Genomic DNA, 106,436 nt, shown 5'->3' with positions numbered 1-106,436 from the left:
GAAAGCGGGCCCGTCCGGTTCGGAGGGAGGTCGAGCGGAAAAGGCCCTGCCCAGCAGGGACCTCGCCGCTCGGCCGACCCTACCCGCACCCTCCTCGACGAATGGGCCTACGCGAGGCCCTACAGGTCCGAGACCGAACGACGCGACGCCTACCCACAGTGGCTCCACACCTACAATCACCACCGCGGACACACCGCACTCAAGGGTCAACCACCCGCCAGCCGCGTCCCCAACCTCACGGGTCAGTACAGCTAGTCTTCAGAGTCTGGTACCCCGTGTAGATGTGCAGGCCTGCTCTATGGCACGGATGGGTATCTGAACAGAATTCCCGACTCAGAACATTAGTGCCGCGTCGGGCGACGTCCGCCCTTTAGTGACGTTTCGTCCGGTTGCGCGCTGGGCGGACGGCCAGAATGATCACGTGGCTGAACGGGGTGCGGGTCCGGCAGATCGATGACGGCGGGGGCAGCGGCTGCTGCGGATCATCCGTAGGGGCACCGGGTCGGTGGTGACCTGGTGGCGGGCCCAGATGGTGCTGTTGTCTGCGCAGGGCATTCCCGTGGCGAAGATCGCCAAGGCCACGTTCACCAGCGCTGACCGGGTCCGGGATGTGCTCCACAACTTCACCGACGACGGTTTCGACTCGCTCTGCCCGAAGTACCGGGGCGGCCGTCCGAGGACCATCACGTTGCCTGAACGCCGTGAGATCAAGAAGGTCGCCACGTCCAAGCCGGCCGAGCACGGCCTGCCCTTCTCGACCTGGAGCCTGGCCAGGCTTGCCGACTTCCTGGTCGCCGAGGAGGTGGTCGACGACCAGGGGTGCGGCCCTCCGGCCGCCAAGACTCAGCTCAACGTCAAACGTCAAGCTGAGCCAGCCCTCGATCGGGCGGCTCTCGTAGCGAGACCAATCCCACGGCCGAAGCAAACGCCACTCGGAGCCGTCCACGCTCACGCCCGTGCCCTTGGCCGGTACGGCATCTGCGGCGTCGGAGGGCTGGTCCGCGGCCGGTGCGAAGTCGCGCGTTCCCGCCCGAACAGACCTGCTGTCAACCGGTCGTCCCGGTCGATCGCACCAGAACCCGCAGCTGTCTGACTCATGACCCCCAGGGCATCCTGGACGCGGCGGGCCCCTGGGACACCCGATCGGAGCACCGGTGAACCGGTGAACTTCGAGGTGTCACCGCCAGTCGTACGGACCGTCCGCGGTGGCAGGCTCCACCATCGAGTCAACCGGGAGGGACGGAGAACCGATGGCGCAGGACCTGCAGGAAGCCGCGCCGGCCGAGCCGGTGGCCAACAAGCGCATCAACGCCGGTGTAAGACTCATGGGCTGGCTGACGACCACCGACCACAAGGTCATCGGCAATCTCTACATGGTCACCGCGTTCGGGTTCTTCCTGCTGGCCGGCGTGTTGGCCATGCTCATGCGAGCGGAGCTGGCCCGGCCAGGACTGCAGATCGTCAGCACGGAACAGTACAATCAGCTGTTCACCATCCACGGCACCATCATGATGCTGCTGTTCGCCACGCCGATGTTCGGCGGCTTCGCGAACGCCATCATGCCGCTTCAGATCGGCGCGCCCGACGTCGCCTTCCCCCGCCTCAACGCACTCACCTACTGGCTCTTCCTCTTCGGCGGAATCATCGTGGTGTCCGGATTCGTGGTGCCCGGCGGCGCGGCGCACTTCGGCTGGTTCGCCTACGCGCCGCTGAACAGTGCCGTCTTCTCACCCGGCGCAGGCGGAGACCTCTGGACCATGGGCCTCGTGCTGTCGGGGATCAGTACGACCCTGGCATCAGTCAATTTCATCGCTACGATCGTCTGTCTGCGTGCGCCGGGTATGACCATGTTCCGGATGCCGATCTTCACCTGGAACGTACTGTTCACCTCGATCCTCGCGCTGCTCGCGTTTCCGGTACTCGCCGCCGCACTGCTCGCTCTCGAAGCCGACCGGAAGTTTGGGGCCCATGTTTACGACGCCGCGAACGGCGGTGCGCTGCTGTGGCAGCACCTGTTCTGGTTCTTCGGTCATCCCGAGGTCTACATTGTCGCGCTGCCCTTCTTCGGAGTGGTGAGCGAGATCATTCCCGCGTTCAGCCGGAAGCCGATGTTCGGGTATTTCGGAATGGTGATGGCCACGATCAGCATCACCATGCTCTCGGCGGTTGTCTGGGCTCACCACATGTTTGCGACAGGAGCCGTTCTCCTGCCCTTCTTCTCCGCCATGTCGTTCATCATTGCCGTGCCCACCGGTGTCAAGTTCTTCAACTGGATCGGCACCATGTGGCACGGCAGTATCTCGTTCGAGACACCCATGCTCTGGGCGATCGGCTTCCTCGTGACTTTTCTCCTCGGCGGTCTCAGCGGAGTGCTGATCGCCTCACCCCCGCTCGACTTCCATCTCACCGATTCGTACTTCATCGTCGCCCACCTCCATTACGTACTCTTCGGAACAGTGGTCTTCGCGATGTTCGGCGGCTTCTACTTCTGGTGGCCCAAGTTGACCGGACGCATGCTGGATGAACGCATCGGACGTGTACATTTTTGGACGTTGTTCATCGGCTTTCAGTTGACCTTTCTGGTCCAGCACTGGCTGGGGGAGTCCGGAATGCCACGGCGTTACGCCGACTATCTCGCGGCGGACGGCTTCACCTCGCTCAATACGATCGCGTCCGTCGGCTCCTTTCTGCTGGGCTTGTCGACACTGCCGTTCCTGTACAACGTGTGGCACACCAACCGTTACGCGCCCAGGGTCGATGTGGACGACCCGTGGGGGTTCGGCCGTTCCTTGGAGTGGGCGACCTCCTGTCCGCCCCCGAGGCACAATTTCCGGGCTTTGCCGCGCGTACGTACCGACTCGCCGGCCTTCGACCTGCATCACCCCCTCACGACGGAGAAGCAGAAGCCGGGCCTCGGCCGAGGCGGGTCGTGCTCCGCATCGGGCACTGAAGAGGAGTCGGACGAATGAAGACCGAGGCCATTCTTTTCGCCGGAGTCGCGGGGTTCTTCCTCGTGACCGATGTTCTCTACGCCGTGTGGTCCCGTGATCCGACAGGTACGGCGGCTCTCACCGTCTCGTTCCTCATGGCGTCGCTGGTCACGTTCTTCTTCGCCACCAACTACCGGAGGAAGGGCCTGCGCCCCGAGGACCGCGGGGACGGGCACATCCATGAGCGGTCCGGCCCGGTGGACTTCTTTCCTCCGCACAGCATCTGGCCGCCCCTCACAGCCGCGGGGATGGCCCTGCTCGTCCTCGGTGTGGTGTTCGGTCTGTGGCTGTTCCTGATCGGGCTGGGCTTGGTCCTGGCGGGGGTGTTCGGAATGGCCTTCCAGTACGTGCGTGTCCGGGACTGAGGGCGGTTCTCAGTCCTCGCGTTCGCGGACCGGCTCCGGCGGTGTCGTCCGCTCCGCGATCCGGGACCGTTGCTCCTCCGTGACGGGCAGTTCCACGAGGTCCCTGTAGTACCAGCCGCTCAGTACGGTCCGAAGCCTTCGCCGACTCGAGATCGGACCCTCCGCGGGGAGCTCCAGGGGAGTCGGGACATCACGCATCAGGATGCGGTAGCGGGCTGTCGGGCTCAGGCCACGGCGGCTCTCCGAGAGATCGCCGCTCACCGACTGTGTCACCTGGCCGGTCTCCTCGCCTTCGGTCAGTCGGCGGCGGTCCCGCATCTGAAGGGCCAGGCAGAGGCGTTTGGTCAGTGCGAAGGCCAGGAGTGGGGCGACGATCAGCGCGGTTCTGAGGATCCAGATCATGGCCTCGACCGAAACCCTGAACGAGTAGGCGATCACGTCGTTACCACCGGCGACCAGGAGAACGGCGTAGAAGACGATGGCCGCCACGCCGAGCCCCGTGCGGGTCGGCCGGTTGCGTGGCCGGTCGCACAGATGGAGTTCCCTGCGGTCGCCCGTCACCCATTTCTCGAAGAAGGGATAGAGAAACAGCAAGGTGAAGACCACGCCTGGCAGCACGATGGTCGGAATGAACACATTCCACATGATGGTGTGGCCCGCGATGTCCGTCTCCCATGGTGGCATCAGCCGGAGCGCGCCCTCCAGGAACCCGACATACCAGTCCGGCTGTGCGTCACCGGAGACCTGGCTGGCACGGTAGGGGCCGTAGTTCCAGACGGGGTTGATCTGAACGAGCGCGCCCAGCAAGGCCAGTACGCCGAACACCATGAGGAAGAACCCTGTCGTCTTCGCGGTGAAGTGAGGAAACGCCGGTGAGCCGACGGCGTTTTCGTTGGTCCGCCCCTGACCCGCCCAGTGGGTGTGTTTGAGATGAACCACCAGGATGAGATGAGCGGTGATCAGCGCGACAATCAGGCCGGGTACGAGCAGGACGTGCACGGGATACAGACGGGGGATCACGGCATCGCCCGGGAACTGTCCTCCGAAGACGAACAGCTCCAGGTACGTTCCCACGAAAGGGATCGACCCCACAATGGTGGCCGCCGTCCGCAGGCCCGTACCGGACAGCAGGTCGTCAGGCAGCGAGTAACCCGCGAATCCTTCGAGGAGCGCGAGTACGAACAGTGTCACGCCCACGATCCAGTTGGCCTCCCGCGGCTTGCGGAAGGCACCGGTGAAGAAGATCCGCAACATATGGGCAGCGATCGCGGCGACGAACACCAGGGCCGCCCAGTGGTGGATCTGACGCATCAGCAGGCCTCCGCGCACGGCGAAGCTGATGTCGAGGGTGGTGGTGTAGGCCTGCGTCATCCTCTCGCCCTGGAAAGGCACATAGGAACCGGTGTAGACACTCTCCGTCATGCTCGGGTCGAAGAACAACGTGAGATACACGCCGGTAAGGAGCAGGACCACAAAGGAGTAAAGGGCGATCTCGCCGAGGAGAAAGGACCAGTGGTCGGGAAAGGCCTTGCGCAGCAACAACCTGGCCAGCTCGCTGACGGGCAGGCGCCCGTCCACCGCGCCGTATCCACTGACCGCCGCCGGCCCGGCCTGGGCCTTCAGCTGCGCCTTACGTCTCCGTAGAGGCATGCACCACTCTCCCGTCGATATTCCTTCCGTCTCCGCCCCTCATTGTTGCGGTTCGCCCTTTACGGGTAACTCATTACTCGAAGGACTACGCAGAATCGCGGTATCGGCACCTGATCGGCCGACCTGGCCCTTACCTGCCGGGGGAGGCCGCGCCGGTGGTGGCGTCGCTGGTTCTCCCACCGCTGACCAGGAGTGCTGTCACGCCTGCGGAGACGGCGGTCCGCGACAGTCTCCTCCGGCTCGATTGGCTGCCGTTGTCGAACGTCACACCGGGGCCGGTGGAGGGATGCGCTGTTGTCGGTGGCGTTCTGCGGGGGGCCTTCGCCGGACGCGCCCGCGACTACGTCGATGTCGATGCCCCGGAAGGACGTGCTGTTGCCGACGTGGTCGTAGAGACGCTGGGGCTCGTCCAAGGACGGCTTGCGGAACCGCGACCGGCTGGGTCTCGGCTGGTGTTCGTCATGTCCGGTGCGAGGGCGATGACACGACGGACCACATTGGTGCCAGCGTTTGGAGCCTGGCGCGGTCGGCGGTCAGCGAGCACCCCGACCGCTTCGCCCTCGCGGGCACCGACGGTTCCTTGGCGTCCTGGGAGGCTCTGGCCGGCGCCCCGACGAGGGCGAGCTGCTGGTCCGCGAGGGGCTAGGCATACCACGTCTGGTGCGGGCGGCTGGCTGTGTTCTCTACGTCTGGCCGACCATGGCGGCGGGTCTGACGATGCGGTCGAAGTCCTCGGCGCCTATGTAGCCGGACGCCAGCGCGGCCTCGCGCAGGGTGGTGTCCTCGTCGTCGGCCTTGTGGGCGATCGCGGAGGCCTTGTCATAGCCGATCACCGGTGAGAGCGCGGTGACCAGCATCAGGGACCGGTCGACATAGTCGTCGATCCGGTCCCGGTTCAGCTGGGCGCCCTCGATGCAGTACTCGCGCATCTTGGTGCAGGCGTCGGCGAGGATGGTCGCCGCATGCAGGAAGTTGTTGATGATGACCGGGCGCATGGCGTTGAGCTCGAAGTTGCCCTGCGTGCCGGCGAAGGCGATGGCTGCGTCCTCGGACAGCACCTGGATGCAGACCATGACCATCGCCTCGCACTGGGTCGGGTTGACCTTGCCCGGCATGATCGACGAGCCGGGCTCGTTCGCCGGGAGGACGAGTTCGTCGAGGCCGCAGCGGGGCCCGGAGGCCAGCCAGCGGATGTCGTTGGCGATCTTCATCAGCGGTACAGCCAGGGCCCTCAGCCCGGCGGACGCGCCGGTCATGGCGTCCAGGCCGCCCTGGGCGGCGAATTTGTTCTGCGCGGTGGTGAACGGGTAGCCGGTCGCGGTGGCGATCTCGGCTGCCACCTGCTCGCCGAATCCGGGTGGGGCGTTGAGACCCGTGCCCACTGCGGTGCCGCCCATCGCGAGCTCATACAGGTCCTCGGCGGACCTGGTGACCCGGTCGACGGCTTGATTCATCTGGTGGGCGTAGCCGGACCATTCCTGCCCGACAGTGAGGGGGACGGCGTCCTCCAGGTGGGTGCGGCCGATCTTCACCACGTCCTGCCATTGCCGCGCCTTGGCCTCGATGGCGTGCTGCAGCGCCCGCACGCTTGGCAGCAGGTGCTCGTGGATCTCCTTGACCGAGGCGATGTGCATGGCGGTGGGGAACGTGTCGTTGGACGACTGCCCCATGTTGACGTGGTCGTTGGGATGGATCGGGGACTTGCTGCCCAGCTCGCCGTCGACCAGCTGGATGGCACGGTTGCCGATCACCTCGTTGGTGTTCATGTTGGACTGCGTGCCGGACCCCGTCTGCCACACGTACAGCGGGAAGTGTTCGTCCAGCTTGCCTGCGATGACCTCGTCGGCCACTCGCTGGATCAGGTCGGCCGTCCAGGCCGGCAGTCGTCCGGCGCGCCCGTTGACGAGGGCGGCGGCCTTCTTGACGTGGCCGTAGGCGTGGTAGACCGCCTTGGGCATCCGGTCGTCCCCGATGGAGAAGTGGATGAGGGACCGTTGGGTCTGTGCCCCCCAGTAGCGGTCGGCGGGCACGTCGATGGCGCCCATGGAGTCGGTCTCCCGCCGGGTGCCGGTCGCGTGCAAGCCGATGGAGATGTCTCGGATCCTCGGGGCCTCGTCCTGACCGCCGGCGATGTGTCGCGTGTTCATGCCGCGGCTCCATCGGTGTAGCCCGGCTGCCACATGGCCTCCCGGACGGCCTCGCCGATGTCGACCGGCTTGGAGGTGGCCACGCCGTCGTCGAGCGCCGCTTTGACCACCGCGGTCGCGGTGATCGCGGAGGACTCCCGAAGGTCTTCCACGGGCGGCAGCAGGGAGGCGCCGGGCCCCGATGGGTCGACCTGGTCCGCGACCGCCTGCGCGGCCGCGAGCAGCATGCCCGGGGTCACCTGGGACGCCCCGGAGACGATCGTGCCCAGGCCCAGTCCCGGGTAGAGCAGCGCGTTGTTGGCCTGCCCGATCTCGTAGGTCACGCCGTCGTACCTCACGGGTGGGACGGGGATGCCGGTTGCGACGAGCGCCTTTCCCCTGGACCAGGTGATGACGTCGGCGGGCATGGCCTCGATCCGGGAGGTGGGGTTGGAGATCGGGAGGATGATCGGCCGCTCGGTGCCCTCCGACATGGCCTCGACGACCTCGCGAGTGAACGCACCATGCGCGGTGGAAGTACCCAGCAGGATCGTCGGCTTGGCCCGGCGCACCGCTTCCAGCAGCGGGATCGCCCCGCCGTCGTCCCTCGCCCAGTCCGCGACCTCGGCCGGATCGCGGGTGTAGGGGTGCTGGAAGTCGCGCAGGTCGGTCATATTCCAGGTGAGCAGTCCCTGTTTGTCGACGAGCCATACCTGGGCGGTGGCCCGCTCCGGATCCGCGCCGTCGCGGATCATCGCGCCGCGCAACTGGTCGGCGATGCCCACCCCGGCGGTCCCGGCACCGAAGACGATCAGCTTCTGGTCCCGCATCCGCATGCCGCTGACTTTGACGGCGGACAGCGCGGCGGCCAGCGTGATGGCTCCGGTGCCCTGCATGTCGTCATTGAAGATCCGGTAGCGGCCGCCGTACTGCTCCAGGATCCGCCGTGCGTTGCTGGGACCGAAGTCCTCGAAGTGCAGGAGCGCGTCGGGGAACGTGGACGATGCCGTCTGCAGGTACTTCTCGATGAACTCGTCGTACTCCGCGCCGCGGACGCGGGGGTGCCGGTTGCCAAGGTACAGCGGGTCCTCCAGCAGTGACTCGCGGTTCGTGCCCACGTCCAGCGACACGGGAACCACGCGATGCGGGTCGATGCCCGCGGCTGCCGTGTACACCGCGAGCTTGCCGACCGAGATCTGGATCCCTCCCACGCCCCAGTCGCCGATGCCCAGAATCTCCTCCGCGTCTGTGCACACGATCAGGTCGACGTCCTCGGGGCCGAGTTGAAGCGTGGCGAACGCCTTTTCCATGTCGTCGGGCCGGTCGATGGACAGGAACACGCCGCGCGGGCGCCGATACTCGTGGGAGTACTGCTCAATCGCCTCGCCCACGGTGGGGTCGTAGACGATCGGCAGCATCTCGGCGAGGTGCTCGGTGAGAACCTTGAAGTACAGGGTTTCGTTGCGGTCGTGCAGCTGCTCCAGGTAGACGTTCTTGGCCAGGTCGCTCCCCTGAGCCTGTGTCTGCTGGTAGGCCCGCTTGCACTGCTCCTCGAGTGTCAGCACCGCTGAGGGCAGGCGTCCCGCCAGACCGAGGGCCTCCCGTTCCTCCTGTGTGAAGGCCACCCCACGGTTGCGCAGCGGATCCACGAGGGCGCTGGGGGTTGCCGGGGTCCGCGCGTGGCTCTCGGTCATGAGAATCTCCCTGTGTGCGAATGCCGTATGGGCTCCGGCCGGGGTGACGTCGAGGGCTCGCTCGATGACACGGCACAGGCAAGTCGAGAGGTGCCGGGGACGCCGTCGTGCGCTGCCCACCACGCGGTCAGCAGCCACGAACATCGCCGCAACCGTCAGCGAGGGTGCGACCTCGATCGAAACCTGTGAAGGTCGAAGCGGCTTCAGGGCCCGACCGCATACGAAGGCTTGAGGTCTGCGTTGCCATGTGCGCGGTCGCTCACAAGAACCCCGCCCGGCAGGCCCGCCACGCAGCATCGCGACAGACGACCCATCGGTGACACTGTTTGATTTCATGCTAACTACTGGCCGACGGGCTGCGCGACTTCGGCCAGTATGCTGCCCCGTCCAGGGTGAGGGTCTCCGCGCGGCGCTCGTGGTTGGGTACGACGCCCTCGCACCGTTGCCCGCACGGTGCGCCGGCAGCAACCCGCGGCGCACGCGTGGTCGCCGCTCGCCGCTCGCCGTTGGCCGAAGGCGTGACCGAGAACTGCAACGGGGCCGGCCCGCACCGGCCCGGTGTGCGCCGGGTACGGGAGGCAAGGAATTCCCGGACGCCTCCTTCACCCGGATGCTTGCCGCGCAGGGCTACCAGCGGCCGATGGCGGTGGACACCAGCTGGCTGGGGGTCGGTCACATCGACGAGTTCCTGTCCTTCGTGCCGGCCAGGAACGACCGGGGCTGGTGGCCGTTGTCGCCGACCCCGACCTGGGACGGAAACTGCTGGAAGATCTCGTGGAGTGCGGTCGGGGCGGGGAGTTGTCGGTCCGCGGGATCGCTCCGGAGGACACCGAGGATCCCGGTCCCACGGTCGCCGACGCGTTGCGCAAGCCCTCACTGACCCGGGGCACGGAGATCGCCCGTAAGGGCATCGACTCCGCTCTGCACACCCTTCGCGAGCAAGCGGGGCTGACGGAACGCCATGTCGTCCGTGTTCCCGCTCTCTTCAACCGGCTCGACGTGCCCGCCGGGTATCCACGCCGCGACGTGGTTGCCAACTACCTGCCCGGCGCGGCCAACGGCGTGAGCACCGGCACCGGCGTCTACCTGGCGCCACGCCGGCACGTCCCGGAGGCGGACGGCCGGGACGTCTTCGAGCGGGCGGCCGAGAAGGCCCTGAGCGGCACGGGCACCCGGATCTCCTGGGTGGAGCACTGGGCCTACTCGCACCACCGCGGCACCGTCGGCGGGGAGGTGCACTGCGCGACCAACGCGCTGCGAAGCCTGTCCGGAACCCGGCCGTGGTGGACCGAGCGGGACTGATCCCGGTCCCGGGGGTGCCATCCGGGCGAACCGCCGTGTCTCATAGGGGCGATGCTCATGAGCGATCGACACCTGCCCATCCTGCGCGGCCACCGACGCCTGGGAACGTTGGTTGTCGCCACCGGCCAACCGCACCCCCAGTAAATGGCTGGGCGTTGAAGCGGAGCCGGTCAGGCCGGCTCATGTTGCCGTCAGTGTCAGAGAGATACAGGCGAGCTGGGAACCTGTCGGGTCCGACTCCCCCTTCCTTGTCGATGGTCATGAACACCTTCCCCGAAGGGACCGAGCGGAACAAGGCGCTCGGTATCTGGGGCGGCCTCGGCGGGTTCGGCGCCACCGCCGGCCTCCTTCTGGGCGGCATCATCACCGACATCTTCGTATGGCAGTGGGTGTTCTGGATCAACGTCCCGGTCGGGACCCTCGTGCTGGTACTCGCCCCGCCATGCTGCGTGAAAGCCGGTACCGAGCACGCTCCCGTTCCTTCGATGTCCCTGGTGCGCTGACCATCGCCCCCCGCATTGACGCTCCTCAGCAAGCGATCCGGCCTGTCCCGCAATGTGTCGGCAGACGCAAGCGAGAACGTATCTACCAGGGCACCGTCGACCTCACCTTGATCTACGGGCACACCCTGCCGCGTTCCTGGCTGATTCCTGTTCGGCCTCGTCGACGGGCGGCGTCGTGACACGAGCGAGGTGCCTTGCGACCGCTGCGGGAGCGCGGAGGGTCGCGTTCCCCGACCGGCTTCTGGCGGTGCCCGCAGGTGCCTCCGGCGCCGGGGAGCGCTGTGGCTGCGGAGCGGGAGGGAAAGCGTAGTTCTCGGCCTGGTCGGGACGGACGAGGGCCGCCACGCTACCGAGCACACCGGGGCCGGGGGGCCGCTCTGCAGGAGATCGGCCAGCCGATGGCGGCGCGCCGACGGCTCCAAGGACGCGCGGGTGCAATGACCGGCGTCTTGGGCGACGCACTCGTCAGCTGGAGCCCGGCGGGCGGGAGTTGATCCCGGGGCCCATGTTCTTCGCGAGGGCCACCGCGAGCGCTCGGAAGATCCGCACCTCCGGGTTGTCGTCACCGGCCCGCACCGCGAGATAGCTGCTCTCCCACGGAGCGTCGAGGACGGGTATGAAGACGGCGCCCGGCCACGCGTAGTACCGCGCGAAGGAGCGCAGGCCAGAGCCCGCGGACCGCCCGGTGACGACGCCGGTCAGCACCTCCTGCGGGGTGACGGCGAACTCGGAGCTGCGGCGCTGGGCGCGGTCGTCGAAGTACAGATACTCGGTGAACGAGTGCGGGGTGTGCCCCGGGACACGGAACAGCGGCAGCTCGGTGAGGTCCGCGACGCCGACCCCGGACGTCCGGGCGTCGGCCAGCGGCGACCGCTCGTGCACGACGACGATCCGCTGTTCGGTGGTGAGGACGTCCGTTACGAGGCGCTCGTCGTCCGGGCTCGGCCGCACGAAAGCTACGTCCACCCGGTCCTCCACCAGCGCGGTCACATGCTCCGTGAAGTCCAGCTGCCGGATCTCCACCCGCACCTCGGGCCGGGCTCGCCGGTAGGCGTTGATGGCCGCGGGCGTCAGCTCCGCCGAACCGTGCCCCATGATCCCCACCCGCAGCGGCCGCCCGCCGTCCGCCTCCTGGGTGACGTCCGCCAGGTCGTCGAGTGCGGCATTCGCGGCGTCGAGGAGGGTGCGCGCGTGTCCGGCGAGCCGCACTCCGGCGGCCGTCGGCACGACGGGGGAGCCGGACCGGTCGAGGAGCCGCGCGCCGACCTGGCTCTCCAGGCGGCGTACGTGCTGGGTGACAGCCGGCGGCGACAGGAAGAGCCGCGCTGCGGCCCGTCCGAAGTGCCCCTCCTCGACGACCGCCAGGAACGACGACAGCAGCCGCAGGTCAAGCGCCATACGACCAGGGTAGACGGGGAGCCGGGCAGGCGGCGCGGGCCGTTCACGAATCGTGAACGTACGGCGCGGGCCGAACGGTCGGACACGTACGAATGGGAGCATGACCGCACCCCCTCTCACCGCCCCTGTCACCCCCGTCCCCGCGGCCACCGGCACCCCGGGCGCCCGCGCCGCATGGATCATGCTGGCCTCCGGCTGGAGTGCCAACCAGTTCTCGGCCCTGCTCGGCGCCTACCGCAGCCACCTCGGCCTCACCGAGTCCACAGTGACCGGTCTGTTCGCGGTGTACGTCGTCGGCCTGATCCCGGCGCTGCTGATCGCGGGCCCGCTCGCGGACCGCAGGGGACGGCGCCGGGTGGCGCTCGCGGCCCTCGCCCTCAACGTCCTGTCCACCCTGCTCCTCATGGCGGGCGGCGCGTGGGGCGGTACCTGGCTGCTGCCTGGGCGCTTCCTGACCGGTGTCAGCGCGGGCGCGCTGCTGGCCGCGGGCAGCGCCTGGATCAAGGAACTCTCCGACTCGCCGCGCCGCCCCGGCCTGTTCGTCTCCGCGGGCTTCGCGACGGGCGGCCTCGTGGCGGCGCTCATCGCGCAGTGGGCTCCCTGGCCGATGGTGACGGCGTACGTTCCGCACGTCGTCCTCGGGGCGGCGTCGGGGTGGCTCGCACTGGCCGCACCGGAGACGAGCAGATCGGTCCCGGTCCACAGCTCCGAAGCCGCCCACGAACACACCGGCCACCGCTTCCGGCGTACGGTCCTGCCCCTGGCGCCCTGGGTCTTTGCGGCCCCCACCATCGGCTTCGTCACGCTGCCGAGCACCCTCCACACCGGCCTGATCCTCACGGGCGTCGCGACGGCCGTCGTCCCCGGCACCGGTCTGCTCACCGCACGGCGAGCCCGGTCCACGCCCACCGCGGGCCTCCTGGTCGTCGCGGTCGGCACGGCGACCGCCGCCGTCGCCGCCGCGACGGAGAACGAGCCCCTCGCCCTCCTCGCCGCGACTGTTCTCGGCGCGGGCTACGGACTGGCCCTCACCTACGGCCTCACCTGGACCGCGGCCCTCGCCCCGCCCCACCAACTCGCCCGCTGGACGGCCCGGTTCTGGACGGCGGCATACCTCGGCATGTTCACTCCGTACGTCCTCACACTCCTCGGTCACGTCACGACAACACCGGTGCTGCTGGCAGCCGTCACGCTGCTCGCCCTCGCCCACGCCGGGTTCGGTTCGTACCAGGTCAAACGGCTGGCGCGACGCCGTACGCCGTGACCCCGCGGTCCCTTCAAAGGAGCCGCACCCGATGCGGACCGTCCCGAATACCCGTCCCGCTTCCCGGCGGCGCCCACCGGTTTCGGGCGCCTTTCGGGACGCCCCCGGCGACCGCCGGGCCGCGAACCCGGTCCTCCTCCGGCATCTCGGCGATCTTCGCGAGTACGTCCCGCTCCGCTGCCGCCTCCTTCTCCACGCGGGAGGAAACCGCGCCGCGCCGCCGTCGGCTGGGGTCAGGACAGTGCAGGCGCCGTGGACGGCGCGGGGGTGAGCGACTCGGCGGCCTCCCAGGCGAATCCGTCCGGGTCGGTGAAGGGGTCGGCGGTGCTGCCGAGGACGATGCGGTGCGAGCCGGTGCCGTCGGCGGGGACGCCGAGGTCCTTGGCCAGGCCGCGGCGCTTGTACAGCGCCAGCTTGACGGGGCTGGACTCGTCGGAGGTGAACTCGGCGTACTTGCCGCCGAAGCTCCTGGCCACGGTCAGGCCCCGGCCGACGTAGAACTGCTTGCTGGCCTTCACGTCCTCGACGCCGAGCAGGAGGACGATCTCGTCGATCCCGCGGGTGGCCGGGCCGGTGTCCTTCTTCGCCGAGGTCGCGACCTTCCAGATCGTCCCGTCCGGGGCCTGGACGACGCCGCCGTAGCCCCACAGCGACTTCTCGGCGGGCTTGAGCACCGTGGCGCCGGCGTCCGTGGCGGCGTCGACGAAGCTGTCGACAGTGGCCGGCCGGGACACCGTGAGCGCCAGGGTGAAGCCGCGGAATCCGGTGGAGTGTTCCTCGGACGCCCGCAGGCGTATGTGCGTGTCCACTCCGAAGGCGGTGTAGAAGCGACGGGCGGCCTCGGGGTCGGCCACCTCGAGGGTGACGGATGCGATGGACGTGTGGGATGCGGTGGAAGTGGTGATTGCCATGGCCATCACGCTAGGGGCTGCTCGGTGAGTGGGGCTTCTCGATTCCTGACGGGTCTTGTCACTTGCTTCGCCACACACGCCGGCATCCCCTCGACCGTGATCGCAGAGCCCGCATCGTGGGCTGCACACGGGGCATCAGCCTGGTCGGCCGCCACATGCGCCGCCTGGCGCCGGAAGGCCCCGGGCGGCATGCCGACCAGCTCGGTGAAGCGGGTGGTGAACGTGCCGAGCGACGCGCAGCCGACCGCGAAGCAGACCTCGGTGACGCTGAGGTCGCCCCGCCGCAGCAGCGCCGCCGCGCGCTCGATGCGACGCGTCATCAGATACGCGTACGGCGATTCACCGTAGGCGGCCCGGAACTGCCGGCTGAGGTGCCCTGCGGACATGCTTATGTCGCGGGCGAGCGCCTCCACGTTCAGCGGCTGCGCGTACTCCCTGTCGATCCGGTCGCGGAGGCGGCGCAGCCGCGCGAGATCGGTCAGGCGCTGCGCCTGGACGCGTGCACGCCGCCACTCCGGCTGACACATGAGAACACTCCCCTTTTCTCATCTTCCATCGATGTCTACGAGCGCCTGGGGTGCCTGCCTCGGCAGGCACCCCAGGCGCTCGGTAGTGATGACCGGGCCGGCCGGAGCCGACCAGCCGGTCGAGCAACTGTTGGACAGCAGCGGGACGGAGCCCGGGCCCGTGGCCGGTTCAACGAGGATCTGGACGAGGCCCTGGTGGGCGGCGGCACGGCGGGCGCCGCTGCGTTCCTTGCAGGTGGTCGCGATGTCGGCCCGCACGGCCGCATCGATACCCGCACGGCTCAGCGAAGCCTCGGTATCACCGGCTTGCACCTTCTCGAACGTGGCGTCGAGGTCCGGGGTGGCCAGAAGGATCCAGCCGTAGGTGCCCTTGGCCATCATCTCGGTGATGGTGCGGCTCTCCTCTTCGGTGACTCCCGGGTCGGCGACCGGCGGCGTCAGAAGGATCGCGTGTCGGGCTGACCGGCCGGGCCGACCGTGATCCAGCGCAGCCTGCCCCGCCCGACGTCGCTGCGGACCTCGAAGCCGAGGACGTCGCGATAGAAGGCGAGCGAGGCATCCGGGTCGTCGTGCGGGAGGGAACTCGTGTGAATGGTGACGTCCATGACGGGCAGATTAGAGGCGGCTCCGTGAACCGCGCTTCTCGATTCTTGATCGATCCGGACACGCTCGGACGTTCACGGGCATGTCCGGCCCCGGGGATCGATCGAACCGTGGTGGGGGAAGTCCACGGTGGCGATGTCCCGCAGCATCCCTGAGCGCAGGTACCAGTCAGCAGGGGTGACGCCGGTGGCACGCACCGCGATGCGGACCTGACCTGGCCCGGCGTGCGGCTCTTCGACCTCCTCGACGCAAAGGACCTCGGAACCGCCATAGCGGTGGTATTGCACAGCAAACACGGACAACCTCCGTACACATGGCACGTCGTTCAGCAGGAGAACTCGCAGCCGCTCACCTCTGCGGCAGAGAGCCGACCGCGGGGCACCGTGGCACCAGGTCACGCTAACCCGCTAAACGGTCGACCTCTTCCGTTTGTGATTAAGTGGGAGACACGCCTGCCCAACTGTCTCGGAACCCGCCCCCCTCCGCCGCCGACCCCCCGCCCCGGGGGCAGAGAGCCGACGCCCGGCACAACCGCGCCCGGCTCCTCCAGGCCGCACGCGAGGCGTACGCCCTCAACGGCACCGACGTATCTTCCAGCGCAATCGCCCGCAGAGCGGGCGTGGGTGCCGCCACCCTCTACCGGCACTTCCCGACACGCGGCTCGCTGATCGCCGCTGCGTTCTCCGAACAACTCAGCCAGTGCGTCGCAGCCCTCGACGAGGCCCTTCAGGACGACGATCCCTGGCGCGGACTTCGCAACGTCCTCACCAAGGTGTGCACGATGCAGGCCCAGGACCGCGGGTTCAGCGCCGCGTTCCTCTCCCAATTTCCCGACGCGCCCGACGTCCATCGTGAGCGTGCCCGCGCCGAGGCATGCCTCGCCCAGCTGGTACAGCGTGCGAAGGACACCGGACAGCTGCGCGAGGACTTCGACCCCAGCGACGTTACCCTCCTGCTCCTGGCCAACAACGGCGTCGTGCGAGAGTCCCCGGCTGCCTCCATGGCCGCATCCCGCCGCCTGCTCGCCTACTTTCTCCAGTCCTGCCTGCCGACGGACGGCACACCCCTGCCCCAGCCCGCCCCACTCCGCCTTGACGACCTCTACAAGCCACCGCATCGAGCGGGGTGACCGCCGGCGTCCGCCCGGGGGCACGCGCCCCTGACGTGGATGTTCCTCAGATTGCTCCGGCAGTGGGCCGAGCGTCTTGGCGAGGTCGGCGTAGCGGTCGAGGGTGGCGGGCAGCATGGTGTGATCGCGAATGTTGGCCGGTGCGGGCTCGGTGACCAGTGGGATGGCGTTCGCATCAGTGAGCTGTGAGCGTTTGACGCCTTGCTTGGCCCGGTGACGGGGCTCTTGCCCGCGCACTCGCCGCCCGAGGGGCCCTGGTCCTGCAGCCGTCGGGGTAGGAGGCGAGCGCGGCCAGGCGTAGGGCCTCGCCCGCGGCGACCGCTAACCACTCGTCAGGGCGCCTGCGCAGGCTGTTTGGGTGCGTGCGTCCAGTCCGCACCGTAGGGCGGCAGGAAGCGGCGGTCGAGCGTGTCGAATATGACCACGACGGCCTTCATGGGGGGGCGCCCCTTCCCTTGGCTGATCTTCCATGGCTATGTAACTTGGAACATAACTGCCAGGAGCGGAAGAACTGATTCCCGGAAGGAGCAGACCTCATGAGCCACGACGTGCCGCCCCCCGCCCCCTGCTGCACACCCTCGGCCGGGCGGCCGTCCGTGCCGCTGCTGCCGCCGCGCAGCTCGCCGCCGCGCAGGGAGGTCTCCTCGGACGGAATGGTGGCGCTGCCCGGCGGCGAGTTCCTGATGGGGTCCGACGACAGCGAGGGGTTCCCCGCCGACGGTGAAGGGCCGGTACGGGTGGTGCGGCTGAAGCCGTTCAGCATGGACGCCTGCGCGGTGACCAACGAGCAGTTCTCTCTCTTCGTCGCCGACGCCGGACACGTCACCGACGCCGAGCGGTTCGGCTGGTCGTACGTCTTCGCCGGCTTCCTGCCCGCCGCGCTGCGCCGAGGGGCCCCGCGCCCCGAGCAGACCCCCTGGTGGTGCGCCGTGCGGGGGGCGACCTGGCGGCACCCCGAAGGGCCGGGCAGCGACCTCGCCAACCGCGGCGACCACCCGGTGGTCCATGTGACCTGGAACGACGCCGCCGCGTACGCGGGCTGGGCCGGCAAGCGGCTGCCCACCGAGGCCGAGTGGGAGTACGCGGCACGCGGCGGCCTGGAGCAGAAGCGCTATCCGTGGGGGGACGAGTTGGACCCCGACGGCGTACAACGCTGCAACATCTGGCGCGGCACCTTCCCGTCGAAGAACACCGCCACCGACGGCTACCGAGGCACGGCTTCCGTGGACTCCTTCGAGCCGAACGGCTTCGGGCTGTACAACATGGCGGGCAACGTGTGGGAATGGTGCGCCGACTGGTGGACCACCGGCCACCCCGCCACGCGCCCCCTCGCTGCCCCGCAAGGGCCGGCGTCCGGGGAGGCGAAAGTCATCCGTGGCGGCTCGCACATGTGCCACCGCTCGTACTGCAACCGTTACCGCGTCGCAGCCCGCAGCGCCAACACCCCGGACAGCTCCAGCGGTCACGCGGGATTCCGCTGCGTCGTGTCAGGGTGAGGAGTCTTGACGGCGCTCAGCGCCGGGGCGAATCTGAGCCTCATAAGTTCCAGCGAACATAGGCGGCGTGGATGCACCTCGACTACGTGATCCTGGGGGCGCTCACGCTGCGCCGTCTCTCCGGCTATGACCTGCGCCGGTGGATGGACGGTCCCGGCCGCTACATCGGCTATGACGTCCAGCTGCCGCAGATCTACCGCCGGCTCGGCAGGCTGGTCGAGCGGGGCTGGGTCGCCTTCGAGGTCGATGCGCGCGAGGGGCGTCCCGACGCCAAGGTGTACCGGCTCACCGAGCAGGGCCGCGAGGCCCTGCTGGAGTGGGCGCGCTCACCGTTCGAACCGTCTCCGCGCCCCATGGATCCCGACTTCAAACTGCGCTTCGTCTTCGCCGGGCAGCTCGACCCCGAGATCGCCCTCGACGTGGTCCGCACCGAGCTGGCGTACCGGCTCGAACACCGCACGCTCGCGCCGGCCTCGCCGTTTCCCGACCCGTACGATCCGCAGATTCCGGAGCTGGACGCCGGCTGGGCCAGTGAGATCCACATCATGGCCCATGAGCACGGGTACGCGTACGGCGCCTCCTACATCGCCTGGCTCAAGCTCACCCAGGCACGCCTTGAGAGGCATCTGGAAGCGCGCCGCAACGGCTGACCCGGCCCCGCAGGCGCGCCGTCGCGGTCACGCTCCTGTCTGAAGGGCTGCCGCGCGGCCGGCCTGGCGACCGGTGAAGAGGCAGCCGCCGAGGAAGGTTCCTTCCAGGGCGTTGTATCCGTGGGCGCCGCCGCCTCCGAAGCCGGCCACCTCGCCGGCGGCGTAGAGACCCTCGACGGGCCGGCCGTCGTGGCCGAGGGCGCGGGAGTCGAGGTCGGTCTGGATGCCGCCGAGGGTTTTGCGGGTCAGGACGTGGAGCTTCACGCCGATGAGGGGGCCGGCGGCGGGGTCGAGGAGGCGGTGTGGGGCGGCGGCGCGGCCGAGGCGGTCTCCGAGGTAGCGGCGGGCGTTGCGGATGCCCTGGACCTGGGCGTCCTTGCTGAAGGGATTGGCGATCTGCAGGTCGCGGGCCTCGATCTGACGTCGGATCGCCGCAGGGTCGAGCAGGGGTTCGTCGGTCAGGCGGTTCATTCCGGCGACGAGGTCGTCGAGGGTGTCGGCGACGACGAAGTCCTCGCCGTGGCGCTTGAACGCCTCCACGGGCGCCGGTGCACCCTTGCCGAGCAGGCGGGTGCGGAGGAAGGCTGCGCGGTCCTTGCCGGTGATGTCGGGGTTCTGCTCCGACCCGGACAGGGCGAACTCCTTCTCGATGATTTTCTGGGTGAGGATGAACCAGGAGTGGTCGTGGGCGGCGATGTCCCGTGTGGTGCGCAGGTGCCGGAGCGTGCCGAGGGTGTCGTAGCCGGGCAGGCATGGGTCCGGCAGGCGCCGGCCGAGGGCGTCGAACCACATCGGGGACGGTCCGGGCAGGATGCGGATGCCGTGGCCGGGCCAGACAGGGTCCCAGTTGCGTAGGCCCTCGGTGTAGTGCCACATGCGGTCGCGGTTGACCAGTCGCACGCCGGCCGCGGCGCTGATGTCGAGCATGCGTCCGTCGACGTACGCGGGGACGCCGGTGACCATGTGGGCGGGAGGGGTGCCGAGGCGGCCGGGCCAGTGACGGCGCACGAGGTCGTGGTTGGCGCCGATGCCACCGGTGGTGAGGACGACGGCCTGGGCGGTGAGTTCGAACTCGCCCACGACGGTGCGATTGGTGGCCGCCCCGCGCGGTGAGTCGTCCTCGGCGAGGCGTACGCCCCGTACGCCCTTGACGGTGCCGGACTCGACGAGGAGTTCGTCCACGCGGTGGCGGTGGTGGAAGGTGAGTTCGCCGTCGGCCGCCGCCTCCCGGGCGTGGCGGACGAAGGGCTCGACGACGCCGGGGCCGGTGCCCCAGGTGACGTGGAAGCGGGGCACGGAGTTGCCGTGTCCGTCGGCGCGGAGGTCGCCGCGTTCCGCCCAGCCGACGGTGGGCAGGAAGGACAGGCCGTGGCCCGTCAGCCACGAGCGCTTCTCGCCCGCGGCGAATTCGACGTAGGCGCGGGCCCAGCGGGCGGCCCAGGAGTCCTCGTCGTCGAGGCGGTCGAAGCGGGCACTGCCCTGCCAGTCGTTCCAGGCCAGGTCGAGAGAGTCCTTGACTCCCATGCGGCGTTGTTCCGGGGAGTCGACGAGGAAGAGTCCGCCGAACGACCAGTGCGCCTGGCCGCCGAGGTCGGCCGGGCCTTCCTGGTCGACGAGGGCGACGCGCCGTCCTTGTGAGGTGAGTTCGTGTGCGGCGACCAGGCCGGCGAGGCCGGCTCCGACGACGATGACGTCGGCGTCCATGGAACGTGTCTCCTTCTTCCGGCCTCGCCTCGGTGGGCGGGGCGGAGGGTGTGCTGTGGGACCGGGTGTCAGGTCCCGGTCCCACAGCGGTCGGTGGGCCGGTCTGCCGGCGATGTGCAGCTCGGTGGAGAGCGTGGGCGTGGCCGCGTCGTGCGCGGCGTGGACGGTGTAGCCGCCGGGGATCGTGGTCCAGGATCGGGAGGTGGTGTCCCAGATCCGGAACGCCCGCTCCGGCAGGGCGATGTCCACTTCGGACGTCTGGCCGGGGCCGGCGGTGACGGAGGCGAAGCCGGCCAGCCACCGTTCGGGGCGGGCGGGTCCGTCGGCCTGGGTGTGGTCCGCCGGGCTCACGTAGATCTGAACGACGGTGCGGCCGTGGCGACGGCCGGTGTTGCGGGTCCGGACGCGTACGGTGCGGGCCTCGACGACCTCGATGTGCTCGTGCTTCCAGGTGGTGTAGCCGAGGCCGAAGCCGAAGGGGTACGCGGGCTCGCTGTCGTGGCGCTGCCAGGCCCGGTAGCCGATGAACCCCTCCTCGTCGTACCGCAGAACACCGTCCCGGGGGGTGACCTCGTGGACCGGGGTCTCGTCGAGGCGGCCGGGCCAGGTGGTGGGGAGCCGGCCGCCGGGTTCGGCGCGGCCGAGGAGGACGTCGGCGAGGGCCGTGCCGCCCTGCTCCCCGGGGAACCAGGTCAGCAGGATCGCGGCGACGTCGTTGCGCCAGGGCATCTCGACGGGTGCGCCCGCGTTGACCACGACGACGGTACGGGGGTTGGCGGCGGCGACGCGGGCGACGAGTTCGTCCTGCCGTCCCGGCAGGCGCAGACCGGCGCGGTCGAAGCCTTCGCTCTCCACGGTCTCCGTGGTGGCTACGACGACGATGGCGGTGTTCGCGGCCGCCACGGCGGCGACGGCCTCCTCGATCAGCTGGTCGTCCTCGCTGACGGGTTCGCGGTGGGCGAGTCCGAAGGTGACGCCCCGCAGGGAGCCGTACGTCATCTTCGGGTTCGAGGCCAGCAGGCTGACCTCGACGGGCACTTCGGCGGCGAGGTCCACGGCACCGCGCGGGACCGGGGGGCCGGTGATGGCGGCCAGCGGGTCGGCGTCGGCGGGCCGGTACACCCCGTCGTACAGCGTCGTGCCGCCGACGGTGAGACGGAAGGCTCCGAGGCCGCGGGTGCCGAACTCGTGCGGCCCGGCGGTCCTGGGGACGAACGTGCCGACGAGCTCGACGGAGTCCAGTGCGTCGAAGTCGGCGCCACCGGGCAGGGTCTCTGCCATCCACCGGATGCGTCCGTCGGGCAACGGCTGTTCGGCGAGCACGGTCCCGTCGGCGTCGCGGAGGATCGCGCGCAGGGTGAAGCCGTCGGTGGCGGGGGACAGTCCGTCGCTGAGGTCGGCGCCCCGGGCCCAGGTGAGGGGGACGCCCTCGGGCAGAGTGGCCCGCAGGCCCTGCAGCGGTGAGACGACCTCGCCGGGGAAGACGGTCGCGGAGCCGCCGCCCAGGATGCGGGCGTGGCGGGCGGCATGGCCGATGAGCGCGATGCCGCCGATGCCGGCCGGGTGCAGGGACAGGGGGCCGCCCATGCGGGTCGGGTCCAGGGGCAGGATCTGCCGTTCGTTGCGGAGTAGAACGAAGGACCGGGCGGCGATCTCGCGGGCGCACGCCACACCGTCGACAGGCGCGGGCCGGTGGGCGGCGGTGACGGCCGGCGCGACGCCGGCGAGGAGCCCGAGCCGGGCGGCGAGCAGCAGGACGCGGCGTACGGCGGCGTCGACGGTCGCCTCGGCGACCTTCCTCTCGCGTACGGCGGCGGCGAGGGCGGGCCCGAAGACGGTCTGCGGGCCGGGCATCGCCACGTCGAGGCCGCCTTCGATCGCTCGTACGGTGTCACGGGCGGCCAGCCAGTCCGAGACGACGACGCCGTCGTAGCCCCAGTGCTCGCGCAGCACGCCTACCTGCAGGTCGCGGTGTTCGGTCATCGTGGAGCCGTTGACCGAGTTGTACGCGGACATGATCAGCCACGGGTTCGCGGAGGCGGTGATCTCTTCGAAGGGGGCCAGGTACAGCTCCCGGAGCGTGCGCTCGTCGACGTGGTTGTCGACGGTGAAGCGCTCGGTCTCCGCGTCGTTGGCGACGAAGTGCTTGAGTGTGGCGGCGACACCGCTCTCTTGCACGCCGGTGACGTAGCCGGCGCCGATACGAGCGGTGAGCAGCGCGTCTTCGGAGTACGCCTCGAAGTGCCGTCCGCCCAGCGGGGAGCGGTGCAGGTTGATCGTCGGGGCGAGCAGCACGTGGACGCCCTTGCGGTGGGCCTCCTGCGCCAGGACGCGCCCTGCCCGCCGGGCGAGTTCCGGATCCCAGCTCGCGGCGAGCGCGGTCGGGCTGGGCAGCGTCAGCGACGGATCGTCCGGCGTCCAGCCGGAGCCACGCACGCCGACCGGCCCGTCGGACATGACGAGGGAGGCGAGTCCGATCTCGGGCAGCGCGGGCAGGGACCACAGATCCTGCCCGGCCAGCAGGCGGGCCTTGGTGTCGAGGTCGAGACGGGCGAGCGCCGCTTCGATCACGTCTCCGTAGGACGGGTCGTCCGCGTACCCGTCCTTGTATGCGTCGTCGGTGGTCACGTCAGCGGGGGTTGCCATGGTGGTGTGCTTCCTCATCAGGGCTGGGGCTCGTCGGGACGCGCGGCGGCTCCCGGGACGGGGAGGTCGACGGCCGGGAGCCGGGGATCTGTGCCGGTGGGGATGACGTCCGCGGTCTCGACCAGCCAGCGCAGCACCGCGTCGTGCATCCGCTGCTGGACCGCGGCGTGCTCGGGCCGGCCCGCGAGGTTGACCCGCTCGTGCGGGTCCTCGTCGCGCGCGTACAGCTCGGGCTCCTCGTACAGGCGCCACACGTACGTCCATCGCTGGTCGCGTACGGCGATGGCCTTGCCGACCAGGGTGGGGTCTTCGTGCTGGAGGGCGGCCTTGCGGTCGTAGGGGAAGGCCGCGTTCTCCAGCCGGGGTTCCTCGGCGACTGTGAAACCGCCCTCGGTGAAGGCGAATTCACGGTGCGGGGCCGACGGGTCCTTCAGGAGCGGGACCAGGCTGCGTCCGAAGTGGGCGTGCGGGGCTTCGACGTCGGCGAGTTCGAGGACGGTCGGCAGGATGTCGACGAGCTCCACCATCTCCTCGCAGACCTGGCCCTGGCCGAGTCCGAGGCCGGGGCCGCTGATGATGAGCGGGTCCCGGGTGATGCAGTCGTGCATTGCGGAGGGCCACTTCTCGATCAGCCCGTGGTCACCGAGGTATTCGCCGTGGTCGGCGAAGAACACCGTCACCGTGCTGTCCGCCGCGCCCGCGGCGGCGACACCCGCCATGACGCGCCCGAGGTGGTCGTCGAGGCGGGAGATCATCCCGTAGTAGGTGGCCACGACCTCGCGCCACTGCTCGGGGGTGACCTCGCCGAGTTCGTACCGATCGCGCAGGGCGGCCATGAACCGCGGCTCGCGCGCCGGATCGCCCGGTGGCGCGGGGTCGGGGACGGCCGCGCGGTCGGTCTGCGAGTACCAGGGGTCGGGGACCTGGAACGGGCAGTGCGGGGCGACGAGGGGAACGAACAGGACCCAGGGAGCCGAGGGAGGTTCGCGCAGCCATTCCTCGGCGGTGCGCACAGCGGCCTCGTCGGGGTCCACCCGGCCGTCGTCCGGGACCAGGCCGCGGTAGAAGAGCCGCGACCAGACGCCGTCGGGGTAGTCGCCGCCGAATCCGACGGTCGGGGCGACGGAGAAGCCGTACTCGTGCACGCTGGCCTCGGTGACGCCCGGGGCGAAGGTGTCGCCGCGGGCCCCGGCCCAGGTGACGTGGTAGCCGGCGTCCTTGAGGATTCTGAGCAGATTCGGCTCGTGCTCCTGGAGCAGGTGCGTCAGAGTGCGGTGGCCGGCGGTGTGCGGATACCAGCCGGTCAGGAACGAGGCGCGGCTCGGTGAGCACACCGGGTGCTGCACGTACGCCTGGTCGAACCGGGTGCCGCGAGCAGCGAGGGCGTCCATGTGCGGGGTACGGGCGTACGGGTTGCCGAACGCGCCGACGGCGTCCGCGCGCAGCTGGTCCGGCACGAAAATCACGAAGTTGGGACGGGACACGCGAGATCCTTTCTCTGGGAGAACGGGGAGAACAGGGAGAACGGGGAGACGGGGGCTCAGCGGACGGACCGGATGCGCTGGTTGCACAGGGCCCCGATGAGGCCGATGGCCGCTCCGGCGAGGAAGAAGGCCGCGTAGTTCTCGCCGCTGCCGATGGCGAGGAACAGCGGGGCAACCGCGGGGGCCACCGACTGCGGGAGCACCTGGGCCAGATGGAACACGCTCATGTCCTTGCCCGTGTCGGCGCGCGACGGCAGCACCTCGGCGACCAGGGCCAGGTCGACGGCGAGATAGCAGCCGCCGGCGATCCCCGCGACCGCGGTCGCCGCCAGATACCAGCCGAGGGACGGGGCGAACGCAGCCATCACGTGGGCGAGGGCGAGCACGACCGCCGAGAGGAGGACGAACGGCTTGCGTCGGCGCATCCGGTCCGACACCGCCCCGAAGACCACGCTGGCCAGGACCACGCACACGGCGTTGAGCAGCAGGACCTTGAAGACGACGCCTCCGATGGCGTCCTCGTCGTACCCGAAGCGGTCCATGAGGAAGTACGTCTGGTAGCTGCTGAGGGTCACGTTGCCGAACCCGACCAGGAAGCGGGACAGCCAGGCCCACGCGAAGTCGGGCGCCCGGCGGGGGCTGACCCAGTAGGCCCGCAGCCAGGTACGCCACGTCAGTGGCGGGCGCTCGGCGCGTGCGAGACGCCGGTCCGGCAGGACCCACAGCAGGACACCGGCGCCCACCAGGCACAGCAGGGCGGGGAGCAGGAGGGCCGCGGTCAGGTTGGGCAGCAGCGCCTGGACGAGGAAGGCTCCGCCTGCCACGCCCAGTTGGGTGGTCAGACCTGCCAGGGCGGTGACCCGGCCGAGCTGGGACGGGGGTACCTGGTCGGGGATGACGGGGTTGAGCCCGGCCAGCAGGATGTTGAACGTCAGCTGGGTCAGGGCCCAGGCGAAGACGAGCATCCCCGTGTTCGCCGCGGTGGCGAGCAGGACGAGGCTGATGGCGCCGGAGACGGCGCCGAGGGCGATCCACGGCCGTCGCATGCCGAAGCGGCTCGTCGTCCGGTCCGACAGCAGTCCGAAGATGTTCTGGCCGAGCAGCGCGACGACGGCGCCGACAGCAAGCACGAGGGACAGCACCGCCGCCTTGTCGTGGGGCGCGATCTGCTGGACCCGCAGCGCGAGCGTGATCTGGATGGCGGGCAGCAGCGCCAGCCAGGCGCCGAAGTAGGCACCGGCCAGAGCGGTGACGAATCCGACACCGACGCGCGGCTGCTCCGCCGCCAGCCCGGGACTCGCGGCAGCGGCCACGCCGCCGGTGGCGGGCGTTGCGGGTTCGACCGTGCCCATGCGGACACCTCCGTTGCTCGGCTGGGATCAGGGCGGGGGCAGGGCTCGGACAGCACGGAAGGGAGACACAAGCCCGATGGCAGCCCCGCCATGAGTGGACACGTGTCCACCTCGATGTGCGCGCCACACTGGCACGTCTACGGCGACCCGAACAAGAGGAGTAGGTGTGATTTCTTTTCTCGCCTCGTAAGATGACGGACACGTGATGGACACGTGTCCGGTCGGGTGGCCGTCCGATGCTGCCTCGACCGACTGTGTGCCGCCCGCCGTGACGAACAGGAGCCGACCGGACGTGAGCCCCGCCCAGCGCCGCCCGACGAGCGCCGATGTCGCCCGCCTCGCCGGGGTCTCCCGCACGACCGTGTCGTCGGTCCTGAACGACGACCGGGACCGGCCCATCAGCGACGAGACCCGGCGCCGGGTCCTCGCCGCCGTGCGGGAACTCGGCTACACCCCACATGCCTCGGCCAGGATGCTCCGGGCGGGCCGCAGCAACATCGTGCTGCTCCCGATGCCTCGCCTCCCACTCGCCCCCGCCCGCACCACCTACCTGGAGATCCTCGACCGCGAACTGACCGCGCGCGGGCTGACCCTGCTCATCCACGGCGATCGCGAGGCGAGCGGGTTTACCGGGGCGCGCCTGTGGGCCGAACACCGCCCCGCCGCCGTACTCGTCGCTGCCGACCGATGCCCCGAGGAGGCGGTGGCGCTCCTCCGCCGGGCAGGCGTCGACCACGTACTCCTCGAAGCCCGCCGCCCCCTGCCCTACGCGCCGACGATCATCGTGGACGGCGTGTCGGTGGCCGAACTCGCCGCCCAGTACCTCCTGGACCGAGGCCACCGCCGGCTCGCCTGCCTCGTCCCCGGCGGGGACATCGCCGAGCTCGCCCGCGACCGCTTCGACGCCGTGACGACCGTCGCGGGAAGAGCGGGCGTCCCAGTCCAGCGGGTCGACTGCGCACTCACGACCGACAGTCTCGCGGCGACGATCGACCTCTGGCGCGACCCCGGGCGAAGGCCGGACGCCGTGTACACGTACAACGACGAGTTCGGGCTCGTCCTTATCCAGGCCCTCACCGACGCGGGCCTTCGCGTACCGGAGGACATCGCCGTCATCGGCACCGACAACCACCCGCTCGGCGCCGCTCTCCGCCCGGCCCTCACCACGACCTACCTGGACCCCGTCGAAGGTGCGGCCGCGGTCGCGTCCTCCATCGAACGGCTCCTCGCGGGCGAGGAGCTCGACCCCGGCCTCGCCGAGATCGCCCGCCCGAGGATCGCCACGCGCAGCTCCGCGTGACCTGCCTGCGCGTGGCCTCGCAGGTCCTCACGCGCCGGGAGTCGGCCGACGGTCCCGACGCACGCGCCACAGCAACGACCCACCAGACCGACGCAAGCCGGAGAAGTGCTGCGGGTGACGATGTGTGAGTGGGGGTCCCGAGTGAGCGGAGGCGGAGGCCGCCGGGTGGGCACGGACATCAGGAAGACGGCCGCAAGGAAACGCAGCGACGGGCATCCAGTGAAGCGGTAGGCGCCATACCACCCTCTGCACGAGGTGGCGAACGAAGAGCTCGGTCCCGCCGTTGATGACTACCTGCCGCCTGCCACCCGCCGATGGCACAGGCGGGTACCCGCCGACCACGGTGATCGCGACTCTCCACACAATGCCGTTGCTTGAGAAGATCTTCACCCGTGCAGAGAGGCGAGGTGGTCGGCGGCGTCCCCGCGCCATTCGATCACGAAGACGGTCGCGTCATCACTGGTGCGCCCGCCGCGTTCCTGTTTCAGGGCCTGGGAGAGCCGAAGCGCCTCCGCCCGCATGCCTCCTTCCACGTGTTCAACTCGGTTTACGCAACGGATGAGCCGTTCCTCGCCGAACGGTTGGCCGGCTGCGTCACGTTCCTCGATCACACCGTCGGTGTAGCACAGCACCCGATCGCCACGTCGGAGCTGGAGCCGGCTGATGGAAGGGCATTCACCACCGAGGCCGACTGGCAGAGTGGACGGGCTCTCCAGCCGTTGGACAACCTGTCTTTGCCGGATCAGCAGCGGTACGGGGTGGCCCGCATTGACCCATTTGAACAGCCCGGTGGTGATGTCCAGATTCATCATCTGTGCGGTGACGAAATGTTCGGGCCCGAACTGTTCGGCGATGGCCTGGTCCATGTACAGGTACTTCTCGGCCAGGCTGATGCCGGCGCGTCTGGCATGCCGGTAGGCGCCGACGGCGACGGTCGCCATCGTGGCGGCGTCCAGACCGTGGCCCATCGCGTCGATCACGGCCGCGTGCAGGACGTTGTCGTTGAGGGCGTAGTCGAAGCTGTCGCCGGCGATGTCGTAGGCGGGCTCGACCGCCCCACCCACCGCGACCTGCGGCACGGACGCCTTCCCCTCTTGGTCTGACCGGCCGTCAGTCGTTCACCTTCGTGAGGCGTCCACCATCGCCCCAGAAGCGTTCGCTCACCTGATCATCGCCGCCGACACGGGACTCACCGGCCGTACAGGCTTCCATGACCGGTGAATCACTCAAACGGGGCCGACGGGATCGGACTGAGCCCTGAGCTTGTGTGAGCACCGCCGCGGCCGACGTGTCGATGGCGATCACGTCGGGCAGCGTCGTGGCGGGCGGCGGCGATCGCCATCGCGCCGGTCCCGGCATGTCGAGCAGTTCTCCAGGTACTGCAGGCAACCGCAGATGTGATCCCTCATGCTTTTCAGTGCGGGAGCCCCGACGTTCAGTGGCCACCTTCCGGCCTGTCCACCGGCGACCGGTCTTCGTCCTGGGAAGTGACCGTCGCGCCGGCGTCGGGTTCTTCTGAGGCAGGCTTCGAGGGCACGCGCCGCCGGACACTCGATTCCGCCCCCTTCCCCGAAAGCCACGGGGTGCTGCGTCGTGGCGTCCACGAGTCCTTACCCGTAAGCCGGAAGCCGCGTAACGGCAGGACCGGTCGCGTTCAGTGAGCACTTACGGCGAGCGCTGCATCGATCTCTTGGAGGAATGGCTCCAGATCACCTGGGTTGCGCGAGGTGATGAGGGTCCAGCCGTGAGAGTCGTCCTTGATGACCGGCTCGTCGGCCCATTCACCCCCGGCATTGCCGATGTCTGTCCTCAACGAGGGGTAAGAAGTGAGCCTCTTGCCTTCGATGACACCTGCCTCGACCAAGGCCCAGGGGCCGTGGCAGATGGCGGCTACGGGGCGCCCCGACGACGTGAAGGAGCGGACGATCTCCGTCGTCGAACCCTCCTGGCGCAGCGCATCGGCGTTCAACGTGCCACCTGGCACGAGCAGTAGATCGTAATCGGCAGGGTCGACGTCGCTCAAAGTAAGTTCGGGGCGGATGGGTTTTCCGGGAGCCTTGTCGCCGACCAGGGTCTGAATGTCGTCCGCCGACACGGCAGCGACGTCCACATCGGCGCCCCAGCCACGCAGGTGTTCGAGGGGAACCAGGATTTCATCCTGCTCGACGCCGTAGTTCGTGACGATTGCCAGCACCTTCCGCACACTCACGTCGTTGTCAGACATTCCCAGGGTCCTTTCTGGTTGGAATGGTCTGTCGGAAGTGGTTCGCTGCCGTGGGTTCCCCGAATGTTCGCGCTTATGCGGCCTCGCCAGGCCTCCCGGCCCGCGTGGACCGATCGGACCTGCGCCGCGCCGGAGCCGTGCCGGCATTCGGTACGGGGAAGTAAACATTCCAGCGCGGACTGGTCCGCTCACCGCTCAGCGCCGCACCGGCCGGTACGATCCAGGCTGCCACGCTTCCGACGCCCCGGAGCGCGACGCCGCCGTGCTCGTAGCAGACCTCGCAGCAGCCGGGCCGGGCGCAGGGCCACTCGAGTACCTCGCCGTAGAAGATGGCGGCCTCGAACATGTCTCCCGCCCGCAGTTCCAGCCGTCACGGTCGGTGTGCGCGCCAGGACTCCCGTCGGCGATCAGCTGCCCTTCCCCGATTTCGAAACGATTGCCCTCACGGTCCGCAGCCGGCACCCCGCGACCGAGGGGAAGGCGGGCCGGACCCACCGGGATGGTGCCAGGGGCCGGGACGGGCTGGGCGTGGAAATCATGAAGTTGTCTTGCGAAGTGGATACGACCCCGCCCATCATGCACGCTCGGCGCCTCCGGCGGCGAGCGTACAGCGGGCGGCCGAAGCGGGAAGCCACGGGCAGCTTGAGTGGACACAGCGACGCGCACCGGGCGAACTTCGGGGCGCGGTGGAAGCATGGTGGGGGAGGGCGCGTTCGACGGGCGCGTTCGACGCCCGTGACGAAGACCGACGCATGCAGTCGACAGTTCCTTCACAGCGGGGCCGCTGCTCTCGCTGCCGCGCTGGGACATCTCCGCCACCGTGCAGGACGAAGGGGCGAGCAGGCAGGAGCATGCACCGTGGCCATGTGAGGGCCTTGTGTCCCATTTGCGGATAGCTGCCCAATTCCTTTGCTGATGGTCTCTGTCCCCGTGTGAGATGCCGACTGCGGCGCCAGGACCCTGCATCGTTGTCACGGACCATTTCCGAAGCGACCTCGCTCACAACTTGCGGTGGGACCGCCGGGATGGTGCGAAGCAGCGATGCGAGAAAGGACGAGAGCAATGACCACAGAACCTTCCCCCGAGGGTCCCGGGCCGGTCCCCAGTCGGCCGGACCCGGTGCCGCACGACCCGCAGCCGCCGTCCGAACCAGGTCCCGGCGAACCCGAACCCCAGCCGGACACGGAGCCGTCCCCGGCGCCGGGGCCCGGTTCCCGTCCGGTCCCCGAGCCGCCCGACTGAGCGGAGGGTGTCGCTCCCGCGGCCCTTCTTTCCGGTTGCTCATGAGCGCGATACCTCACCGATTGCGGCCCCGGAATGATCGTCGCAAGGTGGATACGTCACCCCTCCCCAGTGAAGGACAGAATCGTCATGGGTAAGGCAAAGGCGAAGGCCAAGCAGGTCAAGGGCAAGCTGAAGGAAACCGTCGGCGATGCCATGGACGACAAGGGCCTGCAGGCGGAGGGCCGCGGCGAGCAAATGACGGCCAAGGCCCAGGAGACCGCGGCAAAGGCGGCTGAGCGGCTGAAGAAGTCCGGACGGTAAGACCTGCGTTGCGGGCCGCGCACCCTGGGCGACCGAACCCTGGGCGACCGCATCCGGGTTTCACGGCCGGAGGGCGGCCTGGTGCCGGCCGCGCGGCCGACACCAGGCGTCAGGTTTCGTTGCTCGGTGAACGTATCGGCAACACCGGATCGCCGAGGCTGAGCCCCGCACCCTGTTTTCATCCTGTCTCCCGTGGAGGCAGGTGAGCCTTTGGGCCCGAGGCGAGCGGTCTCGCCCCATGACCCGGGATTCCCGGAGTCGGACAGCTCGTGTGCGGAGCCGAAGGCTCGGCTAGGAGTGTCCCATGGTGCTGGTCGGATACACGATGATGACCGAGCAGGCCGGTCCGCGTGAACTCGTCGAGCACGCGGTGGGCGCCGAGCGCGCCGGCTTCGACTTCTCCGTCACTTCGGACCACTTCTTTCCGTGGCTGGACTCCCAGGGGCACGCCCCGTACGCATGGAGCGTGCTCGGCGCGGCCGCACAGGCCACATCGCGGATCCCGTTGATGACGTACGTGACATGCCCGACCGTGCGATACCACCCTGCGGTGGTCGCTCAGAAGGCCGCGACGATGCAGATGCTCTCCCGGGGGCGGTTCCGACTCGGTCTCGGCTCCGGTGAGAACCTCAACGAGCATGTGGTGGGCGCGGGCTGGCCCGCCGCACACGTTCGGTTGGAGATGCTGGAAGAAGCCGTGGAAGTCATTCGCGCTCTCTTCGGTGGCCGTGACGTGAGCCATCACGGCACACATTTCGACGTGGAGAACGCCAAGCTCTGGGACCTGCCGGACGAGCTGCCGGCGATCGGGATCGCGGTATCGGGGGAGCGGTCTTGCGAGATCGCCGGCCGACTCGGCGATCTCGTCATTGCCACCGAGCCCGAGAGCGACCTGCTGGACGCTTTCGACCGACACGGCGGTACGGGCAAGCCGCGAGTCGGCCAGCTGCCCGTCTGCTATGACACAGACCGGGATGCGGCGGTCGCACGGGCGCACGACCAGTTCCGCTGGTCGCTCGGCAGCTGGAAGGTCAACGCAGAGCTGCCCGGGCCGGCCGGATTCGCCGGGGCCTCCCAGTTCGTGCGCCCGGATGACATCACGGATTCGATCCCGTGCGGTGACGACGTCGGTACCTTCGTCGAGGCCGTGCGTCCCTATGCAGAGGCGGGTTTCACGGAGATCGCCCTGGTCCAGGTCGGTGGTGACCATCAGCAGCCGTTCCTCGACTGGGCGGAGAAGGCCCTGCTGCCCGCCCTGCATGATCTTTGAGAGCCGGTCGCGACAGTGAAGTTCCTCCAGCCTCCGGGTGTCTACGCGCCACAGGAAGACACCGCCATGCTGATATCCGCTCTGCGGCGCGAACGTCTGTCACCCGGAGCGGAGGTGCTCGACGTGGGTACCGGTACCGGCGCGGTGGCGATCGCCGCCGCCCGACACGGCGCCGCCCACGTGATCGCCATCGACACGTCGGCCGCGGCGGTGCTCACGGCACGAGTGAACGCACTGCTGTCCGGGCATGCGCGGGCTATCCGGGCCAGCCGCGGTGACCTGACGGAGCCTGTGACCGGCCTGAGGTTCGACCTGGTGCTGGCGAACCCGCCCTACGTACCGTCCGCGAACGTCCGATTGCCTCGTCGCGGTACTGCTCGCGCCTGGGAGGCGGGGATCGACGGCCGGGGAGTGATCGACCGGCTCTGTGCGAAGGTCCCCGCTCTGCTGCGCCCTGGGGGTGTGCTGCTCGCGGTCCACTCCGCGCTGAGCGGCCCAGTGATCACCGTAGCGCGACTGGCTGAAGCCGGTCTGGACGTCACCGTGACCGACCGCCGGTTCGTACCCTTCGGGCCTGTCCTGCGTGAACGGGCCGACTGGCTGGAGACGCAGGGCCTGATCGAGCCTGGCCAGGAGAAAGAGGAGCTGGTGGTGATCCGTGCAGAACAGCCGTACTGAACCGGAGACCACACCTCGGGCAGCTGCACGGCGCGTCAGGCAGGAGCCGGGCGGACCCATGCTCGTGGATGGGCCCGTTGAAGTGGTCCAGGAGGACGGCACCCTTGCTCGCTCGGACCGTCCTGTTGTCGCACTGTGCACCTGCCGACGGAGCCGCATCTTCCCTTGGTGCGACACGAGCCACCGCGGTCGGAAGAGGCCGAAAGCCCCATCGCCGGCCTCAGAGCGGCACACGGAGTGAGGACTCACCGCGCCGCCAGGCGCCGAGCAACTGCTCCCCGAACCTGTCTTCCAACCATCCGGTGGCCGCGATACCGAAGGCGACGTCTGGTGCCAGATCCGGCTCCTCCTGAAGCAGACCGGCGACGACCTCATGTCGCATGAGTTGCTCATGCACGGCGTCGGCCTCCACATGCTCCGCATAGAAGTGGACCGCCGCAGGCCCGGCACCGGCTCGCTCCAATGCCTCAGCGAGGCGCCTGGACCCCGGTGATGAAGTGATCTCCACTGAAGCGAAGTGACCGATCAGCGCACCACGGTGTGAGCGGTGGAGTCCGAAGAGTGACATGAGGTTGACGGTCGCGAGCATCTGCCGCGATCCGGCTTCGAGGTAGCGCCCGTACGAGGTGTCCAGGTGGAGGTCCGCCATCAGATCGGCGAACAGCTTCGAGTGGATCTGTTCCGCCCGTCCCGCTCCGAATTCGTCGTACTCCACTGTGGCCATTCCTGCCTTGGCCCGGCCCGTCAGGCGTGGAATCACCCACACGTGCGGGTCGGCCTCCTTGAGGTGGTACAGCGAGCGGTGGGCGGCGTACTCGCGCAGATGCCACAGCTCGCCCTCGTCCCGCAGGAAGTACGACACGCCTTCGGCGTCCACCGGTTCCAGAACGGCTTCCTCCAGCGCGCTGCCGACATCTTCGGCCACCGGCACGTCAGCGCGCAGAGCCGCCAGGAACCCGCGCTCCAGCGCGGCACGCACCCTGAGCAGTTCCGGATCCCACTCCCAGGCACCGTCCACCCCGTCGAAGCCGCGGTAGTGCAACTCGTAGCAGAGGTACAGGGCGAGCTGGAGGTCGTCGCCGTACGGGTCGGCGCCCGCCGTCAGGGACGTGTCCGGCAGCCTGCGCCGACCCGGTTCCCGGCCGAGCGCTTCGATCAGGGCGGCGGATACCTCACCTCTGGTGTCCGGCAACTTCATGGGGGGCTTCCTCTCCTCGGCCCGCCGGCTCGTTCCGTGGGGGCACCGCGAGGGAGAAGGAGTGCCCGGCGGGGTCGGCGTAAAAGCGTACGCCGCGCGCCCACCGCCGGCCTTCGCGTCCATCGGCATTGCCCCGGGACTCGCCGCTTCTCGTTCCGCCTCGTCCAGATCACCGTGCGTGACGAGTATCCGAAGATGGGCCTGCTGGACGTCGTCTGGCCGCGGCAGGCTGGGAGGGGCGTAGCCGTGGCCCCGGCGGATCGCCAGGTGTACGCGGTTGTGGCTGACAAGTCCACAAAATCAGGATCGCTCACCGCCTGGATTTCCGCATTGAGCAGTGACACGTTGAACTCCGCCAGGGCTTCGGGCTCCGCGGAGTCACGACGACTCCGGTGTGGCCGCCAATTCCGCGCCGCGGACTGGGGCGGCGTGTCCGGGCTGCGGGAGACAGTCGAGCCGGATACACAGCTCCTACCTGCGGATCCCTGCAGATGTATTCAGGGCCGCCGGGTTGTCCTCTGTCCTGCGGCTCCGTGGATTCCTCCGTGGAGACGCCTGCAGCCACCAGAGTGGAGCGGAGCTGACGCTTGTTTGGGAATCGGCCGCACATGGCAAACCGCTCACCATGCGGCTTCCAGCGGGGTATACGAAATTCGCCGTTCTCGTTCCGAGCAGCGGCAGGGTGACAGTGGCGGCCGCCCGTGCCGAAGACCTCTTTCTGAGGTCCCTCGACGCGCTGGGGCGCCTGGAGAAGCTTGATGTGGTGATCAGCCCCGTGCGGCGGATGGTGCGCGGCGTGCCTCTGGGGCGCTGTCGCGATGTACTGCACGGTCTGCCGATCGGTCATCCCCTGCACCCCGCGCTGGTGCAGGTTCCGATGGGCGCGTGGTTTTCCGCCGCGGTGCTGGACGTAGTGCCAGGCACCCGGCGCAGTGCCCGCATCTTGGTAGGCGTGGGCGTCCTGGGGGCCGCGCCGGCTGCGTTGGCCGGCTGGGTGGACTGGGCTGAGCAGCACGAGGACCAGATGCGTACCGGTCTGGTGCACGCGGCGTCGATCGCCGCAGCCATCGGGCTCTACACGGGATCTTGGGTGCATCGTGGCCGGGGCCGTACGGCATTGGGCAAGGCGCTCGGTTTTGCGGGGCTGTGTATGGCCGGTACCGGCGGGATGCTCGGTGGCCATCTCGCCTATCGCCAAGCCGCAGGTGCCAACAAGGCGGCAGCGGTCCGGCGTCTGTTGGAAGAGGGCTGGCATACGGTCGGCAGAGTGGAGGACTTCCCGGTCGGTGAGGCCGTGCGGCGGCAGTTGGGTGAAGTGCCTTTGCTGGTGTTCCGTCAGCCGGGCGGCCGCATTCATGTCCTCGCCGATCGGTGCAGCCACCTGTCAGGGCCCCTGTCGGACGGGAAGATCGTCGACGGCTGCGTGGAATGCCCCTGGCACGGCAGTGTCTTTCGACTGTCGGACGGCGCGAACGTACGTGGGCCGGCTACCGCACCGCAGCCGTCCTTCCAGGTGAGCGTGGACAGCGACGGCACGGTCCACGTACGGCTGCCCGGCGCCGGGTGCACCACGTAGTGACGTATCAGCGACCCAGGGCATTCCGAAATTGCTGCTTGTTCATCGAGGAGCGGCCGTCGATGTTGCGACTCTTCGCCTCCTCGTTCAGCTGATCCTTCGTCGGCCCTTGCGAACCGCTGTGGGACCGTCCGCCACCACGTTGTGAGGCGGACCTTCTGGCTTGAGTGACCACCTTGCCGGAGGTCTTCGGCTCGCCGGAGCGCGCCCGCTCCTTGTTCACGGTGCGCGCGGTGGCCGCCGCGTCGGCGACTTCGTCGAAGCGGCGGCCGGGCCGGCGGGTTTCATCTGTCGTGGCCGCCCTTCTGCCGCGGCCGACGGCCCGCCGTCCGCACTCACGGCGCCGCTCTCTTCAACGGTTCGGCTTCGGCGGGCGTGGCGAAGGAGTAGGGCGCCCAGGGTCCGGTGACCTCGATGCGTACCCCTGGAAGTTCCTCGGCGGCCTGCATGACGTCGGTCCGGAATTGTTCGGAGTGCGCCAGTGGCACGAGGTAGGCGTCATTGACGACGTTCTCTCCCGGACCGCGGGCGAGTGCACCTTGCTGGGTCCGGTGCTGGACCCGGTCAACGGCCACTTTTCGGGCCGCGTCCTCGACACGCCGGGCCGCCTGTTCGGCGTCGCGGTAGGCGTCGTCGCGGGCGTGGCGCTGGGCTCTGCGGTGGCTGAGATAGGCACGTCCGGGGGTCAAGGCCGGATCTGCGGACGGCTTTGCCGGGCTTTCGGTGGCCGAGGGCGCTTCGACGTAGATCTTGACGCCCCATTCCACCTGTGCGGCCAGGTCGGACAGCCGCTCGGCGAACGCCTCCCGGCAGGCATCGAGCATCTGCCCCACCCGCTCGTCGTCGAGGTACACGGTGGCCAGCCGGAGCGGCAGGACGGTGGTGCGCGCGGCCAGCGCCTCGATCACCCGGTGATGTGCGCGGGCGACCGACTCCAGCCAGTCCAGGTCCTCGAGGTGCGCGCGCAGCGCGGCTTCCTGGAAGTCTTGTGCGGGCACCGGGCTGACCGCGACCACCACGTCACCGCAGTGTCCTGTGTGCACCAGATGCACCGGCGCGTCCGCTACTCCGGGGAGCCCGGACAGCTCCTCTTCCAGCACTCCGTCAGTGTCCCGCGCCACGGCGTAGGCGTAGGTGATGACCTCGGTCATGACTCATCCCGCTTCTGCGGCTCGGCCCGTTTGGTACGTGATGTGCGTGCGGTGCGGCGGCGGGCCGCAGGGCGGCTCTCCTCGTCGTCGCCCGGGGGCAGCTCACCGCCCTCGCGCATGGTCTCGATCTCAGCGCGCAGCCGCTTGTTCTCCTGGGCGAGTGAGCGGTAGCCGTCGTTGGCGCGTGAGGACAGCGAAGGATCATGCTCCCACCAGTCGATGCCCATCTCCTTCGCCTTGTCCACCGATGCGACCAGCAGGCGCAGCTTGATGGTGAGCAGTTCGATGTCCAGCAGGTTGATCTGGATATCGCCCGCGATGACGATGCCCTTGTCCAGGACCCGCTCCAGGATGTCGGCGAGATTGGCCGAGGAGCCCTGACCGGCGTAGGGGCCGGTCCTGGACGGGAAGTCGCCCATCCTCCTGGCGACGGGTTGGTTCACGGCGCTGCACCTCTATCCCGGGTGTCCCGGCGTTGCGACGAGAGCGCGTGGCGGCACTCCGTCTCCGCGGCGGCTGCCGCGATCAGGTATCGGTCTCCTGGACATGGGCCCTGATCTCGTCCAGTCGGTCCAGGAGTTCGTCCTCGCGCCGGTCGAAGGTTTCCTCGTCGATGTCTCCTGCCGTCAGCGCCTGCTCGAGCTCGGCGAGTTCCCGCTCGACGGGTGCGGGTCGTAGTACTCGTTCTCCGCGGTCACGACGACGCGCTCGATGACCCACGCCGCGCCGCGCACCGGCACCAGTGGCAAAGTGGCGAGTTGGGTCAACAGTCCCATGAGGATCCCTCAGACGAAGCTGTAGGCGGGCAGCGGGCCGAGCAGTCGGAGGTTGAAGTCCTCACCCAGCTCCTTGGCGAGACCCTGCTCCGCACTGAGGAAGCTCTTCTCGTTGTCCCGCTCCACCAGGAAGGACACGCTCAGGAAGTCGTTCCCGGTCGGCTGCGACGAGCGTTCCTCCCGCGCGAATCCGCGCAGCGCATCGAGGACTTCGGCGGCGAGCTGATCCTGCCGCGCCTGCACTTCCTGGGAGACCAGTTCCCCGAGGGCGAGCGGCAGTTCCGGGCTGCCGTTGCCGCTTCTGATCTCCTCGTTGAGCCCGCGCGCCTCGTCGGAGTCCTGAAGGATCTGCCGCAGCATCGCATCCTCGTCCTGGGCGGCCTTCAGGTGGTATTCGACGCAGCCTTCGAGCGTACGCAACCGTTCGGTGAACTCGTCCGTACGATCCTCCAGCACCGCTCGGACGGCGTCGTCGTCCGTGGTGGTGAGGCCGAACTGCAGCGGCAGAACCGTGCCGTCGGCCATCAGTCGCTCCTGGACGGCCTGGTGCGCGCCGAGGTCACGGCGTTTGGGCCGTAGCTCCTCGGGGGCGTCGCTGACGACCGCGGACAGCTTTTTGGTGTGCACTGTGCGGAGGGTCGAAGGCGGGTCCCCCACCCCGTCGAGGTCGGCCAGACGCTGCGGATGGGTTGTCGCGACAATGGAGTAGACGTATACGGCCATGGCTCACTCCTTCCGGCGCCGGGCGGCAGGCCGAGGCCTCGGCCGCTCCCGCCTCTCCTCGGGCTCCTCGTCGTTCTCATGGCGTCTCTTGAGGGCGTCGGTCACCACCTCTGCGGCCCCGCTGAGGGCTTCCTCGGCCTTGCCATGTGCTCCGCCTTCGGTCACCTCGCCGACCAGGTCGGTCAGCTCGGAGGGCGCCTTGCGGCCCTCCTCCAGGTCGAGGCGGTTACATGCCTCTGCGAAGCGCAGGTAGGTGTCCACGCTCGCCGCGACGATGCGGGCGTCGACCTTGAGGATCTCGATGCCCACCAGCGACACACGCACAAACACGTCGATGACCAGGCCACGGTCCAGAATCAGATCGAGGATGTCGTAGAGGTTCCCGGACCCTCCTCCGCCGCCCCTGGAAATGGTTCCTCCGCCTTGCGGCACCACAGTCATGGTGCCTCCTCTCAGGGGCTCACGCCTGGCTCCGGGCGTGCTCTCCGGTCGTCTTGCGAACGGCGCTGCGGTGGCAGCCGCAGACCCTAGCTACGCTGGTCGGTCTGCCCTCGGGTGTAGCGACGGGTACGCTCGTACGCCACGAGTTCGCCCTCCTCGTCCAGCGTCACCCGATAAGTCGCCATCACGCTGGTGGTCATGGGGACACGTTCCAGTTCCAGCACTTCCACGTCCGCCAGCCAGCCGTCCTCCGTCGGCTTCACTGCCGAGACGGACTCGGGGGCCCGCCCCAAAAGCTCCTGGAGCTGCTCAGTCGCGTACCGCATAGCCCGCGGGCCCGAAACCCGGCGGGCCGTGCGCTTCGCTTCGCTGGTTCGGCTGCCGGCCGGTCCAACGCCGGTTTTCTTGGCGCTCTGCTTGCTGGACGGACGCCGGACGCGCTGCGTCTCGTGCTCTTCGCCTGCGGCCATGTTCCTTCTCCGGAATCGGAGGCGACACGCTGCCCGCGCCACATTCACGACGCGCCACTTCATGATATACGGCCTGGGCTGACCGCATCTCAGGCTGCCTCGCGCGGCTCTGCCAACACAACCCAGCCGCGTGCCACAGCCCCACCTGAGCCCGACCATGGTGGAGCACTCGACGCCCTGTCGGGTCAGGCGATGCGTGATGCGCCGACAGTAGTTCGTGGATGGCCTGGAGCAAAGCGGCGGTTCGACCGGTGATGAGCGGTCTCATCCCGGTCCGCCGCGGTGTCCCAGCCCGGGTCGCCGCCCGCTCGGCAGCGGCCCCGGGATTCGGCTTTGTGCGCGACCTCTTGGTGATTGGTCAGCCGTCCTTTGTGTGAGTGATCTGCCAGTGCTTCAGGAAGGTGGCGGTCAGCGGTCAGCGGTCAGCGGTCTGCGGACGTGGCGGCGGAGTTGGTCAGGTGCTGAGCAAGCGGTTGAAGAACGAGCGATAGCGCTGAAGCGCAACGCGCAGATCCTCGGTCGCCACCCCCTCACCGCGACGCCACTGGCCTTCGAGACCTCGCTTGTGCTCGGAGAACGTCGTGGCCAAGGCCTGCATCGTCTCGGCGACAAGCTGGTCGGCCGCGTTGACGGCGTTCTTGGGGTCGTCGACGAACTCGCCCTGGATCGTCTGCCACCTGGAGCGGAACTTCTCCTGTTCCTCTCCGAGCAGGGGTGCGTTCTCCTCGACCAGTTCCGCTCCGCGGCGTTCACCGGCGGATGCTCGCCCGCCACCTTCCTCCCGACCCTCGCGGTCGGTGGCCGTGGCATCCCCGGGGTCCTTCGGGGAGGCCTCAGCCAAGCCCGGCGCCTCGTCTCCGGCGCCCTGCCGGGCACCGGTCAGGTCTTGCGTGGACAGAACGCCCTCGTCCCGCTGGGGGGTGTCGTTGTTGCGCATTTCTTCACTTCCGTCCGCCGCTTGTTGCGACTGGGACAGCTCGTCGTCCTCAAGTCGCCGGCGACGGGCTCACGCCTGGCTCTCGCGCGGCCGGTCGCCGTTGTTGAGCAGTTCCGTGAACAGCTCGCGGTAGTGCACCATCGCGCCCCGCAGCTCCTCCGTGGTCGCCTGGTGGCGGCTGCTGCGGTCGTTGACCTCGTGGGCGGCGCGGTAGTGCTCCAGCGTGCGCCCGTGCTCGACCGACAGGTCCTTCAGCTGCTGCTCGTATCCCTTGGTCGGATACCCACGCTCGCTCATGAGTGTGGTCACGAGGCGGTCCGCCTCGTGAACCGCGTCGTCGGGCCGGTCGACGAACTGCTCCTGCACTCGGGTCCAGTCCTGGGCGTAGCGGTCGCGGACAGGTGCGGGCAGTGGCTTGATATCCAGCGCGTCGTGGCGTTCCTCGCGCTCGCGCAGTTCACGTTCGCCCGCCCGGCGGCCGTCCTTGGCCTCCACGGCCCGCTCGTACTCCGGGCCGAAGCGCTCCCGCAACTTCCTGCGGCGCGTGGTGACGATCCACGCTGCCACCGTGCACAAGAGAAGCACGAACACGACGGCAATGATGATGATGGCAATAGGGGACATTGGGTCCTCCGCTCGTTAGCCGAGCCCCCCGCGCAATGCAGCCGCCCCGCTCACGCCTCACAGGCGGTTCAAGCGCCCAGGGCGGCGGTTGTCGTAGAGCGGGGTGCGGCTGTGTCTACCAGTAATGCCGTCGTCCGCCGTCCACGTGCCCCAGGCTGCCCAGCAGCAACAGGACCACCGATCACGATCAGAATGATCCCGACCGCCCACAGAATGGTGGTCTTGGTCAAGAACGCCGCAATCAGCAGGCCGCCTCCGATGACGATCACGGTTTCCTCCGATCACGCATGAGCTCTGTCCCCTTGTTATCGTCCTCCCTGCCTGCAGCACTGACAAATTGGTCAGCAGGGCCAAAAGGGGCCCTTCGTGCGCAGGCCGGACGCGTGCTTACCTGTGCAGGCGCAGATCCTCTGTCTCCACCTGGACGCCTTGGCGACATCAGGTCGCAGGACGACCGCGCCCTTCGCGAGGAAGTGGCACGGACGAGGGAAGGCTGACTGCCTGACTGCCTGACTGCCTGTACCGCGGTGCCGGCCCTGCCGCCCGCGAGGGTGACGCCGGCTGGGCTGTGCAGGGTTTGATGCAGCCGGACCGGTGCCTACGTGTCCCGCCCTGGCGCCTGGTGAAGATCGGCGGCTGCCCAGGCGCCCAGAGTGGGGCGGGGCGGCATATCGAGTGTGACGGCGATGTTGCGGCCTTGGGCCCACCGTGACAGCTGAGAGCGAGCGTGCAGTGCCGACGCGCTCTGCTGTCGTCCGAACGAACTCCCTCGCGTGATCAGGCGACGAGACTCGTCGCCGAGGACGCCGCCCTGGCCCAAGCCTGACGTCCATCGATCTGACACTTCGCGCTTTCGTCGTCAGTGTTGGGGCAGGTCCGCTCCGCCAGGCATCGGGGGTGGTCAGCCGGTCGGCGATATGCGCCCGTCTCGACGGCCACCGTCCAGGCGGTGGGCGGTACTTTGAGGGCTGCCGCGTGGATGGCGTCGGTGATGGTCATGCCGACCGAGTGCGACAGCCACCTTCCCCGCTGGGCGAGCCAGGCTGTGAACTCGCGGGTTCCGCCTCCGGAGTCGGCGCGAATCAGCGTCCGGCGTCCGCGCCGGTACTTCTTCGGTAGCTGAGACAGGGCGAGTTGGGCCGTGGTGAAGTGGTCGGCGGCCGCGTCGCTGCCCGCATTGCCCGGCCTCAGCAGGCCGGCCACCGGCTCCCCGCTCCCACCGCTGCCGTGGTTGACGAACCCCGGCAATTCACGGAAATCCCGAAAGGTGGCACGCCAAGCAAGCGGCCGCGAGGGAATGTTCTATCAGCACCTCCAAGTGGCGTGTTCCTGGACAGCTCCACCGCACCGGAGGCCTCCGCTTTTGGTCAAGGCGTCCGTGTCAACAACCTTCGTGATAGATGGGGCTATAGGCCGTGGCTTCCGTGACGAGGACGGCGGCGGTTACCGGGCCCGGGGTCTTACTGGTGGCTGCGTCGGCTACCGCCGCCCGGACGGCGCGGGCGACTTCCAGCGGATGGCATCCGGGGGTGACCGCGAGCTGGATTTCGATGTGCAAGCCGGGCGGATGGTCATATTGCTCCACTTTGACCGGGTGGCTTCCCAGCATGGCGGTGAGGCGTGCGACGCCCGGAACGGCCGCCACGACGTCCGACAGCTCCCCGATGAGTCCCCGCTCGGGTCCTGTTCCGGTCGTCGGGAGCGAGCTTCGCGCGGCTGCGGCTTCCGGCGGGGGCCCCATGGTCCTCTCGGTCGGCGACCTGGTGCCTCTCTCCGGGCCCTCGTGGAGATCCGTGACGCGCAGATCAACTGCCACGGTGGCCAGGCCTAGCCGCTCAGCGGCCACGTTGAGCAGTGTTCTCCTCAACTGCTCGGCGGTTCGGGGTAGTGGCTGCCCCATGGATGCGGTGAATGCGGCCTCGATCCTGAGGGGGCCAGGCGGTAGCGCGCTGGCCGGCGCTCGGACGGCCGGCTCGGACACGGGCTCGAGCGGTGCAGGTCCGATGCGCAGTGTCTCCAGTCGAACGCCGGGTATCTCGGCGGCTGTGGGTCTGAGGGCCCGGACAGCCGCTTGCTCGGTAATCCACGTCCCATCGTCGGGTTCTCCGAGCGGGAGCAGCCGGCCCAGATCGAGCTGGCGCCGTACTGCCTGCATCCACGCCGCAGTTTTCACCGGTCTCTCACCCTCTCCCATGGCCGCGGCTCTCTCCCTCCGTACTGCGTCCCAATTCCGCAGGGGCTCCGGGCGGGGACGCTCGTGCCGCTTGCTTGACCACCCGTCTCACCATTCGATACTCGGACGAAATGCACTAAAACGAATATAATCTGCCTTGCGAGTGTCAGGTGAGTTCCTTCAGGGAGGAATGACCCGATGACTGAGAACACCGGCGTAAAGCACGGCGGTGCGCCCGGCTCTCGAGGCCGGACGACCATCGCCGACGTGGTGGTGGAGAAGATCGCAGGAATGGCGGCACGCGACGTGCTCGGCGTCCATGCCCTGGGCAGTGGATTCGCGCGCTCGATGGGATCGATGCGGGAGCGGATGCCCGGCGCCGGTAGTGGCAAATCCGTCACACGCGGGGTCAGTGTCGAGGTGGGAGAGGTGCAGGCGGCCATCGATCTGGAGATCGTCGTCGATTACGGCGTCTCGATCACGGATGTGGCCAGTGACGTTCGCGAAAACGTGATCTCCGCGGTGGAGCGGATGGCGGGCCTGGAAGTCGTGGAAGTCAACATCGCGGTCAGCGATGTGAAGCTGCCCGACGAGGAAGACGAAGAGGCGCAGCGGGTCCGGTAGCCAAGGGGGGCAGCCCGCTTGAGTGAAGGAGCGCGTGATGAGCAAGGCCGTGGTGGGCTTGATTGCCGGAATGGCGCTGGGTTTCGCCGGGTACTTCGGTGGCTTCTGGGCCTTCCTGCTGGTGCTGGTGCTGGGCGCCGTCGGACTTGTCGCTGGGCGCTTGATGGAAGGTGATCTCGAACCGGGTGACTTCATCCGCCGCCGTGACGACCATCAAGGGGTCCGCGCTGAGCGGCGACAGGCCCAGGGAGACTGGCGGCAGTGACCAGCGACGCCGATCGTCGTTCGGGCATTCCCGCCGGGGAGCGGGGCGCGATCGCCGTCGCCGACCGGGTCGTTGCGAAGATCGCTTCCCACGTGGCCCGCGAGGCGCTGGGCCGGTTCACCGAGTCGGCCAGCCACGTACCACCCGGCCGCCAGATGCCACGCGCAACGGCGTCCGTGCGGCTGGCACCGGAGCAGGACGACGTAGGACGGGGCCGCGTTCCTGCCGAAAGCCGGTCGGTCGTGCTCGGCGAAGCGCGGATGCGCATCGCCGTGGAGCTGGGCTATCCGTCCGACATCGGGGCTCAGTGCGCGGCGGTGCGCCGCGAGGTCACCGAACGGCTCAGGACATGGGCTGGCATAGACGTGTCCGAGCTCACGGTGTCGGTCGAGAGGCTGCACTCGCGGCATGCAGACCAGGTGAGGGTGAGATGAACGCGGGCACAGGGCGGCAGCCGTCCGCAGGCGGTCCCCGGGGCACGGGCGCGACAGGAGCGGTCCATGAATCGGGCCGGTCGGCGCGCCGCTTCTGGTCCGCACGGCGGATCCCCTCAACCATTGTGGCGCTGCTCTCCGTCGCAGCCATCGGTCTGCTCCTGTACGACGTGGTCTCGGTGCAGGCAGACCGGTCTGCGATGCGCTGGCGTCGGCGGCTCGCCGAGGAACTGGCCACACGGCCACTGGACGACATCTGGATGATCGTGGGTGCCGCAGTGGCGATGGCCCTCGGCCTGTGGCTATTCCTGCTGGCGGTGACGCCGGGACTGCGCAGGCTTCTGCCCATGCGGCAGCCCACCGGTATCCACAGGACAGGGGAGGTCCGCGCCGGGCTCGACCGCTGCGCAGCCGCCCTGCTTCTGCGCGACAGGGCCATGCGCGTGTCCGGTGTCCAGTCGGTACAGGTCGATGTCGGCCGCCGGAAGGTCAACGTTCACGCGCACGCACACTTCCGCGAACTCAATGAGGTCCGTGCAGACCTGGACGCCACGCTGGGCGAAGCCGTGACGACTTTGGGTCTCGCCCGGCAACCCACGTTGGTTGTGCTTGTCCGGCGCCCGAAGAAGAGGTGAGGTGTCCCGATGCTCAAGGCGGTGAACCGGGTGCTGCTGGGGCTGATCGGCCTTGGACTGTTTGCCCTGGGCGGCGGCGTGCTGCTGGGCGGGCTGGATCTGCCTCGCCGCTGGGATTTCGACGTGCCGGGCTGGTGGCCCTTCCGAGGTCCGGACGATGTGGTGCTGGGCGCTGAGGGACGCACCCGGTGGCAGGAGGAGGCCTGGTGGTGGCCGACCGTCATTGCCGCGCTCGCCGTGCTTCTTGCGCTGCTGCTGTGGTGGCTTCTGGCGCAACTGCGCAGACACCGGCTGGGCGAGGTTCTCATTGGCAGCGAAGACGACACTGCGGCCAGACTCAACGGCCGCGCGCTGGAGGGCGCGATCGAAGAAGAAGCGCAAGCCCTGGACGGGGTCTCGCGGGCTTATGTGCGGCTGACAGGTCGGCGTGCTGCTGCAGCCGCACGAGTGCGGCTGCAGCTGAAGCCTCACGCGGAACCAGCGCAGACGCTCGGGCAACTGAGCCGGGAAACGCTCGCACACGCACGGGACTCGGCAGGCCTGGACCGCCTCCCGTCGGAGGTACGACTCCGGGAAGTCCGCCACCGCGCCCGCCGCGTGGCCTAATACTCCAGCCGTAGATCGTGATCTTCAAATGGCTGGCCTGGGCTCGGGCCTGGTGGCGACGTTGCCAGGCGGACCAGAGGAGCCGGTGGGCCACGTCGTGCACAGGCTGGACGACAAGCATCGTGAACAGGCGCTGGATCTCGTTGCAGGTGAGCGGGATCAGCCCGTCCGGGGCAGGCCCGCCTGGGCACCTTCGCGGCCAGGGCATCCGCGCGGAACTTCCCCGCACCGGTGGTGACTTCGGCTGAGCAGGCGACCGCGAGCACGTAGCCGGCCCCGCGCTCTTCCAATGCGGACCGCAGTTTCGGGTTGCCGCCGTAGACCTCGTCGCCTGCGACCCAGTCCACGCGGTGCCCGGCGTTGAGGAACCGGCCGATCATGCGGGCGGCCAGTTCCGGCTTGGTCGCGAAGACGGTGTCCTCGCCGAGGCCCGCGGCCCGGCAGCGGTCCGGGTCGCACGTCCACGAGTGCGGGATGTCCAGCTCCCGGTCCACCGCCGCGTGCCCGCGCCCTCCCGCATAGACGAGGTAGACCGCGACCTGCGCGTTTTCGATCGTGCCGACGGTGCCGGTGTACTGGCGCTGGACGGCGACGGGTGTGCGTGCCCTTCTTCACGTCGCCGGTCTCGTCGACCACCAGCACCGCGTCCTCGTCGCCAAGTCCCTCACCCGGCGCCGGGGCTCAACCCGCGCGAACCGGCCCGCTATCCGGCCCATCAGGACCTCGAACGCCTCCTGCCAGCGGGCAGGGTCTACGCTGTGACCTGCGGCCACCACAAGATCTTCAGTCTTCACACACCGATGATCAGCGGTGGCCGTACACGTCAATCAGCCGACCTGTATTGAGCGCTCCAATTGGTTGTGGCCGCGCTCCACGTCGAACGTCGTAGTCATCACGGAAGCGCGGCCACAACCCTTCACCCGGCCATTCCGAGCACCAAAGAGGCCATACCCTTTGACTTGTGCACATGCGCCTCTGAGGTACTCGGGGGCGATCGTCCGCTGTACGTCCGACGTGCCGCCTCGCGCGTCGTGCTATCGAGTTCGCATCCGCCACACGCTTCACGCGTGAGCGATGAGTTTGGACGGCGGATCAGGTCTGCCCTGGCATGACTCAAATTATCGCTGATATTTCGGTCTCTCTCGACGGCTTCGTCACCGGGCCCGACCCCAGCCCGGACAACGGTCTGGGCACAGGCGGCGAGGCCCTGCACACGTGGGCGTTTTCCGACGACCCCGACGACCGCCGGGTCCTGCGCGAGGGGACCGCCCGCTCGGGCGCCGTCGTCCTCGGCCGCCACCTCTTCGACGTTGTCGACGGGCCGAAAGGCTGGGACGACACGTCCGGCTACGGCGCCGGCGAGGTCGGCAAGCCCGCGTTCGTCGTCGTGACGAGCTCGCCGCCAGAGTCGGTGCGGACAACCAACCTCGACTGGACGTTCGTCACCACCGGTCTGCCCGACGCCGTCACCGCCGCGCGCGAGCGAGCCGAGGCGTCGTCGTCGGACAGCGGCAAGGACCTCGACGTCATCCTCATGGGCGGCGGCGCCACGGTCGGCTCGGCGCTCGACGCCGGGCTGGTCGACGCGCTGACGCTGCACCTCGCGCCCATCGTGCTGCGCGCCGGGACACCACTGTTCACCGGCGAAGCGCCGCGCACGCTGGTGCAGCGGAGCGTATTCTCGACATCGACCGCGACGCACCTGACCTACGACGTCTTCCGGTGATCCGATGACCACTGTCAACGCCAATGGGATCGCCTTGGGCATCGAGTCGTTCGGTGACGATGACGCGCCACTCGTCCTGCTCGCGGGCGGGACGACGATGCTCTCCTGGCCCGACGCGCTGTGCGAGCGCCTCGCCGCCGGCGGGCGCCGTGTGGTGCGCTACGACCTGCGCGACAGCGGGGAGTCGACAACGGATCCGGAGGCGCCCGCCTACACCCTGCGCGGCCTCGCCGCCGACGCGGCGGCCCTTGCTGACGCGCTCGGCGGGGGGCCTGCGCACCTCGCGGGGATCGGCGTCGGCGGGATGGTCGCCCAGGTGGCCGTGCTCGACCATCCGAGCGCGTTCTCGGCGCTCACCCTGGTCGGCACCCGCGCGGTTGCCCCCGGCCCGCCCGACGATGACCTCCCCGACCATGACGAGGCGACGATGAGCCGGCTGTTCGCACGTCCGATGCCCGATTGGACCGACCGCGAGGCGGTTGCGGAGTTCGCCGCCGCCGGCGCGGAGATCCTCGGCGACGAGCCCGTCGCCGCGCGCGCAATCGCTGCGCGCATCTGGGACCGCACGCCCGGCACGGCACCCCCGGTCCAGATGGCCAACCAAATGGGCATGGTGTTTTCCAGGCTCGACTGCAAACCCCGCTGGCGCGAGCGCCTGCCCGAGATCGAGGTCCCCACGCTCGTCGTCCACGGCCGCCGCGACCGGTTCTTCCCCGTCGGCAACGGCGAGGCGATCGCGCGCGAGATCCCCGGGGCACGGCTGCTCGTCCTCAAGGAGGCCGCCACTGCGATCCCCGATGCGGCGGTCGGCGAGGTCACCGAGGCGATGCTCACGCTCGGATAGAGGACGGCCGGTGCCGCGCGGGTCTGGCCTCCACGCAGCAGTGGACGTCGGAGGCTCGATCCGGCCGCGCGCCCGCGGTCGGCACGATTCCAACCCGAGGTTGTCCAGGATGCTTCTCTCGATCCATGTCCCGTAAACCCACGGCTTCTGCCGTCAGCGCTCCACATCGAACGTCGTAGTCAACACGGAAGCGCGGCCACAACCAACTGGAGCACTCTCGACCACACGCCCCCCAGCAAGATCACGATCTACCGTTGGAGTACTACTGGTCGTTTCAGAATGAGCTCGGTGTATTGGCTTGGTGGTTGGGAACGTGGCCTGCGTGGCCGGCCTCGTCAGCGGCCCTGGCGGCTGTTCGCCGACCGCGGCTACGAATTCGACAATTACCGGCGCCTCATCCGAGCACGTGGGATCACGCCCGAGATCGCCCGCCGCGGCACCCCGCACGGCTCCGGCCTGGGCGTCGATCTGGGCATCGGTGACGGTGATGCCGATGCCGTCTGACACCGACACCGACACCTTGTCGAGTTTCAGACCGGTGTTGGTGGCCGGTGGTGGTCGAGCAATGGTTTCCAATGACTTCTGGACTCTTTCCTTGGGGTGGGGCTCGGGCGCATATGCGCTGGCGTGGAAGCAGCGGTGCGCACTGAGATTGTCCTGCTGACGGGTTTCGGCCACGTCCGCGACCAGCCGTGCTGTTGGATCCCCTGTGGCCATCGCCTGGCCTGCGTCGCCGTGTGTATGCGTGAGGCGCATACTGAGAAGAGCTGCGAGAACGGAGGACGCCATGATCATCCTCGGCGTCATTCTGCTGGTCATCGGCCTGCTGGCCGGCATATCGATCCTGTGGACGATTGGTATCGTGCTCGTCGCGATCGGCATCGTTCTCTGGATCCTGGGTGCGGTCGGGCATGCAGTGGGCGGTCGACGGCATTACTGGTAGGGCTGTTTGTTCCGGCCCCCTTGCACGCGGCCATTGAGATGTCCAGCAGATCTCAGGCTGCTCGGGTGTCTTGTGCTCTGCGTGGATATGGTGTCGGTCCGCAAGTCGCTGCCAGGGTCGGGAATTCAGCGTCCCGGATGGGAGCACACATGGCTGTACGTCATCAGCTCGTCGCGCGGGAACCGGACGTCCTCTGGGCGGTACTGGAGGACGAGAGTCGGTATGCGGACTGGGTGGTGGGGACGTGCGACTCCGCCCCCGGCAAAGGACGTTGGCCGGAGCTCGGATCGTCGATCGAATACACGGTGCGTCTGGGGCCGAAGGAGTTTCGCGGACACACGACGGTCCGTCGCCTGGACGCGCCGCGTGCACTGGAACTCGAAGCGCACGGGGGGCCGTTGGGTACGGCGCGCATTGCGATCGACGTCCGGCCGTGGGGCGAAAAGACCTTGGTCATTCTCGACGAGCATCCGCTGCGCGGACTGGGAGGGAGTCTCCACAACACAGTTCTCGAATCCTTCGCGCAGTTCCGGCACCGCAGCATGCTGCGGCGACTTGCGGAAGTCGTCGAAGGAATGCCCCGGGACGCGGGGTGAACGACAGGCCGAGAGTGCCTGCTCCAACAATTCGTCTACTTGCCGATGCCCCGGTGGGCAGCGAATCGGTATGCCGGGTCTCTGACTCGTTCCGCTCATTCAGGCGGCGGTGAGAGTGGTGCTCCTGGGAGCAACGTCGCGCGCCGCAGTTGTACACAGCGTCCCCGTCCTTGCCCTGGGTGGGTGCCGTGCACCCGGCCGGCACTGTGACTTGTGCCTGGACTCCACAGCCATGAAAACGTTGCGCGCGTGCACCGTCGTCCATTTCTTCGCCAAAACATCGATCACCGCACGACGGCGCACTCCGGCAGGAGCGCCCGCTGGCTCCGCTCAAGGTGCGAGGCGCCCAATACCGATCAGACTTGAATTCATGGCAGAAGAACGTCGGCCGCGCGCCGGGAAATCCTTGACGACAGCCGCTCGCCGCATGCCATTCGCGCGTGGAGCACAGCATGGTGCCCGTGCTGCCTGCCGGAGCCTGCATGGGCTGATCGACCATCTCATGAGTGATGCAGGTTTGCCCAACTGTCAGAAGGACGACCACCCATGCCTGCGGCCGGTGCCGAGGAATGTCGGCGGCGTGGGCAACCCGGCTGCCCCTCTGCGGACGATCCGGCACGGGCAGGTTGCCGCAGGCGCCGGCCGCTGGAGGAAGCACGACGACGTCCGCGTTGTGAAGCCAGCTTCCGGCTGGGCGAAGCCGTGGCGGCTGGTCTTGAGAGCAGGGCCGCCGAAGCCGGGCGACGAGTTCTCCGCGAACTCACACCCATGTCCCGAGTGGTGGCCACCGGACCGGACATCCAGGAATGCGTGCTCAGTGTGTCCTTCCCTGTCAACCGCGGCGACAGCGACAACTTCCGAAGCGTGGCGGAGCGAATTGCCGACGCGCACCGCGAACGCGTCGAACTGCGTCTCGCGGGCCCGCTGCCCTGCTACGGCTTCGGTGCCGCTGAAGGCACTCATGTTCGGGCCGCCGAAGTCTGACATGGCGCTGCTCGCCCTCCCCGTCGCACCGGTCCGCGGTGTGATCTGGGTGGCGGAAAAGCTCAATGGCGCTACCGAGCGTGAGCTGCACGACCCCGGAGTGCTCCGTGCCCAGCCGGCCGTACTGAACGGGGAACTTGAAGACGGAGACACCAGCCTGGAGGAGCTCAAACGAGAAGACGAAAGGCTGCTCGCCCGGCTGGATGCTGCAGCGGTCGGCCCCCGAGCCGAACGATCGAAGGTGACGCACTCATGGATGACACAGCCAAGGTGACCCTCGCGGCCGCAGTGGTGGGCGGCTATGTGCTGGGCCGGACGAAGAAGGGCCGGCTGGCACTGACCATTGCGACCTATCTGGCAGGCAGACGATTCGGCCTTGAACCCCGACAGCTGGCCGCCGAAGGGATGCGCAGGCTAGGCGAGATTCCCCAGGTCGCCGATCTGCAGGAGCAGCTGAAAGGGGAAGTGCTCGACGCGGGCCGAAAGGCAGTCTCGGCGGCCGCCGACCGCGGCATGAGTTCGCTGGCCGACGCCCTTGGCGACCGTACGGCCCGGCTCGGCGAGAAGAAGCAGGACGCGGAGGAGGAAGAGGAGGACGCGGACGAGTACGAGCCGGAAGAGGAAGGAGCGGAGTACGCGGAAGAGGAAGAGGAGGAGCCGGAAGAGGAATACGAGGAAGAGGAAGAGCCGGAAGCATCAGCCCAGCCCAGAAGGGAACCCAGAGGGGGCGCGGCACGCAAGAAGGCCGATTCTGCCCAGGGAGGGAAGTCTCGGACGGCGAAGAAGACTGGGGCTCGGAAGGCGGCTCCGGCGAAGAAGAACGCGGCCCGGAAGACGACGTCGTCGAAGCGAGCAGCATCCAAGCGAGTCGATCGTCGGAGGTAGCCAATCATGACCAGGACGGAAAGTGACCAGCCCGCAGTGGAAGAGTCAGGTGCGGATCGGCTTCGCGAAGAGCTGTCCAACTTCCTCACTGCGCAAGTGGAGAGACTCGCCGAGAAGGCGGGCGACAAACTGACCAACGTCACGGAGCAGCTCACCGATGTGGCCGAGAGCGGATCGCTTCCCGCAATCGGCCTCCGCATCCTCCAGGGCGACTCCCCGCTGAAGGCGTTCGTCGGGGAGAAAGCAAAGGGCGTCAAGGACAACATCGTGGGGAAGGTCAAAGAAGCGTTCGGCGGCGGAAAGGGGAAACGCAAGTCGAGCGGCGGCAAGGTCATGAACATCATCGAGGTTCTCGATGTGGGAGTGCCGCTGCGTGTCGCGTACGACCACTGGACGCAGTACGACCAGTTCAGCAGCTTCGCGAAGGGTGTTCGCGACGTCTCGAAGAACGACGAGTTGGCGAGTGACTGGAAGGTCAAAGTCGGCCCTTCCTCACGCAGCTTCAAAGCGACTGTCCAGGAACAGATTCCCGACGATCGCATCGTCTGGACATCCGAGGGAGGCAAGGGCACTACTCGTGGTGCGGTTAGCTTCCATGAGCTGGCACCCAGCCTGACTCGAATCGTCCTGGTCGTGGAGTACTTCCCGTCCGGGTTCTTCGAGAAGACCGGCAACCTGTGGCGCGCCCAAGGTCGCCGAATGCGACTCGACTTCAAGCACTTTCAGCGGTACGTCACCCTTTCCCAGGAAGAGCCCGAGGGCTGGCGCGGCGAAATCAGGGACGGTGAAGTCGTCGTGTCTCACGAAGACGCCCTGGAAGAAGAGCCCGCTGAGCAGCAGGAGGACGCAGAAGGCGAGGAGCCCGAGGACGAGCACGAGCAGGGCGCCGACTACGAGGATGATGAAGAAGAGAGGCTTGATCACGCTTCGGATGTCGCGGTCAGCCGTTCGTAGTCGCGGGCCAGCCGACGGTTTCGGACCAGCCGGTCGAATCTTCGCTCCCTCAACCAGCAGCAGGGCAGGACCTTGCCGTTGATGTCGTCGGCCGTTTCACGGTCTCGAGACGATGCCCAATCATGAAAACAGCGTGGAATCAACGGAGTTGGCGCATCCACCGTGGAGGGTTCGGCCCCAGGGCTTCGGCGTAGTCGCGTGACGACCGGTTTGTGATCAGTTGAGACCGAGGAGTGCGAGGGGACGACGGGGATCGCGGGCGTTGTGCCGGAGACCGGCCGCGATGTTCTTCGCTCCGGCTGTCCGGAGGGCTCCGATGGCGAGGTTGCGCCAGGTGGCCATCGCGCGGGGCGTGTTGCCGGTCCGTACTTGTGAGGCGTCCTCGGCGAAGGTGGTGTCGCGTACGTGGTGCAGGGCCTCGACCGTCCAGTGGTCGCGGACGAGCCGGGCGAGCTGGGACGGCGTGGCCTGTTCGGCGGTGAGGCTGGTGACGGCGTAGACCGTCTTGACGGTGGTCCTGCCGGTCTTGCGGTCGGTGCGGCGGCGCTTGATCTGGACGGCCTGTCGGGCTCCGGGGAAGAGGAGGTTGTTCACGGTGGCGACTTTGACCCGGCGGATCTCCGAGCGTCCGTGGCCGACGCCCTTGGTGCGGCCCTGGAGCGGGATGTCCTTCCAGGGAAGGGACTTCAGCTGTCTGCGGAGCTTCTTCTGATTGCCCTTGACGATCACGATGTAGTGTGCCGCGCGGCCGAGGAGGTACTCGGCGTGCTCGCGCTGGGTGTGCATGGCGTCGCTGGTGACAACGACGCCTGCCAGGTCGGCGACGGTGTCCAGCAGTGGCTGGAAGCACGTGATCTCGTTGGTCTTCTCGCCGACGTCCAACTGGGCCAGGACCAGGTTGGTGGTGTGCTCCAGCGCGGCGAGCAGATGGATCTTCCGGTCGTTCGCCCTGGCCGCGCCGCGCAGGCTCTTGCCGTCCACGGCCAGACCGCGCAGCCTGGTGGCTCCGGTCGTCTTCGGCCGGCGGTCCGCGAGCCAGCTCCCGACCGCTCTGTCCAGCGCATCGCCGTCGATGCGGGCCAGTAGTCGGCGGACCGTGGTCTCGGCGGGCAGGGCCCGCCTGGGCGCAAGCGGGTCGGGATGGGCGCCGACCTTCTCCAGCACATGTCCAGGGGCATCGGCGATCCACTCGCCGACGGCCAGCAGCGAGGTCGCTCCGGCCAGCACCGCGCACGCGGTGAGTGCGAGCACGACGGCCAGGCGGTGGCGCACCCCGCGCGGATCACGCGGGTCCGGCACCTCGGCCAGCCGCTCCAGCAGGCCCGGAACTTCCTCCGATCCGACCCGCGGCTTCTCGCGCAGTTGGTCAAGGGCAGGCGGGATCAGCGATGATGCGTCGGCAGGCACGATCTTCCACTCGGATCACGGGGCGTAGAGAACTCCATGATCTTGGAAGCCGTGCTGTCACGGTCCGTGCGTGTTGCTGAGTCGCCAGATCGCCACGAACCGGGCGTCACGCGACTACGCCGAAGTCCTGCCCAAGGCCCAGGACAGATGCAACGGTATCGACGACCGGTTCGTGATGCCCGGCAGTATTGACGGCCGGGAAGCTTCAGCGTCAGGCGCTGAGTAACAAATAACGCCGCACGCATTGCCAATTCGTAGCCAGTACAGCGCGCCACTCTGTGAGGGAACGGGGAGCACGTGGCCCCGGCGCCATGCGAGGCGCCGACCCGAAACGGCCACTGTCACACCGTCTCGGGCAACCGCTGAGCGCACAGCGGGCGCCCGTCCGAAGGCGGTACCACCGACTCCAAGGGAAAAGTAGCTTGAAGCCAAGATCGCTCGCCCGCGCCCTCACAGCCGCCATGGCAGCCAGCACCATACTGCTCGGTTTCACCGGCTCCGCGAACGCCCACGTCGTGTACGAAAAGCCGTGGCGCTACCAGAGCGCCGGCCTCTGCACTAAGACCTACGCCGAAATCTCCAACGGCTACGATAATCGCGGGTACTCCGTCGGCGGGATCGAGGTGTGGGGATACTACGAAGGCTGGTGCAAGACGCCCAACGAGCTGCCCGCCGGAAACATCGCGGTCCAGTTCGAAGTCCTGGCCTACGACGCGCCTTCGAACGTCTGGTTCCGCTGCAACAACCTGCTCACTGGTTGGAATTACAACACAAGTAAGGCCTGGGATCCGCGATGGTACCTACGGCCCAACCTCGCCTGCGGCGACCGCTGGTACGCCACCAACGCGGGGGCCTTCGCCTGGGACGGCTCTCAGTGGCGAGGTGGTTGGGCCCCGTCCGGCAACCACTGGCTGGCCGCGCCGACCCTCGCCGCGTCCAAGCCCGCCCCCGCGCCGAAGATCAGCGCGAAGGAGGCGATCCGTCAGGGCCTCGTCCGCGATGCCTCACCCACCGGCACTCGCCTGACCCAGGCCCAGCTCACCGCGGCCAAGCCCAGCCACGACCCGCGCACCGGTCCCTCGCCGGCCAGCACTGATCCGAACGTGGTGTACGTGCCGTAGGCTGGGCGCCGCAACAATCCCGTCCTGTCCGGGCGCGCTGGCTCTGTTGGGGCACCTCAGTGCCGTTGTGCCCCCCAGCGTCAGCACTGTTCCGGTACCGTGAACCGCCTGACCATCAGCTGGTGAACTGCGCGCCTTCGCTGCCCGCCGTCTGTCCCCGCTGCCCTGTGCGGCAGGGACAGACGGTTTGGCCACCCGCCGCCGATTGATCAGACCCCGCGGGCACCATGGCCTGCATGACGACGGGCCTCCCCCGCCCCGCCGAGCGGCAGATCCCCGCCTGGACCCCGACCGTCGGGCCCGGCTGGGCCGCCCTGCTCGAACAGCTCCACCAGGACCTGATCACGCTCGACGCCGACTACCGCATCGAAGCGTTCAGCGTGAAGTTCGGCGGCCTGCGCATAACGGTCTGCGACCGCTTCCAGGACGGCGAGTTCGACGGCGAATTCGCCGACCGGGCTGCCGCCCTGACCGAAGCCGCCGAGACCGAATCCGAGCACACCTGCGAAGCCTGTGAGGCTCCGGGCCGCATCCGTCTGGGGGGAGATGGCAACCAGGCCTGGATGCAGGCCCGTTGCGACTCCGGATGCACCCTCATTCCGTCGAGCATCGCTGTGGCCCGGCCTCGCGGGCCGGCGCCCCACCTTCACTCTAATGAGTGAATAGCGCAAGCCTTACTGAACCGTTTTCATCCTGCGGTGCAGGGGTGAAACGGGCTGGTCAGTGAGGGCGGTGACGCGGCAGAGCCTCTCGTCGTTGGCGTGGTGATCTCACTCATCACACCGGCGACCGAGGGGCCCTGTTGGTTCCGTATCCTTCCATGCTCGACGTCCCGTACGAGCTCGTCGAGCACGTCTCCTGGCTCATCTACGCCCGAAGGCGTGAACTGAACTCGCCCTGGCGACGGCTCGGCTGCTTCAAGCAGGCACTTCTCGTTCCGGAAGAACGAGACGTTCGCGCAGCTTGCGGCCGGGTTCGGCGTCTCGACCACGGCGGCCTGGCGCTACGTCGACGAGACGATCGAGGTGCCCGCCGCCTGGGCGCCGGGCCTGCACGAGGCCCTGACCGGTCTGGGCGAGGGCGACTTCGTCCTTGTCGACGGCACCCTCATCCCCACCGACCGCATCAAGGCGGACGCCGTACTAATCGCAGAAGCACAAGCAGCACGGCATGAACGTGCAGGTCATCGCACGCCCCGGCGGCACACCGCTCTGGTTCTCCCGAGCGACACCGGGCCGCACCCACGACCTGACCGCCGCTCGGGCCCACGGCATCGTCCAGGCCTGCCTCACGAGACAGATCCTCGTACTCGCGGGCCGCGCCTACCAGGGCGCCGGCGCAACCGTCCGCACCCCGTACCACCGCTACCGCGAACAGCCCGAGCACTACCAGCAGTTCAACCGCGACGACGCCCGACTCAGAGTCCCGGGCGAACGCGCCTTCGCACAGTTGAAGTCCTGGCGAATCCTCCGGCGAGTCAGATGCTCCACCCGCCGCATCAGGACCATCGTCCAGGCCGTCCACACCCTCCTGACCTGCAGCTACTCAGGATGAAAACAGCTCAGTGACCGCAGTGCGGGTTGTCTGGGTTGCGCGTTGTGTCAGACCGTGGCGTTCAGCTCCCGGACAACGCAGAATAGCCGCCAACCAGTATGATCACTATGAGGATGATCAAAGCCAGTAGAACACCCATGCAGAAGCCACAGCCCTGACCCGTCCCGCGGCTGAACGAACTGCCGCCCCCACTGGGCGCCTGTCCTTGACCTGTCATCTCGCCTCCCGAATTCTCCTGGATACCACAGGTGTCAGGGTCTGTTCTGTCCCCCCGGTGCCACGCACCCATCGTGGTGTGCCGTGTTTTCGTGGAGTTGGCGACGGGTGCGGAGCGGATGTGCATTCAGCGCGGAGAACGTGCTGCGGCCGTGCCGTCCCGGAACTGCCGGGGTGTCTCGCCGTAGGTTCTCTTGAACACTCGGCTGAACTCGCCCGGGCTGGAGAATCCCCATCGGGCGGCGATCACGCCGATGGGCTGCTTGCGCAGGGAGGGTGTGGCGAGGGCTTGCCGGCAGCGTTCCAGTCGTCGGCGCCGCACGGTCGCCATGACGCCTTCGGGCTCGGCGCTGAACAGTTGGTGCAGGGTGCGGACCGAGATGTGGTGTTGTGAGGCGATGGCGGCCGGGGTGAGCCCCGGGTCGCCGAGGTTCGCCTCGATGAACGCTCCGATTCTCGCGACGAGGGCTCGGCGCCTCGTCTCGGTTGGGAGGAGGCCACTGACGTCGATGTGGCCGGCGAGGAAAGCGGTTGCCAGGTCGACGGCGATTGTGCCCAGGCGCTGGTTCTCCGCCTGCGACTGGTCCGCGACCTGCCCGAGCGCGGATCCCATGAGGTGCCGCAGGAGAGAACCCGTGGCACTGCGCGTGGACAGCGGCTGGGCGAGCAGCCGGTCAACCTGGTCGCCGGGAAACGGCATCGACGCTCTCGGCAGTCGCAGGATCGTGACTACAACGCGGTGCCCAGGGTCCGGAAACACTGCCTCCAGGGGGTAGGAGGTGTCGAACAGCACCAGCTCACCCGCCCGAACGGCCACTGTCTCGCATTTCTGGGCCACCTGCATGGGAGCACGCTGGATAAGCCCCAGCATGTAGGTCTCGGGGTCACCGCGCCGGATGTGGCGGGCGGTGCGTACTGCGTCGAGAGCTGGGAAGGAGAAGGTCGCCAACTGGGCGGCGCCGAGATCGGCGCTCACCACCCGCGCGGTGAAGTCCCCGGAGTAGGGGCTGGACAACGCGAAGGGAGCGATTCCCTCACGCACCGCATCGATGAACCAGGCGAAGCGATCGGGCCGGCTGAGACCACTGTTCGACTGAGAGAGCACGGAAGTGGCGGCATTGGATAAGGACACGTCGCCATGGTCGAGACCGCAAGACAGAGACGGGAAGTAGGTCTTCAGCCATGACCGGGGCGGCGCCGGACCCTGGGCCAAGTCACCGCGATCGCTGCCGCACCCCTTTCACGCATGCCGCTGTTCGTCGCCCTCGACGCCCTCTGCACCACCAGAGCTCGGTTGACGCTCGAGGGCGCGGAGGAGGTGATAGTCCTCTGCGGCTGCGTCGTGAAGGCGCTTCTATTGGTTCTAAGCGCGTGTTGCTGAGTCGCCAGATCGCCACGAACCGGGCGTCACGCGACTACGCCGAAGCCCTGGGTTCGGCCCTGCCCAGACCATCGTCGGCTCACCAACCGCGATGTACCCCGCCTGTGTGGAGTACCCGAGACGCACAAAGGTCAGCGACGCGGTCATCCCGGCCCCCAGCAGACCCACCACCAACACTTCGAGCCGGCCGAACAGCGCCCCGACCAGGCAGTGGTGACCGAACTGGCGCCACGGTACGTGCGCGCGCAGCGCGGTGGCGCCCGCACCCTTTCTATCCACGAGTGATGTGAACGCATTCGCGCACAGTGGCACGCAGACTGCCCGTACGGCGCAGTAGCTCGCGCTGCCTCCGGGCACCCGTCCCTCGCTCGGTGAGGGACCTCAGCGCGCCTTCGACCGAGTGCAAGTCTCCGTAGTCCTCGAGTGCGTCGCGAACATGCTGCAGCAGAGCGTCCACCACTTCCGGGGCCGGCCGGGGACGCATCGTGCGGGGGTGCAGCAGACGGCCCTCCAGTCCCCACCGGCTGGCCTGCCAGGCGGCCATCCGCAGAAGCCCCGCGCCGAACCCGGCGGGGGGTTCGCCCGCCTGCCACTCGCGGGCCGCCGTCTCGACCAGGCCGCGGGCCAGGGAGGCGAGCAGAACGGAGTCCGCAGGGTCGAGGCAGACATCCGTCACTCTGACCTCGACCGTCGGAAATCGGTGCGAGAGACGCGCATCGAAGTAGACCATCCCCTCGTCACGAAGGACGCCCGTGTCGAGCAGCTCTCGCACGTGCGTGTGGTAACGCTCGGCGCTCCCGAATGCCTCCACCGGTCCCGCGGACGGCCAGCGGTCCCAGACCCTGCTCCGGTAGCTGTTGTACGAACTGTCGCGGCCCTGCCAGAAGGGCGAGTTCGCACTCAGGGCCAGCAGCACGGCCAGCCACGGCCTCGCCCGATCCAGCACCCCGACACCTTCGTCGTCCGAGGCCACGGCAACGTGAACGTGGCATCCGCAGGTCAGTTGCTCCTGTACGGTCAGACCGAACCTCTGTTCCAGCCATTGGTACCGTTCGCCCGAGCCGATCGACGGGCTGACGGGCAGCGGCGATGTGGCCAGTGCAGCCACAGCTACGCCCGACTCCGCGGCGTGTTCGGCGGCCTCCGCACGAGAACGTACGATTTCAGCCGCCAAGTCCCGCATCGAGCTCTGTGGCTTGGTGGCGAACTCCAGTTGCTGGCTGTGAAGTTCAGGTTCGAAGGCCGAGTCCCCCAGAGCCTCTCTGTCCGCCCTGGCCAGCACCGCCGTCGACCGGGCTTGCGGCTCGCCCTTCTCTGCGTCCACAAGAAGGAGCTCTTCCTCGACGCCTACCGTCCGCACGACGCCATACCTCCGCTCGCAGGCGAGGCCCTCCTTCAAGCATCCACCGAAATCAACTCGGCCCCTCTCACGTTCGCCCGTCGCCCGCCGCACGGCATGCTGGAGCGGTGTCCCATGAGAAGCCCTGTTGAAGAGGCTCTTCCCGCGCGGCCACTCTCCTCGAAGGGCCGAAAAATGCCCGACAACGGTGTGAGCGTGCGAAAAGTGCTGGCGATCGTCTCGCACTATGGCGTCGAGCAGGACGAACCCCTCCGACGACCCGACGGGCGAGGCCACCCGGGTCGCGGATGCTGCAACCGCGGGCCCAGGACGATCGCGTCGCATGATGGGCGCCACATCGGCCATTGCGGTACGTTCTGCGGCTTTGACGGGGACGGGAGGAAGGGAACGGGTAGTCGGGTAGTCGAATCGCATTGCGTCGCGGACGGTGCGGCGCGTTCGGATGAGGCCTTCCCACGCAGGCGGCCGGGGGCGCAGCCTGATGACGGCCTCGCCGTGCAGGAGATCCGTTCCGGCGCGTACTGCCGTCCTGAAGAAAGGCTGCCACCATGCCCCGAACGGTTGTCGTCACGGGCGCGAGCGCCGGTGTCGGGCGAGCTGTCGCTCGCGAGTGTGCGCGCAGGGGCGACCGGGTCGGACTTGTGGCGCGAGGACTGACGGGGCTGCGGGCCGCTGCGGAGGAACTGCGGGAGATGGGGGCCGAGGTGCTCGTGGTTCCTGCGGACATGGCCGATCACGCCGCCGTGCGCGCCGCGGCCGAGCAGGTCGAGAGAGTTCTCGGCCCCGTCGATGTGTGGTTCAACGTGGCCTTCACATCCGTGTTCGCGCCATTCACCGAGATCAGCCCGGAGGAGTTCCGTCGCGTTACGGAGGTCAGCTATCTCGGGTATGTCAACGGAACGCGCGAGGCATTGTCGCGGATGATGCCCCGAGACAGCGGCACGATCGTGCAGGTGGGCTCGGCACTGGGGGCGCGTTCCATCCCGCTCCAGTCCGCGTACTGCGGAGCCAAACACGCCGTGAACGGCTTCACGTCTTCGATCCGGACCGAACTCCTGCACGAGAAGAGCCGCGTACGGATCACAGTGGTGCAACTGCCGGCAGTCAACACGCCGCAATTCTCATGGAGCCTCTCGCGCCTGCCCCGACACCCGCAGCCGGTTCCTCCCGTCTACCAGCCGGAGGTGGTGGCCCGCGCCGTAGTGCACGCCGCGGACCACCCACGACGCAAGCAGTACTACGTGGGGGCGTCGACCGTGGTGACCATCCTGGCCGAAAAGGCGGCTGCCGGGCTGTTGGACCGCTATCTCGCCCGCACTGGCTACGACTCGCAACAGACCGGCGGGCTCGTCCCGGCCCACCGGCCGCACAATCTCTGGCAGCCGCTCGACGGCGAAGGCGAAGCCGCACGCGACTACGGTGCCCACGGCGTATTCGACGACAGGGCCCGCGGACGCTCCGCGCAGGCGTGGTTGTCCCGGCATGCACGGTCGGCCTGGTCCGCCGCCGCGCTCGCCGCCGGCGGAGTGGTCCTGTGGGCCCGCACGAGTAGGCGACGGACCGGTTCTGCCGCGTAGCGAGTCGTCGGACGGCCGCCACATCGTGACCGGCCCGAGGCGGCCGCGATGACCGTGAAACCGGACGGACGGGGATCAGCATCGGACGCGGTAGCGCTCGGCGGTCTCCTCCCGCAGTTCCAGGCCCAGACCCATGCGGTCTCCCCGGCCCGGGCGGACCGTTCCTCCCTCAGGGGACAGCGCGCCGTCGAAGAGATGCTCCTCGATACGGACATGGTCGTGGAACCACTCCAGATGGCGGAGATTGGGTACCGCAGCGGCCGCGTGGGCGTGGACGTGGGGTGCGCAGTGCGCGGAGATCTGCAGACCGGCGGCTTCGGTCAGGGCGGCCGTTCGCAGCCATCCGGTGATCCCGCCGCACCGGGTCGCGTCCGCCTGGAGACAGTCGACCGCGCCCGCATCGATCATCCTGCGGAAATATGGCAGCGTGCAGCCGTATTCCCCGGCGGCGATGTCGGGAGCCGCCGCGGCCCGGACCTGGGCCAGCCCTGTCAGGTCGTCGGAGGAGACCGGCTCCTCGAACCAGGTCACTCCCTCGCCGGCGAGGAACCGGGCCATTCTGATCGCCTGCTTGCGGGTGTAGGCGCCGTTGGCGTCCACGTAGAGTTCCGCGGCGTCGCCGACGCTCGCGCGTGCCGCGGTGACGCGTGCTCGGTCCCGCTGTTCGTAGCGTCCCCACGACTCACCAATTTTGATCTTGACTCTGGGGATGCTCAATCCCTGGACCCAGTCGTGCAGTTGACGGTCCTGCTGTGCTGCGGTGTAGGTGGTGAAGCCGCCGCTGCCGTACACGGGCACATCGCGCGCGACCGCGCCGAGCAGATCCACGAGAGGGAGCCCCAGCAGTCGTGCCTTGAGGTCCCACAGGGCGATGTCGACGGCCGAGACGGCGCCTGCGACCAGCCCCGGGAATCCCGCGTTACGCACCGCGCGTCTCATCGCCTCGTTCGCGCCAGGGGGATCCCAGGCCCGCAGGCCGTTCACGGCCCCGGCCAGCAGTTCCTGGACGACACCGACGGCGGCGGGCGCCCCGTAGGTGTAGCCGAGCCCCGTCGTCTCGCCGGAGCGCACCCGCACGAGCACCAGAGTGGTCGCATCCCACGCCAGCGTGCCGTCCGCCTCCGGAGCGTCCGTCGGGACGGTGTAGGCCGTGGCCTCGACGGCATGTATCAGCGGCTCGCTGCCCACCCGAATCGCGTTCATTCAGGTCCCCCGCCCGCCCGAGGAGCCGTCACGCCTGCGGTGCCCGGGCAGCATCTCCTGCACCTTCGCCTTGAGCCCCTGTCTGACCATTGCGCTGCGATCGCTGTCGCCCTTGGCGACGGCGGAGACGACTGCTTCGGCCTGCTCCCGGGTGGCGTGCGGAGGTATCGGCGGGACGGCCGGGTCGGTGACGAAGTCGATGACGAACGGCCGGTCGGCGGACAGCGCCCGCCGCCAGGCGTCCTCGACCTGGCCGGGCTTTTCCACCCGCACGCCACCGAGACCGATCGAGCGCGCGAAATCGCCATAGGGGACGTCGGGCAGGGACTGGGAGGGAAGGAACTGCGGAGCGCCGGACATGGCGCGCATCTCCCAGGTGACCTGGTTCAGGTCCTGGTTGTTGAGCACCGCGACGATCAGGCGTGGATCCTGCCACTGCGGCCAGTACTTGGCGACGGTGATGAGTTCTGCCATGCCGTTCATCTGCATGGCGCCATCGCCGACGAGTGCCAGCGCGGGCCGGTCGGGATGAGCGAACTTCGCGCCGATCACGTAGGGCACACCGGGGCCCATGGTGGCGAGGGTTCCCGAGAGCGAGCCGCGCATCCGGCCGCGCAGACGCAGATGCCGCGCGTACCAGTTGGCTCCGGAACCGGAGTCGGCAGCCAGCATGAGGTCGTCCGGCAGCAGCGCGTCGAGCGCGTGCACGACGTACTCCGGATTGACCGGGTCGGCCTCCACGGCCGCACGACGTTGCATGACTTCCCACCACCGTGCGGTGTCCTTCTCGATCTTCTTGCGCCAGGCCCCGTGCTTCTTCCGCTCCAGCCTCGGCAGCAACTCCCTGATCGTCTCCCTCGCGTCACCGACCAGGTTCACCTCGAACGGGTACCTGAGCCCGATCATGTGCGGATCGATGTCGATCTGCACCGCGCGCGCCTGGTCCAGTTCGGGAAGGAACTGCGTGTAGGGGAAGCTGGATCCCACGACCAGCAGCGTGTCGCAGTCCCGCATGAGCTCGTACGACGGCCGGGTGCCCAGCAGGCCGATGGCCCCGGTCACGTAGGGCAGTTCGTCCGAGAGGACGTCCTTGCCCAGCAGAGCCTTGGCGACCCCGGCACCGAGCACGTCCGCGAGCTCCTCGACCTCCGCCCGCGCGTGCCGGGCGCCCTGGCCGATCAGTACGGCCACCTTCTCGCCCGCGTTCAGCACGTCGGCGGCCCGCGCGACGTCCTCGGCGGAAGGAACCGGGGCCGCGGATGCCAGGCCCAGGCTGGAAGGCACCATCTTGAAGTCGTGCGTGGGCGGGGTGTAGTCCAGCTCCTGGACGTCCGCGGGGATGATGACCGCCGTCACCGTGCGTCCGGCGTGCGCGGTACGAAAGGCCCGGTCGATGACGTTGGGCAGTTGCTCGGGCACGGTGACCATCTCGCAGAACTCGGACGCCACGTCCTTGTACAGGCTCAGCAGATCGACTTCCTGCTGGTAGGAGCCTCCCATGGCGCTGCGGTTCGTCTGCCCCACGAGAGCCACCACGGGAACGTGGTCGAGCTTCGCGTCGTACAGCCCGTTCAGGAGGTGGATGGCGCCGGGCCCGGAGGTCGCCGCGCACACTCCCACCCTGCCGGAGAACTTGGCGTATCCCACCGCCTCGAAGGCCGCCATCTCCTCGTGACGGGCCTGGATGAACTCGGGTTTGTTGTCGGCGCGTCCCCAGGCAGCGAGGAGACCGTTGATGCCGTCACCCGCGTAGGCGAAGACATGGTCCACCTCCCACTCGCGCAGGCGCTGAAGAACGTAGTCGGACACCTTCATCGGCCTCGGTTTCCTCTCTTCTCGTGCCGTGTGATTGCGATGGCCGGGCCGCCGCCGATGCCGTGCCCAGGGTTGCCGGGCCGGTGACGGCGTCGGGCGGGATCGGTCAGATCAAGCTTCGGGCCCGGGACCGGATGCGGCGGCGCCGCAGCACGGTGTATGCGCCCGCGCACACCGACGCCATGGCTGCGAGGACGGCGACCGTCATGCGTCGGCCGTCGTTTGCCGAAGCCTCGGGCCGGTCGGCGAGCTTCTCCGGCCGATTCGCAGGCAGGTGACCGTCCAGACCGAGGGCCAGGGCTTCGGCCAGGTGCATCGCGCGACGCCCGGTGCCGCCTTCCTCGATCTGGGTGCGACAGCTGAAGCCGTCCGCCAGGACCAGCGCCCCGGGGGGAGCCGCCCGTACGGCGGGCAGGACCCCCTGCTCGCCGATGGCCACCGAAAGACCATGGTGCCCCCGCTCGAAGCCGAAGTTCCCGGCGAGCCCGCAACAGCCCTTGTCCAGCACGACCGCGTCGATTCCGGCACGGCGCATCAGTTCGCGGTCCGCCTCGTGCTTCAGCACGGCGTGCTGGTGGCAATGCGTCTGGACAACGGCGTTCAGCGCAAGCCGTGGCGGTCGCCAGTTCTTCGCCGGAACGTCGCCGAGCAACAGTTCCGCGAAGGTGCGGAACTGCCGGGACAACCGCTGGACGTCCAGGTCCTGAGGCATGAGCTCCGGGGCGTCGGTACGGAACACGGCGACGCACGACGGCTCCAGACCGACGACGGGCGTGCCGGCCTCGATCCACGGACGCAACAGGTCGACCGTGCGGCGCAGCGCCCTTTTTGCAGTGACCAATTGGCCGGTGGAGATCCACGTCAGGCCGCAGCAGACAGTCTGCGGCGGCACAGCCACCCGGAAGCCGGCATCCTCCAGCACCCGCACCGCCGCCTTCGCCACGGCCGGGTGGAAGTAGTTGCTGAACGTGTCCGGCCACAGAACGACGGCACGGTCGTCGGCCGGTCCGGGGTCGGTCACGCCCCGTGCGGCCCACCACTGACGGAAGGACTCCGGCGCAAAGACCGGCGCCGTCCGTTCGGCGGCCACTCCCGCGAGTCGTTTTCCGGCGCGTGCGATGCCGGGGGCATGGAGCAGGGCGTTCGCCGAACGGGGAGCGAAGCGCGACAGTCGCGCCCACACGGGGAGCCATCCCAATGAGTAGTGGGCCGCGGGGCGCAGACGCCGTGCGTAGTGATGGGAAAGGAATTCGGCTTTGTAGGTGGCCATGTCGACACCTACGGGGCAGTCAGATCTACAGCCCTTGCAGGAAAGGCACAGGTCGAGCGCGTCGCGCACCTCGGTGGAGCGCCAGCCGTCGGTCACCGGCGAATCGCGGTGCCCGCCCAGCATCTCGAACAGCAGACGCGCCCGGCCGCGCGTGGAATGCTCCTCCTCACCCGTCGCCCGGTAGGACGGACACATCACCCCGCCGGTGTGAGTCCGGCAGTTGCCGATCCCGACGCAACGCTTCACCGCTTCGGTGAAGGACCCGCCGTCGTCCGGGTAACCGAAGTGCGTGGTGTGGCCGACCGGACGCCACCGTGCTCCGAGCCGGAGGTTCTCGTCCGTCCGGTACGGCGCGACGACCTTCCCCGGGTTCATTCTGTTGCCCGGGTCGAAGAGCCGCTTCACCTCTCCGAAGGCCTCGACGAGCGGTCGGTCGAACATCCGGTGCAGCAGTTCGCCCCGTGCCTGCCCGTCGCCGTGCTCTCCCGAAAGGGACCCACCGTAGGACACGACCAGGTCGGCGGCGCGGAACAGGAACTCCCGGAAGGCCGCGACCCCGGCGGCGTGCGTGAGCTCGAACGGGATACGCGTGTGCACGCACCCCTGGCCGAAGTGACCGTACAGGGCCGGGTGGTCGTAGTCGAACTCCGCGAACAGGGCTTTCAGGTCGCGAAGATAGTCACCGAGCCGGTCCGGCGGCACGGCGGAGTCCTCCCACCCCTCCCAGGTTTCCCGGCCGTCGGGCGGGCGTGCCGTCACCCCTAGCCCCGCCTCGCGCGCACGGAGCATCTTCTGTTCGCGCCCCGGGTCCTCCGAAAGGGAGACCGTCGGGTCGTCGGTGCGGCGGCCGAGTGCGTCGAGCAGGTTTCGAGCCTGCGCGTCCACCCCGTCCCGGTCTTCCCCGCTGAACTGGACGAGAAGCCAACTCTCTCCCTGCGGAAAGGTGTCCAACGACTCGACATGGGAACCCTCCTCGCGCATGAGCTGCGCCATCCGTCCGTCCAACGCCTCCAGCAGCTCCGGCTCGCAGCATTCCAGCAACCGCGGCACGTCGTCGGCTGCCGCGCAGATGTCGTCGTAGCCGAGCACGACCATCGCCTCGCACGGCGGCACGGGCACCAGATCGAGCTCGGCTCGCAGGACGGTGACGAGGGTTCCCTCACTCCCGACGAGAGCGCGTGCCAGGTCGAACCCGTTCTCCGGCAGCAATGAGTCGAGGTTGTAGCCTGACACCCTGCGTGGAAGGCGCGGGAATCCATGGCGGATGTCCGCCAGATGTTCGTCGACCACCCGGCGCAGCCCGGCGTAGAGTTCGCCGCGGCGGCCTCCGGCGGCGACGATGGCCTCGTAGTCCTCTCGAGAGGTGGGCCCGACCCAGCAACGTGTTCCGTCGTAGGTCAGGATCTCCAGACGTCGCACGTTGTCCACGGTCTTGCCGTACGCCTGTGCCGAAGCGCCGCAGGAATTGTTCCCGATCATCCCGCCCAGCGAACAATGACTGTGGGTGGAAGGCTTCGGGCCGAACTTCAGTCCTTCTCCGGACAGTTGTCGGTTCAGTTCGTCCAGCACGATGCCGGGTTCGATCACGCAGGTCCTTCGGCCGGCGTCCACGGAGACCAGTCGATCGCAGTATTTCGTCCAGTCGATGACCACGGCGGCGTTCGTGCACTGGCCGGCCAGGCTCGTTCCTGCACCCCGGGGCAACACCGGCGCGCCGAACTCCGCGCAGACCTTCACCGCGTCGTGCCCCGCCTCGGGATCGCGAGGGACGACAACAGCGATCGGGACCTGCCGATAGTTCGAGCCATCCGTGGAATAGGCGCCTCGGCTGCCCGCGTCGAACCGTACTTCTCCCCGCACGCGCTCATGCAGCACCTTCTCCAGGCCAGCGACGTCCACTGCCCCGTCGGCGGAGGACTCATGTTCTGGTCCGGGGGACTGGAAGGAAGGTTCGGGCTTCATGTCTTTCCCTCTTCCTCGCGCAAGGGCGCGAATTCGACGACGCCCGCTTCACCAGCCTGAAGCTGTGGGGGAGTTGAAACGGGGAGCGGCTCCGCGGACCAGGGAGAAGCCCACCGCTCCCTCCGGTCACCCCCAACGTTCGCCGGCGAGCGGTGGAGCCTCAGCGCCCACCGACGAGGCGTGCACCAGAGCCGCTACGCCCGCTCTCGCCGCGGCTTCGAAGACCCTTATCGATCCCAGGGCATTGCTGCGCCAGGTCACCACTGGTCGTGGGTGGGCTGGAACCAGGCCAGGTGGATGACGACGTCCGCACTGGCCAGGTGCTGGTCCAGGGGGTGTGGGCAGTCGGAGCGGGAGGAATCCACCGTGGCCCACTCCACGCCAGGGACCGACACCGTCGGGCGCCGACGGGCCGGCCCGAGGACGGCCGCCACGTTCGTATCCTCCGCCAGGGCCCCGACGACGCCGGTCCCCACACTGCCGGTGGCCCCTGCCACCACCACTCGCACGGCGCACCACGTCGATCGCGACCCCCATGGGTTCATGGCCGAGGATGTCGCCCGGGTCCAGGTACGGTCCGAGCACCTCGTACAGGTGCAGGTCGGAAGCACATATCCCAGTGGTGGTGATCGGCACGATGGCGTCGTCCGGTTCTTTGATCCGTGGGTCTGGGACGGTTTCCACACGCACGTCCCGACGTCCCTGCCAGGTGAGTGCACGCATGGTGTCTCTCCTCACTGCAGTACCTCTGGAAGCGGTGGATCCGGCGCCTTGGGAATGCACGTGGAGGGGGTTGGTTTCCGGCCCATCTGTGCTTCGAACGGATCGGGATCGGTCCCGGTGGCTGAGGGCTCCGACGCGCTTGTGCGTTTGACGGTCCCACTCACCGGCTGCCTCGTCGGTACGGGCCGACTCATCCAGCGAACCAGTGACCGGGTCACCTCGCCTCTCGGGGCGAGAATGTCCCATGTGCGGCGACGGTGAACGTCGCAGGAGAGGTCGTCACGGGCTTGGCCGTCGCGCCGTACAGCACGCCCAGAGGGCCGCGGCCGGGCACCCACGGGGTCGGGGCGCAGCCGGACCAATGCCGGTACCCAAGTCTCATCCCGGCCCTGGCCACGCGCATCTGGATCAACCGCATGTGCCGGACGGCACCGCCGGCGAGACCACCGATCATTGTCCTGCATGGTTCCGTCCGGCGGCGACCCGCGACAGCACACATCAAACAACCGCGACTACAGTGGCGACTCGGCCTCCCACAGTGACGATGAACTCACCGCCTTTCTCACCGATACCGGAATGGCGGATCCGCACCGAAGGGGAGACGACCCCGCCGTGGTCCAGTGGCAAGGCGCCGAAGCCCATCAGCACGAGCCCTCCTCCTGATGATGTACGAGCCCGGACGACGCAGTGGCAGCAGTCTGATGGTGTGAAACCCCCGATAGTTGTGCACCGTACGGCACCGTCCACCGGCGGCCGAGCAGTCACGATCAACGGCACCATCGCCGGAATCGCCCGCGACGACGGCGATCTGATCGGCTTCCTCCGGCAGGCCGGACTCTACGACGCCGAACATCTCCTCGACGATCCCTCCTGGATCGAATGGCGCGGCAGCCCCGCCCACCGCTACCAGCCACCATGACTCAGAGCTGTTCGCCTTGGCGGTCGCCGTGCGCCGCCCCTGGGAAGGGCCGATCCTGACCTGAAAGGACGGAGTCCATCGGGTGTGAGGCGTCGCCGTATCCAGGGACGGCTCCCCACGCGGGGGCACGACCGAGGGAGGTGCAATGTCCAGTAGCGTGAAAGGGCCCCACAAGAGTGCCCTCGACTACGTGCCCACCAGGGGTGGTCTGTCGGCTCTGCGCCGCGCAGCGGCCGATTGCCAAGGGTGCCCGTTGTACGCGGACGCCACGCAGACGGTCTTCGGCGCCGGTCCGGCCACTGCGCGTGCGGTCCTGGTGGGAGAGCAGCCCGGCGATGAGGAGGACCGCCAGGGCCGGCCGTTCGTTGGTCCTGCGGGTCGTCTCCTGCGCAAGGCACTCGCCGAGGCCGGCATCGATGAGGAGCAGGTCTACTTCACCAATGCGGTCAAGCACTTCAAGTTCGTGCCCAGCACGGGAACGCGGAAGCGGCGTATTCACAAGGCACCGAACCTGCGGGAGATCACGGCCTGCCGTCCTTGGCTGGCAGCCGAATTGCGCCGTGTCGATCCCGCGCTCGTGGTGGCGTTGGGTGCGACCGCGGGTAAGGCCCTGCTTGGCAGCTCATTCAGAGTGACGGAGGCCCGCGGCGCGCTGCTGCCCCTGCCGGATTGGGACATCCCCGCTGCGCCAGGCACCGTGCGGGAGGACAACGTGAACAGCCACCGGTTCCTCGCTACGGTGCATCCGTCGTCCGTACTGCGGGCGAAGGACCGGGCGAAGGCGTACGGAGGGCTGCTCTCGGATCTGAAGACGGCCGCACGATTTCTCGGCTGAGGTTTCCTTCTACCGGCCCCCTCGGGCAAGGCCGCTGGTGAATCGGCCGAGAGGGGCGGCGTTGCGTTGACCAGAATGCGGTCCGACGCGAGCATGTGAGCCTTCCCCTGGAGCATCAGCTCGGCGATCTCCTTGGACGAAGCCTCGCGACCGATGTGGCTCATGACGTCGCTGACGGGGTACCAGGATGCAGCCTTGGCGTGCTCCTCAGGCATGGCTCTCGGGTGGCGGCATGGCGGCGTACATCACACAAAGCCGCCGCTGCCGTGAGGGGCGTAGAGATCGAGCAGACGGATCCGGGCGGCCTGCAACCGGTGGGCGAGAACCTGCCCGACCCAATGCCCGATGGCCGAACCGAAGGCGGGGTCCGCGTCCATCATCATCCGTACCGTCGCTGCGTCGAACTCATGGGTACGGACAGGCGTCATCGCCTCGGCACCGAGGTGCCAGACGTAGGGCTCGAACAGCCAGGACCAGCCGACCAGTTCGCCGGACCCGAGATTCTCGATCGCGGCCGGGGAGCTTCTTGGTACGCGGAAGTCCAGCGTGACGGTGCCCGAACGCAGGATCCAGAAGCGGTCCGCGTGATCTCCTTCTTGGAAGAGACGGGTTCCCTCGTCGAAATTGACCTCCTGCCCGATCTGCATCAGGCGGGCACGGTACACGGCAGGCAGGGCTGTGGTGATGCGAGTGGGAGAAGCGCTCATCGGTGGACCTCCTCTGTATCTCCGTTTTCAGCATTGCCGGACAGTCGCCCCACGGACATGGGCCGACCGGCCCCTGCCGCGGTCCCGTCCGGCCCTGCGCCGGAGAGCTCCGAGATAACTCACAGCACCGATCGGTTCCGTCGGCTGAGGACATTCCTGCGACCGATTGCGAGATCGGATCAGAGAGCTCCGTGGGTGTGCCCCAGCAGAGGTGTCCACGAGGAGTGTCACCGGGCCCGGAAGGGACCGGGCGAAGGCCCGGAACGCGGCCTCCTCCGCCCCGAACGCCTCGATGTACGAATGGGCCATCGTGCCTACTGCGGGCAGACTCTCGGAGTAAGCGGCCGCCACATTGCTGGTTCCGGCGAAGCCGACCATGGTGCCCAGCCGGGCCGCCTGGTGTCCGGCTGCGACGCCACGGGCGCGACGCAGGGAGAAGTCCACGACCGTGTGTCCGTCGGCGGTCAGGACGCACCGGGCGCATTTGGAGGCGACGGCGGTCCGGTGGTTGAGCTGGTTGAGTACGTAGCTTTCGACGAGCTGGGCCTGCGGGAGAGGTGCGATGATGTCCAGCAGGGGCTCTCCGGCCGGCACGACGTGCCCTTCGGGGACTGCTCGGACTTCGCCTCTGATTTCCAGGCCGAGCAGCGGTGCCAGGTCCTCGGGCCGTCGTCCCAGCACAGAGGCGAAGACGTCCACGTCATCCCCGTCCGCACGACAGGCGGAGAGGAAGTCGAGGACCGGTTCCAGCCCGGCGCAGACAAGAAAGCCCCGGTCCGGGGGCAGATTGCGCACGAACAGACTGAACATCGCCGAACCGGTCATGCCCTCGCGCAGATACGACTGAGCCATGGTGACCTCGTAGAGGTCGGTACTCGTGGCATTGGACATCGACGGCACCATCCTCTCCGCCGTGTCACCTCCATTGGCGTTGTCTCCCGGCCGCGCGCGGCTACGCCGCAGCAACCCGCTCCTCCACTATCGACCTGCTCCGCATCGTGGGCCAGCCAGACGCCGGGGTGGGGCAACCAGTACTGCCGAACCCTCTTTCTTTCAGCGTGCTCCAGTGCACGCAGCGAGGACTTGTGTTTCTTCTCTGGTCGAGTGGAAGGCGGTGGGGACGACAGCTGCCCTGGTCCCGGGGTGTGAACAGACCGAAGGCCAGGCTGCACGCCCTCACGAGCGCTCCTCCGACCGCGGGCCTGAGCTCGGTGATCTCGACGGGGGACCGGGCGGTGGTCCGGTTGCCGACGAGAGAGCCTTCAGCCCGTCCGTCCTCGCCGGGATTCCTGCAGTTACGCAGAGTGAGAGTGAAGGTCTGACCAGGATGAACGACCCTCGGGCTCACGACAAGGAGGGCCGGCCCTGGACGCACCGGGCCGAACCGCGAAGCGGGGCGGGTGAGGCGGCGGCGCGCAATCGGGCGCCAACGTGGCGATACCGACGTGCGGCGGGGTGCGGGTACGGCGACGCTGGGAGAGGGAATATGGCCCTGCCGCACTTCAGGTTGCCCTGGGCTCCGAGGACGGGGGCCTGAAGCGGCGGCAATCCGGAGGTGAGGTCTCTGACCTGTTCACCAGCACCCGTTGCAGCACGGCCCAGCGGCCACCCACCGCTCCTTCGCGGTTGCCGAATGTGTTGACTCGTGAGGGCTCAGCGGCAGGCCGGGGGTGTTCCCGGCCTTCAGGTGGGGGACGTGCTGACTGCTTCTACCTTCGGAGGAGCGTCGCATGTCCGACGTCGATGGCACCACGCACACGCCCGGCGCGCCCTGCTGGGTAAACCTGATGACACGGGATCTGCGGGAAGCACAGTCCTTCTACTCCGACGTAATGGACTGGGAGTTCCGGGACAGCACATTCGGCAGTGACTTCTCGGTGGCGCTGGCGCATGGTGAACCGGTCGCCGGAATCGGATGCTGCCGCGGCGGTGGTCATCCGGCCGCCATCTGGACGCCGTACTTCGCCGTCCGGAACGCGGACGAGACCGCGGGCCGGATCAGCGAGCGCGGTGCCACGCTCGCGGTCGGTCCTCTTCCCCTGGGGGAGGGCCGCGCCGGGATCGCCGCCGACCGTGACGGGGCCGTGTTCGGGTTCTGGGAGGGCCCGGCTTCGACCTGGTGCGTGGGACGGGGCAGCGCCCCCGCCCGATTGGACCTGGAGACCCGCGACGCCTTCGAGGCCGCCATCTTCTACGCGGAGGTCTTCGACTGGGCCCAGCCTCCCGGCGGATGCACAGTCGACTACGCGCACGACCACGTCCTTGTCCAGTTTGCGGGCCACACCATCGCCACCCTGCACGGCCAGGACCTCGGAACCGATCCGGATCCCGCGGTGCGGCCCCGCTGGGTCGTCGACTTCCGCGTCGAGGACGGCAAGCAGGCGGCAGCGGCCGCCGTCATAGCCGGGGGCGATTCCGCACCGACTCCTTCTCCCGTCGGTGCCCCGCGCGACGCTGCCTCGTTCGTCATCCGCGATCGCGAAGGCGCGCATTTCACCGTCTCCAGCGCCTGAGGCCTGCCCCCGGCGCATCGCCGCACCCGTTGCCACCCCCTGGTCGCCCCGCGCGCGTTCGCTGCGTCGGCCAAGAGCCCTGGTGGCTCCACTGCACTCCGCGTGATTCCCTCCGGACATCCGCCTAAAGTGAGAATGAGTATCGTCGCTCGACTACACGGTGCGCGTGGGACCCAAGAAGTTCCACGGCCGCACCACGGTCCGGCGTCACGATCCGCCGGGCGCCCTGGAACTGGAGGCGGACAGTGGTCCGTTCGGCACCGCGCGGATCGCCTTCGACATTCGGGCCTGGGGTGACAAGACGGTCGTGATCGTCGACGAACACCCGCTGGGCGGGCTGGGAGGACAGCTCCACAACGTCGTGCTCGACGCCCTTTTGCAGATCCGGCACCGCAACATGCTCCGCAGGCCGGTACAGGGGCGTTGAGGCCATGCCATGCGATGCCGACCCATGACGCGCCTCTGGGTGCCGGGGCGGTACCGAGTCCGAGGGAAGGCATAGCGATGCTCGATGCAGTGGTGATCGGAAGCGGGCCGAACGGCCTCGTGGCGGCGAATGTACTGGCTGACGCGGGGTGGAGTGTGGAAGTGCTGGAGGCCCAGGGCACAGCGGGCGGTGCGGTACGCAGCGACCGCGGAGTCCACCCCGACTACGTCAGTGACATCTTCAGCGCCTTCTACCCGCTGGCGGCCGCCTCGCCGGTGCTGTCCGCACTCCGGCTGGACCGTGAAGGACTGCGCTGGAGCCATGCTCCTCATGTACTCGCACACCCGCTGCCGGACGGCCGGTGCGCGGTGCTGGATCGCGACCGGCTGACGACCGCCGCGAGCCTCGACGCGTTCGCGCCGGGCGACGGCCAGGCGTGGCAGGATCTGTGCCACATCTGGGACCGGCTGGGCGACGATCTCCTGAGCGCCCTCTTCGCGCCGTTTCCACCCGTGCGGGCGACGGGCACCCTGGCAGCCAAGCTGAGGGGAGCAGGCGGATTGCGGTTGGCCCGGAGCCTGCTTCTGCCGGTCCGCCGGTTCGGCGAGGAGGAGTTCGCGGGCGAAGGCGGGCGTCTCCTGCTGGCCGGCAACGCCCTGCACGCGGACCTGGCGCCCGAAGCAGCCGGCAGCGGGGGATTCGGATGGCTCATGTCCATGCTCGGGCAGTCGTACGGATTCCCCGTTCCGGTCGGCGGTTCGGAGGCTTTGACGGCGGCTCTCCTGCACCGGCTGCGCAGGCGCGGCGTGACCGTGCGGTGTGGGGAACGTGTCACGGAGATCGTCGTACGCGGTGGCCGGGCGGCCGGGGTGCGAACCGTTTCCGGCGGGGCCGTGCCCGTACGCAAGGCGGTTCTGGCGGACGTGTCGGCACCCGACCTGTACCGCGAGTTGGTCGGTGAGCACCACCTGCCGCCCCGCATCTTCGACGATCTGCGACGCTTCCAGTGGGACTTTTCCACGTTCAAGGTCGACTGGGCCCTGGACCGACCGATTCCATGGCGCGCAGACGGAGCGGTGTCGTCGGGCACGGTTCATCTGGCTGCGGGGATGGACGAACTCACCAGATTTGCTGTGCAGATCGCCATGGGGCAGATACCCGACCATCCGTTCTGCCTCCTGGGGCAGATGACGACGTCCGACGCCAGCCGCTCACCAGTCGGCACCGAATCGGCATGGGCATACACCCATGTGCCCCAGCACATCAAAGGCGACAGCGGATCCGAAGGGCTGACGGGCCGTTGGGACCGGTGCGAACAGGAAATCATGGCCGACCGGATAGAAGTGCATGTCGAGCGGTATGCTCCGGGCTTCCGCCACACGGTGCTCGCCAGGCGCATTCTGGCACCGCCCACCCTGGAGGCGGCCGACAGTAATCTCCACGGGGGCGCGATCAACGGGGGCACCACCAACCTGCACCAGCAATTCGTCTTCAGGCCCCTCCCCGGCGCGGGCCGCCCCGAGACGCCGGTGCGCGGCCTGTATCTGGCCTCCGCTTCCGCTCACCCGGGGGGCGGAGTCCACGGCGCACCCGGCGCCAACGCCGCCCGGGCTGCCATCCGTGCCTCACGCGCCACCGGCAGAGCCTTCGCAGCCGCCCAACGCGCCCTGGGACATCGGGGTCGCAGCGGTGAGCGGGAGAGGCCCTGAACCCATGGGCCCCGACCCGGGTGGTGCCGCCCGACAGCCGGCCCCCGGCGAGAAGCAACCCGGGAACCCCGAGCATCGTGTTGCCCTGGAAGCCGCGCTGGGACTGAATTGCCCGTGCGCGATGACATACAGACCGACGAGCAGAGCGACCGGCGAATGGACGAGCGTGTAGCGGCGCGGATGGGGTGCGACCGGGGCCGGGGCCGGGGCCGGCTCGACGGGCCGCTCGTCGGGGGTCTGCCGCAGCCGGACGACCGTCCCGAGTACGGCCGCGCCGCACTGGCTTTCCCGCTGCGGAGCATTCCTTCCAGGTCACCCGGGACCGTGGCGACAACCCGTACGCCGTTGTCCGGGTATCCGCTTACGGTGGCCGCCGCCTCCCCGTTGTGCCGGCTTTTCGCCGACTACGTCCGCGTGCGGTTCACCGGCGGTGCTCCGTTTCGTGGTTCCGCTGTGCGTTCTCACGTTGGGGACCGACGGTGTAGACCGGATCCTCGGCCGAGGCGACGCCGGCCGCGAAGATCCCGAAGCGTGTGCAGGCCGACCCCGCGAGCAGCGAGAGCCCGGCGCCGACGGCCATCGCGCGCCGGTTCCCGAGCACGGCCGCGCCCACGGCGCCCGCCACGGTCAGCAAGCGGGCGGAGCGCAGCAGCGTACCGGCCCGCCCTTCGTGGTACGTCTCGGCCACCATTCCGAGCCGCCGTTCCGCAGCCCGCTGCGCGAGGCTCTCGCCCGCTGCGGCGAGCACGGCGCCGCAGCGGGCGGCGGCGTTCTCGCGGGTGGGGGCGACGACCAGCGCCATCCCCGCGGCGGCGGCGGTCGCCGACGCTCCGAAGAGGTAGGGGAGTTCCCGGTGTGCGCCGTGCCAGGCGGGCACCGCCGTGTCGGCTGCGAGAACCGCGGTGTACGTAGCGACAGCGGGACCGAGCAGAGCGGCTGCGGCGGTGGCGGCGGCACCGGCTCGAGGCAGCCGGCCGGCGACGGCGCACAGCGCGGACGCTCCGGCGGCCGGCCCGTAGGCGGACAGCAGCCAGGAGCCGATATTCATCGGTGAGGTCGGCTTGAACACGCGCAGCATGTGGGTGAACCGGCCGGGGCGGCCGAGGTCGTGGACCAGCGCCGCCGTGGAAAGACCGATCGCCGCGAGGGAGGAGACCTTCATCGCAGTCGCCGATGTACCGCGGCCGGTCAGGTGCGCCCCGGCGGCGAACACCGAGCCCGCGCCGGCGAGTCCGCCGAGGAAGAAGTACCCGGCGATGTCCTGGGCGGACCAGGCGGGCGCCTTGATCACGGGTCGGCCGTAGTACGAACGGAACTCGGCACGCGGAACCATCAACTGTTCACCGCGCCTCGGACGTTTGCGTTCCTGCTTCGTCCTCATGCGCTGGGCGTCCCTCATCGCTGTCCCTTCCGTCGGGTGAGTGCGGGCAGAGCGAACGACAGCGCCAGCCCACCGACGAGGGACAGCGCCGCGGCACCCGCGTGACGCCACATGGTGGGCAGGTCGCGCGTGGTGACGACCGGGGCCGGTGGCAGCCCGTACACCTCCGGGTCGTCCAGCAGCAGGAAGAACGCGCCGTCCCCACCGACCCCGTTGTCCGGTGCCTCGCCGTACAGACGGGCCTCGGTGACCCCCGCCGCCTGCAACTGCTCGACCCGCAGAGCGGCGCGCTCGCGCAGCTCGTCGAGCGGACCGAACTGGATGGACTCGGTCGGACACGCCTTTGCGCAGGCCGGCTCCTGTCCGGCGCCGAGGCGGTCGTAGCACAGGGTGCACTTGAAGGCCCGTCCGTCCGAGGGCCGTTGCTCGATCACACCGTACGGGCAAGCGGGCACGCAGTAGCCGCACCCGTTGCAGATGTCCTCCTGGACGACCACCGTCCCGAATTCGGTGCGGAACAGCGAACCGGTCGGACAGACGTCCAGACAGGCCGCGTGCGTACAGTGCTTGCAGACATCCGAGGACATCAGCCAACGCGTGCCGTCGGGGCCGGGCTCCGGCGCAGGGCCGCCGTCGGCCCTTCCGGGGCCGACGAGCGGCAGTTCCGTCCGGCCGTCCGGCTTCGGCTGTTCGATGAAGGCGACATGACGCCAGGTGGAGGCGCCCAGCCCACCGGTGTTGTCGTACGACATGCCGGTGAGCGAGAGCCCGTCCTCCGGGATCGCGTTCCACTCCTTGCAGGCGACCTCGCACGCCTTGCAGCCGATGCAGACGGATGTGTCCGTGAAGAAGCCGACGCGTGGCGGCGCGTCCTGGTGTCCCGCATCGCCTGCCGGGTCCGGCTCCGGGCCGCTGAACACGTTCTTCCTCACGTCAGGTCCTCCGTTCCGGTCCTGGCGGTAATGCCCGCCCGACGGCGGTATTCGGCTACGAGTTCCGGCAGCTCGGGCCCCCTGGGCCGGCGCCCCGGCCGGATGTCGGCCGTGAGCGCCTTGTCCTCCTGGATCAGGGCGTTGGGGTCGAGCGCGATGGCCACCAGCTCGTTGGCCGCATCGCCGGTCGCGACCCCGTTGGGCCCCCAGTGGAAGGGCAGCCCGATTTGATGGACGACGCGCCCCTGCACGGTCAGTGGGACGATCCGCCGGGTCACCATGACGCGCGCCTCGACGGCGTTGCGGGCGGTGATGATCGTGGCCCAGCCACCGTGTTCGAGCCCCCGCTCGGCAGCGAGCTGCGGTGACACCTCGCAGAAGAACTCGGGCTGCAGCTCGGCCAAATAGGGCGACCACCGGCTCATTCCGCCCGCCGTGAAATGTTCGGTGAGGCGGTGGGTGGTGACGACGTACGGATACACCTCCGCGCCCGGTTCGTCGCCGCTGGGGTGGTAGCGGTTGCCCTCCCGGGGGTGCAGTTTGCGCACCGGGGAGCGCGAACGCGCGGGATAGAGGGCGTTGGTGAAGGGTGAGTCCTGAGGCTCGTAGTGCGTGGGCAACGGGCCGTCCTCCAGCCCGGCGGGCGCGTAGAGCCAGCCCTTTCCGTCGGCCTGCATGATGAAGGGGTCGTCACCGCGCAGGGCGTCCGGGCCGGTCGCGCCCTCGGCCGGGACATGGTCCGGGGCCCGGTCCGGTACGAAGTCCGGGACATCGTGACCGGTCCATCTGCCCTCCGCGCCGTCCCACCACACGTATGCCTTGCGCGCGCTCCACGGCGTGCCGTCAGGCGCGGCCGAGGCCCGGTTGTAGAGGATGCGACGGTTGGCCGGCCAGGCCCAGGCCCACTCCGCGGCCACCCAGTCCTGCTCCGTGTGCGGCTTGCGGCGGTCTGCCTGGTTGACACCGCCCGCGTACACCCCGCAGTAGATCCAGCATCCGCAGGAGGTCGACCCGTCGTCCTTGAGCTCGGTGTACGCGCTGAGCGGCGCCCCGTCCGGGGCGTTGCCGTTGATTTCGGCCAGGACCGCGGCCGACACAGGCTCGCGTAGCGGCCCGTCGACCGGGTAGTCCCAGGTCAGGTCCTGGATGGCGCGGTCCATCGGATCGGTCGAATCGGCCAGACGCTCCTTGATACGCCTGCCGAGGTGATACATGAACCAGAGGTCGCTCCGGGCATCACCCTCAGGTTCGACAGCCGCCCGGTGCCACTGGACCCACCGGTTGGTGTTGGTGAAGGAGCCCGACTTCTCCGTGTGTGAGGCCGCCGGGAAGAAGAACACCTCGGTCCCGATCTCCTCGGTCCGCATCTCACCCGTCTCGATCTCGGGCCCGTCCTGCCACCACGTCGCGGACTCGATCAGTGAGAAGTCCCGTACGACCAACCAGTCCAGCTCCGCCATGCCCAACCTTTGCAGCCGGGTGTTCGCGGAACCGACGGCCGGATTCTCTCCCATCAGGAAGTAGCCCTTGCAGACACGGTCCAGCTGAGCCAGCACTGTTTCGTAGGTGGAGTGGGAGCCGGTCAGACGGGGGAGGTGGTCGAAACAGAAGTCGTTGTCGGCGGTGGCCGCGTCACCGTAGTACGCCTTGAGCAGGCTGACGAAATAGGCCCGCATATTGCCCCAGAAGCCCTTCTCGGTGCGGCTGGCCTCGATGAAGGCGTCGAGATTCTCGTGGGAGTGGGCGTGTGGCATCGGCAGATAGCCGGGCAGCAGATTGAACAGCGTCGGGATATCGCTGGATCCCTGGATTGACGCGTGGCCGCGCAGTGCCTGGATTCCGCCGCCGGGTCGGCCGATGTTGCCCAGCAGCAGCTGGAGGACGCTGGCGGCCCGGATGTACTGGGAACCGACGGAGTGCTGGGTCCAGCCCACGGCGTAGGCGAACGCGCTCGTGCGTTCGCGCCCGGAGTTCGCGGTCAGCGCGTCGCACACCTGCTGGAAGACGTCACGCCCCACTCCGCAGACCTCTTCGACAAGTTCAGGGGTGTAGCGCGCGTAGTGGCGTTTGAGAATCTGGTAGACGCAGCGCGGGTGTTGCAGGGTCTCGTCGCGCGGTGGGCGTCCCGCGACACGCGCGCCGCCGGAGCCGTGAGCCTCGGGTCCGGCCGCTTCGTGGACGCTGTGGTGTGTCCCTCGGGCCGCCGCCGCGTCGCCGGAGGTGCGCTCGTCGTACTGCTCGTCCACGTCCCCGGCGGGTGCCTGGACGTGCACGTCCTCGTACTGCCAGCTCTGCGGGTCATAGTGATGCCGCTCGTCGTCCAGGCCGGAGAAGACCCCGTCGAGGTCCTCCGTGTCGCGGAAGTCCTCGCGGACCAGACTGGCGGCGTTGGTGTAGGCGAGGACGTACTCGCGGAAGTCCTTCTCCTCGGTGAGGACGTGGTTGATGATGCCACCGAGGAACGCGATGTCGCTGCCGGCCCGGATCGGTACGTGCAGGTCGGCCACCGCGCTCGTACGGGTGAAGCGCGGGTCCACATGGATGATGCGGGCCCCACGCGCCTTGGCCTCCATCACCCACTGGAAGCCGACCGGGTGAGCTTCGGCGAAGTTGGACCCCTGGATGACGATGCAGTCGGAGTGCTGGAGGTCCTGCATGAAGGTGGTTGCGCCACCACGTCCGAAGGAGGTGCCGAGTCCGGCCACCGTCGAGCTGTGACAGACGCGGGCCTGGTTCTCCACCTGCACCACGCCGAGCCCCGTCAGTAACTTCTTGATGAGGTAGTTCTCTTCGTTGTCGAGCGTGGCCCCGCCGAGGCTGGCGATGCCGAGGGTACGTGCCGTACGGAGTCCCTCATGCTCCCACTCCCAGGTCCTGCGACGGGTCTCGATCACCCGGTCGGCGACCATGTCCATCGCCGTCTCCAGATCGAGCGGTTGCCAGTCGGTCCCGTACGGCGGCCGGTACAGCACCTGATGACGGCGTGAGGACCCCGTCGTGAGCTGCAGCGTCGCCGATCCCTTCGGGCACAGGCGGCCCCGGCTGATCGGCGAATCGGGGTCGCCCTCGATCTGGACGACCCGGCCGTCCTTGACGTACACCTGCTGGCCGCAGCCCACCGCACAGTACGGGCACACGGATCGCACGACTCGCTCGGAGGTGGCGGTGCGCGGCCGGATGTTCTCCGTGCGCCGCGACATGGCCGCACGCCCTCTGCCCAGCGGATCACCGCTGGTCAACTGCCGGTATACCGGCCAACGGCCGAGCGGATTCGGAACTGCCATAGCGTCCCTCCGGTGACTCGGGAAACCCTCTCCAGGCTCACCCGGCGGTTGGATGTCGGCGACACGGAGCGGCCGGCCGGCGGACGCGCACGGGCGTCGGCACCGCCGAACGGGTCTGAACGAGCCGAGGACCCGGTTGTATCCGCGTGCGAGAACCGGGCCGGTGGCGAGGGCGCCTGCCCGGTGCGGAGCCGTTGCCGCGGACGCAAGCCCCGCCGGGCGGAGCACGGGAGCCGGCGGCCGGGGGTGTTGTGGACCGTCTGCGTCGACGCGCTCATGGCCCGGTGCATCACCCGCTGCCGCCGCACCGCAACACCGCCGCGGGGCGCGGCAGGCGGCGGTGCCCCGCGGCTGGCCCAGGACCGGTTTGTGGCGGGGTCATTCGCCTCGGCCGGTGATGAAGTCGCGGACACGATCGACCAGCCCCAGCCCAGGAGAAAGGATCTTGCTGGCCAGCGGGGAACTCGGAGCGCCGGGATGGGGACGAGTGGGAGCAGTGTCCTTCGCCATACGGACCTCCTGCCCCAAAAGATCCAGAACCTCCGGACCGCAAGCCGCACGGAGCTGAACGAACAGATTGCCCTCCTCGTCCTCGACATGGGCGCGGACCTCGGTGCGGAGCTTGACGAACAGATGGATGAGCTCGGGATCGTCCGCAGCCATCCCCTCAAGGTCTTTCAGAAGCCGCTCGACACGGCCGTGGTCGGCGATCTCCTTATCGGCCAGCGCATCCCCGCCTGGGACGTGCTCGCGCACCGCCGGATACAGGTGCTGCTCCTCCGCGACCGCGTGCCGCACCAGCTCAATCGTCAGCTGATCGAGCAGCCGTCTGCGTTCTGAGCCTCGCGCCGGAACAGCTTCGATCCGGTCGAAAAGTTCGCCCACCTCACGGTGGTCGGCCTTCAGTTCCTCGATGACGTCGCCGCCATGTCCCATGACGCATACCACCTTCCGGTCCAGACACGCGGGGAATTGCATTCCCAGGCCCGTGAAACAGATATCCGCCCAGGTGCCGGCCCTGCTGGTGTCATGCTGGATCGTTTCCTCGCGCTCAGCCATCGGCCCAGGAAGAGAACCTGTTCGGTGGGCCGTCCGAGGTCAATGACCGAGCGCTTTGCGCAGCTCCTCTTTGTTCATCGTCGAGCGGCCCTCGACGTGCTTCTTCTTCGCCTCTTCGTACAGCTGGTCCTTCGTGGGTCCCTGCGCTCCGCGATGGGACCGCTCACCTCCACGCTGTGAGGCGGATTTCGGGTCGCGGGTTGAGGTCTTGCTGGCTGATTCGGCCTCCCCGGACCGGGCCCGCTCCTTGTTGACCGTGCGCGCGGCAATTTCCTTCGCACGCCCCTCTGAGGCACCACGCTTCTCGGCGCTCTCCTTGATGTGCTCGTACTGCCGCTCCCGCTTACGGCTCGAACCTGCTGGCATCACACGGCTCCTTGTCTCGTTTCCGACCCTGCGCGCACGGCAGCCCGCGAGGTGTTTCCCGCGCTCGGTGCGCGATCGGCGATCCTCTACCGTGGCTGCCGCATGCACTCCACCCATACGCCCACAACACCCCGTACGCCACCGGGGAGCAGCACGTGGAACGTGCAGGACACCTGCTGAGAAGCGGTGGATGGTGTGGGGCAGGGGTGCTCCTGGTGGGGGTGGTTGGGTCCGTGGTCCGCATGCCCCTCCGTCCTCAGGGGAGTCGAGGTGCAGTGGGGGAGGGAGAAGAGCGGCCCTGAGGATGTGCCGGACGGCGGTTGCGTAGGCTGACGTCGTCGTCGCGGCGGGGCGGGGCGGGACGGGGCGGGCTGTCCGTGGATGGCATCCGATGTGCCTGGCGGGGCGTCAGGGGAGTGAGCAATCGGTGAGCATCAGTCCTCGAAAACCTGGGGCAAGCTGACCGGGCATGCGATTCGTTGTACGTTAGGCAAACAGCACTTGACCTGCAAAAACGCAGGCAGGGAGCCTAGCCGGGGAGTACCTCCATGATGCGTACCATGCTCAAGTCCAAGATCCACCGTGCCACCGTCACGCAGGCCGACCTGCACTACGTGGGTTCTGTGACCGTCGATGCCGAGCTGATGGAGGCCGCGGATCTGCTGCCCGGTGAGCTGGTGCACATCGTCGACGTCGACAACGGTGCCCGCCTGGAGACGTACGTCATCGAGGGGGAACGCGGCTCCGGTGTCATCGGTATCAACGGCGCCGCCGCCCACCTCGTCCACCCCGGTGACCTGGTCATCCTGATCAGTTACGCCCAGGTCGAGGACACCGAGGCCCGCCGGCTGACCCCGCGCGTCGTGCACGTCGACGCCGGCAACCGTATGGTCGGGGTCGGCGCCGACGCCTGCGAACCCGTGCCCGGCACCGCCACCGAACGGAGCCCGCGCGCTGTCGTCCCGGCGCGCTGACCCGGCTCTGCCCGTACGCCGCGAAGTGGGCGGACCGGCACCCCGACAAGGCTCCCGCGGCGCCGGCGGAACTGGTGGAGCAGGCGAAGAAGCAACTCACGTCCCGACCCGAGCTGTACTGATGAGTGGCGGGCGGGGGCTGTACCGTTTCGGCCGTGACACTCGCGCTGCTGCACACCTCACCTGTCCACGTCCCCGTCTTCGACGCCCTTCGGGACGCGGACCATCCCGGACTCGCCCTGCGCCATCTCGTGGACGAGGATCTGCTGCTCCGGGCCAGGGAGTCGGGTCCCGAAGCGGTGTCGGGCGAGATCCGGGCGCTGCTCGCCGGCGTTGTGGCCGAGGGGGCCTCCGCCGTGCTCTGCACGTGTTCGACGATCGGCGGGGTCGCCGAGTCGGCCTCGGCGATGATCGGCGTCCCCGTGCTGCGTGTCGACCGTCCGATGGCGGCCGCTGCCGTGCGGCGGGGGCGCGTGGTGGTTCTCGCCGCGATCACCGGCACTCTGGCACCGACGCTCGCACTGCTGGCCGAGGAGGCGGGGGAGCGGTCGGTCGAGATCCGTACCGTTGTGGTCGACGGGGCCTGGGCGTGCTTCGAGGCCGGTGACCGCGACGGCTATCTGGACCTGGTCGCGGCCGCGGCCGACGCGGTGACGGAGGCCGATGTGATCGTGCTGGCCCAGGCGTCCATGGCTGATGCGGCTTCCCGGACGGCCACCCGGATCCCGGTGCTCTCCAGCCCCCGGCCGGGCCTGACCGCCGCGGTCGTGGCGGCGCGCTGAGGCGCCGAACGGGGCGCGGAGAGACCCGTGGCGGAGCATCCCGAACCCGTACGCATCGACTCACCGGGCGCGGGCAGCCGCTCCGGGAGACGGTGGAAAGAGATCCACCCCGAACCGTTCGGAGGCCCCTGATGTCCGATCCGTACCCCGACCCCGTACCCCCGGCTCCCACCCCCGGACCGATGCCCGGGCCGCCGTCACCGCTTCCGGAGCCGCCGCCACCGCCGCCCGGACCCGTTCCGCCCGGCCCCTCGCCGGATCCGATTCCGCAGCCGCCCACACCGGAGCCGCAGCCGTCACCCCAGCCGGCCGGATGACCGGCCCAGGTGTGCCCAACGGGTCCGGCGCGCCCCGGCGGCGCGTCTCAGACCCCGGCCAGGGCCGCGTTCGCCCGCGTGGTGACCTCGGTGAGCACGCGGCCGGCCACTGCCAGGTCGTCGGCCGGCAGATCCCCGTACAGCCGGGCCGTGATCTCGGCGATTCCGGCCCGGTTCGCCTCCTGCCGGGCACGACCCGCGGCCGTGAGCACGACGCGCGGAGTGTCACCCGCGACCTCTTCCACCAGTCCTGCGGTGGCCAGTTCGGTCAGCACCGTTTCGGCGACTTCCGCGTCGATCTTCAGCGTGCCGGTCATACGGTCGACGAGCCCGGCCCGCTCCGTCGCCGCGCCGTGGTCCGCCGTGGCGTTCAGCGCCACCGACTGGTGGAATGTGGTTCCGGTGGCGGCCAGCACTCGTTCGAGTACGGCCCGGGTGGCGTAATGGGCCTGGCCGATGACCTGGCCGTTGACGGTCGGTGTGGCAGACATGACTACTCCTTGGTCTCGTTGGTCGATGGACTCGGCACTGAGGGAATCGGAACGTCGAGAAGAGCTGTCACGGTGCGGATGAACACCTCGGTGTCCGCACCGTCCAGACCGCCCAGCGGGGCCAGTTGCTGATCGAGGAGATTGCGCACGACATCGACCGCGCGGAGCGTGACGGTGCGTCCCGCATCGGTCAGCGAGAGCTGGACCGCCCTGGTGTCGCCGGGGTCGGTTGTGCGCTCGATGAGGCCGGCGGCCTCCAGGGCGCGGGCGAGCTTCGACACGTAGAGCGGTTCGAGGCCGGTGTGGTCCGCCAGTCGGCGCTGACTGGGCCGCAGCCCCGACTGCTGCATGCCGAGCAGGGATCCCAGCAAGGAGTACTGCGCGTGTGTCAGGCCGAGCGGCCCGATCGCCCGGTCCACGGCCACCCGCCACTTCATGGACAGGCGCCAGACCAGGAAGCCGGGGCTCGGTCCCTCGGATGTGCTGCTCATGAGAATTAATGTACATGGATACTATGTACATGGCTATTAAATTCCTCTGAAGCCCTCCGGGGCCGTCGGCCCTTGCTGTCGTTGCTGTTCCAGGGACCCGGACCGGCCGTCCGGCCGGATGTGGCCCCGTCGCCTCCGGCGCTACGGGCGCCGCCCGCTCACCCGGGCCGTCGAGGCGTGCCCGGTGCGGGGGTGTGGTGGGCCGACGGTCCGGCCCCGTCGGACGGAACCCGGGCTGTGGGCGGACGTACCGGCGCCGGTCCCAGCGTGGTGCTGCCGGGGGAGGCGCGGTGCCCGAGTCCGGTCCGGTACGCGTCCATCGCCGCCTCGGTGCGACCGAGGCGGCGCAACAGGTCTCCCAGAAGCTGGCAGATGTCCGCGAGATCGCCCGCCGCGCCCGCCCGTTCCAGCAGGGCCAGCGCCGTGACGTAGTGTTCCTCGGCGGCTTCGAGGTCTCCCTCGTCCTCGTGGACGAGGCCGAGCAGCCGGTGCGCGCCACCGGCGTGGACCGACCCCCGTTCGGGGTGCAGTTCGCCCAGGAGCCGGTGCAGCAGTTCCCGGGCCTCGGTCGTCCTGCCGCTTCGGCGCAGTACGTCCGCCAGCTCCACCTCGACCTGTGCCGTGTACAGCGCGGCCCGCTTCGACGCCAGCATGTCGCGGGCGGCGCGCAGTTCGGCCTCGGCACCGGACAGGTCGCCGTCCTGTGTGCGCACGTAGCCACGCATCCAGTGGCAGTGCGCCATCTCCGTACGGATCTGGAGCTGCTGGTAGATCTCGGCAGCCTTCGCGAGGGAGGCGTCGGCCTCCGTGGTGCGGCCTGCTGCGATCAGTGTGCGGGCGACGCTTCGGTGCAGTCCGGCGACCAGCTCGGGATCGGACACCTGCGGTGCGAGAGCCAGCGCCAGCTCACCCGCCTGTGCGGCGCGGGCGTGGGCGCCCATGTCCATGTACGGGGCGATCGAGGCCGTGTACAGCAGCAGCAGCGCGCCGGGGTCCTGCAGTCCGGAGGAGTTCAGCTCGTCGATGGCACTCTCCAGCAGGTAGCAGGCGTACCGGAGTTCGCCCGCCAGGAGATGGGCGACCGCCCGGCCGCGGACGGCCGGGGCGCGCCGGGGGAGCGGCGCGTCCCGGAGGATTTGCTCCGCACCCTCGAAGTGCTCACGGGCCACGGGCAGATCACCCGTCTCCAGCGCGCACTGGCCGAGCCCGAGGAGTGCCGTGGCGCGTTCCTCGCCGAGACCGAGCCCCTCGGCCTCGGCGAGCAGTCGGGAGTAGGTGGCGGCGGCGTCCTCGGCGGCGCCGGTGGCCAGCGTCCGCTGTGCCTCCACGAGTCTCAGCCGCAGATCGGTGGCGAGATGGGCGGGACGCCCCGTCGCCAGCTCCTCGTACGTCACGCCGAGCCGCTCCGCGAGGTGGCGAACGGCCGCTTCCGACGGGCGTACCCGGCCCGCCTCCAGAGTGGAGACGTAGGCCGGGGTGTACGCGGGCTCGGCGAGCTGACGTTGAGTCAAGCCGCGTTCGGCACGCAGTCGTTGCACGCGTCGCCCGATGGCTTCGGCATCGCTGTCGGGTCCGTGCGAGGAGTTCGGGGTGTGGGCGTCGTGCGGTCCGTCTCCGGGGAACGTGCCGGCTTCTCGTCCCACTGTGCGCTTCTCGTTCATCGCGCCCCGTCCTTCCGCCTTGCCCGGCCTCGAAATGTGGCCCATGCATCGTAAATGCCCGGTTGGGTGGCTCAACCGACGGGCTCCCCGGTCTTGTTGGGAAGGCCGCACGCTTCTATGTTAAGCATCGATTTAAATCGACTTAACTTATGGGTTACGTGACGGCGGGGAGCCCGAAGTGCCCCAGGACCTGGAGGAGTTGTCCATGCGCATACGCCCCCACGCGCGCCGAGCGACAGGAACGGTGGCGGGATTCGTTCTCGTCGGTCTCCTGGCAGTGGCCGCCGCACCCGCCTCGGCGTCGGTCACCGCCGCCGACCGCGACGGCGGCCGACGCGTCCAGGCCGAGTACTTCCCCGACCTCGGCGGTCCGGGCAGGACCGTGGAGGTCCCCACGACCACCTCCGCTCAGCGGGGCGGCGGCACCGCCGCCCCGCTGAGCGCTGCCGGAGCCGCCGTCGACGGCACGGTGGGCCGGCAGGCCGTGACCGGCCCCACAGACGACCGACTGGACGTCGTGATCATCGGGGACGGCTACACGGCGGACCAGCAGGACGACTTCCACGGGGACGCCACCGCCAAATGGGCCGACATCACCGCCCTGGAGCCGTACAGGAGCTACCAGGGTCTGTTCAATGTCTGGACCGTCGACGCCGTCTCGCGTGAATCCGGTATCAGCGGCGATCCCGCAGCGGACACCGCCCGGGACACCGCACTCGGCAGCTATTTCTGGTGCGCGGACACCGAGCGGCTGATCTGCACCGACATCGACAAGGTGGCCGCGTACGCCGCGAAGGCCCCGGCGGCCGACCTCGTGCTGGTGATCGCCAACTCCACCAAGTACGGAGGCGCGGGATACTCCGGACTGCAGGCCGAGGGGTACCCCTTCGACGGGGTCTCCACACTCTCCTCAGACCACGCCTCGTCGAGCCTGATCGCCGCTCATGAGATCGGGCACTCGGTGGGCCTGCTCGACGACGAGTACACGTACGACGCGTACGGCACCTGGACCGGAGGCGAGCCGGACGGCATCAACTCCACCACGTACACGCCGGCGCAGCTCACCGAGAAGCGCGCCAAATGGTACCGCTGGCTGGGGCGGAGCGACCCGTCCGGCGGCACGGTCGGCACGTACGAGGGAAGCGCCTACTACCCGTTCGGCATCCAGCGCCCGACCGCCTCATCGATCATGCGTGAGCTGAGCAACACCGAGTTCAACCTGCCCGGACGTGAGGCGATGATCGCGGGGTTCTACCGCGCGGGCAACGCGCTGAGCAGCACCGTCGACACAGCGGCGGCCGTGGGCCGGGGCAGCGGTATCACGGTGACCCTCGCGGGCCTCGGAGCTGTCGGTACCAAACCCCACGCGCACCGGCCCGACGCCGCCGCCGGACTCGCCAGGACCGATCTTCGCTGGTACGTCGACGGCGTCGAAAGAGTTGTCGCCCGGGGCCGTACCTCCGTCACCCCGGCCTCGCTCGGTGTCCGCGCGGACGGGCGCGGACACAAGGTGACCGCCGAGGCGGTCGACCGCACCGACGCCATCCGCGACCCCGTGGTCCGTGCTCTGGCCACCGAGACCCTCACCTGGCGCGTCGCGGCGACCGGGCACCGGTAGCAGGTCCTCAGGCGATGATCGGGACGACGGCCTCGGGCGTCAGCATCCGGAACGTGAACGCCTGATGCAAGTAGAGCCGGATGCTGGTCGCGTCGTGGCCCAGGTAGCCGATCGACAGGTCCTGGCCCAGGCGCAGCTCGAAGTCGCCGCCACGGGTGGACAGCAGCACACCGCCCGTGACGGCGGGGGCCCACAGGATCTGGTCGTCGAGCAGCCGGGTCAGATGCGTGGCCACCGGGTACCCGTGGTCGGAGGTCTCGGTCGCCTCGGTGAAGGCATCCGCACCGAGCAGCAACCGGTACGGCCCGTCGACACCGGCCAGCCGCAGCCGGGTCAGCGCCTGGCTGACGGCGGCCGGGTAGTCGCGGGCGTCGGCCGGCAAGGGCAGTGGTGCGTGCGAGGAGCCGTCCCGGAGTCCGGTGATGCCCGCCGACGCGTACCCGTCGATGATCGCCATGTCCTCGGCGAACGCGCAGGTACGGGCCGCGTCCTTGACGGGCTGCCAGTCGCTGTCGTCGGAACCGCGTTCGACGTCGTCCACGGCCGACCGGGTCACGGTGAACGGCACCCGCCAGTCGATGACGGGGATCGAGGTACGGGCCCTGGCGAGCACATCCGGCGTGGGAGGATCGATGTCCCGCAGATGACCGTCGCCGACGGCCGCCAGCTCGGGGCCGTCCGGACCGGTGACGTCGACGACGCGGCGGCCTGCCAGATGCCGGCTGAAGGTGCGCCGGGCCTCTTCTTCGATCTGGTCCCACGCGCCTTCAGTGACAGGGGCGAGCTCGCGGTGGAGGTTGTTCATCACTGGGCGCTTCCTTGCAGGCTGCCGATGCGCAGCGAACCGTCGTCCGAACGGACCGGGACCGGAGGCCGTGCCACCGGGGCGGACGCCGGTTCCGGCAGGGTCTCGGTGGCGGTCACCGCGGGCGACGGCGGCGGGGCGCCGAAGAAGTCGGCGCCGGGGACATAGAAGAGCGTGCCGGTGGCCGCTGTCGAGAAGTCGAGGATGCGGTCGTGCGTTCCGGGCGGATTGCCGAGGAACATGTTGCGGAGCATCTGCTCGGTCACGCCCGGGTCGGCGGCGTAGCCGATGAAGTAGGTGCCGAACTCGCCCTGTTCGAAGCTGCCGAACGGCATGTTGGCCCGCAGGATCTCGCGTTCCCTGCCGTCGGGGTCGGTGATGGTGTTGAGGGCGACATGCGAGTCGGCGGGCTTGACGTCGTCGGGTAGTTCGATGTCGGTGAACTTCGTACGGCCGATGACGCGTTCCTGCGCCTCGGTGCTCAGCGCGTTCCAGGACGCGAGATCGTGCAGATACTTCTGCACGATGACGTAACTGCCGCCCGTGAACTGCGGATCCTCCGGGCCGATCAGGGCCGCCGACCGCGCGTCAGCCCCGACAGGGTTCTCGGTGCCGTCCACGAAGCCGAGCAGATCCCGGTGGTCGAAGTAGCGGAAACCCTGCGTCTCGTCGACGACCTTCACCGACCCGCCGAGCCGGTCGAGCAGCTGGGACGCCCACTCGTAGCACACGTCCATCCGCTCGGCCCGGATGTGGAACAGCAGGTCCCCCGGGGTCGCCGGAGCATGGTGGCGGGCACCGTGCAGTTCCTGGAACGGGTGGAGCCCCGCGGGCCGGGGGCCCGCGAACAGCCGGTCCCAGGCGTGGGAACCGAAACCGGTCACGGAAGCCAGCTCGGTGCCCGGGAACCGGAATCCGATGGAGCGGGCGATCGCCGGAAGATCCGGCAGCACCTCGCGCACGACGGCCTCGCCACCGGGTTCGATCGTGGCGACCAGGATCAGGGCCGCACTGGTCAGCGGCGTGACGACGGGCTGCGCCGTGACCGGCTCCGGCGTGGCGTCGGGCATACGGGGGCTCCATGGGGCGTCTGCGGTACGGAACGACGACGGCGAGCGGGGCGGGGGGCGACAACAGGCCCCGATGCCACTTACGCACACGTACGGCAACGCCGCACCCCGGGAGACCCGACCGGGCGACCTCCCGGTCGGGTCTTCCAAGTCCCGAGTCCCAGGCCCGGACACCGAGAAGCACGACGACCGGCGATTCCGGCGCCCGCGAAGGGCGCGGGCGTGACGCCGCGCGCCCTCTCCCGTCGCTGGGACAGCTCATGCCCCGGCCTGTGGACGGGGAGGGACCCGGAGGGCCGTCGCGCACCGGACCGGACCCGGGCGGGCGCGCCCCGTGCCTCAGCCCGCCCCGACCTCGGAGCGGTCGCCGCCCCAGAGCGTGTGGAAGGAGCCCTCGCGGTCGGTGCGCCGATACGTGTGCGCGCCGAAGAAGTCGCGCTGTCCCTGGGTGAGCGCCGCGGGCAGCCGGTCCGCGCGCAGTCCGTCGTAGTACGAGAGCGCGGCCGCGAAACCAGGTGTCGGCACCCCCTGCCGCACGGCCTCGGCGACGACTGTCCGCCAGTCGTCCTGTGCCGCACCGATCTCCGCCGCGAACTGCTCGTCGGAGAGCAGGCTGAGCAGGTCGGGGCGGCCGTCGTAGGCCGCGCGGATCCGGTCCAGGAACGCCGCCCGGATGATGCACCCGCCCGCCAGATCGCCGCCACCGCGCCGAGATCGATGTTCCAGTCGTACGCTTCGCTGCCCGCTCGGATCTGATGGAACCCCTGCGTGTACGAGACGATCTTGGACGCGTACAGTGCCTGCCGGTGTGGGCGCCGCGTTGGTGCCTGCCGGACGGGCCGGCGCCGAGCCGGCCGGTGCCTCGGCGCCAGCCCTCGACAATTCCGCCGATGGCGGGCGCCGAGTGCTGAACTTCAACACCCATTGGGCATTCTGGCGTGAAGATGTCCCAGATGCTCACCAGCCCGGATTCAACGACTCGGCGTGGGCCGCGGTATCGGTGCCGCACACAATGCGACTGGAGCGCAAACGGCCCTCGGTGTACGACGCCTTCGCGGGAATCGGTGGGCGACAACATCCCGCGGATCGCGGTGCAGACCCAGAAGGCCCAGGCCGGCATCGGCTACGCCTTGATCGCCACCAAAACCTCCAGCGGCCCCGTCACCCTCACCGCGACCGCGACCGGACTGCAGAGCGGCAAGTACACCGTGCAGACCGTGCCCTACACCGGTCATCACGTCACCGACGGCACTCACCCCGAGTGGAAGAACATCTCCACGCTGGAGAACCAGGGCGCCCAGAACCTGGCCATGTTCAAGCCGGCGACCGCCTCCACCTCACAGTCCGGCAACGGGCCGGCCAACGCGGTGGACAACGCGGGGGAGACCAAATGGGTCGGGGACGGCCCCGACCCGGCCTGGTGGCAGGTCGATCTCGGCACGTCGGCCGACATCGAGCAGTTCCAGATCGTCTGGGAGACCGACCAGACCAGCTACAAGTACCAGATCCTGACCTCCGACGACGCCAGCACGTGGACCACGGCCGTCAACGCGGAGGACAACACCGCCAAGGTCGCCACCGCCAGCCACCAGGTGAAGACCACGGCGCGTTACGTACGCGTCAGCCTCCTCTCCGCCGGCGACTGGTGGCCGTCCATCCGTGAGTTCCGCGCGGTACCGCCAGGCGGCAGCGGCGGCGTCCCCCCGGCCGATCCCGGCCCGAAGATCGCCCGCGACCGGATCAAGACGGTCACCGCGTCCAGTAACGCCGCCGGCTTCGAACCCGCCAAAGCCTTTGACGGGGACATCACCTTCGGCACCGGGTGGAGCGCCTCCTCCTCAGCAGTTCCCTAGACACTGACCGCGGAGCTGACCGCAGCCCACAACCTCAACGGTGTGCGCATCCACTGGGGCAAGGACAGCAGCTGGTACACCTTCGACCTGCAGACCTCCACTGACGGAGCCACGTGGAACACGGTGTTCTCCGGTTTGACCCGAAGCGGCCAGTACACCCTTCCCGAAGTCTTCACCGCAACGAACGTGAGCCAGATCCGTATCGTCATCACCCAGGTCAGCGGCGGGGGCGCCCAAACCATCGCCGGCATCGCCGAGGTGGTTCTATACGGCACACCGGCATAAGAAGCCGTTTTCTCCCGGTGTTTTATCCCGGGATCAGCTGTTTGGTGTGTGGTGTCGGGTCGCGCAAGGAGATGGTGTTTTCGCCGGTGGGGCGACGGGTCATGAGGCTGGTCATGGCGAGGGGGTGGATCACGGCTTCGGAGCGGCATCTTCCTCCTTGACGGTACCTCCGTTGCCCTGTGGCGGACGGTGTCGACAAGCCAAAGGTCCCCGGCCGTCCGCTTCGCAGCGGATGGCCGGGGCCTCTGTGGTGCCCGGCGGCGGATGCAAGCCGTAGTCGCGGCTACCCGGCCCTACGGTGCCTGCGCCCAGGTGATACGCCTCCGGGCGCACGGGAACGGGCCGAGTGGGCAACCCGCGGTTCCCGTCTTCATGTTCCCGCGGGAACATGAAGACGGGCGCAAACGGCTTGAAGCGGGCCGGAGTGGGTCAGTACGGGCCGAAGCCGTGGGCATCAGTGCAGGTCGGAGAGGAACCGCAGGTCAGGTCAGGCTGCTGTGAGGGACCCACGTGCGGGGGCTCCGGCCGTCGGTGGTTGCGGCAGCTTCCCCCGCAGGCTAATTGCCCGCCTTGTTCGGCGTAGCAGGCGCAGTCGGTGTAGCCGGCTCGGCGTCCTGCGCCGGAGTGGTGGGCTGGGCCGGGATGCCGGGCTCGGCGTCCTGCGCCGGAGTGGTGGGCTGGGCCGGGATGCCGGGCTCGGCGTCCTGCGCCGGAGTGGTGGGCTTGGAGACCACGCTCGCCATCGAGGTGGTGTGCGGGCCGGCAGCCGAGGCGGCCGCCCCGGTACCCAGCGTCAGAGCGCCGACCGCCAAAGCGAGGGCAATGCTCCGGCGCTTGACGGCGGTGAAATTGGAACGAGTCACAAGTGTCTCCTTATGCCAAGTGAGTTGAACCCGGCGGACTGATCCGTCGGCACGCCCACTGTGGCGTACCGATACTGAGTCCTCGCTGAAGCGGCTGAACGCCCGCTGAAGGCCGCAGGAAGGAAGCCGGAAAGCCACTCGTCGGCCACGGGGCGTCAGGCCCACCGCCTGCGCTCTTCAGCAGAGACTCAGCTTGGGTGTGCCATGCTTCTTTCGTGCGGATCTTGGTGGTGGAAGATGATGTCCGGCTCCGCGAACTCCTCAAGGAGGGCCTGGAACAGGAGGGTTTCACCATCGAGACGGCGGGCGACGGGACAAGTGGCCTGGCGCTGGCCCGGAGCAGCGAGTATGCGGCGATCGTGCTGGACGTGATGCTGCCCGGACTGTCCGGCTATCAGGTCTGCTCCCGGCTGCGGGAGGCCGGCATCTGGACGCCGATCCTGATGCTGACCGCCAAGGACGGCGAATACGACGAGGCCGACGGTCTCGACATCGGCGCGGACGACTATCTGACCAAACCGTTCTCCTACCTCGTACTGGTCTCGCGGGTGCGGGCACTGGTGCGGCGCGGTGGCCTGGACCGACCTCAGGTGTTCAACCTGGGTGACCTGCGGCTGGAGCCGGCGGCCTTGGCCTGCAGCCGGGGGAACGAGATCATCACGCTGACGGCCAGGGAATTCGCCGTACTGGAGTGCCTGGCCCGCCGCGCCGGGCAGGTGCTCTCCAAGACCGAGATCTTGCACACGGTGTGGGATACCGCCTACGAGGGCGGAGCCAATCTCGTCGAGGTCTACATCAGAACCCTGCGCCGGAAGATCGACGTGCCGTACGGCCGGCGGGCGATCCGAACGATACGGGGCGCGGGCTATCTGCTCGCCCGCGACGGGGGGTGACCGCGGCATGCGTTTGCTGAGCGTCCGCGCCAAGGCCACGGCGGCCGCCACCGGAACCGTCGCCCTCGCGATCGCCCTGTGCATGCTGGCCCTGGTACTGGTCCTGCAGCAGAACCTGCGCGACAGCGCGAAGGCAGACGCCGAGCTGGCCGCCCTCACCATCGAGAGCCAACTGGCGACGCCCGAGGATTCTGGCGCTGCGGTGGTCATCGCGCCCCAATCGGTGACCATCAAGGACGCGGAGGGACGCGTGATCACCCCCGCGCGTCCGGCGGAACCGAAAGCTACGCCGAACGGCGAGTCAATCGGCAGCACCCCCACCATCATTCCTGCAGAGAGCGACCCGCCGTACAGCGTGGAGGTCACCCCGTCGACCACCGCTCTCGACAACGTCACCCGGCTCCTGCTGCGCCAAGTAGTTCCTGCGGCAGCCGGACTCGTGCTGCTCGTGGCCGCTCTTACGTGGCTGCTGGTCGGCCGCGCCCTGCGCCCGGTGGCCGCCATGCGGGAGGAGTTCACCGAGATCACCGCCCGCGATCTGCACCGCCGCGTACCGGTCCCCAAGGCGCGCGACGAGATCTCCGAGCTGGCGCGGACAATGAACGCCACGCTGGACCGGCTGCACCTCGCCATGACCCGGCAGCGCCAGTTCGTCGCGGACGCCTCCCATGAGCTGCGCAGCCCCATCGCGGCCGTACGTGCCCAGCTCGAACTCGCCCTGGCCCGCCCTTCACGGACGGACTGGCCGACCGCCGCGCACAAGGCCCTCCGGGACACCGAACGCCTCCAGACCGTCGCCTCCGACCTGCTGCTGCTCGCCAGGCTCGACGCGCAGGAGGCGCCTCCCCGGTCTCCCGTGGACCTCGCGGCGCTGACGGCCGAGGAGGTACGGCGCCACCCCTGCATGGTGGTGGTGTCGGACGGCTGCGCGGAATCGGATGGGGACAGCCCACCCGCCACCGTCCACGGCAGCCGGGTGCAACTCTCCCGGCTGCTCACCAACCTCGCGGACAACGCCCGCAGACACGCGCGCACAACCGTCTCGATCAGCGTCGGGGTGAGCGACGGCATGGTCGAACTGTCCGTGGACGACGACGGTCCCGGCATCCCGGAACCCGACCGCGAGCGCGTCTTCGAACGCTTCATCCGGCTGGACGACGCCCGATCCCGGCAGGACGGCGGCACCGGCCTCGGCCTCGCGATCGCCAAGGACATCGCCCACGCTCATGGCGGGACCCTAGCCATCCACACCAGCCCCCGGGGAGGCACCCGTGTGCTGCTGCGACTGCCGTGCCAGGGTGCGCCGTTCGTGGTCGCCTGAGATCGGTAGTGCTGGGCCTCGAATTCCTCGGGCGGGAGATAGTCGAGTGCTGAGTGCAGGCGCTCGGTGTTGTACCAGCCGACCCACTGGACGACGGCACGTTCTACTTGTTCAGCGTCCCGCCAGGGCCCTTGGTGCTCGATCAGTTCAGCCTTGAACGAGCCGTTGAGGGCCTCGGCCATGGCATTGTCATAGCTGTCCGCGACGGAGCCGACGGACGCGGTCGCGCCGGCCTCCAGTAACCGCTCGCCGTAGCGCTCCGAACGGCTCCCGGCTCCCGGTGTTCGGTACGTACACCGGATCGAACACGTCGACATCCAGGCTGACGTGGACCTTCCTTCCCCGGAGGGCCGACAGGGCGGCCGGGTCGACGTCGCGGACGAGCGTGACAGGGCCGGTGCCGACGGGTCCACGGTTGCATCCCGGCGTACTTCTGATCGCTCACGTCACTCGCTTCGCCGCTCGGCATCCACTGTGCCCGGGTTCGCCGGTGGCCGTCGGCGCGGTGATCGCGCGGTGCCGGGCCTGCCCAGCTTAGTGAGGCAGCTTGTGCCGACCGCGGGTGGAGCCGGCGAGTTCCTGTGAATTCCGCCGACGCCCCGCGGCACACACGGTGGTGACGCCAGCCCGCCGGGCGCCACCGGCCCGGTCCGGCCGCTTCACGCGGGCTGCCAGATATGGGACAGGGCTGTCGGGGTGAGTACCTGCTCGGGTGGGCCCTGCCCCACCAGTCGGCCATCGCTGAGGAGCAGGCAGGCGTCGGCCGAGCGGGCGGCCTCCAGGTCGTGCGTGGCCTGGACGACGGTCGTGCCGTCGGCGACCAGGTCCGTCAGCAGCGCCGTGATCCCTTCCCGGGCTTCGGGGTCGAGCCCGGTGGTCGGTTCGTCCAGGAGCAGCAGGTCGGACTGCTGGGCGAGGCCCTGGGCGATCAGGACGCGTTGGCGTTGCCCACCGGACAGTTCGCCGAGCTGGCGGGCGGCGAGGTCGGCGACGCCGAGTCGTTCCATGGCGGAGTCGACCACGGTCCGGTCCTGCCGGGTCAGCCGTCGCCACAGGCCCCGCTCGTTCCAGCGACCCATCTCCACGGTCTGCCGGGCCGTGAGGGGGAGTGCGTCGCCGACGGCGCCGCGCTGCGGGACGAAGGCCGGCGGGCGGCCTTCCGCGTATCGCAGCTGCCCGGCTGTGGCATCGATCATGCCGGCGAGGACGCCGAGCAGCGTGGACTTCCCGCTGCCGTTCGGCCCGACGAGCGCCGTCATGGCCAAGGCCGGTATGCGCGCGGTGAGTTGACGGAGTACCGGACGGCTGGGATAGCCCGCCTCCAGGTCGCTGAACCGGACGCGTTCGTTCCTTGGCTCGTCGCCGGGCAGCACTGGTGGGTGTTTTTTGAACATGATTGTCATTGTAGTGTTCTCGTATGGAGTGGTTGACGGCCCCTTTCGAGGTGGCCTTTGTGCAGCGAGCCCTGTGGGCCGGGATCCTGGTGTCGGCGATATGCGCCCTCGCGGGGACGTGGGTGGTGCTGAGGGGAATGGCCTTCCTCGGCGACGCCATGTCCCACGGACTTCTGCCGGGCATCGCGGTCGCTGCACTGCTCGGGGGCAACCTGCTGGTGGGGGCGGTGGTGAGCGCGGCCGTGATGACGGCCGGTGTCCACGCCCTCGGTCGCACTCCGAGACTGTCCCAGGACACCGGTATCGGCCTGCTGTTCGTCGGCATGCTGTCCCTCGGCGTCATCATCGTGTCGCGCTCGCAGTCGTTCGCCGTGGACCTCACCGGGTTCCTCTTCGGTGACGTCCTCGCGGTTCGCGAGAGCGACCTGTTCCTGCTCGGGGTGGCGCTGCTGCTGGCGCTGGTCGTCTCGGTGCTCGGTCACCGGGCCTTCCTGGTGCTTGCGTTCGACGACCGCAAGGCCAAGACGCTCGGCCTGCGTCCCCGTCTTGCGCACGCCGTGCTGCTCGGTCTGCTGGCCCTGGCCATCGTGGCCTCGTTCCACATCGTGGGCACGCTGCTCGTCCTCGGTCTGCTCATCGCCCCGCCGGCGGCGGCCCTGCCCTGGGCGCGAAGTGTGCGCGGTGTCATGGTCCTTGCCGCGGCCCTCGGCGGGGCCGCCACCTTCGGCGGTCTGCTGCTCTCCTGGCATCTGAGCACCGCGGCCGGCGCGACCGTCTCGGCCCTAGCGGCCAGCCTCTTCTTCCTGTCCCACCTGGCGTCCGGCCTCCAGCACCGACGTCGTGCACGCCGCGCCGGTCTTCCCGCCCGTGCCGCCACGTTCACCGCGAACGCCCCCACGACCCGACCGAACGAAACCTGAGGCGATCTCCTTGTGCGTCCGAAGAAACGTCACACCTCTGGTGTCGGCACTCCTGTCCGTGGCCCTTCTGTCCGCGGGTTGCGCGGGCCAGGAGGACGCCGAGTCCAGCCCCGAGAGTCCTTCTTCTTCCTCCGCCACCCCCCACGGCTACGTCGAGGGTGCCACCGAGGCCGCTGAGCAGCAGTCCCGGCTCCTTCTCGGTGACCCCGGCACCGGGGACACCCGAGTGCTGGACCTGATCACCGGCAAGACGCACGACACCGCGCGCAGAGCCGGTGTCACCGAACTCACCACGGACGCCCGTTTCGGCTACTTCCACGGCGCGGACGGTACCCATGTCCTCGACAGCGGCGCGTGGATGGTCGACCACGGAGACCATGTGCACTACTACCGCGCGAAGATCCAGGAGGCAGGCGAACTCCCGGGCGGCACCGGCACGAGCATCCGCAGCGACGCGGGCGTTACCGTCGTCACGGCAGCGGACGGGAAGGCGGGCGTCTACCCCCGTGCCGATCTGGAGAAGGGTGCCATCGGTACCCCGGACCAGCTGCCGGGCACCTACGCCGGGCCCGTCGTGCCGTACGCGGAACACCTGATCACCCTCACGCGCGACGGTGACGCTCCCGCGAAGGTCGTCGTGCTCGACCGGTCCGGCAAGCACGTCGCCACTCCGGAGCCCGAGTGCCAGGACCCGAAGGGTGACGCGGTCACCCGGCGGGGGGCCGTCCTCGGCTGCGCCGACGGCGCCCTGCTCGTCCGCGAGGACGACGGCTCCTTCACCGCCGAGAAGATCCCGTACGGCGAGGACGTGCCGAAGACGAAGCGGGCCGCGGAGTTCCGGCACCGTCCGGGCAGCAGCACGCTCACGGCGCCCGCCGGCGAAAACGCCGTCTGGGTCCTGGACGTCACTGAGGGGGCCTGGACGCGGGTGGAGACCGGCCCCGTGGTCGCCGCCAACACCGCGGGTGAGGGCTCGCCGCTGATGGTCCTGGAGACCGACGGAGCCCTGCACGGCTACGACATATCCACCGGCAAGGAGGCCACGGTCACCGGACGTCTGCTGAAGGACGTCCCCAAGGCCGCCACCGGCGAAGCCTCGGCACCGGTGATCGAGGTCGACCGGAGCCGGGCCTACCTCAACGATCCCGCGGGCAAGCGCGTGTACGAGATCGACTACAACGACGACCTCCGTGTCGCCCGCACCTTCGACCTGGACGTCCGGCCGTCCCTGATGGTGGAGACGGGCCGATGAGCGCGCGTGTGCGGGTAGCGCGGCTGCGCGCCCTGCTGCTCACCCTGGTCACCTTCTTCGTTGTCGCCGGTACCGCGACCGGATGCGCGAGCGGCGGCGATGAGCGGCCCCGGGTCGTGGTGACGACCAACATCCTCGGTGACATCACCCGGGAGATCGTCGGGGACGAGGCGGACGTCAGCGTCCTGATGAAGCCCAATGCCGACCCGCATTCCTTCGGCCTGTCGGCCGTACAGGCCGCCGAACTGGAGAACGCGGACCTGGTCGTCTACAACGGCCTGGGCCTGGAGGAGAACGTACTGCGGCACGTGGAGGCAGCCCGCGCATCGGGTGTGGCCACCTTCGCGGCCGGCGAGGCGGCCCATCCCCTCACCTTCCACGCGGGCGAGGAGGGCGGTCCCGACGACGAGGCCGACGAGTCGGACCCGCACTTCTGGACCGACCCCGACCGCGTGCGCAAGGCAGCCGGCCTGATCACCGACCAAGTCGTGGAACACGTCGACGGCGTGAACGAGCAAGCGGTCCGGGACAACGCCGAACGCTACGACGGACAACTCGCCGACCTCACCACCTGGATGGAGAAGTCCTTCGCGGCCATCCCCGAGGACCGCCGCGCCCTGGTGACCAACCACCACGTCTTCGGCTACCTGGCCGACCGCTTCGGCTTCCGCGTGATCGGCGCGGTCATCCCCAGCGGCACGACACTCGCCTCACCCAGCTCGTCCGACCTGCGCTCCCTCACCCAGGCCATGGAAAAAGCCAAGGTGCGCACCGTCTTCGCCGACTCCTCCCAGCCCACCCGGCTCGCCGAGGTCCTGCGCCAGGAGATGGGCGGTGACGTGGACGTCGTCTCGCTGCACTCCGAGTCGCTGACCGAGAAGGGCAAAGGCGCCGGCACCTACCTGGAAATGATGCGCGCCAACACCTCGGCCATGGCCGAGGGCCTTACCGGTGACCGACCCGCCGGTGACTGACCAGCTTCCCCCGAGGGTCGGCACACAGATCGCCGGCCGCTCCACCACACAACCCGTGCCCTCAGGGCCGGAGAGGACATACACACGATGAACAGGTCGACACGCGCCAGAATGCTCACGGGCACGGCCCTCGCCCTGACGGTGTCCATGGCGCTGACCGCCTGCGGCGGCAGCGACGACGCCTCGTCCGACGCCGAGCCGAAGAAGCAGACGAAGAGCAGCGGGGCCGCCGCGGTCAAGAACCCGCTGGTCGCCTCCTACGACGGGGGACTGTACGTCCTCGACGGCGAGACCCTGAAGCTGGCGAAGACGATCGAGCTGCCCGGCTTCAACCGGGTCAACCCGGCGGGCGACGAGGACCACGTCATCATCTCCACGGACAGCGGCTTCCGCGTGTTCGACGCGTCCCGGCAGACCTTCACGGACGCCGAGTTCAAGGGTGCGAAGCCCGGTCACGTCGTGCGGCACGGCGGCAAGACGGTCCTGTTCACCGACGGCACGGGCGAGGTGAACGTCTTCGATCCCGCGGACCTGGCCGGCGGGAAGCAGCCGGATGGCCGGACCTACACCTCCGTCGAGCCCCACCACGGCGTCGCCATCGAACTGGCCGACAGCGAGCTCGTCAGCACCCTGGGCACCGAGGAGAAGCGCACCGGCGCGCTCGTCCTGGACAAGAACAACAAGGAGATCGCACGCGCCGAGAACTGCCCGGGTGTCCACGGCGAGGCCGCCGTCGAGGGCGAGGTGGTCGGTCTCGGTTGTGAGGACGGCGTCCTGCTCTACAAGGACGGCAAGTTCACCAAGGTCGACGCCCCCGACGACTACGCCCGCACCGGCAACCAGGCCGGCAGCGACGCCTCCCCGATCCTCCTGGGTGACTACAAGACCGACCCCGAGGCCGAACTGGAACGACCCACCCGCATATCGCTGATCGACACCCGCACGGCGAAGATGAAGCTGGTCGACCTCGGCACCAGCTACTCCTTCCGCTCGCTCGCCCGTGGCCCGCACGGCGAGGCCCTCGTGCTCGGCACCAACGGTGTCCTCCACGTCATCGACCCGGAGACCGGAAAGGTGGAGAAGGAGATCGAAGCGGTCGGCGACTGGACGGAGCCCCTGGACTGGCAGCAGCCCAGGCCCACCCTGTTCGTCCGCGACCACACGGCGTACGTCTCCGAACCGGGCAAGCGTCAACTGCACTCCTTCGACCTGGACTCGGGTGAGAAGCTGACGTCCGTGACACTGCCGAAGGGCACCAACGAACTGTCCGGGACGGTGGCCGGTCACTGACCGGTCCCGCTCCCAGCACTCCCCACGCAGTGCCCACCGGCCCAGGGCCGGCGGGCACTGCGTGCTGCCCGCATCACGCGGCTAGGGTTGAGCGCCCCCTCTGTGCTTGAACACTCTGCGGTAGTCGCCTTTCTCGTCGTCGAGGTCGTGGTGCGGGTGCCCGGCGGGCCGGGGCACCAGGTGTGGGGGTGGTCAGGTGGGCTGGGGGCGGCCGAAGAGGAGGTCGTAGCCTGCGGGGAGCTGGAGCAGGATCTGCTTGAGCAGGTCGTCGCCGGCAGCGTCGGCGACCGTGCTGAGGACGGCGCTGACGTCCCAGGCCGCGGTCTGTTCGGTGGCCCCGTCGATCCAGGCCGCCGTCGCCCGCAGGAACCGTTCGGGTGACAGGGGTTCGGCGCTCTGCAGCGGGTTGAGCAGGATCAGGGCGAAGTCTTCGGGCAGGCGCGCCGCCAGCTGGGCACGCACCTCGCCGAGCAGGTGTGCGCCCAGCAGGGCGAGCACCACGCGGGCCGCGCGTTCTGCTTCGTGTCGGCTCCCGTACTCGCCGCGTTCCTCCACATGCTCGAGGAACGCTTCCCATCGCAAGGTCACGTCGACCGCCACCCTTCTTGGTCCGGTGGTGCGGAGGACGGGGTGAGGGGGATCAGGCGCCCGTCCTCCGCCGCTGTTCGGCCCCGGTCGCCGGGCTCAGCCGGAGATCTCCTTGTGGGAGGATTCCCCGCCGATGGCGATCTTGCGGGGCTTGGCGCGCTCGGCGATCGGGATGCGCAGGGTCAGCACCCCGGCGTCGTAGTCGGCCTTGATGCGCTCGGTGTCCAGCGTGTCCGCCAGCACGATCTGGCGGGAGAAGACGCCCAGCGGCCGCTCCGACAGTTCCATCTGCACGTCGTCGGCCTTCGCCACGGGCCGACGCTCGGCCCTGACGGTCAGCATGTTCCGTTCAACGTCGATGTCGATCGCCTCCGCGCTGACGCCGGGAAGGTCGAAGGCCACCACGTACTCGTCACCCTCGCGGTAGGCATCCATCGCCATCGCGGACGGCCGCGACCAGGTGCCGGAGCTGGTCAGCTGCTGGGCGAGACGGTCGAGTTCGCGGAACGGGTCGGTGCGCATCAACATCGCGAAACACCTCCAGAAGGTTCGGGCAGTACCTGCCAATGCGCTTCATTGAAACCGTTGTAACATGTCATCCAATGGATGACAAATATGGTGTCGTCGAAACGATGACAGCCCGGAAAGGGGTGCCCATGGCAGCAGCCGGCCAGCCGGCCTCTTCCAGCGCCGACGCCCAGAGCCCGGCTTCGTTTCTCGCCGCCGCAGCAGCCCTGGAAACCATCAACCACGCCCTGCGCACCGCGCAGCAAGAGGCCCCCGGCGCCCCCGCCAGCGGGAGCGTCGGCCCGGAGCAGGCCCTGGCCTCCCTCCTGTTGCTGCGACAGGTGCGCGAGCAGCTCGCCGGGTGGGAAACCGGCCTGATCGAAACCGCCCGCCACGCGGGCGCCAGCTGGGCCGACCTCGCACACCCCCTCGGCGTAGCCAGCCGCCAGGCCGCCGAACGCCGCTTCCTGCGCAACCGCCCCGGCACCGCCGGAACCACCGGAGAACAGCGCGTCCAGGCCACCCGCGAGCGTCGCGCCGCCGACCGCACCATCGCCACCTGGGCGCGCCACAACGCCGCCAATCTGCGTCGCATCGCCGGACAGATCACCGCCCTCACCGACCTCCCCGCCGCCGCCCGCACCCCGCTCAGCCAACTCGACGCGGCCCTCGCCCACGACGACCCCGCCACCCTCATCCACCCCCTGACCGCGACACGTCCCTACCTGACCGCCGCCCATCCCCGCCTCGCCACCCAGCTCGACACTCTCATCGGGCAAGGCGCCCAGCACCCTGACCGACCCGGCTACGTGTAGCGACTGTCGGCCTGCCGCCGCGCACAGCGCACCCCGCTCACGCCCCGCCGAGCTGGCGGCGTGCGGGGCGTGAGCGGGGTGCGCTGTGTGACACCCGTAACCGGGCCGGTGCTTGCGGCTACCGGCGGTGTGGTGGTTGTGGTGGCGGGGGCGGCATTGTGGCGACGCCGGGGGCGGTTTCGGGCCAGACGAGCAGGACGGGACAGGGGGCGTGGTCGACGATGAAGCGGCTGGCGGGGCCGATACTGCGAGGCCCGAGGTGGGTGCGGTCGCCGTCGCGGGCGAGGATGAGCAGGTCGGCGCCCTCGGCGGCGGCCACGACCTCCTGCTCGACGCGGCCGGTGCGCTCAACACGTTTACAGGGGCGCCCCAGGCGCTGCGCGGCTTCGGCGAGGAGTCGTTCGGCGGAGGCGGTGGCCAGGTGCTCGACCGCGGTGCCGGGGTCGCGTTCGGGATGGCCACGGCCGAGCAGCCCGGCAAAGGCGCCGTGCGCGGCGCCGGGGGCTTCGGGGCCGGTGACATGCAGCAGCACGATGTCGGCGGCCTCGGGCGCGTGGCTGCGGGCGGCGTCGATGCTGGAGGGCCAGGTGCCCTCGGTGATCCAGGCAATGACTCTCACGGTGATCAGCCTCCGATGACGGTGAGCGAGGCCCACAGTGTCACCACTGCGAGCAGCAGGGCGGCAGGCACGGTGAACAGGCCAAGCCGGGTGAACTCACCGAGCTCGACGTTACTGTCGTGTTCGTGCACGATGCGCCGCCACAGCAGGGTGGCCAGGGAACCGGCGTAGGTGAGGTTGGGTCCGATGTTCACCCCGAGCAGCACCGCGAGGACGGCACCGGGCCCGGACGATGCGGTCAGCGGCAGCAGCACCAGCACGGCGGGCAGGTTGTTGATGACGTTCGCCAGCACCGCGGCCAGCCCCGCGATAGCGAGCAGGGCCGCAAAGCCGGTGCCGCCCGGGACCAGATGGCCCAGGCCGGTGGCGAGGCCGTTGTCGACGACCGCGCGGACCACGATGCCCAGGGCCAGAACGAAGGCGAGGAACGGGACCGCAGCGGCGCGCACGATGGCGGTGGGCCTGGTACGGCGCTGCGCAAGAGCACGCACGGCCAGTACGACGGCGCCGGCGAAGGCCGCCCAGGCGGGATTGACTCCGAGCGCGGAGGTCAGGACGAACCCGGCCAGTGTGCAGGCCACGGTGGCCAGGGCGAACACCGGCAGCTCACGGGGTTCGGCGGTTGGTGGGGCCTGGGCTCCGGCGTCCAGGTCGGTGGCGAAGAACCGGCGGAAGACCACGTACTCGGTACCGATGGCGGCCAGCCAGGGCAGGACCATCAGCGCGGCGAAGCGGGTGAAGCTCAGTCCGCTGGCAGCGAACGCCAGCAGGTTCGTGAGGTTGGAGACCGGCAGCAGCAGCGAGGCGGTGTTCGACAGGTGGGTGCAGGCGTAGACATGCGGTTTGGGCCGGGCACCGAGCCGGGCGGCGGTGGCGAAGACCACCGGGGTGAGGAGCACGATGGTGGCGTCCAGGCTGAGCACCGCCGTGATCACTGATGCCGCTGCGAACACCTGGACCAGCAGGCGGCGCGGGCGACCTGCCGCGGTACGGGCCATCCATGCTCCGCACGCGTGAAACAGGCCCTCCTCGTCGCACAGCTGGGCCAGGACCAGGACGGCGGCGAGGAAGCCGATCACCGGTCCGAGCCGCGCGGCCTCGTCGCGGGCATGGTCCAGCGAAATCGCTCCGGTGGCGATGACCACGCCTGCGGCCGGGACGGCGACGACCGCCTCCGGCCAGCCGAACGGGCGGATAACGGCGCACGCCAGCACCGCCAGGAGCAGAACGACGGAGACAGCCTCCGCCAGCGAGGAGTTCACGATCAGATCTTCTCCCGGCCGTGTGATGCGGCGGCCAGCACGTCCGCCGGACGGGTAATCACCGCAGGCTGCCCTACCCAGGCAGCGCCCGACAAAGCGACGCGACCCAAGTCGACGTGAGGACGTCCCCTGGCCGCGGTCAGTCCTCCGCGCCGCCCTCGTCGTCGAGCCCGACCGCATCCGTGTCGCGCAAGGGCCGCAGCGTGCCACCCGCGGGGGGTGGAGGCGGTGAAGCTGTAACGGTCGAGGACGTTCAAAGAGAGGACTGCCCGGCTGGAAGCAGGCTCATAACAAGTCCCACAAGCAAGTCCGCGCCCGCGTTGAGCGCACCTTCGCCCGCATGAAGAGCTGGAAGATTCTCCGCGACTGCCGCCTCAAGGGCGACGGCGTCCACCACGCCATGCTCGGTATCGCCCGGCTGCTCAACCTCGCCCTCGCCGGATAGACCACCAGGCCGTACAGCACCCCACCAAGCCCGAGGCCACTCAGAGATCATTTACGGGACAGCCCGACCTTCCTGGACCAGCACGGGATCCCCCGGTCGAAGTCCTGGCGAACCCTCGGAAGCCGACCCCGACATCAAGATCCCCGACAGAGTCAAGTCAGGGATGGAGAGTCGGGGCACGAGTCGGTCGACTGTGTGATCGTCCAACCGTCCCCGAATACACGGACGCTCGAGTGTGCGGGGGAGCGTTGCGCGGTGTCGGGAGGTGCCGTGGAGGCGCCGTCCTGATCCTCGTTCGCGGGTACCCCGGCAAGCGGCGGAGCCATGTGGGCCACCGTGCACGCCAACTGCAGCATGGCCGAGTGGCTGAGGGGAGGGACATCTTTGGGGAGGTGGACAGAGAGGGCGTCGTCTCCGCCGATCGCCACCTCCAGTGTGTCCGTCAGGCGGGGCAGCTCCGTGGTGGCCGTCGTGGCCTCGCTCGTGGTCGGTCCGGCGAACAGAAAGCGCACGACGGCCGCGAAGTCCCCGGGGTCGCCGATGTTGCGCAGATAGGGCCTCAGCTCTCCGTTGTGCAGGAAGTAGAGGGCGATGGCGGCGGGCACCGGGGGCTTCGGACTGGGAGGGGACATACCGCTCGCCGGTTCGCCGGCCTCGATGACGTCGGACGGGGGGACTCCGCACGCAGCCAGGGTGAGCGCGGCCGTGAGCCCGGCCAGCAGCGCCCCTACGCGCGAGCCCTTCACCGGGCACTCACGGCGACGTCGTCGGCGGCGGCTGCGGAGTCGCGGTGCAGGGGGAGCTCGACCGTGAACACCGCGCCGCCCCCGGGCAGGTTCGCCGCACGAA

General features: G+C 69.0%; 93 protein-coding genes and 18 pseudogenes. 53 read left to right on the top strand and 58 right to left on the bottom strand.

Annotation, left to right across the window (positions count from 1 at the left end; genetic code table 11):
• Positions 1 to 84: 84 nt before the first annotated feature.
• The 4 genes and pseudogenes from ACF1B9_RS29405 to ACF1B9_RS29390 all read left to right on the top strand — a co-directional run.
• A pseudogene (locus ACF1B9_RS29405) lies at positions 85 to 255 on the top strand (integrase core domain-containing protein); the annotation flags it as partial.
• A gap of 158 nt (positions 256 to 413) precedes the next feature.
• Positions 414 to 814 (top strand): annotated as a pseudogene (locus tag ACF1B9_RS29400) (transposase); the annotation flags it as partial.
• Positions 815 to 1,325: 511 nt separating this feature from the next.
• Positions 1,326 to 2,969 (top strand): cytochrome c oxidase subunit I, encoded by a 1,644-nt coding sequence (ctaD, locus tag ACF1B9_RS29395; RefSeq protein ID WP_391745551.1) that lies wholly within the window; start codon positions 1,326 to 1,328, stop codon positions 2,967 to 2,969.
• Positions 2,966 to 3,355, top strand: coding sequence for a cytochrome c oxidase subunit 4 (locus tag ACF1B9_RS29390; protein WP_391745427.1), 390 nt, complete (start codon positions 2,966 to 2,968; stop codon positions 3,353 to 3,355). The genes ctaD and ACF1B9_RS29390 overlap by 4 nt, the downstream gene beginning before the upstream one ends.
• Before the next feature lie 9 nt (positions 3,356 to 3,364).
• On the opposite strand, the gene ACF1B9_RS29385 is transcribed toward ACF1B9_RS29390, so the two are convergent.
• From ACF1B9_RS29385 to ACF1B9_RS29375, 3 genes are all read right to left on the bottom strand, one after another.
• Positions 3,365 to 5,005, bottom strand: a complete 1,641-nt coding sequence (locus ACF1B9_RS29385) for a cytochrome bc complex cytochrome b subunit (protein WP_391745428.1) — start codon at positions 5,003 to 5,005, stop codon at positions 3,365 to 3,367.
• Positions 5,006 to 5,688: 683 nt separating this feature from the next.
• The gene (gene fumC / locus ACF1B9_RS29380; RefSeq protein ID WP_391745429.1) at positions 5,689 to 7,152 is read right to left on the bottom strand and encodes a class II fumarate hydratase; all 1,464 of its coding nucleotides are present in this window, start codon (positions 7,150 to 7,152) and stop codon (positions 5,689 to 5,691) included.
• Complete coding sequence (locus ACF1B9_RS29375) at positions 7,149 to 8,825, bottom strand: NAD-dependent malic enzyme (protein ID WP_391745430.1); 1,677 nt, start codon at positions 8,823 to 8,825, stop codon at positions 7,149 to 7,151. The genes fumC and ACF1B9_RS29375 overlap by 4 nt, the downstream gene beginning before the upstream one ends.
• Positions 8,826 to 9,159: 334 nt before the next feature.
• On the opposite strand from ACF1B9_RS29375, the pseudogene ACF1B9_RS29370 reads away from it, so the two are divergent.
• Positions 9,160 to 10,127 (top strand): annotated as a pseudogene (locus ACF1B9_RS29370) (protein-arginine deiminase family protein).
• A 182-nt stretch (positions 10,128 to 10,309) separates the two neighbouring features.
• A complete protein-coding gene (locus tag ACF1B9_RS29365; protein ID WP_391745431.1) occupies positions 10,310 to 10,630 on the top strand; it encodes an MFS transporter in 321 nt (106 codons plus the stop codon).
• 465 nt (positions 10,631 to 11,095) lie between these two features.
• Here the strand turns inward: ACF1B9_RS29365 and ACF1B9_RS29360 are convergent, their stop codons facing one another.
• Positions 11,096 to 12,028, bottom strand: a complete 933-nt coding sequence (locus ACF1B9_RS29360) for a LysR family transcriptional regulator (RefSeq protein ID WP_391745432.1) — start codon at positions 12,026 to 12,028, stop codon at positions 11,096 to 11,098.
• A 100-nt stretch (positions 12,029 to 12,128) separates the two neighbouring features.
• Here ACF1B9_RS29360 and ACF1B9_RS29355 point away from each other — a divergent pair, with 100 nt between their 5' ends.
• A complete protein-coding gene (locus tag ACF1B9_RS29355; protein WP_391745433.1) occupies positions 12,129 to 13,292 on the top strand; it encodes an MFS transporter in 1,164 nt (387 codons plus the stop codon).
• 233 nt (positions 13,293 to 13,525) lie between these two features.
• On the opposite strand, the gene ACF1B9_RS29350 is transcribed toward ACF1B9_RS29355, so the two are convergent.
• From ACF1B9_RS29350 to ACF1B9_RS29335, 4 genes and pseudogenes are all read right to left on the bottom strand, one after another.
• Positions 13,526 to 14,209: a glyoxalase gene (locus ACF1B9_RS29350; protein WP_391745435.1), complete on the bottom strand. Its 684-nt coding sequence runs from the start codon at positions 14,207 to 14,209 to the stop codon at positions 13,526 to 13,528.
• Positions 14,209 to 14,730: a helix-turn-helix transcriptional regulator gene (locus ACF1B9_RS29345; protein ID WP_391745436.1), complete on the bottom strand. Its 522-nt coding sequence runs from the start codon at positions 14,728 to 14,730 to the stop codon at positions 14,209 to 14,211. The genes ACF1B9_RS29350 and ACF1B9_RS29345 overlap by 1 nt, the downstream gene beginning before the upstream one ends.
• A gap of 291 nt (positions 14,731 to 15,021) precedes the next feature.
• Positions 15,022 to 15,335, bottom strand: a pseudogene (locus tag ACF1B9_RS29340) (VOC family protein); the annotation flags it as partial.
• 87 nt (positions 15,336 to 15,422) lie between these two features.
• Positions 15,423 to 15,629 (bottom strand): annotated as a pseudogene (locus ACF1B9_RS29335) (NADP-dependent oxidoreductase); the annotation flags it as partial.
• A gap of 143 nt (positions 15,630 to 15,772) precedes the next feature.
• Between ACF1B9_RS29335 and ACF1B9_RS29330 the strand changes: the two are divergent.
• From ACF1B9_RS29330 to ACF1B9_RS29320, 3 genes are all read left to right on the top strand, one after another.
• Positions 15,773 to 16,462, top strand: a complete 690-nt coding sequence (locus ACF1B9_RS29330) for a TetR/AcrR family transcriptional regulator (protein ID WP_391745437.1) — start codon at positions 15,773 to 15,775, stop codon at positions 16,460 to 16,462.
• 536 nt (positions 16,463 to 16,998) lie between these two features.
• Positions 16,999 to 17,958, top strand: a complete 960-nt coding sequence (locus ACF1B9_RS29325) for a formylglycine-generating enzyme family protein (RefSeq protein ID WP_391745439.1) — start codon at positions 16,999 to 17,001, stop codon at positions 17,956 to 17,958.
• Between the two features lie 71 nt (positions 17,959 to 18,029).
• Positions 18,030 to 18,608 carry a helix-turn-helix transcriptional regulator gene (locus ACF1B9_RS29320; RefSeq protein WP_391745441.1) on the top strand — a complete coding sequence of 193 codons (579 nt, stop codon included), beginning with the start codon at positions 18,030 to 18,032 and terminating at the stop codon, positions 18,606 to 18,608.
• Between the two features lie 27 nt (positions 18,609 to 18,635).
• Here the strand turns inward: ACF1B9_RS29320 and ACF1B9_RS29315 are convergent, their stop codons facing one another.
• The 4 genes and pseudogenes from ACF1B9_RS29315 to ACF1B9_RS29300 form a co-directional block, all read right to left on the bottom strand.
• A complete protein-coding gene (locus ACF1B9_RS29315; protein WP_391745552.1) occupies positions 18,636 to 20,312 on the bottom strand; it encodes an FAD-binding dehydrogenase in 1,677 nt (558 codons plus the stop codon).
• Positions 20,313 to 20,474: 162 nt separating this feature from the next.
• A pseudogene (locus ACF1B9_RS29310) lies at positions 20,475 to 22,769 on the bottom strand (beta-glucosidase); the annotation flags it as partial.
• A 206-nt stretch (positions 22,770 to 22,975) separates the two neighbouring features.
• Positions 22,976 to 24,442 (bottom strand): sulfatase-like hydrolase/transferase, encoded by a 1,467-nt coding sequence (locus ACF1B9_RS29305; protein ID WP_391745443.1) that lies wholly within the window; start codon positions 24,440 to 24,442, stop codon positions 22,976 to 22,978.
• Positions 24,443 to 24,498: 56 nt separating this feature from the next.
• On the bottom strand, positions 24,499 to 25,794 hold the full coding sequence (locus tag ACF1B9_RS29300; protein ID WP_391745444.1) for an MFS transporter: 1,296 nt from the start codon (positions 25,792 to 25,794) through the stop codon (positions 24,499 to 24,501).
• Between the two features lie 292 nt (positions 25,795 to 26,086).
• Here ACF1B9_RS29300 and ACF1B9_RS29295 point away from each other — a divergent pair, with 292 nt between their 5' ends.
• Positions 26,087 to 27,094, top strand: coding sequence for a LacI family DNA-binding transcriptional regulator (locus tag ACF1B9_RS29295; RefSeq protein WP_391745445.1), 1,008 nt, complete (start codon positions 26,087 to 26,089; stop codon positions 27,092 to 27,094).
• A 386-nt stretch (positions 27,095 to 27,480) separates the two neighbouring features.
• Here the strand turns inward: ACF1B9_RS29295 and ACF1B9_RS29290 are convergent.
• The 3 genes and pseudogenes from ACF1B9_RS29290 to ACF1B9_RS29280 form a co-directional block, all read right to left on the bottom strand.
• Positions 27,481 to 28,176: pseudogene (locus tag ACF1B9_RS29290) on the bottom strand (PP2C family protein-serine/threonine phosphatase); the annotation flags it as partial.
• 28 nt (positions 28,177 to 28,204) lie between these two features.
• The gene (locus ACF1B9_RS29285) at positions 28,205 to 28,399 is read right to left on the bottom strand and encodes a hypothetical protein (RefSeq protein WP_391745447.1); all 195 of its coding nucleotides are present in this window, start codon (positions 28,397 to 28,399) and stop codon (positions 28,205 to 28,207) included.
• A 349-nt stretch (positions 28,400 to 28,748) separates the two neighbouring features.
• Positions 28,749 to 29,318 (bottom strand): DJ-1/PfpI/YhbO family deglycase/protease, encoded by a 570-nt coding sequence (locus tag ACF1B9_RS29280; RefSeq protein WP_391745448.1) that lies wholly within the window; start codon positions 29,316 to 29,318, stop codon positions 28,749 to 28,751.
• Between the two features lie 1,371 nt (positions 29,319 to 30,689).
• Here ACF1B9_RS29280 and ACF1B9_RS29275 point away from each other — a divergent pair.
• The 4 genes from ACF1B9_RS29275 to ACF1B9_RS29260 all read left to right on the top strand — a co-directional run bounded on the left by ACF1B9_RS29275 (position 30,690) and on the right by ACF1B9_RS29260 (position 33,052).
• The gene (locus ACF1B9_RS29275; RefSeq protein ID WP_391745449.1) at positions 30,690 to 30,863 is read left to right on the top strand and encodes a CsbD family protein; all 174 of its coding nucleotides are present in this window, start codon (positions 30,690 to 30,692) and stop codon (positions 30,861 to 30,863) included.
• Positions 30,864 to 31,167: 304 nt separating this feature from the next.
• Positions 31,168 to 32,133: an LLM class F420-dependent oxidoreductase gene (locus ACF1B9_RS29270; protein WP_391745451.1), complete on the top strand. Its 966-nt coding sequence runs from the start codon at positions 31,168 to 31,170 to the stop codon at positions 32,131 to 32,133.
• A 15-nt stretch (positions 32,134 to 32,148) separates the two neighbouring features.
• Positions 32,149 to 32,811 (top strand): HemK2/MTQ2 family protein methyltransferase, encoded by a 663-nt coding sequence (locus ACF1B9_RS29265; RefSeq protein ID WP_391745452.1) that lies wholly within the window; start codon positions 32,149 to 32,151, stop codon positions 32,809 to 32,811.
• Between the two features lie 58 nt (positions 32,812 to 32,869).
• Entirely contained in the window at positions 32,870 to 33,052 is a 183-nt protein-coding gene (locus ACF1B9_RS29260) for a CDGSH iron-sulfur domain-containing protein (protein WP_391745453.1), read from the top strand.
• On the opposite strand, the gene ACF1B9_RS29255 is transcribed toward ACF1B9_RS29260, so the two are convergent.
• Positions 33,032 to 34,009: an iron-containing redox enzyme family protein gene (locus tag ACF1B9_RS29255; RefSeq protein WP_391745455.1), complete on the bottom strand. Its 978-nt coding sequence runs from the start codon at positions 34,007 to 34,009 to the stop codon at positions 33,032 to 33,034. The genes ACF1B9_RS29260 and ACF1B9_RS29255 overlap by 21 nt on opposite strands.
• Positions 34,010 to 34,691: 682 nt before the next feature.
• On the opposite strand from ACF1B9_RS29255, the gene ACF1B9_RS29250 reads away from it, so the two are divergent.
• Positions 34,692 to 35,585 (top strand): Rieske 2Fe-2S domain-containing protein, encoded by an 894-nt coding sequence (locus ACF1B9_RS29250; protein ID WP_391745457.1) that lies wholly within the window; start codon positions 34,692 to 34,694, stop codon positions 35,583 to 35,585.
• A gap of 7 nt (positions 35,586 to 35,592) precedes the next feature.
• Here ACF1B9_RS29250 and ACF1B9_RS29245 read toward each other — a convergent pair.
• From ACF1B9_RS29245 to ACF1B9_RS29195, 11 genes and pseudogenes are all read right to left on the bottom strand, one after another.
• Positions 35,593 to 35,817: pseudogene (locus ACF1B9_RS29245) on the bottom strand (plasmid stabilization protein); the annotation flags it as partial.
• A 103-nt stretch (positions 35,818 to 35,920) separates the two neighbouring features.
• Positions 35,921 to 36,736: a GvpL/GvpF family gas vesicle protein gene (locus ACF1B9_RS29240; RefSeq protein ID WP_391745459.1), complete on the bottom strand. Its 816-nt coding sequence runs from the start codon at positions 36,734 to 36,736 to the stop codon at positions 35,921 to 35,923.
• Positions 36,733 to 37,155: a gas vesicle protein gene (locus ACF1B9_RS29235; RefSeq protein WP_391745553.1), complete on the bottom strand. Its 423-nt coding sequence runs from the start codon at positions 37,153 to 37,155 to the stop codon at positions 36,733 to 36,735. Before ACF1B9_RS29235 ends, ACF1B9_RS29240 begins: the two co-directional genes overlap by 4 nt.
• A gap of 106 nt (positions 37,156 to 37,261) precedes the next feature.
• Positions 37,262 to 37,512: pseudogene (locus ACF1B9_RS29230) on the bottom strand (gas vesicle protein GvpG).
• A gap of 9 nt (positions 37,513 to 37,521) precedes the next feature.
• Positions 37,522 to 38,235 carry a GvpL/GvpF family gas vesicle protein gene (locus tag ACF1B9_RS29225; protein ID WP_391745461.1) on the bottom strand — a complete coding sequence of 238 codons (714 nt, stop codon included), beginning with the start codon at positions 38,233 to 38,235 and terminating at the stop codon, positions 37,522 to 37,524.
• A 3-nt stretch (positions 38,236 to 38,238) separates the two neighbouring features.
• The gene (gene gvpJ, locus ACF1B9_RS29220) at positions 38,239 to 38,676 is read right to left on the bottom strand and encodes a gas vesicle protein GvpJ (protein ID WP_391745462.1); all 438 of its coding nucleotides are present in this window, start codon (positions 38,674 to 38,676) and stop codon (positions 38,239 to 38,241) included.
• Between the two features lie 86 nt (positions 38,677 to 38,762).
• Positions 38,763 to 39,146, bottom strand: a complete 384-nt coding sequence (locus tag ACF1B9_RS29215; RefSeq protein ID WP_391745463.1) for a gas vesicle protein — start codon at positions 39,144 to 39,146, stop codon at positions 38,763 to 38,765.
• Between the two features lie 454 nt (positions 39,147 to 39,600).
• Entirely contained in the window at positions 39,601 to 40,083 is a 483-nt protein-coding gene (locus ACF1B9_RS29210; protein WP_391745465.1) for a hypothetical protein, read from the bottom strand.
• 69 nt (positions 40,084 to 40,152) lie between these two features.
• Complete coding sequence (locus ACF1B9_RS29205; RefSeq protein WP_391745467.1) at positions 40,153 to 40,707, bottom strand: hypothetical protein; 555 nt, start codon at positions 40,705 to 40,707, stop codon at positions 40,153 to 40,155.
• A gap of 924 nt (positions 40,708 to 41,631) precedes the next feature.
• Positions 41,632 to 41,955: pseudogene (locus ACF1B9_RS29200) on the bottom strand (transposase); the annotation flags it as partial.
• 133 nt (positions 41,956 to 42,088) lie between these two features.
• Positions 42,089 to 42,901, bottom strand: a complete 813-nt coding sequence (locus tag ACF1B9_RS29195; protein ID WP_391745469.1) for a hypothetical protein — start codon at positions 42,899 to 42,901, stop codon at positions 42,089 to 42,091.
• Positions 42,902 to 43,078: 177 nt separating this feature from the next.
• Between ACF1B9_RS29195 and ACF1B9_RS29190 the strand changes: the two genes are divergently transcribed.
• From ACF1B9_RS29190 to amaP, 5 genes are read left to right on the top strand one after another with little or no spacing between them, the layout of a single operon-like run.
• The gene (locus ACF1B9_RS29190; RefSeq protein WP_391745470.1) at positions 43,079 to 43,504 is read left to right on the top strand and encodes an Asp23/Gls24 family envelope stress response protein; all 426 of its coding nucleotides are present in this window, start codon (positions 43,079 to 43,081) and stop codon (positions 43,502 to 43,504) included.
• A 37-nt stretch (positions 43,505 to 43,541) separates the two neighbouring features.
• Positions 43,542 to 43,769, top strand: coding sequence for a hypothetical protein (locus ACF1B9_RS29185; RefSeq protein WP_391745471.1), 228 nt, complete (start codon positions 43,542 to 43,544; stop codon positions 43,767 to 43,769).
• On the top strand, positions 43,766 to 44,203 hold the full coding sequence (locus ACF1B9_RS29180; RefSeq protein WP_391745472.1) for an Asp23/Gls24 family envelope stress response protein: 438 nt from the start codon (positions 43,766 to 43,768) through the stop codon (positions 44,201 to 44,203). Before ACF1B9_RS29185 ends, ACF1B9_RS29180 begins: the two co-directional genes overlap by 4 nt.
• Complete coding sequence (locus ACF1B9_RS29175) at positions 44,200 to 44,838, top strand: DUF6286 domain-containing protein (protein ID WP_391745473.1); 639 nt, start codon at positions 44,200 to 44,202, stop codon at positions 44,836 to 44,838. The genes ACF1B9_RS29180 and ACF1B9_RS29175 overlap by 4 nt, the downstream gene beginning before the upstream one ends.
• Positions 44,839 to 44,847: 9 nt before the next feature.
• Complete coding sequence (amaP, locus tag ACF1B9_RS29170; protein WP_391745475.1) at positions 44,848 to 45,444, top strand: alkaline shock response membrane anchor protein AmaP; 597 nt, start codon at positions 44,848 to 44,850, stop codon at positions 45,442 to 45,444.
• A gap of 22 nt (positions 45,445 to 45,466) precedes the next feature.
• Here the strand turns inward: amaP and ACF1B9_RS29165 are convergent.
• Positions 45,467 to 46,160, bottom strand: a pseudogene (locus tag ACF1B9_RS29165) (transposase); the annotation flags it as partial.
• 392 nt (positions 46,161 to 46,552) lie between these two features.
• On the opposite strand from ACF1B9_RS29165, the gene ACF1B9_RS29160 reads away from it, so the two are divergent.
• From ACF1B9_RS29160 to ACF1B9_RS29120, 9 genes and pseudogenes are all read left to right on the top strand, one after another.
• Entirely contained in the window at positions 46,553 to 47,170 is a 618-nt protein-coding gene (locus ACF1B9_RS29160) for a dihydrofolate reductase family protein (protein ID WP_391745476.1), read from the top strand.
• A 4-nt stretch (positions 47,171 to 47,174) separates the two neighbouring features.
• Complete coding sequence (locus tag ACF1B9_RS29155) at positions 47,175 to 48,014, top strand: alpha/beta fold hydrolase (protein ID WP_391745478.1); 840 nt, start codon at positions 47,175 to 47,177, stop codon at positions 48,012 to 48,014.
• 312 nt (positions 48,015 to 48,326) lie between these two features.
• Positions 48,327 to 48,476: pseudogene (locus ACF1B9_RS29150) on the top strand (IS5/IS1182 family transposase); the annotation flags it as partial.
• Between the two features lie 325 nt (positions 48,477 to 48,801).
• The gene (locus tag ACF1B9_RS29145) at positions 48,802 to 48,957 is read left to right on the top strand and encodes a DUF6131 family protein (RefSeq protein ID WP_391745480.1); all 156 of its coding nucleotides are present in this window, start codon (positions 48,802 to 48,804) and stop codon (positions 48,955 to 48,957) included.
• 149 nt (positions 48,958 to 49,106) lie between these two features.
• Positions 49,107 to 49,553: an SRPBCC family protein gene (locus ACF1B9_RS29140; RefSeq protein ID WP_391745482.1), complete on the top strand. Its 447-nt coding sequence runs from the start codon at positions 49,107 to 49,109 to the stop codon at positions 49,551 to 49,553.
• A 546-nt stretch (positions 49,554 to 50,099) separates the two neighbouring features.
• Positions 50,100 to 50,537 carry a GvpL/GvpF family gas vesicle protein gene (locus ACF1B9_RS29135; protein ID WP_391745484.1) on the top strand — a complete coding sequence of 146 codons (438 nt, stop codon included), beginning with the start codon at positions 50,100 to 50,102 and terminating at the stop codon, positions 50,535 to 50,537.
• Position 50,538: 1 nt separating this feature from the next.
• Complete coding sequence (locus tag ACF1B9_RS29130; protein WP_391745486.1) at positions 50,539 to 50,811, top strand: gas vesicle protein GvpG; 273 nt, start codon at positions 50,539 to 50,541, stop codon at positions 50,809 to 50,811.
• Positions 50,790 to 51,422: a histone protein gene (locus ACF1B9_RS29125; RefSeq protein ID WP_391745561.1), complete on the top strand. Its 633-nt coding sequence runs from the start codon at positions 50,790 to 50,792 to the stop codon at positions 51,420 to 51,422. Before ACF1B9_RS29130 ends, ACF1B9_RS29125 begins: the two co-directional genes overlap by 22 nt.
• Before the next feature lie 6 nt (positions 51,423 to 51,428).
• The gene (locus ACF1B9_RS29120) at positions 51,429 to 52,376 is read left to right on the top strand and encodes an SRPBCC family protein (RefSeq protein WP_391745487.1); all 948 of its coding nucleotides are present in this window, start codon (positions 51,429 to 51,431) and stop codon (positions 52,374 to 52,376) included.
• Between the two features lie 216 nt (positions 52,377 to 52,592).
• Here ACF1B9_RS29120 and ACF1B9_RS29115 read toward each other — a convergent pair whose 3' ends face one another.
• Positions 52,593 to 53,783, bottom strand: coding sequence for an ISAs1 family transposase (locus tag ACF1B9_RS29115; protein WP_391745488.1), 1,191 nt, complete (start codon positions 53,781 to 53,783; stop codon positions 52,593 to 52,595).
• A gap of 461 nt (positions 53,784 to 54,244) precedes the next feature.
• Between ACF1B9_RS29115 and ACF1B9_RS29110 the strand changes: the two genes are divergently transcribed.
• The 3 genes and pseudogenes from ACF1B9_RS29110 (at position 54,245) to ACF1B9_RS29100 (ending at position 56,458) form a co-directional block, all read left to right on the top strand.
• On the top strand, positions 54,245 to 54,904 hold the full coding sequence (locus ACF1B9_RS29110) for a hypothetical protein (RefSeq protein ID WP_391745489.1): 660 nt from the start codon (positions 54,245 to 54,247) through the stop codon (positions 54,902 to 54,904).
• A gap of 236 nt (positions 54,905 to 55,140) precedes the next feature.
• Entirely contained in the window at positions 55,141 to 55,566 is a 426-nt protein-coding gene (locus tag ACF1B9_RS29105) for a hypothetical protein (RefSeq protein WP_391745490.1), read from the top strand.
• A 99-nt stretch (positions 55,567 to 55,665) separates the two neighbouring features.
• Positions 55,666 to 56,458: pseudogene (locus ACF1B9_RS29100) on the top strand (transposase family protein).
• Between the two features lie 343 nt (positions 56,459 to 56,801).
• On the opposite strand, the gene ACF1B9_RS29095 reads toward ACF1B9_RS29100, so the two are convergent.
• Together ACF1B9_RS29095 and ACF1B9_RS29090 are read right to left on the bottom strand one after the other, a co-directional pair.
• Positions 56,802 to 57,806, bottom strand: coding sequence for a helix-turn-helix domain-containing protein (locus tag ACF1B9_RS29095; protein WP_391745491.1), 1,005 nt, complete (start codon positions 57,804 to 57,806; stop codon positions 56,802 to 56,804).
• Between the two features lie 520 nt (positions 57,807 to 58,326).
• Positions 58,327 to 59,415 carry a glutamate--cysteine ligase gene (locus tag ACF1B9_RS29090; RefSeq protein WP_391745493.1) on the bottom strand — a complete coding sequence of 363 codons (1,089 nt, stop codon included), beginning with the start codon at positions 59,413 to 59,415 and terminating at the stop codon, positions 58,327 to 58,329.
• Between the two features lie 548 nt (positions 59,416 to 59,963).
• Between ACF1B9_RS29090 and ACF1B9_RS29085 the strand changes: the two genes are divergently transcribed.
• A complete protein-coding gene (locus ACF1B9_RS29085; protein WP_391745495.1) occupies positions 59,964 to 60,992 on the top strand; it encodes an SDR family oxidoreductase in 1,029 nt (342 codons plus the stop codon).
• 75 nt (positions 60,993 to 61,067) lie between these two features.
• Here ACF1B9_RS29085 and ACF1B9_RS29080 read toward each other — a convergent pair whose 3' ends face one another.
• The 4 genes from ACF1B9_RS29080 to ACF1B9_RS29065 all read right to left on the bottom strand — a co-directional run bounded on the left by ACF1B9_RS29080 (position 61,068) and on the right by ACF1B9_RS29065 (position 68,613).
• A complete protein-coding gene (locus ACF1B9_RS29080; RefSeq protein WP_391745496.1) occupies positions 61,068 to 62,195 on the bottom strand; it encodes an enolase C-terminal domain-like protein in 1,128 nt (375 codons plus the stop codon).
• Positions 62,196 to 64,010 (bottom strand): thiamine pyrophosphate-requiring protein, encoded by a 1,815-nt coding sequence (locus ACF1B9_RS29075; RefSeq protein ID WP_391745498.1) that lies wholly within the window; start codon positions 64,008 to 64,010, stop codon positions 62,196 to 62,198.
• Positions 64,011 to 64,116: 106 nt separating this feature from the next.
• On the bottom strand, positions 64,117 to 67,242 hold the full coding sequence (locus ACF1B9_RS29070) for an FAD-binding and (Fe-S)-binding domain-containing protein (protein ID WP_391745499.1): 3,126 nt from the start codon (positions 67,240 to 67,242) through the stop codon (positions 64,117 to 64,119).
• A gap of 1,221 nt (positions 67,243 to 68,463) precedes the next feature.
• Positions 68,464 to 68,613, bottom strand: a complete 150-nt coding sequence (locus ACF1B9_RS29065) for a hypothetical protein (RefSeq protein WP_391795946.1) — start codon at positions 68,611 to 68,613, stop codon at positions 68,464 to 68,466.
• A 58-nt stretch (positions 68,614 to 68,671) separates the two neighbouring features.
• On the opposite strand from ACF1B9_RS29065, the gene ACF1B9_RS29060 reads away from it, so the two are divergent.
• Together ACF1B9_RS29060 and ACF1B9_RS29055 are read left to right on the top strand one after the other, a co-directional pair.
• On the top strand, positions 68,672 to 68,884 hold the full coding sequence (locus tag ACF1B9_RS29060; protein WP_391745502.1) for a hypothetical protein: 213 nt from the start codon (positions 68,672 to 68,674) through the stop codon (positions 68,882 to 68,884).
• Positions 68,885 to 69,029: 145 nt separating this feature from the next.
• The gene (locus ACF1B9_RS29055) at positions 69,030 to 69,719 is read left to right on the top strand and encodes a UdgX family uracil-DNA binding protein (protein WP_391745504.1); all 690 of its coding nucleotides are present in this window, start codon (positions 69,030 to 69,032) and stop codon (positions 69,717 to 69,719) included.
• A gap of 245 nt (positions 69,720 to 69,964) precedes the next feature.
• Here ACF1B9_RS29055 and ACF1B9_RS29050 read toward each other — a convergent pair whose 3' ends face one another.
• Positions 69,965 to 70,426 carry a Crp/Fnr family transcriptional regulator gene (locus tag ACF1B9_RS29050; protein WP_391745506.1) on the bottom strand — a complete coding sequence of 154 codons (462 nt, stop codon included), beginning with the start codon at positions 70,424 to 70,426 and terminating at the stop codon, positions 69,965 to 69,967.
• Between the two features lie 210 nt (positions 70,427 to 70,636).
• A pseudogene (locus tag ACF1B9_RS29045) lies at positions 70,637 to 71,317 on the bottom strand (nicotinate phosphoribosyltransferase); the annotation flags it as partial.
• Between the two features lie 839 nt (positions 71,318 to 72,156).
• Between ACF1B9_RS29045 and ACF1B9_RS29040 the strand changes: the two are divergent.
• The 3 genes from ACF1B9_RS29040 (at position 72,157) to ACF1B9_RS29030 (ending at position 75,075) form a co-directional block, all read left to right on the top strand.
• On the top strand, positions 72,157 to 72,939 hold the full coding sequence (locus tag ACF1B9_RS29040) for a VOC family protein (protein ID WP_391745508.1): 783 nt from the start codon (positions 72,157 to 72,159) through the stop codon (positions 72,937 to 72,939).
• 166 nt (positions 72,940 to 73,105) lie between these two features.
• The gene (locus tag ACF1B9_RS29035; RefSeq protein WP_391745510.1) at positions 73,106 to 73,366 is read left to right on the top strand and encodes a hypothetical protein; all 261 of its coding nucleotides are present in this window, start codon (positions 73,106 to 73,108) and stop codon (positions 73,364 to 73,366) included.
• A 77-nt stretch (positions 73,367 to 73,443) separates the two neighbouring features.
• Complete coding sequence (locus ACF1B9_RS29030) at positions 73,444 to 75,075, top strand: phytoene desaturase family protein (protein ID WP_391745512.1); 1,632 nt, start codon at positions 73,444 to 73,446, stop codon at positions 75,073 to 75,075.
• 421 nt (positions 75,076 to 75,496) lie between these two features.
• Here the strand turns inward: ACF1B9_RS29030 and nrfD are convergent, their stop codons facing one another.
• From nrfD to ACF1B9_RS29005, 5 genes are all read right to left on the bottom strand, one after another.
• Positions 75,497 to 76,456 carry an NrfD/PsrC family molybdoenzyme membrane anchor subunit gene (nrfD, locus tag ACF1B9_RS29025; protein WP_391745514.1) on the bottom strand — a complete coding sequence of 320 codons (960 nt, stop codon included), beginning with the start codon at positions 76,454 to 76,456 and terminating at the stop codon, positions 75,497 to 75,499.
• A gap of 14 nt (positions 76,457 to 76,470) precedes the next feature.
• Positions 76,471 to 77,388, bottom strand: coding sequence for a 4Fe-4S dicluster domain-containing protein (locus ACF1B9_RS29020; RefSeq protein WP_391745515.1), 918 nt, complete (start codon positions 77,386 to 77,388; stop codon positions 76,471 to 76,473).
• The gene (gene fdh / locus ACF1B9_RS29015) at positions 77,385 to 80,672 is read right to left on the bottom strand and encodes a formate dehydrogenase (protein ID WP_391745516.1); all 3,288 of its coding nucleotides are present in this window, start codon (positions 80,670 to 80,672) and stop codon (positions 77,385 to 77,387) included. Before fdh ends, ACF1B9_RS29020 begins: the two co-directional genes overlap by 4 nt.
• A gap of 378 nt (positions 80,673 to 81,050) precedes the next feature.
• Positions 81,051 to 81,608 (bottom strand): hemerythrin domain-containing protein, encoded by a 558-nt coding sequence (locus ACF1B9_RS29010; protein WP_391745555.1) that lies wholly within the window; start codon positions 81,606 to 81,608, stop codon positions 81,051 to 81,053.
• A gap of 162 nt (positions 81,609 to 81,770) precedes the next feature.
• A complete protein-coding gene (locus tag ACF1B9_RS29005; protein ID WP_391745517.1) occupies positions 81,771 to 82,097 on the bottom strand; it encodes a plasmid stabilization protein in 327 nt (108 codons plus the stop codon).
• A 548-nt stretch (positions 82,098 to 82,645) separates the two neighbouring features.
• Between ACF1B9_RS29005 and panD the strand changes: the two genes are divergently transcribed.
• From panD to ACF1B9_RS28990, 3 genes and pseudogenes are all read left to right on the top strand, one after another.
• Complete coding sequence (gene panD / locus ACF1B9_RS29000) at positions 82,646 to 83,071, top strand: aspartate 1-decarboxylase (RefSeq protein ID WP_391745518.1); 426 nt, start codon at positions 82,646 to 82,648, stop codon at positions 83,069 to 83,071.
• Positions 83,072 to 83,076: 5 nt separating this feature from the next.
• Positions 83,077 to 83,193 (top strand): annotated as a pseudogene (locus ACF1B9_RS28995) (N-acetyltransferase); the annotation flags it as partial.
• A gap of 33 nt (positions 83,194 to 83,226) precedes the next feature.
• A complete protein-coding gene (locus ACF1B9_RS28990) occupies positions 83,227 to 83,853 on the top strand; it encodes an aspartate/glutamate racemase family protein (protein WP_391745519.1) in 627 nt (208 codons plus the stop codon).
• Between the two features lie 364 nt (positions 83,854 to 84,217).
• On the opposite strand, the gene ACF1B9_RS28985 is transcribed toward ACF1B9_RS28990, so the two are convergent.
• The 3 genes from ACF1B9_RS28985 to ACF1B9_RS28975 form a co-directional block, all read right to left on the bottom strand.
• On the bottom strand, positions 84,218 to 84,661 hold the full coding sequence (locus tag ACF1B9_RS28985; RefSeq protein WP_391745520.1) for a hypothetical protein: 444 nt from the start codon (positions 84,659 to 84,661) through the stop codon (positions 84,218 to 84,220).
• Positions 84,662 to 84,663: 2 nt separating this feature from the next.
• Positions 84,664 to 85,152: a MarR family winged helix-turn-helix transcriptional regulator gene (locus ACF1B9_RS28980; protein WP_391745522.1), complete on the bottom strand. Its 489-nt coding sequence runs from the start codon at positions 85,150 to 85,152 to the stop codon at positions 84,664 to 84,666.
• 158 nt (positions 85,153 to 85,310) lie between these two features.
• On the bottom strand, positions 85,311 to 86,813 hold the full coding sequence (locus ACF1B9_RS28975; RefSeq protein WP_391745523.1) for a tetratricopeptide repeat protein: 1,503 nt from the start codon (positions 86,811 to 86,813) through the stop codon (positions 85,311 to 85,313).
• A 205-nt stretch (positions 86,814 to 87,018) separates the two neighbouring features.
• On the opposite strand from ACF1B9_RS28975, the gene ACF1B9_RS28970 reads away from it, so the two are divergent.
• The gene (locus ACF1B9_RS28970) at positions 87,019 to 88,431 is read left to right on the top strand and encodes a M64 family metallopeptidase (protein WP_391745524.1); all 1,413 of its coding nucleotides are present in this window, start codon (positions 87,019 to 87,021) and stop codon (positions 88,429 to 88,431) included.
• Positions 88,432 to 88,438: 7 nt separating this feature from the next.
• Here the strand turns inward: ACF1B9_RS28970 and ACF1B9_RS28965 are convergent, their stop codons facing one another.
• The 3 genes and pseudogenes from ACF1B9_RS28965 to ACF1B9_RS28955 all read right to left on the bottom strand — a co-directional run.
• Positions 88,439 to 89,236 carry a family 1 encapsulin nanocompartment shell protein gene (locus ACF1B9_RS28965; RefSeq protein WP_391745525.1) on the bottom strand — a complete coding sequence of 266 codons (798 nt, stop codon included), beginning with the start codon at positions 89,234 to 89,236 and terminating at the stop codon, positions 88,439 to 88,441.
• Positions 89,236 to 90,306 (bottom strand): Dyp-type peroxidase, encoded by a 1,071-nt coding sequence (locus tag ACF1B9_RS28960; RefSeq protein WP_391745527.1) that lies wholly within the window; start codon positions 90,304 to 90,306, stop codon positions 89,236 to 89,238. Before ACF1B9_RS28960 ends, ACF1B9_RS28965 begins: the two co-directional genes overlap by 1 nt.
• Before the next feature lie 339 nt (positions 90,307 to 90,645).
• A pseudogene (locus ACF1B9_RS28955) lies at positions 90,646 to 91,109 on the bottom strand (NADP-dependent phosphogluconate dehydrogenase); the annotation flags it as partial.
• 261 nt (positions 91,110 to 91,370) lie between these two features.
• Here ACF1B9_RS28955 and ACF1B9_RS28950 point away from each other — a divergent pair.
• The gene (locus tag ACF1B9_RS28950) at positions 91,371 to 92,159 is read left to right on the top strand and encodes a discoidin domain-containing protein (protein WP_391745529.1); all 789 of its coding nucleotides are present in this window, start codon (positions 91,371 to 91,373) and stop codon (positions 92,157 to 92,159) included.
• Between the two features lie 3 nt (positions 92,160 to 92,162).
• A complete protein-coding gene (locus tag ACF1B9_RS28945) occupies positions 92,163 to 92,444 on the top strand; it encodes a discoidin domain-containing protein (protein ID WP_391795949.1) in 282 nt (93 codons plus the stop codon).
• A 22-nt stretch (positions 92,445 to 92,466) separates the two neighbouring features.
• Here the strand turns inward: ACF1B9_RS28945 and ACF1B9_RS28940 are convergent.
• Together ACF1B9_RS28940 and ACF1B9_RS28935 are read right to left on the bottom strand one after the other, a co-directional pair.
• Positions 92,467 to 92,589: pseudogene (locus ACF1B9_RS28940) on the bottom strand (IS5/IS1182 family transposase); the annotation flags it as partial.
• Between the two features lie 412 nt (positions 92,590 to 93,001).
• Positions 93,002 to 93,307: a hypothetical protein gene (locus ACF1B9_RS28935; RefSeq protein WP_391745530.1), complete on the bottom strand. Its 306-nt coding sequence runs from the start codon at positions 93,305 to 93,307 to the stop codon at positions 93,002 to 93,004.
• Positions 93,308 to 93,522: 215 nt separating this feature from the next.
• On the opposite strand from ACF1B9_RS28935, the gene ACF1B9_RS28930 reads away from it, so the two are divergent.
• Together ACF1B9_RS28930 and ACF1B9_RS28925 are read left to right on the top strand one after the other, a co-directional pair.
• A complete protein-coding gene (locus tag ACF1B9_RS28930; RefSeq protein ID WP_391745531.1) occupies positions 93,523 to 94,200 on the top strand; it encodes a response regulator transcription factor in 678 nt (225 codons plus the stop codon).
• A 7-nt stretch (positions 94,201 to 94,207) separates the two neighbouring features.
• Complete coding sequence (locus ACF1B9_RS28925; RefSeq protein WP_391745533.1) at positions 94,208 to 95,521, top strand: sensor histidine kinase; 1,314 nt, start codon at positions 94,208 to 94,210, stop codon at positions 95,519 to 95,521.
• On the opposite strand, the gene ACF1B9_RS28920 is transcribed toward ACF1B9_RS28925, so the two are convergent.
• The 3 genes from ACF1B9_RS28920 to aztA form a co-directional block, all read right to left on the bottom strand.
• Complete coding sequence (locus ACF1B9_RS28920; protein WP_391795948.1) at positions 95,425 to 95,760, bottom strand: integrase core domain-containing protein; 336 nt, start codon at positions 95,758 to 95,760, stop codon at positions 95,425 to 95,427. The two genes, ACF1B9_RS28925 and ACF1B9_RS28920, sit on opposite strands and share 97 nt — an antisense overlap.
• Entirely contained in the window at positions 95,711 to 95,878 is a 168-nt protein-coding gene (locus ACF1B9_RS28915; protein WP_391795947.1) for an arginase family protein, read from the bottom strand. Before ACF1B9_RS28915 ends, ACF1B9_RS28920 begins: the two co-directional genes overlap by 50 nt.
• A gap of 302 nt (positions 95,879 to 96,180) precedes the next feature.
• Complete coding sequence (gene aztA, locus ACF1B9_RS28910) at positions 96,181 to 96,924, bottom strand: zinc ABC transporter ATP-binding protein AztA (RefSeq protein WP_391745534.1); 744 nt, start codon at positions 96,922 to 96,924, stop codon at positions 96,181 to 96,183.
• A 14-nt stretch (positions 96,925 to 96,938) separates the two neighbouring features.
• Here aztA and aztB point away from each other — a divergent pair, with 14 nt between their 5' ends.
• The 4 genes from aztB to aztD all read left to right on the top strand — a co-directional run bounded on the left by aztB (position 96,939) and on the right by aztD (position 101,351).
• Positions 96,939 to 97,835, top strand: a complete 897-nt coding sequence (gene aztB, locus ACF1B9_RS28905) for a zinc ABC transporter permease AztB (RefSeq protein WP_391745536.1) — start codon at positions 96,939 to 96,941, stop codon at positions 97,833 to 97,835.
• 10 nt (positions 97,836 to 97,845) lie between these two features.
• Positions 97,846 to 99,087 carry a hypothetical protein gene (locus tag ACF1B9_RS28900; protein WP_391745538.1) on the top strand — a complete coding sequence of 414 codons (1,242 nt, stop codon included), beginning with the start codon at positions 97,846 to 97,848 and terminating at the stop codon, positions 99,085 to 99,087.
• On the top strand, positions 99,084 to 100,061 hold the full coding sequence (aztC, locus tag ACF1B9_RS28895; protein ID WP_391745539.1) for a zinc ABC transporter substrate-binding protein AztC: 978 nt from the start codon (positions 99,084 to 99,086) through the stop codon (positions 100,059 to 100,061). Before ACF1B9_RS28900 ends, aztC begins: the two co-directional genes overlap by 4 nt.
• An 87-nt stretch (positions 100,062 to 100,148) precedes the next feature.
• Positions 100,149 to 101,351, top strand: coding sequence for a zinc metallochaperone AztD (gene aztD, locus ACF1B9_RS28890; protein ID WP_391745541.1), 1,203 nt, complete (start codon positions 100,149 to 100,151; stop codon positions 101,349 to 101,351).
• A gap of 192 nt (positions 101,352 to 101,543) precedes the next feature.
• Here the strand turns inward: aztD and ACF1B9_RS28885 are convergent, their stop codons facing one another.
• Together ACF1B9_RS28885 and ACF1B9_RS28880 are read right to left on the bottom strand one after the other, a co-directional pair.
• Complete coding sequence (locus ACF1B9_RS28885; protein WP_391745542.1) at positions 101,544 to 101,939, bottom strand: DUF2267 domain-containing protein; 396 nt, start codon at positions 101,937 to 101,939, stop codon at positions 101,544 to 101,546.
• A gap of 96 nt (positions 101,940 to 102,035) precedes the next feature.
• Entirely contained in the window at positions 102,036 to 102,467 is a 432-nt protein-coding gene (locus ACF1B9_RS28880; protein ID WP_391745544.1) for an Hsp20/alpha crystallin family protein, read from the bottom strand.
• Between the two features lie 128 nt (positions 102,468 to 102,595).
• On the opposite strand from ACF1B9_RS28880, the gene ACF1B9_RS28875 reads away from it, so the two are divergent.
• Positions 102,596 to 103,261 carry a type III effector protein gene (locus tag ACF1B9_RS28875; RefSeq protein ID WP_391745546.1) on the top strand — a complete coding sequence of 222 codons (666 nt, stop codon included), beginning with the start codon at positions 102,596 to 102,598 and terminating at the stop codon, positions 103,259 to 103,261.
• Between the two features lie 118 nt (positions 103,262 to 103,379).
• On the opposite strand, the gene ACF1B9_RS28870 is transcribed toward ACF1B9_RS28875, so the two are convergent.
• Positions 103,380 to 103,880 carry a universal stress protein gene (locus ACF1B9_RS28870; RefSeq protein WP_391745547.1) on the bottom strand — a complete coding sequence of 167 codons (501 nt, stop codon included), beginning with the start codon at positions 103,878 to 103,880 and terminating at the stop codon, positions 103,380 to 103,382.
• Between the two features lie 5 nt (positions 103,881 to 103,885).
• A complete protein-coding gene (locus ACF1B9_RS28865) occupies positions 103,886 to 105,142 on the bottom strand; it encodes an SLC13 family permease (protein ID WP_391745548.1) in 1,257 nt (418 codons plus the stop codon).
• 265 nt (positions 105,143 to 105,407) lie between these two features.
• Here ACF1B9_RS28865 and ACF1B9_RS28860 point away from each other — a divergent pair.
• A pseudogene (locus ACF1B9_RS28860) lies at positions 105,408 to 105,587 on the top strand (transposase); the annotation flags it as partial.
• Between the two features lie 152 nt (positions 105,588 to 105,739).
• On the opposite strand, the gene ACF1B9_RS28855 reads toward ACF1B9_RS28860, so the two are convergent.
• Positions 105,740 to 106,333: a hypothetical protein gene (locus ACF1B9_RS28855; protein ID WP_391745550.1), complete on the bottom strand. Its 594-nt coding sequence runs from the start codon at positions 106,331 to 106,333 to the stop codon at positions 105,740 to 105,742.
• Between the last annotated feature and the right edge of the window lie 103 nt (positions 106,334 to 106,436).

It is taken from the genome of Streptomyces sp. NPDC014727 (assembly GCF_043083485.1).
Lineage (GTDB): Bacteria > Actinomycetota > Actinomycetes > Streptomycetales > Streptomycetaceae > Streptomyces.
The sequence above is the reverse complement of the archived record's forward strand: the minus strand, read 5'-3'. Positions and strand labels throughout refer to the sequence as shown.

Coding starts and splice junctions, on each gene's coding strand:
- ACF1B9_RS29210 (WP_391745465.1), bottom strand. CDS start 40,083: ATGCGCAACAACGACACCCCCCAGCGGGACGAGGGCGTTCTGTCCACG.
- ACF1B9_RS29155 (WP_391745478.1), top strand. CDS start 47,175: ATGACCACTGTCAACGCCAATGGGATCGCCTTGGGCATCGAGTCGTTC.
- ACF1B9_RS29125 (WP_391745561.1), top strand. CDS start 50,790: ATGGATGACACAGCCAAGGTGACCCTCGCGGCCGCAGTGGTGGGCGGC.
- ACF1B9_RS29040 (WP_391745508.1), top strand. CDS start 72,157: ATGTCCGACGTCGATGGCACCACGCACACGCCCGGCGCGCCCTGCTGG.
- fdh (WP_391745516.1), bottom strand. CDS start 80,672: ATGGCAGTTCCGAATCCGCTCGGCCGTTGGCCGGTATACCGGCAGTTG.
- ACF1B9_RS29345 (WP_391745436.1), bottom strand. CDS start 14,730: ATGTGTCAGCCGGAGTGGCGGCGTGCACGCGTCCAGGCGCAGCGCCTG.
- nrfD (WP_391745514.1), bottom strand. CDS start 76,456: ATGAGGACGAAGCAGGAACGCAAACGTCCGAGGCGCGGTGAACAGTTG.
- amaP (WP_391745475.1), top strand. CDS start 44,848: ATGCTCAAGGCGGTGAACCGGGTGCTGCTGGGGCTGATCGGCCTTGGA.
- ACF1B9_RS28875 (WP_391745546.1), top strand. CDS start 102,596: ATGGCAGCAGCCGGCCAGCCGGCCTCTTCCAGCGCCGACGCCCAGAGC.
- ACF1B9_RS29050 (WP_391745506.1), bottom strand. CDS start 70,426: ATGAGCGCTTCTCCCACTCGCATCACCACAGCCCTGCCTGCCGTGTAC.
- ACF1B9_RS29320 (WP_391745441.1), top strand. CDS start 18,030: ATGCACCTCGACTACGTGATCCTGGGGGCGCTCACGCTGCGCCGTCTC.
- ACF1B9_RS29195 (WP_391745469.1), bottom strand. CDS start 42,901: ATGGGAGAGGGTGAGAGACCGGTGAAAACTGCGGCGTGGATGCAGGCA.
- ACF1B9_RS28960 (WP_391745527.1), bottom strand. CDS start 90,306: ATGCCCGACGCCACGCCGGAGCCGGTCACGGCGCAGCCCGTCGTCACG.
- ACF1B9_RS29120 (WP_391745487.1), top strand. CDS start 51,429: ATGACCAGGACGGAAAGTGACCAGCCCGCAGTGGAAGAGTCAGGTGCG.
- ACF1B9_RS29190 (WP_391745470.1), top strand. CDS start 43,079: ATGACTGAGAACACCGGCGTAAAGCACGGCGGTGCGCCCGGCTCTCGA.
- aztC (WP_391745539.1), top strand. CDS start 99,084: ATGAGCGCGCGTGTGCGGGTAGCGCGGCTGCGCGCCCTGCTGCTCACC.
- ACF1B9_RS29390 (WP_391745427.1), top strand. CDS start 2,966: ATGAAGACCGAGGCCATTCTTTTCGCCGGAGTCGCGGGGTTCTTCCTC.
- gvpJ (WP_391745462.1), bottom strand. CDS start 38,676: ATGACTGTGGTGCCGCAAGGCGGAGGAACCATTTCCAGGGGCGGCGGA.
- ACF1B9_RS29315 (WP_391745552.1), bottom strand. CDS start 20,312: ATGGACGCCGACGTCATCGTCGTCGGAGCCGGCCTCGCCGGCCTGGTC.
- ACF1B9_RS29070 (WP_391745499.1), bottom strand. CDS start 67,242: ATGAAGCCCGAACCTTCCTTCCAGTCCCCCGGACCAGAACATGAGTCC.
- ACF1B9_RS29240 (WP_391745459.1), bottom strand. CDS start 36,736: ATGACCGAGGTCATCACCTACGCCTACGCCGTGGCGCGGGACACTGAC.
- aztB (WP_391745536.1), top strand. CDS start 96,939: ATGGAGTGGTTGACGGCCCCTTTCGAGGTGGCCTTTGTGCAGCGAGCC.
- aztD (WP_391745541.1), top strand. CDS start 100,149: ATGAACAGGTCGACACGCGCCAGAATGCTCACGGGCACGGCCCTCGCC.
- ACF1B9_RS29130 (WP_391745486.1), top strand. CDS start 50,539: ATGGCGCTGCTCGCCCTCCCCGTCGCACCGGTCCGCGGTGTGATCTGG.
- ACF1B9_RS29105 (WP_391745490.1), top strand. CDS start 55,141: ATGACGACGGGCCTCCCCCGCCCCGCCGAGCGGCAGATCCCCGCCTGG.
- ACF1B9_RS29225 (WP_391745461.1), bottom strand. CDS start 38,235: ATGGCCGTATACGTCTACTCCATTGTCGCGACAACCCATCCGCAGCGT.
- ACF1B9_RS29005 (WP_391745517.1), bottom strand. CDS start 82,097: ATGCCAGCAGGTTCGAGCCGTAAGCGGGAGCGGCAGTACGAGCACATC.
- ACF1B9_RS29205 (WP_391745467.1), bottom strand. CDS start 40,707: ATGTCCCCTATTGCCATCATCATCATTGCCGTCGTGTTCGTGCTTCTC.
- ctaD (WP_391745551.1), top strand. CDS start 1,326: ATGGGCTGGCTGACGACCACCGACCACAAGGTCATCGGCAATCTCTAC.
- ACF1B9_RS29075 (WP_391745498.1), bottom strand. CDS start 64,010: ATGAAGGTGTCCGACTACGTTCTTCAGCGCCTGCGCGAGTGGGAGGTG.
- ACF1B9_RS28970 (WP_391745524.1), top strand. CDS start 87,019: ATGCGCATACGCCCCCACGCGCGCCGAGCGACAGGAACGGTGGCGGGA.
- ACF1B9_RS29110 (WP_391745489.1), top strand. CDS start 54,245: ATGGCAGCCAGCACCATACTGCTCGGTTTCACCGGCTCCGCGAACGCC.
- ACF1B9_RS29215 (WP_391745463.1), bottom strand. CDS start 39,146: ATGGCCGCAGGCGAAGAGCACGAGACGCAGCGCGTCCGGCGTCCGTCC.
- ACF1B9_RS29175 (WP_391745473.1), top strand. CDS start 44,200: ATGAACGCGGGCACAGGGCGGCAGCCGTCCGCAGGCGGTCCCCGGGGC.
- ACF1B9_RS28880 (WP_391745544.1), bottom strand. CDS start 102,467: ATGTTGATGCGCACCGACCCGTTCCGCGAACTCGACCGTCTCGCCCAG.
- panD (WP_391745518.1), top strand. CDS start 82,646: ATGATGCGTACCATGCTCAAGTCCAAGATCCACCGTGCCACCGTCACG.
- ACF1B9_RS29140 (WP_391745482.1), top strand. CDS start 49,107: ATGGCTGTACGTCATCAGCTCGTCGCGCGGGAACCGGACGTCCTCTGG.
- ACF1B9_RS29270 (WP_391745451.1), top strand. CDS start 31,168: ATGGTGCTGGTCGGATACACGATGATGACCGAGCAGGCCGGTCCGCGT.
- fumC (WP_391745429.1), bottom strand. CDS start 7,152: ATGAACACGCGACACATCGCCGGCGGTCAGGACGAGGCCCCGAGGATC.
- ACF1B9_RS28980 (WP_391745522.1), bottom strand. CDS start 85,152: ATGAGCAGCACATCCGAGGGACCGAGCCCCGGCTTCCTGGTCTGGCGC.
- ACF1B9_RS29160 (WP_391745476.1), top strand. CDS start 46,553: ATGACTCAAATTATCGCTGATATTTCGGTCTCTCTCGACGGCTTCGTC.
- ACF1B9_RS29300 (WP_391745444.1), bottom strand. CDS start 25,794: ATGGGCACGGTCGAACCCGCAACGCCCGCCACCGGCGGCGTGGCCGCT.
- ACF1B9_RS28925 (WP_391745533.1), top strand. CDS start 94,208: ATGCGTTTGCTGAGCGTCCGCGCCAAGGCCACGGCGGCCGCCACCGGA.
- ACF1B9_RS29350 (WP_391745435.1), bottom strand. CDS start 14,209: ATGGCCATGGCAATCACCACTTCCACCGCATCCCACACGTCCATCGCA.
- aztA (WP_391745534.1), bottom strand. CDS start 96,924: ATGACAATCATGTTCAAAAAACACCCACCAGTGCTGCCCGGCGACGAG.
- ACF1B9_RS28965 (WP_391745525.1), bottom strand. CDS start 89,236: ATGAACAACCTCCACCGCGAGCTCGCCCCTGTCACTGAAGGCGCGTGG.
- ACF1B9_RS29085 (WP_391745495.1), top strand. CDS start 59,964: ATGCCCCGAACGGTTGTCGTCACGGGCGCGAGCGCCGGTGTCGGGCGA.
- ACF1B9_RS29080 (WP_391745496.1), bottom strand. CDS start 62,195: ATGAACGCGATTCGGGTGGGCAGCGAGCCGCTGATACATGCCGTCGAG.
- ACF1B9_RS29365 (WP_391745431.1), top strand. CDS start 10,310: ATGTTGCCGTCAGTGTCAGAGAGATACAGGCGAGCTGGGAACCTGTCG.
- ACF1B9_RS29055 (WP_391745504.1), top strand. CDS start 69,030: ATGTCCAGTAGCGTGAAAGGGCCCCACAAGAGTGCCCTCGACTACGTG.
- ACF1B9_RS28975 (WP_391745523.1), bottom strand. CDS start 86,813: ATGAACGAGAAGCGCACAGTGGGACGAGAAGCCGGCACGTTCCCCGGA.
- ACF1B9_RS29355 (WP_391745433.1), top strand. CDS start 12,129: ATGACCGCACCCCCTCTCACCGCCCCTGTCACCCCCGTCCCCGCGGCC.
- ACF1B9_RS29360 (WP_391745432.1), bottom strand. CDS start 12,028: ATGGCGCTTGACCTGCGGCTGCTGTCGTCGTTCCTGGCGGTCGTCGAG.
- ACF1B9_RS29260 (WP_391745453.1), top strand. CDS start 32,870: ATGCTCGTGGATGGGCCCGTTGAAGTGGTCCAGGAGGACGGCACCCTT.
- ACF1B9_RS29325 (WP_391745439.1), top strand. CDS start 16,999: ATGAGCCACGACGTGCCGCCCCCCGCCCCCTGCTGCACACCCTCGGCC.
- ACF1B9_RS29030 (WP_391745512.1), top strand. CDS start 73,444: ATGCTCGATGCAGTGGTGATCGGAAGCGGGCCGAACGGCCTCGTGGCG.
- ACF1B9_RS29135 (WP_391745484.1), top strand. CDS start 50,100: ATGCCTGCGGCCGGTGCCGAGGAATGTCGGCGGCGTGGGCAACCCGGC.
- ACF1B9_RS29275 (WP_391745449.1), top strand. CDS start 30,690: ATGGGTAAGGCAAAGGCGAAGGCCAAGCAGGTCAAGGGCAAGCTGAAG.
- ACF1B9_RS28985 (WP_391745520.1), bottom strand. CDS start 84,661: ATGTCTGCCACACCGACCGTCAACGGCCAGGTCATCGGCCAGGCCCAT.
- ACF1B9_RS29010 (WP_391745555.1), bottom strand. CDS start 81,608: ATGGGACATGGCGGCGACGTCATCGAGGAACTGAAGGCCGACCACCGT.
- ACF1B9_RS29255 (WP_391745455.1), bottom strand. CDS start 34,009: ATGAAGTTGCCGGACACCAGAGGTGAGGTATCCGCCGCCCTGATCGAA.
- ACF1B9_RS29375 (WP_391745430.1), bottom strand. CDS start 8,825: ATGACCGAGAGCCACGCGCGGACCCCGGCAACCCCCAGCGCCCTCGTG.
- ACF1B9_RS29185 (WP_391745471.1), top strand. CDS start 43,542: ATGAGCAAGGCCGTGGTGGGCTTGATTGCCGGAATGGCGCTGGGTTTC.
- ACF1B9_RS29145 (WP_391745480.1), top strand. CDS start 48,802: ATGATCATCCTCGGCGTCATTCTGCTGGTCATCGGCCTGCTGGCCGGC.
- ACF1B9_RS29385 (WP_391745428.1), bottom strand. CDS start 5,005: ATGCCTCTACGGAGACGTAAGGCGCAGCTGAAGGCCCAGGCCGGGCCG.
- ACF1B9_RS29235 (WP_391745553.1), bottom strand. CDS start 37,155: ATGGGCGACTTCCCGTCCAGGACCGGCCCCTACGCCGGTCAGGGCTCC.
- ACF1B9_RS29280 (WP_391745448.1), bottom strand. CDS start 29,318: ATGTCTGACAACGACGTGAGTGTGCGGAAGGTGCTGGCAATCGTCACG.